The 114,828-nt window shown below is 54.6% G+C and carries 108 protein-coding genes and 3 pseudogenes (1 of these 111 cut by a window edge); 75 read left to right on the top strand and 36 right to left on the bottom strand.

All coding sequences use genetic code 11. From position 1 onward, the window contains the following. Positions 1-10 precede the first annotated feature (10 nt). The 9 genes from tmk to HALTITAN_RS04830 all read left to right on the top strand — a co-directional run bounded on the left by tmk (position 11) and on the right by HALTITAN_RS04830 (position 9,876). Positions 11-664, top strand: coding sequence for a dTMP kinase (gene tmk / locus HALTITAN_RS04790; protein WP_022523871.1), 654 nt, complete (start codon positions 11-13; stop codon positions 662-664). Then, entirely contained in the window at positions 655-1,641 is a 987-nt protein-coding gene (locus HALTITAN_RS04795; RefSeq protein WP_027959113.1) for a DNA polymerase III subunit delta', read from the top strand. The genes tmk and HALTITAN_RS04795 overlap by 10 nt, the downstream gene beginning before the upstream one ends. Positions 1,642-1,693: 52 nt before the next feature. Beyond that, positions 1,694-2,029 carry a PilZ domain-containing protein gene (locus HALTITAN_RS04800; protein WP_022523869.1) on the top strand — a complete coding sequence of 112 codons (336 nt, stop codon included), beginning with the start codon at positions 1,694-1,696 and terminating at the stop codon, positions 2,027-2,029. Between the two features lie 62 nt (positions 2,030-2,091). Beyond that, entirely contained in the window at positions 2,092-2,922 is an 831-nt protein-coding gene (locus tag HALTITAN_RS04805) for a TatD family hydrolase (RefSeq protein ID WP_009286419.1), read from the top strand. Positions 2,923-2,961: 39 nt separating this feature from the next. Beyond that, on the top strand, positions 2,962-3,534 hold the full coding sequence (locus tag HALTITAN_RS04810; protein WP_027959114.1) for a DUF1285 domain-containing protein: 573 nt from the start codon (positions 2,962-2,964) through the stop codon (positions 3,532-3,534). Continuing rightward, complete coding sequence (locus tag HALTITAN_RS04815) at positions 3,531-5,741, top strand: ATP-dependent helicase (protein ID WP_009286421.1); 2,211 nt, start codon at positions 3,531-3,533, stop codon at positions 5,739-5,741. The genes HALTITAN_RS04810 and HALTITAN_RS04815 overlap by 4 nt, the downstream gene beginning before the upstream one ends. Positions 5,742-5,901: 160 nt before the next feature. Beyond that, the gene (locus HALTITAN_RS04820; protein ID WP_009286422.1) at positions 5,902-7,131 is read left to right on the top strand and encodes a hypothetical protein; all 1,230 of its coding nucleotides are present in this window, start codon (positions 5,902-5,904) and stop codon (positions 7,129-7,131) included. An 11-nt stretch (positions 7,132-7,142) separates the two neighbouring features. Continuing rightward, positions 7,143-7,580, top strand: a complete 438-nt coding sequence (locus HALTITAN_RS04825; protein ID WP_022523865.1) for a hypothetical protein — start codon at positions 7,143-7,145, stop codon at positions 7,578-7,580. A 109-nt stretch (positions 7,581-7,689) separates the two neighbouring features. Further along, the gene (locus tag HALTITAN_RS04830; protein ID WP_217920567.1) at positions 7,690-9,876 is read left to right on the top strand and encodes a putative bifunctional diguanylate cyclase/phosphodiesterase; all 2,187 of its coding nucleotides are present in this window, start codon (positions 7,690-7,692) and stop codon (positions 9,874-9,876) included. Between the two features lie 71 nt (positions 9,877-9,947). On the opposite strand, the gene HALTITAN_RS04835 is transcribed toward HALTITAN_RS04830, so the two are convergent. After that, complete coding sequence (locus tag HALTITAN_RS04835) at positions 9,948-11,612, bottom strand: electron transfer flavoprotein-ubiquinone oxidoreductase (protein ID WP_009286425.1); 1,665 nt, start codon at positions 11,610-11,612, stop codon at positions 9,948-9,950. Positions 11,613-12,121: 509 nt separating this feature from the next. On the opposite strand from HALTITAN_RS04835, the gene HALTITAN_RS04840 reads away from it, so the two are divergent. The 9 genes from HALTITAN_RS04840 (at position 12,122) to HALTITAN_RS04880 (ending at position 20,547) form a co-directional block, all read left to right on the top strand. Further along, complete coding sequence (locus HALTITAN_RS04840) at positions 12,122-12,871, top strand: electron transfer flavoprotein subunit beta/FixA family protein (protein WP_039858181.1); 750 nt, start codon at positions 12,122-12,124, stop codon at positions 12,869-12,871. Positions 12,872-12,941: 70 nt separating this feature from the next. Then, positions 12,942-13,868: an electron transfer flavoprotein subunit alpha/FixB family protein gene (locus HALTITAN_RS04845; RefSeq protein ID WP_039858185.1), complete on the top strand. Its 927-nt coding sequence runs from the start codon at positions 12,942-12,944 to the stop codon at positions 13,866-13,868. A gap of 202 nt (positions 13,869-14,070) precedes the next feature. Further along, positions 14,071-14,682 carry a superoxide dismutase gene (locus HALTITAN_RS04850; RefSeq protein ID WP_022523859.1) on the top strand — a complete coding sequence of 204 codons (612 nt, stop codon included), beginning with the start codon at positions 14,071-14,073 and terminating at the stop codon, positions 14,680-14,682. A 263-nt stretch (positions 14,683-14,945) separates the two neighbouring features. Continuing rightward, a complete protein-coding gene (gene nrdH, locus HALTITAN_RS04855; RefSeq protein ID WP_008956787.1) occupies positions 14,946-15,167 on the top strand; it encodes a glutaredoxin-like protein NrdH in 222 nt (73 codons plus the stop codon). Between the two features lie 9 nt (positions 15,168-15,176). Then, positions 15,177-15,611 (top strand): class Ib ribonucleoside-diphosphate reductase assembly flavoprotein NrdI, encoded by a 435-nt coding sequence (gene nrdI / locus HALTITAN_RS04860; RefSeq protein ID WP_009286427.1) that lies wholly within the window; start codon positions 15,177-15,179, stop codon positions 15,609-15,611. Further along, positions 15,593-17,815, top strand: a complete 2,223-nt coding sequence (gene nrdE, locus HALTITAN_RS04865; RefSeq protein ID WP_009286428.1) for a class 1b ribonucleoside-diphosphate reductase subunit alpha — start codon at positions 15,593-15,595, stop codon at positions 17,813-17,815. The genes nrdI and nrdE overlap by 19 nt, the downstream gene beginning before the upstream one ends. 132 nt (positions 17,816-17,947) lie before the next feature. Further along, complete coding sequence (nrdF, locus tag HALTITAN_RS04870) at positions 17,948-18,919, top strand: class 1b ribonucleoside-diphosphate reductase subunit beta (protein WP_009286429.1); 972 nt, start codon at positions 17,948-17,950, stop codon at positions 18,917-18,919. A 63-nt stretch (positions 18,920-18,982) separates the two neighbouring features. Next, a complete protein-coding gene (locus HALTITAN_RS04875; protein ID WP_039858189.1) occupies positions 18,983-19,381 on the top strand; it encodes an NUDIX hydrolase in 399 nt (132 codons plus the stop codon). 218 nt (positions 19,382-19,599) lie between these two features. Further along, on the top strand, positions 19,600-20,547 hold the full coding sequence (locus tag HALTITAN_RS04880; RefSeq protein ID WP_039858192.1) for a LysR substrate-binding domain-containing protein: 948 nt from the start codon (positions 19,600-19,602) through the stop codon (positions 20,545-20,547). Positions 20,548-20,566: 19 nt separating this feature from the next. On the opposite strand, the gene HALTITAN_RS04885 is transcribed toward HALTITAN_RS04880, so the two are convergent. Together HALTITAN_RS04885 and HALTITAN_RS04890 are read right to left on the bottom strand one after the other, a co-directional pair. Further along, the gene (locus tag HALTITAN_RS04885) at positions 20,567-21,460 is read right to left on the bottom strand and encodes a DMT family transporter (protein WP_009286431.1); all 894 of its coding nucleotides are present in this window, start codon (positions 21,458-21,460) and stop codon (positions 20,567-20,569) included. Between the two features lie 288 nt (positions 21,461-21,748). Further along, on the bottom strand, positions 21,749-21,946 hold the full coding sequence (locus HALTITAN_RS04890) for an addiction module protein (protein ID WP_051051870.1): 198 nt from the start codon (positions 21,944-21,946) through the stop codon (positions 21,749-21,751). A gap of 374 nt (positions 21,947-22,320) precedes the next feature. Between HALTITAN_RS04890 and HALTITAN_RS04895 the strand changes: the two genes are divergently transcribed. From HALTITAN_RS04895 to HALTITAN_RS04920, 6 genes are read left to right on the top strand one after another with little or no spacing between them, the layout of a single operon-like run. Beyond that, on the top strand, positions 22,321-23,103 hold the full coding sequence (locus tag HALTITAN_RS04895) for a DUF3450 domain-containing protein (protein WP_009286432.1): 783 nt from the start codon (positions 22,321-22,323) through the stop codon (positions 23,101-23,103). Further along, entirely contained in the window at positions 23,100-24,446 is a 1,347-nt protein-coding gene (locus tag HALTITAN_RS04900) for a MotA/TolQ/ExbB proton channel family protein (RefSeq protein WP_039858195.1), read from the top strand. The genes HALTITAN_RS04895 and HALTITAN_RS04900 overlap by 4 nt, the downstream gene beginning before the upstream one ends. A 1-nt stretch (position 24,447) precedes the next feature. Further along, the gene (locus HALTITAN_RS04905; protein ID WP_039858198.1) at positions 24,448-24,990 is read left to right on the top strand and encodes a MotA/TolQ/ExbB proton channel family protein; all 543 of its coding nucleotides are present in this window, start codon (positions 24,448-24,450) and stop codon (positions 24,988-24,990) included. Beyond that, positions 24,983-25,390 carry an ExbD/TolR family protein gene (locus HALTITAN_RS04910; RefSeq protein ID WP_022523852.1) on the top strand — a complete coding sequence of 136 codons (408 nt, stop codon included), beginning with the start codon at positions 24,983-24,985 and terminating at the stop codon, positions 25,388-25,390. Before HALTITAN_RS04905 ends, HALTITAN_RS04910 begins: the two co-directional genes overlap by 8 nt. Then, complete coding sequence (locus HALTITAN_RS04915) at positions 25,387-26,157, top strand: TonB family protein (RefSeq protein ID WP_027959125.1); 771 nt, start codon at positions 25,387-25,389, stop codon at positions 26,155-26,157. The genes HALTITAN_RS04910 and HALTITAN_RS04915 overlap by 4 nt, the downstream gene beginning before the upstream one ends. Positions 26,158-26,161: 4 nt before the next feature. Next, positions 26,162-27,226, top strand: coding sequence for a tetratricopeptide repeat protein (locus HALTITAN_RS04920; protein WP_009286433.1), 1,065 nt, complete (start codon positions 26,162-26,164; stop codon positions 27,224-27,226). An 18-nt stretch (positions 27,227-27,244) separates the two neighbouring features. On the opposite strand, the gene xthA is transcribed toward HALTITAN_RS04920, so the two are convergent. Further along, on the bottom strand, positions 27,245-28,072 hold the full coding sequence (gene xthA, locus HALTITAN_RS04925; protein ID WP_009286434.1) for an exodeoxyribonuclease III: 828 nt from the start codon (positions 28,070-28,072) through the stop codon (positions 27,245-27,247). Next, positions 28,072-28,329: a hypothetical protein gene (locus HALTITAN_RS04930; protein WP_022523848.1), complete on the bottom strand. Its 258-nt coding sequence runs from the start codon at positions 28,327-28,329 to the stop codon at positions 28,072-28,074. The genes xthA and HALTITAN_RS04930 overlap by 1 nt, the downstream gene beginning before the upstream one ends. A gap of 144 nt (positions 28,330-28,473) precedes the next feature. Here HALTITAN_RS04930 and rhlB point away from each other — a divergent pair, with 144 nt between their 5' ends. Next, positions 28,474-29,748: an ATP-dependent RNA helicase RhlB gene (gene rhlB, locus HALTITAN_RS04935; protein WP_022523847.1), complete on the top strand. Its 1,275-nt coding sequence runs from the start codon at positions 28,474-28,476 to the stop codon at positions 29,746-29,748. Positions 29,749-29,753: 5 nt separating this feature from the next. Continuing rightward, positions 29,754-31,883 (top strand): ATP-dependent DNA helicase DinG, encoded by a 2,130-nt coding sequence (gene dinG / locus HALTITAN_RS04940; protein ID WP_039858203.1) that lies wholly within the window; start codon positions 29,754-29,756, stop codon positions 31,881-31,883. A gap of 38 nt (positions 31,884-31,921) precedes the next feature. Here dinG and HALTITAN_RS04945 read toward each other — a convergent pair whose 3' ends face one another. After that, on the bottom strand, positions 31,922-32,998 hold the full coding sequence (locus tag HALTITAN_RS04945; protein WP_039858206.1) for a 3-deoxy-7-phosphoheptulonate synthase: 1,077 nt from the start codon (positions 32,996-32,998) through the stop codon (positions 31,922-31,924). A gap of 379 nt (positions 32,999-33,377) precedes the next feature. Here HALTITAN_RS04945 and rpoE point away from each other — a divergent pair, with 379 nt between their 5' ends. The 12 genes from rpoE (at position 33,378) to acpS (ending at position 44,557) form a co-directional block, all read left to right on the top strand. Continuing rightward, entirely contained in the window at positions 33,378-33,977 is a 600-nt protein-coding gene (gene rpoE, locus HALTITAN_RS04950) for an RNA polymerase sigma factor RpoE (RefSeq protein ID WP_009286436.1), read from the top strand. A gap of 308 nt (positions 33,978-34,285) precedes the next feature. After that, positions 34,286-35,014 (top strand): sigma-E factor negative regulatory protein, encoded by a 729-nt coding sequence (locus HALTITAN_RS04955; RefSeq protein WP_039858209.1) that lies wholly within the window; start codon positions 34,286-34,288, stop codon positions 35,012-35,014. Between the two features lie 54 nt (positions 35,015-35,068). Next, positions 35,069-36,109: a MucB/RseB C-terminal domain-containing protein gene (locus HALTITAN_RS04960; protein WP_051051872.1), complete on the top strand. Its 1,041-nt coding sequence runs from the start codon at positions 35,069-35,071 to the stop codon at positions 36,107-36,109. A gap of 5 nt (positions 36,110-36,114) precedes the next feature. Beyond that, on the top strand, positions 36,115-36,582 hold the full coding sequence (locus HALTITAN_RS04965) for a SoxR reducing system RseC family protein (protein ID WP_009286438.1): 468 nt from the start codon (positions 36,115-36,117) through the stop codon (positions 36,580-36,582). Between the two features lie 81 nt (positions 36,583-36,663). Further along, complete coding sequence (locus tag HALTITAN_RS04970) at positions 36,664-38,076, top strand: DegQ family serine endoprotease (protein WP_039858212.1); 1,413 nt, start codon at positions 36,664-36,666, stop codon at positions 38,074-38,076. A gap of 195 nt (positions 38,077-38,271) precedes the next feature. Beyond that, positions 38,272-40,089: a translation elongation factor 4 gene (gene lepA, locus HALTITAN_RS04975; protein ID WP_009286439.1), complete on the top strand. Its 1,818-nt coding sequence runs from the start codon at positions 38,272-38,274 to the stop codon at positions 40,087-40,089. Between the two features lie 15 nt (positions 40,090-40,104). Continuing rightward, positions 40,105-40,908, top strand: coding sequence for a signal peptidase I (lepB, locus tag HALTITAN_RS04980; protein ID WP_009286440.1), 804 nt, complete (start codon positions 40,105-40,107; stop codon positions 40,906-40,908). A 67-nt stretch (positions 40,909-40,975) separates the two neighbouring features. Continuing rightward, positions 40,976-41,668, top strand: coding sequence for a ribonuclease III (gene rnc / locus HALTITAN_RS04985; protein ID WP_009286441.1), 693 nt, complete (start codon positions 40,976-40,978; stop codon positions 41,666-41,668). Continuing rightward, complete coding sequence (gene era, locus HALTITAN_RS04990; protein WP_009286442.1) at positions 41,665-42,564, top strand: GTPase Era; 900 nt, start codon at positions 41,665-41,667, stop codon at positions 42,562-42,564. The genes rnc and era overlap by 4 nt, the downstream gene beginning before the upstream one ends. An 8-nt stretch (positions 42,565-42,572) precedes the next feature. After that, positions 42,573-43,268, top strand: coding sequence for a DNA repair protein RecO (recO, locus tag HALTITAN_RS04995; RefSeq protein ID WP_039858216.1), 696 nt, complete (start codon positions 42,573-42,575; stop codon positions 43,266-43,268). A gap of 53 nt (positions 43,269-43,321) precedes the next feature. Beyond that, positions 43,322-44,146: a pyridoxine 5'-phosphate synthase gene (gene pdxJ, locus HALTITAN_RS05000; protein ID WP_009286443.1), complete on the top strand. Its 825-nt coding sequence runs from the start codon at positions 43,322-43,324 to the stop codon at positions 44,144-44,146. 33 nt (positions 44,147-44,179) lie between these two features. Then, entirely contained in the window at positions 44,180-44,557 is a 378-nt protein-coding gene (acpS, locus tag HALTITAN_RS05005) for a holo-ACP synthase (RefSeq protein WP_027959133.1), read from the top strand. Positions 44,558-44,640: 83 nt separating this feature from the next. Here the strand turns inward: acpS and HALTITAN_RS05010 are convergent, their stop codons facing one another. After that, entirely contained in the window at positions 44,641-47,373 is a 2,733-nt protein-coding gene (locus HALTITAN_RS05010) for a response regulator (RefSeq protein WP_039858219.1), read from the bottom strand. A 91-nt stretch (positions 47,374-47,464) separates the two neighbouring features. Between HALTITAN_RS05010 and cysM the strand changes: the two genes are divergently transcribed. From cysM to HALTITAN_RS05050, 8 genes are all read left to right on the top strand, one after another. Further along, on the top strand, positions 47,465-48,373 hold the full coding sequence (cysM, locus tag HALTITAN_RS05015; RefSeq protein WP_009286444.1) for a cysteine synthase CysM: 909 nt from the start codon (positions 47,465-47,467) through the stop codon (positions 48,371-48,373). 2 nt (positions 48,374-48,375) lie between these two features. Further along, positions 48,376-49,773: a 23S rRNA (uracil(1939)-C(5))-methyltransferase gene (locus tag HALTITAN_RS05020; RefSeq protein ID WP_039858221.1), complete on the top strand. Its 1,398-nt coding sequence runs from the start codon at positions 48,376-48,378 to the stop codon at positions 49,771-49,773. Positions 49,774-49,846: 73 nt separating this feature from the next. After that, the gene (gene relA / locus HALTITAN_RS05025; protein ID WP_027959135.1) at positions 49,847-52,123 is read left to right on the top strand and encodes a GTP diphosphokinase; all 2,277 of its coding nucleotides are present in this window, start codon (positions 49,847-49,849) and stop codon (positions 52,121-52,123) included. Next, positions 52,123-52,962, top strand: coding sequence for a nucleoside triphosphate pyrophosphohydrolase (mazG, locus tag HALTITAN_RS05030; RefSeq protein WP_039858224.1), 840 nt, complete (start codon positions 52,123-52,125; stop codon positions 52,960-52,962). The genes relA and mazG overlap by 1 nt, the downstream gene beginning before the upstream one ends. 38 nt (positions 52,963-53,000) lie before the next feature. Continuing rightward, positions 53,001-55,649, top strand: a complete 2,649-nt coding sequence (gene ppc, locus HALTITAN_RS05035; RefSeq protein WP_039858225.1) for a phosphoenolpyruvate carboxylase — start codon at positions 53,001-53,003, stop codon at positions 55,647-55,649. An 80-nt stretch (positions 55,650-55,729) separates the two neighbouring features. Then, complete coding sequence (locus HALTITAN_RS05040) at positions 55,730-56,275, top strand: DUF924 family protein (RefSeq protein ID WP_009286446.1); 546 nt, start codon at positions 55,730-55,732, stop codon at positions 56,273-56,275. Between the two features lie 36 nt (positions 56,276-56,311). Beyond that, positions 56,312-57,391, top strand: coding sequence for a 23S rRNA pseudouridine(2604) synthase RluF (gene rluF / locus HALTITAN_RS05045; protein WP_009286447.1), 1,080 nt, complete (start codon positions 56,312-56,314; stop codon positions 57,389-57,391). 26 nt (positions 57,392-57,417) lie between these two features. Continuing rightward, positions 57,418-57,693 (top strand): DUF1294 domain-containing protein, encoded by a 276-nt coding sequence (locus tag HALTITAN_RS05050; protein ID WP_022523829.1) that lies wholly within the window; start codon positions 57,418-57,420, stop codon positions 57,691-57,693. 30 nt (positions 57,694-57,723) lie between these two features. On the opposite strand, the gene HALTITAN_RS05055 is transcribed toward HALTITAN_RS05050, so the two are convergent. Genes HALTITAN_RS05055 through HALTITAN_RS05065 form a run of 3 tightly spaced genes read right to left on the bottom strand, consistent with a single transcriptional unit; the run spans position 57,724 to position 60,097 of the window. After that, complete coding sequence (locus HALTITAN_RS05055; RefSeq protein ID WP_009286448.1) at positions 57,724-58,404, bottom strand: anthranilate synthase component II; 681 nt, start codon at positions 58,402-58,404, stop codon at positions 57,724-57,726. Beyond that, on the bottom strand, positions 58,401-59,822 hold the full coding sequence (locus HALTITAN_RS05060; protein WP_009286449.1) for an anthranilate synthase component I family protein: 1,422 nt from the start codon (positions 59,820-59,822) through the stop codon (positions 58,401-58,403). The genes HALTITAN_RS05055 and HALTITAN_RS05060 overlap by 4 nt, the downstream gene beginning before the upstream one ends. After that, the gene (locus HALTITAN_RS05065) at positions 59,819-60,097 is read right to left on the bottom strand and encodes a Trp family transcriptional regulator (protein WP_027959142.1); all 279 of its coding nucleotides are present in this window, start codon (positions 60,095-60,097) and stop codon (positions 59,819-59,821) included. Before HALTITAN_RS05065 ends, HALTITAN_RS05060 begins: the two co-directional genes overlap by 4 nt. Before the next feature lie 97 nt (positions 60,098-60,194). On the opposite strand from HALTITAN_RS05065, the gene HALTITAN_RS05070 reads away from it, so the two are divergent. Next, a complete protein-coding gene (locus tag HALTITAN_RS05070) occupies positions 60,195-62,090 on the top strand; it encodes a monovalent cation:proton antiporter-2 (CPA2) family protein (RefSeq protein ID WP_009286450.1) in 1,896 nt (631 codons plus the stop codon). A 65-nt stretch (positions 62,091-62,155) separates the two neighbouring features. After that, positions 62,156-62,353, top strand: coding sequence for a hypothetical protein (locus HALTITAN_RS25910; RefSeq protein ID WP_039858230.1), 198 nt, complete (start codon positions 62,156-62,158; stop codon positions 62,351-62,353). On the opposite strand, the gene HALTITAN_RS05080 is transcribed toward HALTITAN_RS25910, so the two are convergent. From HALTITAN_RS05080 to HALTITAN_RS25215, 3 genes are all read right to left on the bottom strand, one after another. After that, the gene (locus HALTITAN_RS05080) at positions 62,340-62,648 is read right to left on the bottom strand and encodes an SH3 domain-containing protein (protein WP_138801497.1); all 309 of its coding nucleotides are present in this window, start codon (positions 62,646-62,648) and stop codon (positions 62,340-62,342) included. The two genes, HALTITAN_RS25910 and HALTITAN_RS05080, sit on opposite strands and share 14 nt — an antisense overlap. A 406-nt stretch (positions 62,649-63,054) precedes the next feature. Next, the gene (locus tag HALTITAN_RS05085) at positions 63,055-63,582 is read right to left on the bottom strand and encodes an LptM family lipoprotein (protein ID WP_009286451.1); all 528 of its coding nucleotides are present in this window, start codon (positions 63,580-63,582) and stop codon (positions 63,055-63,057) included. 3 nt (positions 63,583-63,585) lie between these two features. Then, complete coding sequence (locus HALTITAN_RS25215; protein ID WP_138801496.1) at positions 63,586-64,020, bottom strand: hypothetical protein; 435 nt, start codon at positions 64,018-64,020, stop codon at positions 63,586-63,588. A 320-nt stretch (positions 64,021-64,340) separates the two neighbouring features. Between HALTITAN_RS25215 and HALTITAN_RS24680 the strand changes: the two are divergent. Next, positions 64,341-64,499 (top strand): annotated as a pseudogene (locus HALTITAN_RS24680) (transposase); the annotation flags it as partial. 28 nt (positions 64,500-64,527) lie between these two features. Here the strand turns inward: HALTITAN_RS24680 and HALTITAN_RS05095 are convergent. The 15 genes and pseudogenes from HALTITAN_RS05095 to HALTITAN_RS05160 all read right to left on the bottom strand — a co-directional run bounded on the left by HALTITAN_RS05095 (position 64,528) and on the right by HALTITAN_RS05160 (position 85,927). Next, positions 64,528-65,052, bottom strand: coding sequence for a hypothetical protein (locus HALTITAN_RS05095; protein ID WP_009286453.1), 525 nt, complete (start codon positions 65,050-65,052; stop codon positions 64,528-64,530). Between the two features lie 21 nt (positions 65,053-65,073). Then, positions 65,074-67,506 (bottom strand): RHS repeat-associated core domain-containing protein, encoded by a 2,433-nt coding sequence (locus tag HALTITAN_RS05100; protein WP_051051873.1) that lies wholly within the window; start codon positions 67,504-67,506, stop codon positions 65,074-65,076. Positions 67,507-67,787: 281 nt separating this feature from the next. Next, positions 67,788-68,780: pseudogene (locus HALTITAN_RS26300) on the bottom strand (IS30 family transposase). A 120-nt stretch (positions 68,781-68,900) separates the two neighbouring features. Further along, positions 68,901-69,413, bottom strand: a complete 513-nt coding sequence (locus tag HALTITAN_RS05110; protein ID WP_009286454.1) for a hypothetical protein — start codon at positions 69,411-69,413, stop codon at positions 68,901-68,903. Positions 69,414-69,449: 36 nt separating this feature from the next. Beyond that, positions 69,450-73,181 (bottom strand): RHS repeat-associated core domain-containing protein, encoded by a 3,732-nt coding sequence (locus HALTITAN_RS25920; RefSeq protein ID WP_236614934.1) that lies wholly within the window; start codon positions 73,179-73,181, stop codon positions 69,450-69,452. 96 nt (positions 73,182-73,277) lie between these two features. Next, positions 73,278-75,290, bottom strand: a pseudogene (locus HALTITAN_RS25925) (type VI secretion system Vgr family protein); the annotation flags it as partial. 198 nt (positions 75,291-75,488) lie between these two features. Further along, positions 75,489-76,052 carry a porin family protein gene (locus HALTITAN_RS05120; RefSeq protein WP_009286455.1) on the bottom strand — a complete coding sequence of 188 codons (564 nt, stop codon included), beginning with the start codon at positions 76,050-76,052 and terminating at the stop codon, positions 75,489-75,491. Between the two features lie 78 nt (positions 76,053-76,130). Then, entirely contained in the window at positions 76,131-76,955 is an 825-nt protein-coding gene (locus HALTITAN_RS05125; RefSeq protein WP_009286456.1) for a class I SAM-dependent methyltransferase, read from the bottom strand. Between the two features lie 3 nt (positions 76,956-76,958). After that, positions 76,959-78,662, bottom strand: a complete 1,704-nt coding sequence (locus HALTITAN_RS05130; protein WP_009286457.1) for an AMP-binding protein — start codon at positions 78,660-78,662, stop codon at positions 76,959-76,961. An 85-nt stretch (positions 78,663-78,747) separates the two neighbouring features. Further along, positions 78,748-79,653, bottom strand: coding sequence for a hydroxymethylglutaryl-CoA lyase (locus HALTITAN_RS05135; RefSeq protein ID WP_039858236.1), 906 nt, complete (start codon positions 79,651-79,653; stop codon positions 78,748-78,750). 9 nt (positions 79,654-79,662) lie between these two features. Further along, positions 79,663-81,744, bottom strand: coding sequence for an acetyl/propionyl/methylcrotonyl-CoA carboxylase subunit alpha (locus HALTITAN_RS05140; RefSeq protein WP_051051878.1), 2,082 nt, complete (start codon positions 81,742-81,744; stop codon positions 79,663-79,665). Then, positions 81,741-82,565, bottom strand: a complete 825-nt coding sequence (locus tag HALTITAN_RS05145; protein ID WP_009286458.1) for an enoyl-CoA hydratase/isomerase family protein — start codon at positions 82,563-82,565, stop codon at positions 81,741-81,743. Before HALTITAN_RS05145 ends, HALTITAN_RS05140 begins: the two co-directional genes overlap by 4 nt. A gap of 12 nt (positions 82,566-82,577) precedes the next feature. Then, positions 82,578-84,185, bottom strand: a complete 1,608-nt coding sequence (locus HALTITAN_RS05150; RefSeq protein ID WP_039858238.1) for a carboxyl transferase domain-containing protein — start codon at positions 84,183-84,185, stop codon at positions 82,578-82,580. A gap of 10 nt (positions 84,186-84,195) precedes the next feature. Next, positions 84,196-85,365 carry an isovaleryl-CoA dehydrogenase gene (locus tag HALTITAN_RS05155; RefSeq protein ID WP_039858239.1) on the bottom strand — a complete coding sequence of 390 codons (1,170 nt, stop codon included), beginning with the start codon at positions 85,363-85,365 and terminating at the stop codon, positions 84,196-84,198. 94 nt (positions 85,366-85,459) lie between these two features. Next, entirely contained in the window at positions 85,460-85,927 is a 468-nt protein-coding gene (locus HALTITAN_RS05160) for a MerR family transcriptional regulator (protein ID WP_009286461.1), read from the bottom strand. A 326-nt stretch (positions 85,928-86,253) separates the two neighbouring features. On the opposite strand from HALTITAN_RS05160, the gene HALTITAN_RS05165 reads away from it, so the two are divergent. The 9 genes from HALTITAN_RS05165 to HALTITAN_RS05205 all read left to right on the top strand — a co-directional run bounded on the left by HALTITAN_RS05165 (position 86,254) and on the right by HALTITAN_RS05205 (position 95,427). After that, positions 86,254-87,060: an ABC transporter ATP-binding protein gene (locus HALTITAN_RS05165; protein WP_039858241.1), complete on the top strand. Its 807-nt coding sequence runs from the start codon at positions 86,254-86,256 to the stop codon at positions 87,058-87,060. Continuing rightward, positions 87,057-87,800, top strand: coding sequence for an ABC transporter ATP-binding protein (locus HALTITAN_RS05170; protein ID WP_039858242.1), 744 nt, complete (start codon positions 87,057-87,059; stop codon positions 87,798-87,800). Before HALTITAN_RS05165 ends, HALTITAN_RS05170 begins: the two co-directional genes overlap by 4 nt. A 145-nt stretch (positions 87,801-87,945) precedes the next feature. Further along, positions 87,946-89,169 (top strand): ABC transporter substrate-binding protein, encoded by a 1,224-nt coding sequence (locus HALTITAN_RS05175; RefSeq protein WP_009286462.1) that lies wholly within the window; start codon positions 87,946-87,948, stop codon positions 89,167-89,169. A gap of 101 nt (positions 89,170-89,270) precedes the next feature. Then, complete coding sequence (locus tag HALTITAN_RS05180) at positions 89,271-90,158, top strand: branched-chain amino acid ABC transporter permease (protein ID WP_022523807.1); 888 nt, start codon at positions 89,271-89,273, stop codon at positions 90,156-90,158. A gap of 2 nt (positions 90,159-90,160) precedes the next feature. Then, on the top strand, positions 90,161-91,153 hold the full coding sequence (locus HALTITAN_RS05185) for a branched-chain amino acid ABC transporter permease (protein WP_039858244.1): 993 nt from the start codon (positions 90,161-90,163) through the stop codon (positions 91,151-91,153). A gap of 196 nt (positions 91,154-91,349) precedes the next feature. Further along, positions 91,350-92,504 (top strand): acyl-CoA dehydrogenase family protein, encoded by a 1,155-nt coding sequence (locus HALTITAN_RS05190; RefSeq protein ID WP_039858245.1) that lies wholly within the window; start codon positions 91,350-91,352, stop codon positions 92,502-92,504. Positions 92,505-92,557: 53 nt separating this feature from the next. Next, a complete protein-coding gene (locus tag HALTITAN_RS05195) occupies positions 92,558-93,673 on the top strand; it encodes an enoyl-CoA hydratase/isomerase family protein (RefSeq protein ID WP_039858247.1) in 1,116 nt (371 codons plus the stop codon). A gap of 37 nt (positions 93,674-93,710) precedes the next feature. Beyond that, positions 93,711-94,604, top strand: a complete 894-nt coding sequence (gene mmsB, locus HALTITAN_RS05200; RefSeq protein WP_009286467.1) for a 3-hydroxyisobutyrate dehydrogenase — start codon at positions 93,711-93,713, stop codon at positions 94,602-94,604. Between the two features lie 196 nt (positions 94,605-94,800). After that, positions 94,801-95,427 (top strand): glutathione S-transferase family protein, encoded by a 627-nt coding sequence (locus tag HALTITAN_RS05205; RefSeq protein ID WP_039858248.1) that lies wholly within the window; start codon positions 94,801-94,803, stop codon positions 95,425-95,427. 110 nt (positions 95,428-95,537) lie between these two features. Here HALTITAN_RS05205 and HALTITAN_RS05210 read toward each other — a convergent pair whose 3' ends face one another. Further along, positions 95,538-96,458 (bottom strand): ketopantoate reductase family protein, encoded by a 921-nt coding sequence (locus HALTITAN_RS05210; RefSeq protein WP_039858251.1) that lies wholly within the window; start codon positions 96,456-96,458, stop codon positions 95,538-95,540. A 420-nt stretch (positions 96,459-96,878) separates the two neighbouring features. Here HALTITAN_RS05210 and HALTITAN_RS05215 point away from each other — a divergent pair, with 420 nt between their 5' ends. The 8 genes from HALTITAN_RS05215 to HALTITAN_RS05245 all read left to right on the top strand — a co-directional run bounded on the left by HALTITAN_RS05215 (position 96,879) and on the right by HALTITAN_RS05245 (position 101,923). Next, entirely contained in the window at positions 96,879-97,421 is a 543-nt protein-coding gene (locus tag HALTITAN_RS05215; protein WP_009286469.1) for a hypothetical protein, read from the top strand. A gap of 93 nt (positions 97,422-97,514) precedes the next feature. Further along, the gene (locus HALTITAN_RS05220) at positions 97,515-97,901 is read left to right on the top strand and encodes a hypothetical protein (RefSeq protein WP_039858252.1); all 387 of its coding nucleotides are present in this window, start codon (positions 97,515-97,517) and stop codon (positions 97,899-97,901) included. Positions 97,902-98,048: 147 nt separating this feature from the next. Beyond that, positions 98,049-98,519 carry a phospholipase D-like domain-containing protein gene (locus HALTITAN_RS24440; protein WP_009286470.1) on the top strand — a complete coding sequence of 157 codons (471 nt, stop codon included), beginning with the start codon at positions 98,049-98,051 and terminating at the stop codon, positions 98,517-98,519. Between the two features lie 75 nt (positions 98,520-98,594). Then, positions 98,595-99,071, top strand: coding sequence for a hypothetical protein (locus tag HALTITAN_RS25245; RefSeq protein ID WP_009286471.1), 477 nt, complete (start codon positions 98,595-98,597; stop codon positions 99,069-99,071). A 93-nt stretch (positions 99,072-99,164) separates the two neighbouring features. Continuing rightward, a complete protein-coding gene (locus HALTITAN_RS24445) occupies positions 99,165-99,872 on the top strand; it encodes a TIGR02391 family protein (RefSeq protein ID WP_051051880.1) in 708 nt (235 codons plus the stop codon). Positions 99,873-99,978: 106 nt separating this feature from the next. Continuing rightward, positions 99,979-100,353: a hypothetical protein gene (locus HALTITAN_RS05235; protein WP_039858255.1), complete on the top strand. Its 375-nt coding sequence runs from the start codon at positions 99,979-99,981 to the stop codon at positions 100,351-100,353. Positions 100,354-100,421: 68 nt separating this feature from the next. Then, a complete protein-coding gene (locus HALTITAN_RS05240) occupies positions 100,422-100,718 on the top strand; it encodes a hypothetical protein (RefSeq protein WP_039858256.1) in 297 nt (98 codons plus the stop codon). A 401-nt stretch (positions 100,719-101,119) separates the two neighbouring features. Next, positions 101,120-101,923: a deaminase gene (locus HALTITAN_RS05245; RefSeq protein WP_039858257.1), complete on the top strand. Its 804-nt coding sequence runs from the start codon at positions 101,120-101,122 to the stop codon at positions 101,921-101,923. 64 nt (positions 101,924-101,987) lie between these two features. Here the strand turns inward: HALTITAN_RS05245 and HALTITAN_RS05250 are convergent, their stop codons facing one another. Continuing rightward, on the bottom strand, positions 101,988-102,422 hold the full coding sequence (locus tag HALTITAN_RS05250) for a bleomycin resistance protein (protein WP_009286472.1): 435 nt from the start codon (positions 102,420-102,422) through the stop codon (positions 101,988-101,990). Positions 102,423-102,882: 460 nt separating this feature from the next. On the opposite strand from HALTITAN_RS05250, the gene HALTITAN_RS05255 reads away from it, so the two are divergent. Both HALTITAN_RS05255 and HALTITAN_RS05265 read left to right on the top strand, forming a co-directional pair. Further along, a complete protein-coding gene (locus tag HALTITAN_RS05255; protein WP_039858258.1) occupies positions 102,883-103,185 on the top strand; it encodes a trypco2 family protein in 303 nt (100 codons plus the stop codon). 232 nt (positions 103,186-103,417) lie between these two features. Next, complete coding sequence (locus HALTITAN_RS05265) at positions 103,418-103,804, top strand: aspartyl protease family protein (protein WP_039858261.1); 387 nt, start codon at positions 103,418-103,420, stop codon at positions 103,802-103,804. Positions 103,805-104,605: 801 nt separating this feature from the next. On the opposite strand, the gene HALTITAN_RS05270 is transcribed toward HALTITAN_RS05265, so the two are convergent. Next, a complete protein-coding gene (locus HALTITAN_RS05270) occupies positions 104,606-105,232 on the bottom strand; it encodes a tyrosine-type recombinase/integrase (RefSeq protein WP_039858263.1) in 627 nt (208 codons plus the stop codon). Between the two features lie 552 nt (positions 105,233-105,784). Here HALTITAN_RS05270 and HALTITAN_RS05275 point away from each other — a divergent pair. Both HALTITAN_RS05275 and HALTITAN_RS05280 read left to right on the top strand, forming a co-directional pair. Beyond that, entirely contained in the window at positions 105,785-106,228 is a 444-nt protein-coding gene (locus HALTITAN_RS05275) for a hypothetical protein (RefSeq protein ID WP_051051884.1), read from the top strand. Positions 106,229-106,373: 145 nt separating this feature from the next. Continuing rightward, entirely contained in the window at positions 106,374-107,150 is a 777-nt protein-coding gene (locus HALTITAN_RS05280) for a hypothetical protein (RefSeq protein WP_039858265.1), read from the top strand. A gap of 252 nt (positions 107,151-107,402) precedes the next feature. Here HALTITAN_RS05280 and HALTITAN_RS05285 read toward each other — a convergent pair whose 3' ends face one another. From HALTITAN_RS05285 to HALTITAN_RS24450, 3 genes are all read right to left on the bottom strand, one after another. Further along, the gene (locus HALTITAN_RS05285; protein WP_009286475.1) at positions 107,403-107,942 is read right to left on the bottom strand and encodes an invasion associated locus B family protein; all 540 of its coding nucleotides are present in this window, start codon (positions 107,940-107,942) and stop codon (positions 107,403-107,405) included. 1,146 nt (positions 107,943-109,088) lie between these two features. Beyond that, complete coding sequence (locus tag HALTITAN_RS05290) at positions 109,089-109,844, bottom strand: phosphatase PAP2 family protein (RefSeq protein ID WP_022523767.1); 756 nt, start codon at positions 109,842-109,844, stop codon at positions 109,089-109,091. Positions 109,845-110,479: 635 nt separating this feature from the next. Then, a complete protein-coding gene (locus HALTITAN_RS24450; RefSeq protein WP_009286476.1) occupies positions 110,480-111,448 on the bottom strand; it encodes a LysR family transcriptional regulator in 969 nt (322 codons plus the stop codon). A 95-nt stretch (positions 111,449-111,543) separates the two neighbouring features. On the opposite strand from HALTITAN_RS24450, the gene HALTITAN_RS24455 reads away from it, so the two are divergent. Next, positions 111,544-112,005: a hypothetical protein gene (locus tag HALTITAN_RS24455; protein ID WP_009286477.1), complete on the top strand. Its 462-nt coding sequence runs from the start codon at positions 111,544-111,546 to the stop codon at positions 112,003-112,005. 261 nt (positions 112,006-112,266) lie between these two features. Here HALTITAN_RS24455 and HALTITAN_RS25105 read toward each other — a convergent pair whose 3' ends face one another. Continuing rightward, complete coding sequence (locus HALTITAN_RS25105; RefSeq protein ID WP_167522516.1) at positions 112,267-112,440, bottom strand: phosphatase PAP2 family protein; 174 nt, start codon at positions 112,438-112,440, stop codon at positions 112,267-112,269. 368 nt (positions 112,441-112,808) lie between these two features. Between HALTITAN_RS25105 and HALTITAN_RS25930 the strand changes: the two genes are divergently transcribed. Both HALTITAN_RS25930 and HALTITAN_RS25935 read left to right on the top strand, forming a co-directional pair. Continuing rightward, the gene (locus HALTITAN_RS25930; protein ID WP_236614928.1) at positions 112,809-113,174 is read left to right on the top strand and encodes a cyclic nucleotide-binding domain-containing protein; all 366 of its coding nucleotides are present in this window, start codon (positions 112,809-112,811) and stop codon (positions 113,172-113,174) included. Between the two features lie 11 nt (positions 113,175-113,185). Next, positions 113,186-113,560, top strand: a complete 375-nt coding sequence (locus HALTITAN_RS25935) for a Crp/Fnr family transcriptional regulator (protein ID WP_236614929.1) — start codon at positions 113,186-113,188, stop codon at positions 113,558-113,560. Between the two features lie 78 nt (positions 113,561-113,638). Here the strand turns inward: HALTITAN_RS25935 and HALTITAN_RS05315 are convergent, their stop codons facing one another. Continuing rightward, positions 113,639-114,166 carry a PadR family transcriptional regulator gene (locus HALTITAN_RS05315; protein ID WP_039858268.1) on the bottom strand — a complete coding sequence of 176 codons (528 nt, stop codon included), beginning with the start codon at positions 114,164-114,166 and terminating at the stop codon, positions 113,639-113,641. A gap of 114 nt (positions 114,167-114,280) precedes the next feature. Between HALTITAN_RS05315 and HALTITAN_RS05320 the strand changes: the two genes are divergently transcribed. Both HALTITAN_RS05320 and HALTITAN_RS05325 read left to right on the top strand, forming a co-directional pair. Beyond that, complete coding sequence (locus HALTITAN_RS05320; RefSeq protein ID WP_039858269.1) at positions 114,281-114,652, top strand: DUF2306 domain-containing protein; 372 nt, start codon at positions 114,281-114,283, stop codon at positions 114,650-114,652. Positions 114,653-114,761: 109 nt separating this feature from the next. After that, on the top strand, positions 114,762-114,828 hold the beginning of the coding sequence (locus HALTITAN_RS05325; protein WP_027959191.1) for a LysE family translocator. It continues 560 nt past the right edge of the window; only the first 67 of its 627 coding nucleotides appear in the window; its start codon is at positions 114,762-114,764; its stop codon lies off the right edge, out of view.

Here is a 114,828-nt window from a genome sequence, read left to right on the forward strand (position 1 = left end):
AGGGAGCATGATGAGTAAGCGTGGACGCTTCATTACGCTGGAAGGCGGCGAAGGTGTGGGTAAATCCACCAATGTGGGCTTTGTGGCCGAGTGTTTGGAGGCCCAGGGGTTGGAAGTGGTGCGTACCCGCGAGCCGGGCGGCACCGTTCGTGGTGAAGCTATTCGCGCACTGTTACTGGATCCTGTCCCCCAAGAGCCGCTACATGTCGACGCTGAGCTGCTGCTAATGTTCGCCGCGCGAGCGCAGCACTTGGCGGAAAAAATACTCCCCGCCTTGGCAAGAGGGGCGTGGGTAGTGTGTGATCGCTTTACCGATGCCACCTTTGCCTATCAGGGCGGGGGGCGGGGCATTCCCAAGGAGCGTATCGCCGTGCTGGAGAATTTTGTTCAGCAGGGGCTCTCTCCCGATTTAACCCTACTGCTCGATATGCCCAAAGAGGCTGCAAGACAACGCTTAGAGTCGCGCCTGCGTGATCGCCATGAGCAGCTTGATCGTTTTGAACAGGAGCAGGCTGACTTTTTCCAGGCTGTGCGGGATGGCTATTTGGCACGAGCGGAAGAAGCGCCCGAGCGCTTTGCGGTGATCGATGCACAATACACACTGGATAAGGTACAAAGCCAAATCCGACAAGTCCTATTAACAAAGGTCGCGGCATGGCGTTAACCGGCGTAATGCCGTGGCACCAAGCCACCTGGCAGCATTTGACCCGCTTGGCTGATGGTGGACGGATGCCCCACGCGTTGTTAATTCACGGCGCCCACGGCGTGGGTAAGCAGCAGTTAGCGGAGGCGTTAATTGCCCGAACGCTATGCGCCTCGCCCGCTGATCAAGCCTGTGGCCATTGCCATAGCTGCTCGATGCTGGAATCGGGCTATCACCCGGATCTGCTGCGGGTTTCACCAGAAGAGGGAAAGCGCCAAATCCGCATTGACCCTATCCGCGAGGTTAATCGCTTTGTGTCGCAAACGGCTCAGCAGGGCGGTTATCGAGTGATTGTGGTTTCCCCCGCCGAGGCAATGAACGTTGCCGCCGCCAATGCGCTGCTCAAAAGCCTTGAAGAGCCCGGTGACAAAACCCTGTTTATTCTGCTTTCCGACGTGCCGTCGCGGGTGCTGGCGACGATCCGTTCGCGCTGTCAGCAGTGGTCACTACCCAGCGTTGCCTTTGAGGCGTGTCGTGGTTGGTTGATTGAGCAATTGGGCAGCACTGACGAAGCCTACTTCTGGTGGCAGGTAGCGGGTGGGCTACCACTGCTCGCCGTGGAGCTGGCAGCGCCCGAAGAGCGCGCTTTACGCCATCAAATTCACGACAGTTTCGAACAGCTGGTGCGCGGGGCCGAGCCCGTTTCAGAGGCGGCCCGTCTGGATCGCCAGGCGATTGATGCCATCTTGTGGTACGGTATCGCCTGGCTGGAAGACCTGATTCGTCTAGGTTTGTCTGGGGAGGCGGCGGTGTTGCATAACCCTGATTTAGAACCGCTCTACCGCCAGGCGGTGAAAAATGGTCGTGTTCAGGATTGGTTTCGCCTGCTCGATTATGCCCGCGAGCAGCGACGGTTGTTGGCGGTGGGGGCAAACCCCAATCCTCAGCTAGTGCTTGAAGCATGGCTGGTGCGCTGGGCGGCGCTGCTGCGTTCATAGTGGTGTTTATTCAATCCCCCACGGCTGTTCAAAACAGTGCAGCGAGGTCGTCATGGCAGCTCAGAAAGCGCTCTCTCTTACCGTTCCGGATGTTCCGACACTGCTTTCCGCGTATATGCCTTTTCTGGATCGCGGGGGGATTTTTGTACCTACTCAAACCCCTTACGCACTTGGCCAGCAAGTGTTTTTGCTGCTTACGCTGCCGGGTGAAAGCGAGCGCCTTTCAATTACCGGCCAGGTGGTGTGGGTATCTCCAGAGGGGGTGAGTGGCCGCCGTATGCCAGGCATTGGCCTTCACTTCAGCCAGCAGGACTATCCCGTGCGTGACCGCATTGAGGCGCTGCTTGCCGGTCAATTAGATAAAGCAGCTCCATCGTTCACGCTCTGAATGCCATTTTTCTGATCCAGTCGTTATGGCCTACCTGTTTTGACCTATTTGTTGAGAACCGTATGTTTGTTGATTCACACTGTCACTTAGATCGTTTATCCGACCAGACCCATGGGGGCGATATTGCCGCCACTTTGGCCGCCGCCCGCGCTGCCCATGTCAGCCAATTTCTTGCTGTAGCGGTTACCCTAGAAGACATGCCGCAGCTTGCGGCCATTTCACGCGAACATCACGATGTGGCGATTTCCGCTGGTTTGCACCCCCTGCACCACAGTGAGAATGAACCCAGCGTTGCCGATATAAAAGACACCGCTGAGCAGTATGGTGCGGTGGCAATCGGCGAAACTGGCCTGGATTACCACTATCGCGACAGCGTACCTATCGAGATTCAGCACGAGCGCTTCAAGCGTCACTTAATCGCCGCGCGTGAGTTAGAACTGCCGGTGATTATTCATACCCGCGAAGCCAAAGAGGAAACCTTGGCCTTGCTACGTGAATATAGCGACCCGCGAGTGGGCGGTGTATTACACTGTTTTACTGAAGACTTGGCGATGGCCCGTGAAGCGGTGCGGCTGGGTTTTTATATCTCGCTGTCTGGCATTATTACTTTTCGAAACGCCGCTCCGCTGCGTGAACTTGCCCGTCAACTGCCGCTGGATCGCCTGCTGATTGAGACCGATAGCCCTTATCTAGCACCCGTTCCTCATCGCGGCAAGCCCAATGAGCCCGCGTGGGTGGTGCAAGTAGCTGAGTGCATCGCCAAGGAGCGAGGTATCAGTGTCGATGAAGTGGCCATGCAGACGACCGCTAACTTTTATCAGCTTTTTCGTGCCGCCGCTCCCGATGCCCCGGAACACGTTAAAGAGGCGTTGGCCCACTCAGGGCTTCTATAGCCTGAAGTGCCTTGAATACGCTCAAGCGAGGTGGGTGAGATGAATATTGATCGATTGCTGCAGCAAGGTAATGGAGATGAAGGGCGCACTGGCGCTATTCCTCCACTCGATGAGTGGCAGCCTGCGCTCTCTGGCGATATGAACATCATCATTCACGCCGATGGTCGCTGGTCGCACGAAGGTCAGCCGTTTGCCCGACCCAAGGTGGCACGCCTATTGGCAACGCTGCTGCGCCTGGATGACGAGGGTTACTGCCTGGTTACGCCGGTAGAGCGCTGGCGAATAAAGGTCGAAGACCTGCCATTGGTGGCGGTAGAGGCTGACTTCCGTGACGGTGCCTGGTGGTTTACCACCCAGTTTGACGACGTTGTTCGCTTAGATGCCGAGCATCCGCTCACCGTCACCTCAACCCCCCAAGGTGAGGCGGTGCCACAGCTGCCAGTGCGTTTTGGGCTAGCTGCCCGCTTGCACCGCAATGTCTATTACCAGTTGGTTGAGGCGGCTGAAAGCCGTGATGTGGCCGGTGGCAAGAGTGAACTGGGGCTAACGAGTGCCGGTCAGTGGTTTGCGCTGGGTCAGGTGGATGATGAATTACTTGGCGAGGCGCCGTGAAGTTAACTGCTGAACAGCAAGCTGTTGTTAATCATCAGGCCGGGCATGCGCGCGTGGCAGCGGTGGCCGGGGCAGGCAAAACCACCACCATGGCCGCTCGGGTGCTGCATCTATTGGCCAGCGGTGTACCGCCAAAACGTATTTTAGTGCTGATGTTTAACCGCTCAGCAAAGGATGATTTTCAGCGTCGTTTAGCCGCAATGGCACCTGCCGGGCAGGCATTGCCCGATGTCCGCACCTTCCACTCCCTGGGGCACCGCTTGACTCAAAGCTTATGCCGCTGGGGGGCGCTAGCGCCGCGCCAGCTATTATCCGCCGATTGGCAATTAGAGAGGCTGCTTCGTCAGGCAAGTATTAATGTACTGCGTGATGCCGTTGAGCGCCGAGATGCTGCTCTGGAAGGGGATCGGCTAGAAACCTTAGCCCACTTTTGCGGCTTGGTTAAAGCAGAAATGATCACCCCAGAGGCGCTCTATGAGCGGCTGAATTTTGATCCAGACACCGACTATTTCCCAGCGGCGTTTGCCGAAGCAGAGAGGCTATTGGAAGCGGAAGGCGTGATGACTTATGCCGATCTGCTTTATCGTCCGCTGTTGGCGCTAGAAGCAGATAGTGCTTTACGTGGTCGCGTCGAAGGGTTCCTCGACCATGTCATTATTGATGAGTATCAGGATATTAACGCCGCACAGCAGCGACTTTTATCTGTGTTGGTGGGCACTCGTGCCGAGGTAATGGCAGTTGGCGATGCCAACCAGTGTATTTACGAGTGGCGCGGTGCCAAGCCCGACACCATGCTGGAAAATTTCGCCGCCACCTTTGGCGAAGCGACCGATTACCCACTATCAACCACCTTCCGGCACGGTCATGCGTTGGCGCTGGCTGCTAACCATGCCATTGCCGCTAACCAGCGGCGTCCTAATCAGCTATGCCTTGCAGCGGCTAATAACCCGGAGACCCGCGTCTCAGTCGGGCAGGGGAGCCGTTTGCTACTTGATGCGTTGATGGACTGGCAGGCCCAGGGACGAGCGTTTAACGAAGCTAGTTTGCTGGTACGGAGTTGGGCGCTTTCGGTGCCGTTTCAACTGGCGCTGCTACAAGCAGGGATTCCATTTCGGCTTCAGCGCGAGGATCGTTTTGTGTTTCGTCTGCCGCTGGTGCAGGCCTTGGCGGGCTATTTAAAGCTGTCGCGTCGTCCAGATCTTCTTCGCGACCCGCAGCAACTGTTACTGCTGCTTTCACAGCCGACCCCCTTCGTTGCCCGTGAGCGGCTTCAGCGCTTGGCGCACCAACTGGCGACTACTCAGCAGTGGCCCGAGCGGCATGACGCCATGTTAACGGCGTTAAAGCCGATCCAGAGGCGCACGCTGAAAAAGCGCTGGCTGCTGCTTTGTGAGTTGCCACAGCTGAGTGCATGGCCACCCGCGAAGTTGCTACGCCATGTGGTGGAAAGCATTGATGCTGAAAAAACGCTTAAGCGTGCGGCAGCGCGGCGGGATAAAGGCGAAGAGGATGTGCGCTTACTTGACGTGCTGATCGAACAAGCGCAAAGCGTGCAAGACCCGGATGCCTTTATCGAACTTCTTGAGCGCCCGGTAGAAAATCAGGCGGGTGGTGTGCTGATTAGCACTGTGCACGGGGCCAAAGGGCTGGAGTGGCCACTGGTAGCGGTAGTCGGTGTTAACGAAGAAGACTTTCCTCACTATAGCCGCGATAACCCGCTCAGCGATGAGCGGCTTGAGGAGGAGCGGCGGCTCTTCTACGTGGCAATTACCCGCGCCCAGGAGCAGCTATTAGTGCTTCATGATGGGGGCGTGCACCGGCCGAGTCGCTTTATTGCCGAAAGCGCCTGGCAGGATAGCATGCGGGTTGCCTCCTGCTTGGCCAGTACCAGTGCGCCCGCGGCGACCCTGCAAGTGACATCGGTGGGCCTGGTTGAACGCTATCTGATGCGGCTGGGGCGAGACGATATTGCGCTTGCGCCGGCACAGGTTGATGAGGTCAAAGCAGGTTATTCAGCAGAGGCGAATTTCTACCCTGGTCAACGGCTTCATCACGCGGTATTTGGCGTAGGCGAAGTGGCGGCGGTGGAGGGAAGCGCCAGCGACCCGGTCATTGATGTGCGTTTTGATCAGGCAGGGCGAAGGCGACTCATTGCCCGCCGCGCACCCATTGAGCTACTCGAAAATGGCTCAACGCTTGCTGGGTAAGTCATTGATTTTCTAATAGTACACACTCTTTCACATTTGAACTCAAATTAAGCTTTAGAGCTGTTTGACTTAGCATCGCCCTGCCGATTTAATACCCACACTTCTACCGAGTTAATACTCAGCAGCTCATAGTATATAACTAATGAAATAGGGAACGAGCATGGTAAGGCAAGTCACTTGGCTTTGCGCCATTTTGATCGTTACCCAAAGCGGCGCCTTGCTTGCTGATAACTCCCTACCTAATCTTGAATTCAATGGTTTTGGCACGCTGGGGGTCGTTCACTCTGACGAGCAAAATGCTGACTTCATTAATGACCCTTTTGCTTCACAAGGTGCTGGATACAGCCATGATTGGAGCGCAGAAGTTGATAGCCGCTTAGGGCTTCAAGCTACGCTGCATCTCACGCCTAAACTGTCCTCGGTTGTTCAAGTAGTCAGCGAGAAGCGGTATGACGGCTCTTACGCACCTGAGATTGAATGGGCGAATGTTCAATACGACATTACCCCTAATCTTAGTTTCCGCGTTGGGCGTATGGTGCAGAGCTCATTCATGGCTTCTGAACATCGTAAAGTTAATTACGCCACTCCATGGGTGCGGCCTCCGCAAGAAGTTTATCGTCTAATGCCGGTGGCTAATTTTGACGGTGTTGATATGCGCTATCGATACCCAGTAGGGGAGACTACCAATGAATTGCAGTTGAATTTTGGTGGTGGCAGCGTTGATTACTCAACGGGTAGTATCGACGCCAGCGATTCCTGGGGCGTTTCTCACCGTACTCATTGGGGGGATGCCACCCTGTTCGCCAGCTACGGCGAACTGAAAGTAAGCGCAGATGAACTCTCACAATTTTTCGATGTTTACCGCCTCTTTGGTCTACCCGGTGAACAGCTTGCTAGCCGCTACGAAGTTGATGGTAAGCGTACGAGCCTGCTGAGTTTAGGGTTAGGTTATGACCCTGGGTCATGGTTTGTTATGGGCGAGTGGGCACGCTCTTCGTCGCCTTCTCTGTTAGGGGAGAGCGAAGGAGCCTACATGACGTTAGGTTACCGTGTCGCCGAGTGGACACCGTATGTAGGTGTGGCGCGAGCAAAAGTCACCAGCAATACGTCAGAGCCTGGGCTAAATGCTGCCCTGTATCCATCGCCCTTTGCAGAAGGTGCCCAGCTCCTTAACGGGATGTTGAATGAGCTACTATCCAGCGGAATACAGCAAGAAAGCATAACGGTTGGTGCACGCTGGGATTTCAGACCGGGTATGGCTCTTACGGCCCAATATGATCACATCGATATGCGCTCAGGGACATCAGGGGGGCTGATTAATCAACAGCCCGAGTTTACCCCAGGTGGACGTATTAACCTGTTCAGCCTTTCGCTCGACTTTGTGTTTTAAGGAGAGTGGCCATGCTTAAACGTCTAACTGGATCCGGAATCAGCCTCTTATTGGGGGCGATGTTGAGCATGACTTATCATCCTGCTTCAGCCGAAGTATTGGTGGTGGTATCAGCCGAGGCGCCTTTTACTCGCCTTACCAGCAGCGATTTAAGGGATGTTTATTTAGGGCGCCGCACGCTAATAGTTAACGGAGCACAGGTGGTGCCCTTGGATCTGACTGAAGGTACGGCAGCGAGAAGTGAGTTCTACACCCGCTACACGGGGCAAACCCCTGCGCAGATCAAGGCACACTGGGCCAGGCAGATATTTACCGGGCGAGGGCAGCCGCCCCAAGCGCTGGCTAATAGTCGCGCAGTGGTAGAGCGATTAGTCAGTGATGCAAAAGCACTGGGCTATATAGACCCTTCCTTTCTTGATGAGCGTTTGAGAGTGGTGACAATTGAGTAGTCTCAATGATCCAAGAGGCCCGAGCCGGGTCAGCTCATCCAGAGCCTTTATTCATCGATGGTCACATCATCTTGTAGAGCCACTGGTACTCTTCAGCATCGTGGCTTTTATGATGTTATTGGTTATATGGGGAAGTACTTATTTTTTAGTCAATAAAGAGCGTATGTCCATTGAGCGTCAGGCAGAGCTGTCCGTGGGTGAAATCACCGACACCTACGAAGCAAGGGTTGTAAGGGCCCTCAGGGAAATTGACACGACACTGAAGTTAGTACGTTTTACCGCCAATAGCAGCAATCACTCGAGCGTGCTCAGTGTGTTAAATGAGCAGCGGCTGCTGCCTCCCGCACTGCTTTTTACCATCAGTATTGTTGATTCGCAGGGCATGGTTGTTGAGACCACTGATCCTGGGCTGCTTGGGCAGCGCCTAACGCCTCCTGCGCAAGCAATGCTGGACGATGATTACTTAGCCGTGGGAGAAAAGGATGCTAACCAGATTACCTTTACTCGGCCATTAAGGCCTGAGCAAGAATCTGCGCAAGGGGGAGGCTCAGGCTGGGTCATCATCGCTATTGATGCCAATTACTTTGTGAGCAGTTATGAAGTTCGATCTTTGGGCCAGCAGGGCATGCTGGCACTCGTCGGTGCGGATGGCATCGTACGGGTCAGGCGTTCTGGAGATGTGATCCATTCAGGCGAGTTAATGGATATAGGAGCCTGGAAAAGTAGCACACTGGATGCTGTTAGTGCGCCCTTTATGACCCACTGGCAAGGGGTTGAGCGTTACACACTGGTGCGCGAGCTGTATGATTTTCCACTCTCGATCGTGGTAGGGCTCTCTGCCCAGGAGCAGTTGGCCGCAGCTCACCAGCTTGCGCGAAACTATTGGCAGCGGGCCGGTTGGACTAGCGGCCTGCTACTCATCATTCTGGCTATACTCGGTCGTTTGAGCTGGCAACTTCAGTGGGCGCGGCGGCGGGTAATGGAAGAGCGTGTATCACATGCTCAGCAGGTCGAACACTTAGCTTTCCATGACACGCTAACCGATTTGCCTAATCGAGCCTTTTTGAGCCACTTGATTACTCAGGCCGTGAAGCTTGGCGGTCGCCATAGTGAATCCTTCGCGCTGCTTTTCTTGGATCTTGACCGCTTTAAGTTAATCAATGACACCTTGGGTCACGATGCCGGAGACCATCTCCTGCAAGAAGCAGCAAGTCGACTGACCACTTCGGTGCGTGAAAGTGATGTCGTCGCTCGGTTAGGGGGCGATGAATTTGTCATCCTTTTGAGTAAGGTTAGTCGACGAGACCAGATTGAGCCCATCGCCCAAAAAATTCTTTCAGCCATCAGAGAGCCCTTTATGCTAGCGGGCCAGGAGTGCCATGTCTCGGTAAGTATTGGTGTCTCGCTGTATCCGTTTGACGGGCTTGACGAGCAAACATTAATGAAAAGCGCTGATATGGCGATGTATCAGGCGAAGCTGCTGGGCAAAAACACTGTCCAGTTCTATACCGATGAATTAAGTGCGGAGATGGATGTGCGTTTAACCTTGGAGTCTGGCCTGCATCGTGCGCTTGTGAGTCATGAGTTTAGGTTGTTCTTCCAGTCAAAGCATGACGTCGAAGTAGGTAGCACGCTTGGCATGGAGGCATTGCTTCGTTGGCAGCATCCAACGCTTGGATTGCTGGAACCCGCCCAATTCATGCCCCTGGCTGAAGAGAGCGGTTTGGCCATGCCTATCGCTCAATGGGTGCTCGAAAATGCCTGTAGGCAAAACATGCTGTGGCAACAAGAAGGGTTTCCCGCATTAACGATGGCGGTCAAGATTTCTGCACGCCAATTTTACGACAACAGCTTTGTGGAGAGTATCAAGGAGGCATTAGCCACTACTGGAATGGATCCCTGGCTACTTGAGTTGGAAATGACAGAGAGCATGCTGCTGCAGGATGTTCAGCGTACGGCGAGTCTCTTTGCCGAGATTAAAAAACTCGGGGTTAAGATAGTCATTGACGATTTTGGTACAGGGTATTCTTCTTTATCTGACTTAAACGCTTTGCCTGTCGATACGTTAAAAGTAAGTTCTTCTTTGGTTAAGCGCTTATCAGGCACTCGTCGCGACCAGCAGTTATCGTCATCGGTCATTGAGTTGGGTAAACGTCTAGGGATGCAGGTGTTCGCGAAAGGGGTCGCTTCTCATGAGCAGTCCCATTTCATAGGCAGCCACTCCAGTCTCCCTTTTCACGGCTTTTATAGTAATAGACCGTTATCAGCAGAGGAGAGCTGTCAAAGGGAGAAATAGCCCAGACAGACACCGCTTACCCTTTTACAGCCAATGTAGGGCAAGCAGTGCACAGGTTTTAGCCGACTACTTTACATATTAGGGTAGTTGGGTCCGCCACCGCCTTCTGGTGCTACCCAGGTAATATTTTGCGCTGGGTCTTTGATGTCGCAAGTTTTGCAGTGCACGCAGTTTTGGAAATTGATCTGAAAGCGTGGCTGGCCCGCGCTATCCTCTACCACTTCGTAAACACCGGCCGGGCAGTAGCGCTGCGCCGGTTCTGCGTATTTGGGCAGGTTTTCGCGGATCGGTAGCTCAGGATCGTCCAGGCGCAAATGACACGGCTGATCCTCTTCATGGTTGGTGTTCGACAGAAACACAGAGGTAGGCTTGTCGAAGGAGAGTTTGCCGTCCGGTTTGGGATAGTTAATCTTTTCAAACTCGGCTGCAGGCTTGAGGGCGCCATAGTCTGTGGTGGTGTCGTGGACGTTAGGCAGCTTGTTGCCCAGCAACTGGTGAGCAAAATTATATGCTCCACCGCCCACGGTGCCATATTTATGGATCGCGGGGCCGAAGCTGGCGCTCTCTTTAAGCTCTTGGTAGGCCCAGCTGGCTTCCCATTTCTGGGTAAAGCTCGTTAGCTCCTGGGCGCCTTCATCACCACCTTTGATCGCCTCAAATACGCTCTCCGCGGCAACCAAACCAGACTTCATGGCGGTGTGCAGGCCTTTGATCTTGGAAAAGTTGAGAGTGCCCGCATCGCAGCCAATCAATAGCCCGCCGGGGAAGGTCATTTTGGGTAGGCTGTTAAAGCCCCCCTTGGTAATCGCCCGGGCGCCATAAGCCACGCGCTTGCCCCCCTCCAGATACTGACTAAGTACCGGATGATGCTTCATACGCTGAAATTCGTCGAAGGGCGAGAGCCACGGGTTCTGGTAGCCCAGATCCATAATCAAACCCACCACCACCTGCTGGTTTTCCGCATGGTAAAGAAACCAGCCGCCGTGAGCGTTTTTATCTAATGGCCAGCCAGAACCATGCAACACAAGCCCAGGCTCATGCTTGTCGGCAGGCACATCCCACAGCTCTTTAAGGCCGATGCCGTAGTGTTGCGGGTCGCGTCCTGCATCCAGTGAGAAGTCTTTGATTAAGCGCTTGCCCAAATGCCCCCGCGAGCCTTCGGCAAACAGCGTGTATTTGGCGCGTAGTTCCATGCCCGGCATATGGCCATCTTTAGGGGTGCCATCTGCGGCAACACCCATGTCGCCAATCAGAATGCCGCGCACGGCGCCTTCTTCAATAATGACCTCTTGGGCGGCAAAGCCTGGGAAGATTTCTACGCCGAGGCCCTCTGCCTGTTCCGCCAGCCAGCGGCACAGATTGCCTGCACTGATTACATAGCGGGTAAGCTCGCCGCCGGTGTTATGCATGCTTTTAGGTACCAAGGCGTTGGGCACTTTCTGCGCTTTTTCGGCGTCTTTGAGCAAGAAAACGTCATCGCGAATCGCCGGGGTATTGAGCGGTGCGCCGCGCTCTTCCCAATCTGGAAACAGTTCCGCCAGTGCGCGAGGTTCAAAGACCGCGCCCGATAAAATATGTGCGCCAACTTCTGAGCCTTTCTCAACGACGCAAACCGTGAGCTCTTGCTCAGCCTCGTTGGCTTGCTGCATTAGTCGGCATGCGGCGGAAAGCCCGGATGGGCCCGCGCCGACAATGACGACATCAAAATCCATTACATCGCGTTCAACAGTTTCCACCCGGTTTCTCCTTATTCTCTTTAAGTGCCAGCGTTTACAAAGCTAATCTAAGGTTAACTCCAGGGAACTAGCTTATAAAAAGTCGGCCTTAATTTAAAACGGTCGTTTGCTTCTGGTTATGCCCCATGATAGGCATAATACCTGTGTCAGGTCACGCCTACGATGGTGAAAGGAGCATTTATTGACGGTATGCTTTGTTAACCCTCGTTCAGTGCTACGACTAAGGCCGTAGTGGATGATTAAGCATTAGGTATTGTCGCTTTGTGGCAGGCTATGGCAAATTGGGAGGGTTTTTCAATTGCGCACCTATCAAACGCTCGATTGAATTTTATGCATTGAATTTAAAAGCGCCGCCATTTTTTGTTGGCAGCGCCTGTATTGGGGCAGGCGAATCGCTGTTGAGCGATTGCCGGTAAGTCTTCAATACACCACACATCTTAAAAAGGGGTATCCGCTGGGCGGGTGCCGTCTCAGGGTAACGGCTTTACGACAAGCCAAGCGAGGAACCTATGAAAGTACTCGTCGCGGTGAAACGCGTCATCGACTATAACGTCAAAATCCGCGTTAAGGCGGATCATTCGGACGTCGATCTTACCAACGTCAAAATGGCCATGAACCCCTTCTGCGAAATTGCCGTGGAAGAGGCGGTACGCCTGAAAGAGAAGGGCGTGGCGACAGAAGTCGTCGCCGTCACGGTAGGGCCCAAAGCCGCCCAAGAGCAACTGCGTACGGCATTGGCGCTGGGGGCAGACCGCGCCATCCATATCGAAACCGACGAGCGCGCCGAATCTCTGGCCGTGGCCAAGCTGTTGGCCAAAGTGGTCGAAGAGGAGCAGCCGGGGTTGGTGGTGCTGGGCAAGCAGGCCATCGACACCGACAACAACCAGACCGGCCAAATGCTCGCCGCGCTGACCGGCCTGCCGCAAGGCACCTTTGCCTCGGAAGTTGCAGTGGACGGTGACAAGGTGCATGTGACCCGTGAAATCGACGGCGGCCTGCAGACTATTGCGCTGACGCTGCCAGCGATTGTCACCACCGACCTGCGCCTCAACGAGCCGCGCTACGCCAAGCTGCCCGACATCATGAAGGCCAAGAAAAAACCGCTGGATGTGAAAACCCCCGCCGACTACGGCGTCGAGGTCGCCTCCAAGGTCAGTCTGCTCAAAGTCGAGTCGCCCGCCGAGCGCAAAGGCGGCGTCAAAGTCGCCTCGGTAGACGAGCTGATCGACAAACTGAAAAACGAAGCCAAAGTTCTTTGAGATAAGCTCTTTAAGATAAGTGCTTTGAAAACCGTACTTTAAGAAAAGAGCTTTGAAAGGAGTTGATGCCATGAGCATTCTGGTACTTGCGGATCTACACGAAGGCCAGCTGGCCGGCGCCACCGCCCACGTCGTAGCGGCCGCCCAAGCCATCGGTGGCGATATTGACGTTCTGGTGGCCGGTGAAGGGGTTCAAGCCGCCGCCGAAGCCGCCGCCAAACTTGACGGTGTAAGCAAAGTCCGCGTCGCGGATAACGCCGTTTACGCCCACCAGCTGGCCGAGCCCATGGGCGCGCTGCTGGCCGAACTGGCCGATGGCTACACCCACGTGCTGGCCAGCGCCTCCACTACCGGCAAAAACGTGCTGCCACGTTTAGCCGCGCTAAAAGATGTTAGCCAGCTGTCGGACGTTATCGCCGTGGACAGCGCCGATACCTTTAAGCGTCCGATCTACGCCGGTAACGCCATTGCGACGGTGAAAAGCGACGATGTGCTCAAGGTCATCACCGTGCGTTCCACCGGCTTTGATGCGGTCGGCACCAGCGGCAGCGCGACGGTGGAAGCCGTCGACGTAGTGGTGGACAACAGCCAGTCCAGCTTTGTCAAAGAGGAGCTGGCGCAGTCAGATCGTCCCGAATTGGGCGGAGCCAAGGTGGTGATCTCCGGCGGCCGCGGCATGGGCAACGGCGAAAACTTCAAGCTGCTCGACGGCATTGCCGACAAGCTGGGGGCTGCCATTGGTGCTTCCCGGGCCGCGGTAGACGCAGGCTTTGTGCCCAACGATATGCAGGTTGGCCAGACCGGCAAGATCGTTGCCCCAGATCTGTATATCGCCGTGGGTATTTCCGGTGCCATTCAGCACCTGGCGGGCATGAAAGACTCCAAGGTGATCGTCGCGATCAATAAAGACGACGAAGCACCGATTTTCCAGGTGGCGGATTACGGCCTGGTGGGGGATCTGTTTGAGATCCTGCCGGAACTTGAGAGCAAGCTGTAAACAATACCGTGATTCAATAGCGGTGGGCCGACTTCGCCAGAAGTCGGCTTTTTTTTTGGCGGGTGTATTAGGTAAACTGGCAATAGTTGACTAAAGTACTGGGGCAAAAGGTAAGAAAAACCACCCCGGTGGTTGAAAAAGCTGCGGGCTGACCGCACATAGATAAGTGAAAGCAACGAAAGCCACTCAAGGAGATGATGATATGGCACATACACTACCCGAATTGCCGTACGCATATGACGCTCTCGAACCAAACATCGATGCGATGACGATGGAAATTCACCATTCTCGTCACCATCAAACCTACATCAACAACCTGAACGCCACGCTGGAAGGCACAGGTCTTGAAGATGTACCTGTCGAAGAGCTGGTCGCTAATCTGGATCGCGTTCCAGAAGCCAAGCGTCAAGCCGTTATCAATAACGGTGGCGGTCATGCCAACCACTCCATGTTTTGGCAAATGATGTCGCCTAACGGCGGTGGTAATCCCCAGGGTGATGTCGCAAAAGCGATTGACGCTGAGCTGGGTGGCCTGGAAGCCTTTAAAGAAGAATTCAAAAAAGCCGCCCTTGGCCGTTTCGGCAGTGGTTGGGCCTGGCTCTCCATTACTCCTGAAAAGAAATTGGTGGTAGAGAATACCCTGAACCAAGACAGCCCGTTGATGCACGGCAACACGCCGCTGCTCGGTCTGGATGTTTGGGAGCATGCCTACTACCTGAAGTATCAAAACAAGCGTCCTGACTACATTGCTGCGTTCTTTAACGTGGTTAACTGGGAAGACGTTGAGCGTCGTTATCAAGCTGCGATTAGCTAATATTGCTATGAGCCGCTAACTGCGCCGGTTCACGGCGCTGTTAAAAACCGTCCACTTTTTAGTGGGCGGTTTTTTATTGCCTGGGACAGTGTTTTAGGGGCAGGGTTGGGCATTAGCTGTCAATATCCTGTGGATGAAAAATACCACATATGCTTGAATTGATTTTTCATTGGTCTATATATAGTATGCGTCGTATCTTTTAGAGAGGGCAGGCACTAGATGTGCCCTACCCGAAAAATGCCGCTATGAAAAGGAAAATAGCCATGGAAATCCAAATTTATAGCAAGCCCGCTTGTGTTCAATGCACCGCGACTTACCGCGCGCTCGACAAGCAGGGGCTTGATTACACTGTTATCGATATTACCGCCGAATCCGGTGCCCAAGAAGAAGTCGAAGCTCTCGGCTATCGCCAGCTTCCTGTCGTAGTCGTCGGCGAGGATCACTGGTCGGGTTTCCGCCCAGACCGCATTCAAGCGCTGGCTTAAGTCATCCCAATGCTGGCAAGTTGCTCACCTTCACCTATCGCCGGCAGTTTGGTTTACTTCTCTACAAAATCAGGCAATACCCATCGATTTGTAGAAAAACTTGGTTTTGCCGCAAAGCGACTGCCGTTGAATCGAGATGAGCCTGTTCCACGAGTCACCCAGCCGTATATTTTAATTACCCCCACTTATGGTGGGGGAAGCGAGCAGGGTGCGGTGCCCAAGCAGGTGATCCATTTTCTTAACGACACACATAATCGAAGCCTCCTGCGGGGGGTGATTGCAGCGGGAAATACAAATTTTGGCGAAGCGTATGGCCTTGCTGGCCGCATTATTGCGAAAAAATGCCAAGTGCCGCTGCTGTATCGATTCGAATTATTTGGCACCGACGATGACGTGGCCAATGTCCGTCAAGGAGTAGAAGAGTTTTGGAAACGACAAACCTAGCCCTGAAAGACTCAGCGCCGAAAGACTCAGTCTCGAACGACGTATCCACTAAAAACGGTGAGGCCAAGCGGCCAGCGGCGAAGACAGAAGCTCGCACGCTGGACTATCACGCTCTTAACGCCATGCTCAACCTGTACGGTGCCAATGGCGAGCTGCAGCTGGATAAAGATCGCGAAGCGGCACGCCAGTACTTTTTGCAGCACGTTAACCAGAACACGGTGTTTTTCCACTCGTTAGAGGAGAAACTCGATTACCTGGTCGAAGAGCAGTATTACGAAGCCGAGATGCTGGCCCAGTACAGCTTCGCCTTTATCAAGGCGCTGTTCGAGCAGGCCTATGCATATAAGTTTCGCTTCCCTAGCTTTTTGGGCGCCTTTAAGTACTACACCAGCTACACGCTGAAGACGTTCGACGGCAAGCGCTATCTAGAGCGTTACGAAGACCGCGTCTGCATGGTCGCGCTAACCCTGGCGCGGGGCGACGAAACGCTGGCGAAGTCGCTGGTGGATGAAATCATTAGCGGCCGCTTTCAGCCGGCGACCCCCACCTTTTTGAACTGTGGCAAGCAGCAGCGCGGCGAGCTGGTGTCATGCTTCCTACTGCGTATCGAAGACAATATGGAGTCGATTGGCCGTTCGATTAACTCGGCCCTCCAGCTCTCCAAACGCGGCGGCGGCGTGGCGTTTCTGCTCAGTAATATTCGTGAGTCGGGTGCGCCCATCAAGCGTATTGAAAACCAGTCATCGGGCATCATCCCGATTATGAAACTGCTGGAAGACGCCTTCTCCTATGCTAACCAGCTGGGGGCTCGTCAGGGGGCAGGGGCGGTGTATCTTAACGCTCACCACCCGGATATCCTGCGCTTTTTGGATACCAAACGGGAAAATGCCGACGAGAAAATTCGTATCAAAACGCTCTCCCTGGGCGTGACGATTCCGGATATTACCTTTGAGCTTGCCAAGCGCAACGACGACATGTACCTGTTCTCGCCCTACGATGTAGAGCGTGTTTACGGCGTGCCGTTTGGCGACATCAGCGTTACCGAGAAGTACCAAGAGATGGTTGCGGATGCGCGCATTCGTAAGCATAAGATCAATGCACGGGCCTTCTTCCAAACTCTAGCCGAGCTGCAGTTCGAGTCGGGCTACCCGTACATCATGTTCGAAGACACGGTTAATCGCGCCAACCCGATTGCTGGCCGTATCAACATGAGCAACCTTTGCTCGGAAATTCTTCAGGTCAATACGCCTACCGAGTATGACGATGACCTGGGTTATCGCCAAATCGGTCAGGACATCTCCTGTAACCTGGGCTCCATGAACATTGCCAAGGTGATGGACGCAGGCGATATCGGTACCAGTGTGGAAATTGCTATTCGTGGTCTCACCGCTGTTTCTGAAATGAGTAACCTGCGCAGCGTGCCCTCTATTGCCGAAGGTAATGCCAAGTCGCGGGCGATTGGCTTGGGCCAGATGAACCTACACGGCTACCTGGCGCGGGAGCACATTTACTACGGCTCTGACGAAGGTTTGGATTTTACCAACCTCTACTTCTACTGCGTTGCCTTCCATGCGATCCGGGCGTCGAACCGTTTGGCGATTGAGCACAAAGAGTCGTTTGCGGGTTTTGCAGAATCTACCTACGCCTCGGGTACCTTCTTCGATAAGTACACCGACCAGGCGTGGCTGCCGCGCACCGATAAAGTACGCGGGCTTTTTGAGCGCAGCGGTATCGCGCTGCCGACCCAAGACGATTGGCAGGAGCTGAAAGCCTCGGTCATGGCCCACGGTTTGTATAACCGTAACCTGCAGGCGGTACCGCCGACGGGGTCGATCTCCTATATCAATAACTCCACCTCCAGTATTCACCCGGTGGCGGCGAGAATCGAGATTCGTAAAGAGGGCAAGTTGGGGCGTGTTTATTACCCGGCGCCTTTCCTGGATGAAGCTAATTTTGACTACTTCCAGGACGCCTACGAAATCGGCCCGGAAAAGATCATCGATACCTACGCGGAAGCCTCGCAGCACGTCGATCAGGGCTTATCGCTAACGCTGTTCTTCCCGGACACCGCAAGCACGCGCGATATCAATAAGGCGCAGATTTACGCCTGGCGCAAAGGCATCAAAACGCTTTACTACATTCGCCTGCGCCAGAGTGCGTTAGAAGGTACCGAGGTAGAAGGCTGCGTTTCCTGCACGCTGTAATGGTACTGATTTCTGTCGATACGCCTTGTATCTGTTATTGAGCATTCGTTTTTAAAACAAGCTTTTTATAACCAATTTTTATAAATAAGCTTTGCTAGCCCGGCTGTCACAGCCGGGCTTCGAGAGAGTGATATGAATACCATGCAACGTTTATCGCGGGTTGATGCGATTAACTGGAACCGGCTTCAAGACGATAAAGACCTGGAAGTGTGGAACCGCTTGACCAGTAATTTTTGGCTGCCCGAGAAGGTGCCACTGTCGAACGATATTCAGTCGTGGAATACGCTGACCGAGAAAGAAAAGCAGCTGACGATCCGCGTTTTCACGGGCCTGACACTGCTGGACACCATCCAAAGCAGCGTGGGTGCGCCGGTATTAATGGAAGATGCTCGCACTCCCCATGAAGAGGCGGTTTACACCAACATCGCCTTTATGGAATCAGTGCATGCGCGCTCCTACAGCTCGATTTTCTCGACGCTCTGCACCACTCGTGATGTGGATGATGCCTTTCGCTGGAGTGAAGAGAATCCCACGCTGCAGGCGAAATCTGAGCTGATTTTAGAGCGCTACCGCTCGGATGATCCGCTGATGCGCAAAGTCGCCAGCGTGTTCCTGGAGTCATTTCTGTTCTACTCCGGCTTCTACCTGCCGATGTACTGGTCAAGCCATGCCAAGTTGACCAACACCGCCGACCTTATTCGTCTAATCATTCGCGACGAAGCGGTACACGGCTACTACATCGGCTATAAATTCCAGCAGGCAATGGCGGAAGCGACGCCAGCGCGTCAGCAGGAAGTCAAAGATTACGCCTACGAGCTGCTGCTGGAGCTCTACGACAACGAAGTGCGCTACACCGAGTCACTGTATGACGAGGTAGGTCTAAGCGAAGATGTGAAAAAATTCCTTCACTACAACGCCAATAAAGCGCTGATGAATCTTGGCTTTGAGCCCCTATTCCCCAGCAGCGTCACCGATGTAGATCCAACCATCATGGCGGCGCTGTCACCCAACGCCGACGAGAACCACGATTTCTTCTCCGGCTCCGGCTCCTCCTACGTGATCGGCAAAGCCGTCGCCACCGAAGACGACGACTGGGCGTTTTAATGGCCGTATGAGTGGGTAGTAGATAAGCTGGTGGTATAGATAAAGGCGCATAAAGGAGGAGGTATGCCAGACAACCCCGCTAACGTATTGAAAATTGCCGCAGCAATGGTGAGCGATCCAGATGGTCGTTTGCTACTCGTGCGTAAGCACAATACGTCCTTCTTTATGCAGCCCGGCGGCAAGATCGATGCGGGTGAAACCGAGCTAGAGGCACTGTGCCGTGAGCTGAAAGAGGAGTTAGGCTTGAACGTGAATAGCGATCAGCTTTCGCCGTTAGGCATACACTCCGCTCCCGCTGCCAATGAGCCGGGCATGATGCTCGAAGCGCACCTGTTTAGCCTTGTTATTGATGAGCCTGTCGAGGCGGCAGCTGAAATTGCCGAGGCAAGATGGGTGACCCGTGAAGAGGCTTGGCTGCTTCCTCTAGCGCCGCTGACGAAAGAGTACGTAGTGGTAAATTAGTGTTGATTTCTCAGTAAGGCAACAGCGTTTAAGGCTGGCCATAATCCAGGCTAGGTATGCGCTAAGCGTCATTGATGTCCGATAACTTTAAACGTATTGAGTAATGCTTCGATTCCATTAGCACCGCTTGGCGATCTCTTCTGGAAAACCAATTGTCTGGTTGCGTTTAATTCTCCCGCAAGCGTATAAAAGAACATGCATTTGTGGAGAGTGGGGGCATGGCAGACATAATAAAGACTGCACGTAAGGCCAACTTAGATACAACACTATTGCGTACGCTGGTATCCATAAGCGATTGCGGTGGGTTTTCCGAAGCGGCGCAGGTCTTGCATCTAACTCAATCGGCTGTTTCTCACCATGTGCGTCGTCTTGAGGAACAGCTTGGTAATACTTTGTTCGCGACCCATGGGCGGCGAAGGCGCCTTACAGAGTCAGGTGAACTCTTTCTATGGTACGCGCGGCAAATTCTTGCCCTCAACGACGAAGCTTTCGATAAGCTCGGGCAGTATCGTGGAGTTGCAAAAGAGATTCGCTTGGGAGTGTCGGAATACTTTGCTCAAGACTACCTGCCGATCATGCTGGCCTCCTTGCCTCTTGAGCAAAAGGGAATTCGCATTATTCCTCAGCTAGGGCGCTCAACGGTACTGCAACATAAGCTCAATGATGGACAGCTTGATATGGTCATCGCTGTCGACATTCCCGAAACATCGCGTCCGAGTGTGCTAGAAAGCATACATGTGGCAGACCGGCGCCTTTCCTGGGTAGGAGCCCAACACTCTTTACTAGCATCCTGTAATGAGATTCCACTTGTTGCTTTTTCTCCCCCGTGCATACTACGAGACCTGCAAATCAACAGGCTCAAGCACAGTCAGCTGCAATGGCGCATAGCTTATGAGGCGCGTGATTTAGGCGATTTACTAGCAGCGGTCAAAGCGGGCCTGGGTGTGAGCGCTCTCCCTTTTATCCCGTCACTGTATGGGCTCGCCTCCCCGATAAATGAGCAACAACTCCCTTTGCTTCCGGATATTCGAATCAGCATTAAAATCGCTGCCAACGTCGAGTCCCACCAAGTAGAGTGGCTGATTCAGCTTATTCGTCGCTGCTGGGACTCTCCTGAACAACAGAAAGCAGGAGCTGCGCCTCTCCAAGTGCCATGCGCTATGTGATTGGGGCAAGGCGAAACGGCTAGCGGTTATTCAGATAAACCCCGCAAGCGGTGACTGCAAAGCCAATCATGGCTAACGGGTGAAGTGTTTCGCCAAGAATCACAAAGGCCATAAGGGCGGTCATGCCGGGTATTAGGTAGAAGAGGCTGGCCACTTTGCTTGCCTCGCCGCGACGAATCATGACGTATAGCACGCTGATGGCTCCAATCGAGTTCACAAGGCTCATCCAGCTTGTCGCGAATAAGAAAGTAGGCGTGACTTGGAAGTACAGGTCTTCAAGTATATGGGCTGCAACAAATGCAAAGGTTGCTGCGACACTCAGTTGAATGAATCCACCCGTACGTAGATCCATGCTTGTACAAAATTTCTTCTGGTAAAGCGTGCCCAGCGTGATACCAAGTAGGGCGAAGAGAATCGCGATATAGCCCCCGACCGTTGCCTCCCCAAAAGAGAACTTTTCCGAAACGACCAACACAACACCTGCTAGACCAATCAGAAGGCCCACCCATTGATGTTGCTTGATGCGTTCAGAAAGAAAAACACTGGCGCCAAGTGCAACGAAGATGGGCATTGTGCCGACAATGAGTGCCGAAACTCCCGCGCTCACACCGAGATTGATGCCGGTATAGAGCCCCGAAAATTGCATTGCTTGAATCAGCAGCCCGACAACCGCAATGTGGCCAACCTCCTTCCACGTTTTTGGCCACGGTGCGCGTGTTGCAACGGCGACCATAAGTAGAACCAGGGCGGCACTAGCGAAGCGCAGAAAGATCATGGTGTACGGGCCGACAAAGGGCAGGGCTGCTTTGCCAGCCACGTAGCCAGAGCTCCACATAACGATGAAAAGCAAAGGCAGCCCTAGGGCGGTCACGCCTGGGCGAAAACGAGGGATTGTGGTTGTATTTGAAGTCATTGGAATCTCTCCTTAGTGGGTTTGTTACCAAGGAAAGGCTAGTGAGATCCAATGATTATGAATAATGAAGATTTGGCCAGGGATACTTTACGAAACGTAATGGATGAGGAGCGGCAGAGGCGGATCATCGACCGCTAAGTGACCTACTGCGAGCGAGAGCGCGCCGATATTAATGTACGACGTCGTGATACGACTATTCATCTAGGTGGTAATAACGTGATGACCACGCTGCGGCTTCTATCGCTTCCTGTGATGCTTCTTCCAGTATTCTCACTGCCCGCACTGTTACTAACCTAGCCTCTCGCGCATCTGCTTTCGGGACTCTTCACGGCTCAGCAAGGTGGCATTGCCGCTTCTGGCTTTGAAGGCGCGCTGACTGATTTCTTCGTTCCAGGCTTGTTCAACGGAATTATCGCGTGGGTCGTTCAGGCTCATAATAAGCTCATGAGCCAGCGCTGCTCGCTCCGATCCTGAAAGTGGCGAAATCTGGGAGCGTAGCTGATTTAGGGTCTGTTAACGTTCTGCCTTGCCGTGAATAAAAACGGGCACCAGCGCGGCCGTGAGTGAAACGTCAACAGACCCTAGTGTTTCGGCAGTCATAGGGCATTTCCGAGTAACTATCTAATGGTGCTATCCCCATTCAGAGACCCTCGCAAGGTGGTCAGTGGGACGCCGGTCATGATGGAGGAGAGTGCTTCCAGCGGCAACGAAATCGACTGATTGTTAATGATAAATATTGTCATTTATTCTATTAGTGGTAGGCTATGACCCGTAAAAGATAAACGCAAATCGTTCTAATACCTAATTAGTTTCTAGTTGGGCGGTGCTCGCCGCCCGCTACTCAGTGACGGAGAGTCGACGTGCTGAACAGGCCTTTCTTTGCCTTGCGTGGATGGTGGCTAGCGGGAGTGCTGGCCAGTGGCACGCTGATGGCAAGTGCACAAGCAGTGGCTCAAGCGGCCGAAAGTGTCGAAGCCCAGCAAACCCAGGCAGCGCTTCAGGAGCAGATTGATGCTGCCGATGAACAGACCCGGGAGCAGTTGGAGGAGTTGCGCCGTTTGGAGCGCGAAACCCGCCAGTTGAAGGCTGATAACGCCTCTCTGTCCGGGCGCTTGGCGGAAGAGGCCGAGCGTCAGCAGCGTTTGGCGACGGCGCTGGATACGCTGGAAGAGACCCGCGCAGCGCTGCCCGTGATCGAACAGAATATGGCCGAGCAACTGAGCGGCTGGATTGAGCGTGACCTGCCGTTTCTACGTGAAGAGCGGTTGGCGCGGGTTGAGCGTCAGCCAGACGAGCAAGGTCAAAACACTATCGAGCGTATTAATGGACTGTTAGAGGCCTGGCGCGTTGAGCTCGATTATGGTCAGGAGATGGACAGCTGGCGGGGGCGTTTAAGTCAGGATGGTCGCGAACGCGAAGTGGATTTCTTGCGCATCGGGCGTATCGGCTTTTATTACCTAACCCCCGATGGCCGTGAGGGGGGTGTTTGGAGTGCTGAGAACGGCGCATGGCAGCCGCTGGATGACGAGTACCTGCGTGAAGTGCGCAGTGGGCTGCGTATGGCGGAAGATCAGCGCGCCCCTGATCTATTAACCTTGCCGCTCTCGATCAGTGCCAATGACCTGCAGGGAGAGCAACCATGAGTCGACTAACACTCCGTCAACTTGGCTATGTCTGTGTTGTATTGGGACTGGTAGCGGTAAGTGGTATATCAATGGCGCAAACCGAAAGCGCTACTTCTCTGCGTGAAGCCCGTGAGGCTGCTGAAGCGCGAGACCAGCAGCGGCTAATGAGCTTTCTGGATGACCAGCAGGCGCTAGAGTCCGCGCTGGAGCAGGCGCGCGCAGAGCACGAAGATGTCCAGCAGCAGCATGAAGCACTACAGGCGCAGCAGGCAGAGCAAACAGATCAAGCCAGCGAGCTGAGCGAGCGCCAGGCAGAGCAGGGCGAAGCGCTCTCGAGTCTGCTGGCCAATCTTGCCCGACATAGCTCAGAGATTCGCAACACGCTTGGCGAACAGAGTCTGCTAACCCTTGAGGAGGGCTCGCTGCCGCCGCGGTTGGATGAAGTGGAAGTGCTTGAGCGCCATCAGTTGGAAAACGTGGTGGATCGCTTGGCAACGCTAACCGCGCGCACCGGCCGTGCCGAACGGCTTTCAATGCCAGTAGCCGATGCTAACGGCGAGGTGGCCGCCCGCGAGTTGGTGCGGTTGGGCGATTTTGCGGCCTTTACCGAGAACGAGCTTTTAGAGCGCGGTGAAAATGACGGCAACCTAGTGGTTCTGCCGCGTACCCCCGATGCCATTGGCGGGGTACTGGCGGATTACTATCCAGGCGAGAGCAGCGTCTTTGCCATTGATCCTACCCAGGGCAGCGTGCTGGAGGCCTTGGCCCAGCAACCCAGTCTATGGGAGCGTTTCCAGCAGGGCGGCTATGTCGGCTACGTTGTCGTGGCGCTGGGTATTCTGGGTATGATCATCGGTCTGGGGCAGTATCTCTATCTAGTGCTGGTTAGCCTGCGCGTAAAGCGTCAGCGGCAATCCCTCGATCAGTTGCGGGACAATAACCCGTTGGGGCGGGTGCTACTGCGCTTTGAAGGCATGGATAAACATCAAACTCCGGAGGCGCTGGAAGCGCGGTTGGATGAAGCGGTGTTGGCCGAGTTGCCCAGGTTGGAACGCAGCCAGCCGATGGTGAAGCTGCTTGCCGCGATAGCACCGTTGCTCGGCCTGCTGGGCACGGTAACCGGCATGATCGTGACTTTCCAGGCGATTACCGTGTTTGGCACCGGCGACCCGCAACTTATGGCGGGCGGCATCAGTCAGGCACTAGTGACCACCGTACTAGGTCTAATTACCGCCGTACCGCTGTTGTTTGTACAGACCGCTTTGGCAGGCCGCAGCCGTTACTTGACCCACGTGATTGAAGGGCAGGCGAGCGCGACACTGGCAGATCATCTGGAATCTCACACGCCCGTGGTGAATTAACATGTCCACTCTTCCTCTCTGGCTCGAACCCGTTGAGCGCTTAGTAGAGGCGGGTGGCGCGGTACTGGTGGTTTTGGCCGTCGTGGCCATACTGGTGTTTGCCATGGCTATGGAGCGCTGGTGGTACTACCGGATTACTTGGCGTATAGCACGCCGTCAACTGTTACGCCGCTGGGCGGCACGTAGTGACCACTCCAGTTGGAGTGCCCGGACACTGCGTCAGGTGTGGGCCGAGGCGCTGGTCGCCAGGCTGCGCAAACCCTTGCCATGGTTAAAACTGTTAGTCGCGCTATGTCCGTTACTAGGCTTGTTAGGCACCGTGACGGGCATGATTAGCGTGTTCGATAGCCTTTCGCTGAGCGAGACCCATCAAGCCCGCGCTATGGCAGATGGGGTTGCCCGGGCGACACTGCCGACCTTGACCGGCATGGCCATTGCCGTAGTAGGGCTGTTATTTATTAGTCGTTTAGAGCACGTCATCCGTCGCGAAGACCAGCGGCTGCATGATCGCCTGGCGCGGGCACTGGAGGAGAGTGATGCGTAGACGTCGTTCCATAGATGCGACTGCTGAGAGCAACGAGGTGAATCTTACCCCGATGCTTGACGTGGTATTTATCATGCTGATTTTCTTTATTGTGACTACCAGCTTTGTCAAAGAGAGCGGTGTCGAGATTGAGCGGCCGGAATCCAGCGCCGCCACCCCGCGCCCGGATGCCCAGGTGCTCGTGGCGATTTCCCCCGAGGGTGCAGTGTGGGTAGATGGCAGTCCCGTGGATGCCCATCGGGTCGGCCAGCAGGTAGCCGATATGCTAAGTGATGATGGCTCGGTGGTTATTCAGGCGGATCGCGAATCCACCACGGGCTTGCTGATCGAGGTGATGGATCGCCTACGTGAGGCGGGCGTTGACCAAGTGGCGGTGGCGGCGAGTCGGAGTGGGTCATGATGCGCCACCTGCTGTCATTATTGGGAGGCGTCGTGCTGGCGGTGGGCTTGTTCTGGCTACTTGCCCAGCTAGTGGCTCCCCCTGAGCGGGAGCCCGAAGAGCTGACCATGAGCATGGCGATGACCATGATTGAAGCGCCGGAGGTGGCCCCTGAGCAGGAGGCGCCCACGCCTCAGCCTGTTGAAGCGGCACCCCAGCAAACGCCGCCGCCCATGCCTGCACCCGAGCCGCCCCCGGTAACGGAAAGCACTATTAGTCTGCCTGAAGTGGAGCTGCCAGATGAGCCCGTCGAGCCGGTTGAAATGGACAGCGAACTCCCGGAGCTAACGGAAGTTAAACCGGAACCCCGGCCCGAACCTACTTCTGAGCCGAGACCAGAGCCGACCCCGCAACAGCAACCTGTTGAGGCAGCTCCTAGAGCAGCCCCTGCATCAGTGGATTCTGCACCCGCCGTGCGCGAAGCTGCCCCGGAAGCTCAACCAGCGCCCTCTAATGAGCCGGTGAATGTGGGTCAGGTGACACCGACGAACCAAGTTGGTCCAAATTACCCGCCCCGTGCCCAGCGCCGAGGTATGGAAGGCTTTGTAGAGGTGGCTTTTACGATTCGGCGTGATGGCAGTGTCGACAGCTCTTCTATACGGGTTACCAGCGCGCAGCCGCGTCGGGTGTTTGATGATGCCGCGCGGGAGGCAATTGCCAAGTGGCAATTTGAACCCAGTGATCGGTTACGCAATGCCACCCAGCGGATCGAGTTTGAGTTGAGGTAGCCGTATGAAGCGTCTTTTATGCATTCTATTACTCAGTGTTTGGCCTCTTTCGTCACAGGCCAGCCCTGCGCTACAAGGTGATGTGATTGCTGACCTCAATGCGCTGCAAAGCCAGTTAAAAGAGGGCGCGTTGCCTCAGGTCGTTGAGCGGGCAACGGCCCAGGCTGAGCGGTTGGCATCCGGCAACCAATCGGATCAGTGGGCCAGTGCGCTCTATCAGCAGTTGGCGGCAGGTGCCTTGGCGCGTCAGGATCAGCACGCTGCGGCAGCGGATCGGCTGGCGATTGCCCGTGGCTTAAACGGTGTCGATAGTGACCAAGCAGCCCGTTGGCTACGTGATGAGGCCTCACTGCGCCGTGCTGCCGGTCAGCGTGATCAAGCCATTGAGTTACTCAGTGAGTGGTTAGCCAATCAACAGGATATTGACACTACCTGGCAGTTAATCCGCCTGCTGGCGCAACAGGAGCGTTGGCAAGACGCTGCCGACTGGCTAGAGCAGGCGCTTAATGAGACGCCAGAGTTAAGCGAAGCACAGCAGACTCTGGCGCTTGCTGTGTATCGCAATGCAGGGCAAGGCGATCAGGCATTGGGCTGGCTGCTGGATGGCTTGAATGCGCAAAGCGACGCCGCCGATTGGCGCCAAGCCGCCGGGCTTGCTCAACAGGCTGGTCAGTCAGGGGTAGCCGCTGCCCTGTGGGAGACGGCGTGGCAATTAGGTAAGTTGACCGAGCAGGAAGATTTCTGGCTGTTGATTCAACTTCATCTCGCCGGCGGAACCCCTGCTAGAGCGGCAGAGCACCTAGAGCGGGCGCTGAATGAGGGCGATATAGTTCGCGATGAGTCCCATCTGCGTTTGCTTGCTAACGCTTGGCGGCAGGCTAAAGACGTTGAGAAGGCCCTGAATGCCTGGCACACCTTAGCGCTGCATACGCAAGCTGCCGCCGACTGGCGGGCTTATGGCCAACTCGCTTATGCCTGGGGTGAGGATGGGCAAGCGAAACAAGCTTTTGCCCGCGCCTCGTCGCTAGGTGACGATGAGGCGGAGCAATGGCTGACCAGCTTTGGCTAGAAAAGACTACGTAGAAAACTACGCCTTAAGCGTGAGAGCGAAGTCGCTCCAGGTAGGCGCGTGATCAGAGGGGCGTTCCATGCCGCGCAGGTCATAGTCGATGCCAGCGGCAGTAACCTGATCGGCTAGCGCCTTGGTGACTAGAATATAGTCGATACGCAGGCCGCGCTTGGGCTCCTGGTTAAACCCTTTTGAGCGGTAATCAAACCAGCTAAAACGATCATCGCTTTGTGGATAGCAGAGGCGATAGCTGTCGGTAAGTCCCCAGGCTTTAATGCCTTCGAGCCATTCGCGCTCAACGGGCTGAAAGCTGGTTTTGCCTTCGCGCAGCCAGCGCTTGCGGTTAGCGTCGCCAATGCCAATGTCCTGATCTTCCGGCGAGATATTAAAGTCGCCCATGATCGCTAGCCGCTCGTCGGGACGGTGCTGTTCGTTGAGCAATCGCGCTAGTTGGCCATAAAAGCGCTCTTTATGGGGGAATTTGGTCGGGTGAGTAACGTTTTCGCCCTGAGGAAAATAACCGTTCCATACTGTCACGGCTTCTCCGTCCTCGGCGATCAGACGAACGCCGATCATGCGTCGCTGAGCGTCTTCCTCATCATCGGGGAAACCGTAAAAAATCTCTTCGGGCGCCTGACGGCACATTAAAGCGACGCCGTAATGGCCTTTTTGGCCGTGATAAAAAACGTGGTAGCCCATGGCTTCCACGTCGGCAAGCGGGAACTCGCTGTCCTGTACCTTGGTTTCCTGCAGCCCAATTACGTCCGGCTGCTGAGTGTCGATCAACGCCTGTAACTGGTGAAGTCGTGCTCGAATGCCATTAATGTTGAACGAGACCAAGCGCATTACGAGTCGTCCCCCTTAGGTTTGCTAGCGTCGCTGCTCGATTTGTCAGGGTGTATAGCAATATCCTGCCCGCTCTGCTGGCGAGCGAGTTTTCTCACCGCCTGCAGTTTGCGCTGCTGCTGCTTTTTCGCTACAAAACGGCGCGAAGGGGCCACTTGGTCGGGATTGTCGTGGCGCCATTTTTTATAATCTTTCCGCCGGCCGGTACGGATTGTCACCTTATCGGCCAGTGAACGAGTTTTTTTCTTACGCGTCATGTCGCGCTCCTTACGTCGATTTGACGGCTATTCTAACAGGCCTTGGGACTCCTTCGACAGCAGGACGCGCTCTTATCGCCAAGCCCTGGTACAATGCGCACTTCGTGATGCCAACTTCCACAGCAATGGACAGATAGACAGCCTATGAGCGAGTCGGAACAGACCACAGCCCCGGCCCAGAATCGCAAGCCAAAACGTCGCCGCCGTAAACCGCGTCGTCGCCAGTCGAACTGGGATCTTCGTCAGTTTCAGGTGCCCGCCGTGGCCGGTAAGTGGCGCTTTCATGACTTTGATCTGCCGCTGCCCTTAATGCGCGCTATTCATGCCCAGGGGTTTGAGTACTGCACACCTATTCAAGCGGAGGCCCTGCGCCAGACGCTATTAGGTGGCGACATTGTCGGCAAAGCGCAAACGGGAACCGGAAAAACCGCAGCCTTTTTGATCTCTGTGATGGCCTACTTCCTGGAAGAGCCAACACCCAATGGTCAAAAGCCGGGGGCTCCGCGAGCCTTGATTATTGCGCCCACCCGCGAGCTGGCACTGCAGATTGAAAAGGATGCTAAAGCGTTAGCGCGTTTCACGCAGCTCAATGTGGCGAGTGTGGTCGGCGGTATGGACTACCAAAAACAGCGTGACAGCCTGGGCAGCAAGATCGATATTCTGGTGGCAACACCTGGTCGTCTGTTGGATTTCCATCAGAAGCGCGATATCGACCTCAATGAAGTCGAAGTTTTGGTGTTAGATGAAGCCGACCGCATGTTGTCGATGGGCTTTATCCCCGATGTGAAGCGGATTATTCGCTACACGCCGAAAAAAGAGGAGCGCCAGACCTTCCTCTTCTCGGCCACCTTTACCGACGACATCTTGAATCTCGCCAGTCAATGGACGCTTGATCCTGCCCACGTTGAGATCGAAGTCACCGTTGAGAATCAGGCGGACATCGATCAGCGGGTGTATTTGGTGTCTGATGACGACAAGCAGCGCTTGCTGGTTAATTTGCTTCAGCAAGAGAGCTTTGAGCGTGTGATGGTCTTTGGTAACCGTCGCGATTTAGTTCGCAAGCTTGACGATCTGCTCAAAAAAGCCGGTGTCAGTGCGGCGATGCTGTCGGGCGATGTGCCTCAGAATCAGCGTATTAAAACCCTGGAAAGCTTCCGCGAAGGCGAGATTCAGGTATTGGTCGCCACTGACGTTGCAGGCCGTGGGATCCATATTGAAGACGTTAGTCACGTCATCAACTACACCCTGCCGGAAGATCCGGAAGACTACGTACACCGTATCGGTCGTACCGGTCGCGCTGGTGCTAAGGGTGTGTCGATTAGCTTCGTCGGTGAAGAGGATGCCTTCTCGCTGCCGGAAATCGAACGCTATATCAACGACAAGCTGCCCTGCGTGCATCCGCCGGAAGGTATGCTCTAAGCCGCATGCTCGATACAGCCCTCAAAAGCGAGATTCAAGACGCTTACCGTCGCGTGGTGGACACCCTTGAGCTGACCCCACGCTACGGTCAGCGCATGATGATCGCCGAAATCGCCCGGACGCTGGGTAATATAGAGAGCGACGACGAGGGTAAGCGCACCAGCGATACCCATGTCTGTGTGCTTGAAGCGGGTACTGGTACCGGCAAAACACTGGCCTATCTGATCGCCGCCTTACCGATCGCGAAAGCGCGGGGCAAGCGGCTGATTATTTCCACGGCCACGGTTGCTCTTCAGGAGCAGGTGCTGAATCAGGATCTACCCTCGTTGGCCAGTCATAGCGGCATTGCGTTTCGCTACGCATTAGCCAAAGGGCGTGGCCGCTATGTGTGCGTGGCACGTCTGGATCAGGCGCTCGAAGGTACTGAACCCAACCCGACGCTATCGCTGTTTGAGCAGTCGCTGCAAACACAAAGTAGCGACTTCACCGTGATTGCCAGTGATATGGCGCAAGCTTACGGTCAGGGCGAATGGGAAGGGGATCGTGATAATTGGCCTGAGGCGATTGAGGATGCCCACTGGCGGCGGCTGACGGTTGACCATCGCCAGTGCACGGGTAGGCGCTGTGGGCACTTCGGTGCCTGCGCGTTTTTTCGTTCCCGTCGAGAGCTTGAGAACGCTGACGTTATTGTCGCCAACCACGACCTCGTGCTGGCTGACTTGGCCTTGGGCGGCGGCGCTATTCTGCCCGACCCGGCGGACTGCATCTTTGTCTTCGACGAAGGCCACCACCTGCCCGAGAAGGCGCTTTCCCACTTTGCCCACCGCTTTGCGGTGCACGGCTGCTTGCGTTGGCTAAAAACGCTGAGAAGCAGTTTGACCGACCTTCACCAGGCGTTGGCTATTCAGCCAACGGTGTCGCGGCTTTTGGTGAGCTTGCCAGAGCTGATTCATAACCTGGAGCCCGCACTGGGCGACGTGTTTAGTATGGGGCATCAGTTGGCGGAGCGGCCAAACGGTTTGGTTGACGAAGAGGCCACCCATCAATCGCGTTTTGAGAAGGGCCAAGTGCCCGATGCCCTACGGGAACAGGCGCAGCAGCTATTGGTGATGTTTGCTTCACTGTCGCGCTGCCTCGAGAGTATCAGCGATATTCTGCGCGAAAGCCTTGATCCCGATAAGCAGACCGGCCTCGATCGTGAGCAGGCAGAAACCTGGCTGCCGCTCGTTGCGTTGCTTCATGGGCGGGCGTTAGAGGCGCATGCCTTGTGGCAGGCATTCAGTGAGCAGGATGTTGCTAATGAGGCGCCCAGCGCTCGCTGGATTACCCTAAGCCGTGTAGCGGGGGAGCCGGAAGTTGAGTTTTCGGCTAGCCCCGTTTCAGCCGCACATACCCTGGCCAAGCATTTATGGGGGCGTTGCCATGGGGCGGTGGTCACCTCGGCAACGTTGACCGCGCTGGGGCGCTTTGAACGCCTGCAAGAGCGTGCAGGCTTGGCGAATCGCTACCGCTATCAGGCGCTACCGAGCCCCTTTGATTACGCCAATGCCGTGCTGCGCGTGCCTAAAGAGGCCACTGACCCTGGCGATAGGGAGGCCCATGAACGGGCGATTGTGACGTTTGTCTCGCAGTTGGCCGACCAAGAGGCGGCGCTGGTGCTGTTCTCTTCCCGCGCCCAGCTGCGTGCGGTGGATAAAGCGTTGCCCGCGAGTGTGAAGGAGCGCGTGCTCGCTCAGGATGCGCTGCCTAAGCGAGAGCTTATCGAGCGCCATCGGGCAGCGGTGGATAGGGGCGAGGGCAGTATCATCTTTGGCTTGGCGAGCTTTGCTGAGGGTATCGATCTTCCCGGCGACTATTTGACGCACGTGGTGATTACGCGGTTACCCTTTGCGGTACCCGACGACCCAGTGGGTGCTACGTTAGCGGAGTGGATAGAAAGCCAGGGCGGTAATGCGTTTATGCGCATTAGCGTGCCCGATGCGTCTATTAAGCTGGTGCAAGCCTGTGGGCGCTTGATTCGCAAAGAGAGCGATCGTGGGACGATCACCTTGCTGGATAAGCGGGTGATTACCCGCCGCTACGGACAAGCACTGCTGGATGCACTGCCGCCATTTCGGCGTGAGATTAGTCGCTAGAACGTCATGAAAAACCCCGCCGTAGCGGGGTTGTTGACTTACTTGACGATGCGCTTGGCCAGTGCGGCGGCAAGTTTATCGTTCATGCGGCTGAAGGTCTCCACCGTGGTATCCCAGTCGATGCAGGCATCGGTAATGGAGACACCATACTGCAGTTGGCTAAGGTCCTGGGTAAGTTTTTGATTACCCCAGCCAATGTTGGATTCAACCATCAGGCCGATAATGGAAGTGTTGCCTTCCAAAATCTGGTTGGTGACGTTCTCCAGCACCAATGGCTGTAGCGCAGCGTCTTTGTTGGAGTTGGCGTGGGAGCAGTCGATCATTATGTTGGGTGAGAGCTTGGCTTTTTCGAGCTCTTTCTCCGCCAGGGCAACGCTTACACTGTCGTAGTTGGGCTTGCCGTTGCCACCGCGTAGAACGACGTGGCCGTAGGCGTTGCCGCGGGTGCGAATAATGGCTACCTGGCCCGCTTGGTTAATGCCCAGGAAATTGTGCGGGCTGGCCACGGACTGAAGCGCGTTAATCGCCACGTCCAGGCTGCCGTCGGTACCGTTTTTAAAGCCGACCGGGCAGGAAAGGCCGGAAGCCATTTCCCGGTGGGTCTGGGACTCGGTGGTACGGGCGCCAATCGCTGACCAGCTGATGCAGTCCTGCAGGTATTGGGGAGAAATGGGATCCAGTGCTTCTGTGGCTAGCGGTAAGCCCATTTCGGCCAGATCGACCAGCAATTTACGGGCGATATGCAGACCCTCATCGATCTCAAAGGAGTCGTTGAGGTGCGGGTCGTTGATCAGGCCTTTCCAGCCGACCGTTGTGCGCGGTTTTTCAAAATAGACACGCATCACGATATACAGGCTATCGCTGACCTGGTCAGCCAGCTCACGAAGGCGGCGGGCATAGTCGAGGGCGGCTTCCACATCGTGGATTGAGCATGGACCGACCACTACCAACAGTCGCGGGTCATTGCCATCCAGGATGTTCTGAATGGTTTGGCGACCTTCGATCACGGTGCGCTCTGCCGCCTCCGTTAACGGCACGGCATTCTTGAGCGCTTCTGGCGTGGTGAGAACGTCTTGAGCGAGGACGTTAAGGTTATTAACCTGCTGTTCTGGCATCTTGCTACCTGTGCTTTGCGTAATGACTGAAGAAGTAAGGGGGCGATAAAAGTGGCACATACTATCGCTCGCCGGGCAGGTAAAAATCAATTGCTGCGGAACTATAGCGGCATTAAAAGTGTCAGCCGCACGGTTTTTGCGAAAGGCGGTAAGCGCTTGAAGCGTTGCGCGGAACGCGCAACACTGGGAGCCCTGTCGTTAAAATTTAGTACCGTTATAATAATGCAGCAATTTACTCGGGCGACGTATTCGCTCTTTTATTCACTCTATTATTAATCAATGCCCAAGGGACGCTATGCTGCTTGCTGTGAACGCCCATTTGTCAGGGCTAATAGGAATTGGGCTCGGCGCATGCCGTACGAGCTGGAGGAGCGTGTGAATGGGCACTCGGGAAACAGACCAACAGCTTGTTGAACGTGCCCAAAAAGGTGATACGCGCGCTTTCGATCTGCTGGTGAAGAAGTACCAGCACAAAATTATCGGCCTGATTGGTCGTTATGTTCATGATCACTCTGAAGTTCAGGATGTAGCCCAGGAGGCATTTATTAAGGCGTATCGCGCCTTGGGTAAATTTCGCTCAGAAAGTGCGTTTTACACCTGGATGTATCGCATCGCGATTAACACGGCGAAAAACTATCTGGTCTCGCGGGGAAGGCGCCCGCCGGGAAGTGATATGGATATTGTCGACGCTGAAATCATTGATCAAAGCGGTCGACTGGCAGATTCCGAGTCGCCGGAAGCGGCGATTGCCAGAGACCAGCTCGAAGCCGCGGTTTATCAGGCAATCGAAAATTTGCCGGATGATCTGCGCACGGCGATTACCCTGCGTGAACTGGATGGTCTTGCTTATGAAGATATTGCTCAGGTCATGCAGTGCCCTGTGGGAACCGTGCGTTCACGAATTTTCCGCGCCCGCGAGGCGGTTGATGAACATATCCGCCCATTAGTATCGACCGCGCGGAACAGTCGCGAAGGGTAGTGGTCGTAGTGGGGGAGGCGATATGAGCGTTATAGGATGTCAGCCTTAAAAATAAAGGTTTTATTTTTTGTGAACTGTCTGGCATGTAAAGCGTCATAAAGCCTGACTATCTTGATGAGCACGCTGGTGTGTCAATCGCTGATATATCAATGTGCAAAGTGTCATGAGCTTAGCGTCGCAGGCTAATGAGTTTTGCTCATTTAATTAGCCTGAACTGAGTCTTGGCCTTGGAAGTCGTCGGAGTGGTGGTGCGTATAACGCAAGCCATCACCCCAGTACTTCTTTTAAACAGTGTGAGGGTGTGAAGTATGAGTCAAAACACACGGGAATCACTTTCGGTGTTAATGGATGGCGAGAGTGATGAGCTTGAGCTTCGCCGAGTGTTGAAGGCACTGCCTAATGATGACGATGCCGCAGATACATGGCGCCGATATCACCTTGCCCGCAGCATGATGCAGCGTGAGCAGGGCGTTGATGTAAGCGTTGATCTCTCCGCTGGCATTATGGCCAGACTGCGCGAAGAGCCTGCTCCAATGACACAAGGTGCCGAGCCTGTAGCTCACCGTACGGGTGGTATTTCGTTCGCCCGCGGCGCTGGCGTTGCTGCTGCAGTGTCACTGATGGTGATCACCGGCGTTCAGTTCTTTGGCAACGACTCACCCGTTGGCCAGGGCAGTGGTGACATGGCAACGACCGCATCTGGCGCTAATGGCGCTACTCAGGTACAGCCCGTCAATTTGGCCTCTCAGCCGGCAGTAGCCTCACGTGCTGATATGCCCATGTTTGAGCCTACGCCGTTTCGGCTTAGCGGTCAGTCGGGTCAGGGCGGTCTGATGAATATTAGTGAAACTGGGTTTTCAGCGCAGACGCCTCAGGGAGTGACTGCTTCCCAGGGTACCAATATTGATGTAGATCAGATTGGCTTGCTGCAATCTTATTTAGAGCAGCATACTCAGAGCGCTGCTTACGGCAGTGGTGATAGTTGGATGCCATTAATGCGTTCATCTGCAGTGACTGAACCATTAGGTCAGCGCTAAGCTGAATGACGTTCTTTTTGACGAAGCCTGTTAAGTGAGTAGGGAGTGCGCGGGATGGGAGTGCGCAACATGATCGTGCCCTGGCGATTAAAGCGTGCCTGGGTATTGGCAGCAGTAGTTGGTACGCTCTCTTTTCAAGTGCATGCAGAAAACGCCAATAGCTCGTCCGACGTTAGCCAACCGGTTCGTCATGCTGGCTACGAGTGCGCGGCGGAATCCGAAGGGCAGCCCAGTAATGCCACGCAGTGGCTTGAGCGTGGTTTGTGGGCTAGCCACTGTTATGCCTTCCAAGCCAGGGCGGTGGCGATTGATGCTGTTGATGTTCGCACGCTGGCGCTGTCGCATCGCATCCAGAATGGCATTCGGCAGCAGGTGGTTCAGTACCTAGACGGTCCTTCCGTGAGTATTGAGCGGCGCTCGCCGGTGGGTCGACTGGCTTGGACTGAAGAGCATAGTAATGGGGAGATGCCTACTCCTGCAGGGTGGGCGGCTCATCTTGAGAAATATTACGCTATTGAGCTTGAGGATGATGCTCGGGTAGCCGGTCGCGATGCCGTTAAACTTATTTTCGAGCCTCGGGATCAATGGCGTTTTTCCCATCAGTGGTGGTTAGATCGAGATACCGGCCTACTCCTTAAGCATGTACTCAGTGATCAGCAAGGCAGGATCATTGAAACCTTCCAAATTACCCAGCTCCAATCGCCCCAAAAATATACCGGCCGCGTACGAGTGGGCTCGCCCACCGTTATCCTCAACACGCCTTGGCATACCACTTGGTTACCCGACGGCTTTGTTGCGCAACCGGTTACTTTTGCCGGCGACGATGTGCATCAGCGTGTTTACAGTGATGGTTTGGCCACCGTAAGTATCTTTGTAGAGCCTCTTGCATCTGAAGCAACCGTTGCCTTGCAGGAAGGCGTGCAGCAGTTGGGTGTCTCGGCCGTCGCCATTGAGCACACTATCACCGCTGAAGGGCGCTGGCAGTTGGTGGCCATTGGTGAGCTGCCCGTAGCAACGCTGCAGCGTATTGTTCGCTCAATCACTTTCGACCTGCTAGAAGGTCAATCTCAAGAAAGTGCCGATGAGGCTGAGTAGATAAAATGACGACCTCCGCGCCCTGTGGCTCTTTGCTTGGCACCTCTCTGCTTCGTACTGGCACGGTTGTCGACTACACCTCCCAGGGAGTAATCATTGAAATTGCCGCCCAGCAGAACTGCGAGCAGTGTGCTCAAGGGAGAGGGTGCGGGGTCGGATTGCTGGCGCGCCAGCGCAGCCAACGCATTGCCGTAGCGGTTCCCTCCAAAACAGATAACGCCGAGCGCAACTATCCATTAGGAAGCCAAGTCACTATCAGCCTGCCGCGTGCCTCTGTCACGTTGCTGGCTTTTTGTGTTTATGGGCTGCCGCTACTGCTTGCGCTGTTGCTATCCGGGCTGATCGCGCTCGTTAGTACTACGATTTGGCTGGTGCCCCTGAGCTTTTTTATTGCTTTGATGGCCGGTGCGCTAAGTATTAAATGTCTAATGCGCGGGCGTGGGGAACGCTTTCGCCCACGCTTGGTCAATTAGTTTGTTAATGAGTTCTCCGGTGTCTTGCCGTGAGTTGTTGATATACCTTCGCTTACTATCACATTAAGTAGGAGCTCTTGCATGAAGCGCTTGATTCTCCCTTCCACGCTTTGGGTTTGTGTGGTGGCATTGCTGACGTTTGGCCAAGCCGCCAGCGCTCAAAATTTGCCTGATTTCACCGCATTAGTTGAAGACGCTGCCCCTGGGGTGGTGAACATCTCAACCAGTCGAACGGTTCAGCGCAGCAGCGCGCCCGGTTTTGGCGGGTTCGGTGGTCAGGAAATCCCCGAGATTTTCCGCCATTTCTTTGGGGATAGCTTTCCAGCGCCCCCCAGTAATGGTCAGGGACGTACAGAAGAGCGACAGTCTCTAGGCTCGGGGTTCGTCATCAGTGAAGATGGTTATGTAATGACCAACGCGCACGTGGTGCAAGATGCCGATGAGATCCTTGTGCGGCTCAATGATCGCCGCGAATTGAGAGCAGAAGTGGTTGGTAGCGACCCACAAACCGACGTGGCAGTACTCAAAATTGATGCCAATGATCTGCCTACGCTCAATCTAGGTGACTCTGACGAGCTAAAAGTAGGTGAGTGGGTTGCCGCGATTGGCTCTCCTTTCGGTTTCGACCACTCGGTCACTGCGGGTATCGTCAGTGCGATTAATCGCACCTTGCCGCGGGATGCATATGTGCCCTTTATTCAAACCGATGTGGCAATCAATCCCGGCAACTCCGGTGGCCCGCTGTTCAACTTAGACGGCGAAGTTGTGGGAATCAACTCGCAAATATTTACCCGTAGCGGCGGCTTTATGGGCGTCTCGTTTGCCATTCCCATTAACGTTGCCATGGATGTGGCCGAGCAACTGCGTGAAGGCGGTCGGGTAGACCGTGGTTGGTTGGGCGTCATGATTCAGCCTGTGTCTGATGATCTGGCCGAGTCGTTCGGTATGGAGAATGCGATTGGCGCCTTGATTGCCGATCTTGATCCAGAAGGCCCAGCGGCCCAGGGTGGACTCCAGGCGGGCGATGTCATTCTTGAGGTCAATGGTGAAGAGGTTGAGCGCTCAAGCTCGCTGCCGCGACTGATCGGTAAAGGCGCGCCAGGCACCGAGGTGGAACTCACCTTGATGCGTGACGGTGAAGAACTGACCGAGTCTGTCGAGTTAGGTAGTTGGCCAGACACTGAGCAGCAGTCGGCACAGGCAGGCAGCAATAACCAAGCGCGTCTTGGCATAATGGTCGCTGAAATTGATGACACCATGCGCGAGCAACTGAATGTTCCCGGCGGTGTGATCGTTCGCCAGGTTGAGTCTGGCAGCGTGGCTGCTGAGGCCGGTATCCGCCCAGGTGATGTGTTAGTGAGCATCGACCACCGCAGCGTTTCCTCCTCAGCTGAGCTGGTAGAGATTGTCGAGGCGTTGCCGACTGATCGCGCTATTCCAGTTCGTTTGTTCCGCGACGGACGTTCCCTGTTTGTAGCGCTGCGTCTGGAATAACCCGCCTATTTTCACTCCTGGTCCGGCGGTTCTCGCCGGACCGCTGTTCCTAGCCTGCGCATATCGCTACAATAGCGGATATCTTTTTGTCGGAAATGGCCCTTATTTTTAAACGGCAGCTGTTTTCGAGCTTTGAACTCTCGAAGCGGCCTGCTTATGCGGCCGCTTGCGTACCACTAAGGCAGAACAGACTCGATGTCCCAAGACGTTCCCAACGGAAAGCTTAAGCACATACGCAATTTCTCTATTATCGCCCACATCGACCACGGTAAATCGACGCTCTCTGATCGTTTGATTCAGACCTGCGAAGGATTAACCGAGCGTGAGCTAAAAGAGCAAGTGCTCGACTCCATGGATATCGAGCGCGAGAGAGGCATCACGATTAAGGCGCAGTCGGTCACGCTGGATTACACCGCCGCCGATGGCCAGGTTTACCAACTGAACTTTATCGATACGCCAGGGCATGTCGACTTCTCCTATGAAGTGTCGCGTTCGCTCTACGCCTGCGAAGGGGCATTGCTGGTTGTTGATGCTGCACAAGGTGTTGAAGCCCAGTCGGTGGCCAACTGTTATACCGCTATCGAACAGGGACTAGAAGTTCTGCCGGTACTCAACAAAATCGATTTGCCTCAGGCGGATTGCGACAAGGTTTCCCAGGAGATTGAAGAGATTATCGGCCTGGATGCCACCGACGCCTGCCAGGTCTCGGCCAAAAGTGGCTTGGGCATTGATGCCTTGCTAGAGCGCTTGGTGCGCGATATTCCGCCGCCCAAGGGCGACCCGGAAGCGCCGCTGCAAGCGCTCATTATCGACTCCTGGTTTGATAACTACCTTGGGGTAGTTTCGCTGGTTCGTCTGTTTGATGGCACGCTGCGCAAAGGCGATAAGATCCGTATTAAATCGACGGGCCGCGATTGGGGCACCACTGAGGTGGGGATTTTCACCCCGCAGCGTAAGCAGACCGGGATTCTGCGTGCCGGGGAAGTCGGCTTTATTGTCGCGGGTATCAAAGAAATCCACGGCGCACCGGTGGGCGATACCATTACCCACACCAAGACGCCAGATGTCGCGCGTCTGCCTGGCTTCCAAAAAGTAAAACCGCAGGTGTATGCCGGTATGTTCCCGGTCAGTGCGGATGATTATGAAGACTTTCGTGATGCGCTAGAGAAGCTGGCGCTTAACGATGCCTCGCTTGCCTATGAACCGGAAAATTCTGATGCCCTTGGCTTTGGCTTCCGGGTGGGGTTTCTGGGCACGCTGCACATGGAAATCGTCCAGGAGCGTCTGGAGCGTGAGTATAATATCGATCTGCTCACTACCGCTCCCACGGTTGTCTATGAACTAGCGATGAAAAATGGCGACATCACCTACGTCTCCAACCCCTCAAAGCTTCCCGATATGGCTGACGTGGATGAAATGCGTGAGCCAGTGGTGCGCGCCAGCATTCTGGTTCCCCAGGAGTATGTGGGTAACGTGATCACCGAGTGTGAGCAGCGCCGAGGCACGCAACTGGATATGCAGTTTCTGGGTAACCAAATCCAGTTGGCCTATGAATTGCCCATGTCTGAGGTGGTCATGGACTTCTTTGACCGCCTGAAATCGATCTCCAAGGGGTACGCTTCGCTAGAGTACAACTTCGAGCGTTTTGAAATGGCCAAGTTGGTGCGTCTTGACGTACTTATTAATGGCGACAAAGTTGACGCGCTAGCGGTGATTATCCACCGTGATCACGCCCACCATCGTGGTCGTTTGTTAGTGGAAAAAATGAAAGAGCTGATTCCACGGCAGATGTTTGATGTGGCGATTCAGGCGGCTATTGGTGGTCAAGTGGTGGCACGTTCCACCGTGAAAGCGCTGCGTAAAAACGTGACGGCCAAGTGTTACGGCGGCGATGTCAGCCGTAAGAAGAAACTGCTTGAGAAACAGAAAGCGGGTAAGAAACGCATGAAACAGGTGGGGCGTGTGGAAATTCCCCAGGATGCCTTCCTTGCTGTGCTCAAGGTTAACGACTAGGAAAGAACACCACTCATGGATTTTTCATTACTGCTGGTACTTGCCGTTGCGCTTTCGGGCGTTATTTACCTGTTGGACGTGTGGCTATTAAAGCCCAAGCGCCGCCAACGCTTCGCCGCCGCAGAGGCCAATACCCAGGAAGGGCTGGATCCAGTTACCAGCGAAAAGCTACTTAAAGAGCCGTGGCCGGTTGACTACGCCCGTTCATTTTTCCCGGTGCTGCTGGTGGTGTTGGTGGTGCGTAGTTTTATCATTGAGCCTTTTCAGATCCCCTCTGGCTCAATGCGGCCTACGCTTGAAGTGGGCGACTTTATTCTGGTCAACAAATTTGCCTACGGCTTACGCTTACCGGTAGTCAACACCCGCTTTCTCGAAGTCGATGATCCTGAGCGTGGCGATGTGATGGTGTTTCGTTTCCCCGACGAGCCTTCGGTGAACTTCATCAAGCGAGTGGTCGGTATGCCAGGGGATCATATCCGCTATGAGGGAAAGCAGCTTTACGTTAACGGCGAACCGGTGGCCAAAGAGCTGATCGAGGATGGGCCCGATGGTTCGCCCCAGCAGCTATTGTTAGAAGAGCGCCTTGGCGACACCGAGCACTTTATTTATAACAACCCGCGAGACCCTGGCCCGCAAATGCGTGAAGTGGAGGTTCCTGAAGGGCACTATTTCATGATGGGGGACAACCGTGACCACTCCAACGACAGCCGCTATTGGGGCTTCGTGCCGGAAGAGAACATTGTGGGCCGCGCCTTTGCGGTGTGGATGCACTGGGATGGCGGGTTGCCAAGTTTTACCAGCGTGCGGCGCATTGAATGAAGACGCTGCGTGTGCTGAATTTAGTCAGTTATGTCACTTTAGTTAACGTCAATGACGTAGGAGAGCTGTGAGTAATTCCTTGAACGCTTTTTGCCGACGAATCGGTCATACCTTTGGCGACGATACGCTACTGGAATTGGCCTTGACCCACCGCAGCTTCGGTGGTCGTAACAATGAGCGCCTGGAGTTTCTAGGTGACTCCATCGTCAACTTTGTCATCGCCGAGGCGCTGTTTCAGCGCTTTCCTCAGGCCCGTGAAGGACAGCTTTCGCGCCTGCGCGCGCGACTGGTGAAAGGACAAACCCTGGCGGAACTGGCCCGTGAAATGGAGTTCGGTGAATGCTTGCGGCTAGGTTCCGGCGAGATGAAAAGTGGCGGGCATCGTCGTGAATCGATCTTGGCGGATGCGGTCGAAGCCATTATTGGCGCTATCTATCTGGATGCTGGGATGGATGTGGTGCGCAACCGGGTGTTGGACTGGTACGCGGAAAGGCTGGGTAATATCTCTTTACAAGATACCCAAAAAGATCCCAAAACACGGTTGCAGGAGTTTTTGCAGTCGCGTCAAGCCGCGTTGCCGCGCTATGAAGTTGTCTGCGTAAAGGGCGAGGCGCATGCCCAGACCTTTACCGTGGAGTGCTACATTGACCTGTTGGCTGAGCATACCACTGGTAAAGGCCCAAGCCGCCGTCATGCTGAACAGCAGGCGGCAGAAGAAGCGCTGTCGTACCTCGAAAAAAGCCCTGGAGATAAATCATGAGCCAAACCTGCGGATTCGTTGCTATCGTCGGCCGACCCAACGTGGGCAAATCGACCCTCATGAACCGTATTCTGGGGCAGAAAATATCGATTACCTCACGGCGACCACAAACCACGCGCCACCAGGTCATGGGTATTAAAACGGTTGATGAGACGCAGTTCATCTATGTTGATACGCCGGGCATGCACATCATGTCCAAGGATCGTAATAAAGCGATCAACCGCTTTATGAACCAGGCGGCTACCCAGGCCCTGCGTGATGTGGACTGCGTAGTATTTATTATCGACCGCACCCGCTGGACGGAAGAAGACCAGGCGGTGTTGAAGCGCCTGGAGCACGTAAAAGCGCCGGTGATTTTGGCGGTTAATAAAGTCGATCGTCTGGGCGAAAAGGGCGATTTGCTGCCTTGGCTGGCGGATGTCGGTGCTCGCCGCGACTTCGCCGCTATCGTGCCGATTTCAGCCAAGCACGGCACTCAGGTCGATACTCTGGAAGAGGAAGTGGCCAAACACCTGCCTGAAAGTGTCCACTTCTTCCCTGAAGACCAGATTACCGATAAAAGCCTGCGCTTTATGGCCGCTGAGCTGGTGCGTGAAAAAGTGATGCGCCAGCTGGGCGATGAGCTGCCTTACCAGATGACCGTTGAAATTGAAGAGTTCCGCGAGACAGAGCGTGTAACGCATATCAGCGCGCTTATTCTCGTTGAGCGCCAAGGCCAAAAAGTCATTTTAATTGGTGAAAACGGCGATCGTCTCAAGAGCATTGGTCGTGAAGCGCGCCTGGATATGGAGCGCGCCCTGGGTACCAAAGTGATGCTCAATTTATGGGTGAAAGTAAAACGCGGCTGGTCGGATGACGAGCGCGCCTTGAAAAGCTTGGGTTACGACCTCGATTGAAGGTAGCGATGTCGCCAGAGCCGGCTTTTTTGCTCCACCGTCGGCCTTATCGTGAAACCAGTGCGCTGGTGGATCTATTAACGCTTGATCACGGCAGAGTGCGTGCTGTGGCCCATGGTGGGCAAAGGCCCGGTTCTAAATCGCGCCAACGCCTGCAGCCGTTTACGCCACTGTTCGTGATCTGGCAGGGCAGCCGCGATTTAAAGCGGCTAACGTTGATGGAGTCTCGCGGCCAGACGGCGCTGTTGGCCGGGGAGGGGTTGCTGTGCGGGCTTTACGCCAATGAGATCGCCACCCGGCTGCTGCCGTTAGAACTGCCGGCGCCTGACGTTTTTGCGTTTTATACCGCGCTACTGGAAGCACTGCCAGCGCCAGCGGAGCGCGCATTGGCGCTGCGCCGCTATGAGTGGGCGCTGCTAGAGGCGCTCGAGGCCACGCCGCAGTTTGCGACACCAGAAGGTAGCGTTTTGGATCCTCAGCTCCGCTACCGTTTTGACACCGCCAGCCGGGCATTCATACCTGCTGAGCGTGGCCTCGACGGCAGAACGTTACGTTACATTGAGCAGGGTGATTGGCAACATGAAGGCCTTGCCAATGCATTAAAGGTAGTAATGCGAGCGGCGCTGGCACCCCATCTTGGCACCACCGTTTTGCGTTCGCGAGAACTGATGCTCGATTTAGCTCGGCGTCGTCATCGTCCCTGATTTTTGAATTTCCTGTTCACATACTCTTACCTTATTGTTGCGCTGGAGGAACTATGCACCCCCCACGGATACTGTTAGGCGTCAATATTGATCACATTGCGACACTTCGCCAAGCCCGAGGTACTCGCTACCCTGACCCCGTGCAGGCGGCACTAGTTGCGGAAGAGGCGGGTGCCGATGGCATTACGGTGCATTTGCGTGAAGACCGGCGTCATATTCAGCCCCGCGATGTACGCATTCTGGCCGAAATGCTTAATACGCGCATGAACCTGGAAATGGCTGTTACTGAAGAGATGCTGGCGCTGGCCGAAGAAGTGCGCCCCGCCCATGTCTGTTTAGTGCCTGAGAAGCGCGAAGAGCTGACCACCGAAGGCGGTCTTGACGTTGTCGGCGGCTTTGATGCCATTGCCAGCGCTTGCCAACGGCTAAGTGCGGCGGGTTGCGATGTATCCCTGTTTATCGACCCTGACGTGGAGCAGATTGAGGCTGCTCAGCGCGCCGGTGCACCGACGATTGAACTGCACACGGGCGCTTACGCAGAAGCGCGTCCCGGCAGCGATGCAGCGAATGCAGAGTATCATCGCTTAACGACTGCAGCGACTCACGCTATCTCGCTGGGTTTAGTGGTCAATGCCGGTCACGGCTTGCATTACCATAACGTTGAAGCGATTGCGGCTCTGCCGGGCGTTAACGAGCTCAATATCGGCCATGCCATTATTGCCCGTGCGCTGTTTGTGGGCCTCAAAGAGGCCGTTCAGGAGATGAAACGCTTGATCATCGCTGGCCAAGAGGCGGGCTTAATGGCGGCTCTCGATGCTCACGATCATGAGCATGACAACCACTCTGAGCATGTTCATAATGGCTGCTGCGGGCACTGATCAGAGGTTGTCTATTCAGAGGTTTTTAAGGCGATGATTGTGGGAATTGGCTCGGATATTGCCCGTGTGGAGCGTTTTACACGGGCCATGAAACGGCACGGGCCACGCTTTGCTGAGCGGATTTTAGGCCCCGATGAGCAGGCGCTTTGGCTACACAAAGCCCAACCTGCGGCGTTTCTGGCTAAGCGTTTTGCTGCCAAAGAGGCTTTTGTAAAAGCGCTGGGTTTAGGCCTGCGCCAAGGACTGCAGTGGGGGGACATTCAGGTGTTGAACGATGCCTTGGGTAAGCCCTATTTCCTGCTTAATGGCGAAGCCGAGCGGCTATTGCAAGCGGCGGGTGTCACCGCTAGCCACGTTACCCTGAGCGATGAAGCCGAGTATGCGGTAGCTTTTGTGGTGTTAGAGCGTTAACAGCTCGCCGCCAGATCAGCCAATGCTGGGGTCATGTCATTTATTCCAAGCATCTAATGGGCAACGCCTTGAAGCCTGTTCAATCAATGCCTAACCAACTGCGGGCGCAGTGCTCGCAGCCGGGCCATTGCCCGGTAAAGGTCTTCCAATAGCCCCTCAACATGGTCTAAGCCGCTGGTGCGTAGACGAGTTTCCAGGGTCTCTACCAGTAAGGCCAACTCGGGCGCACCGCAGTAGCGGCTAGCGCCATTGAGACCATGCACCCAATCGAGCAGCGTGGGCAAATGCTGTTGACCAAAAGCGGCGCGCATATGCTGTTCACTCTCATCCAAGCTGTCGATCAGACGTTTTAGCTGCTCTCGTGCCAGATGCTCCTTACCCCCCGCTAAACGTGCGCCAATCTCCAGATCAATGATGGGTAGCGTGGCCGGTGCCGCATGGCTAACCCGTGTCCTCTGGGTGGCGTTAATGTCGTGCTGTGGATAGGGCGGCTCTGCAATGCTGGCGGTCAGCCGATGAGTCACCCCCAAAAAGCGGTTGAGCAACTGTGCTAGCTGTGTTTCGTCAATGGGTTTTACCAGCACGTCATCCAGACCTTCCGCGAGCCACTGCTGGCGTTCATTGCTGAGCACGTGGGCGGTAACGGCAATAATGGGGCAGCGGGCCCAGGTACTACTCAACCGGCGCAATGCTTGGGTGGTTTGTACGCCATCCATCCCCGGCATACGAATATCCATTAACACCATGTCGACGTTACTGGCACGGGCGAATTCTAGTGCTTGGTGGCCGCTTTCTACCGTAGAGACATGCAGGGTAGGGTCTTCAAGTAGGTTTTTGAGCAGCTCACGATTGGGTGCATTGTCATCGACAATCAGCAGTTTGAGTGGCTGAGACGCCGCTGGTAACGCGGGGAGCTCCTGTTCGCTCCTATTCGGCACGTGCGTAGATAGCAGTAGCTGCTTGAGCGTCGTTACCAACTGCGCGCGGGAAAAAGGTTTGTAGAGTGTCTCGCCGCCATGGGTTAAGTGCAGTGGCGGCAGGTCAAAACTATTGCCATTGGCTAAAATCAATGTGGGGCAGGGTGTTTGATCAATCACCGCTTGCCAGTGAGCGTGCCATTCGGGGCTAAAGTCGCTGTGTTCAAGTCCCAATATCAGCAATTTCGCTGGCTCCGAGACATCAAAGGCGATGGGTTGTGCTTCCCAGCGCTCTAGCAAGTGCTCCAGTACATGGCGGGTTGGAGCATGAGTTTCATATAAGCGAATGGTCGGGTTGGCCAAGCTAATTTCTGGAGGTCGCTCGGCCGCTTTATGAGCCAGCATAGGCAGTGTAAAGAAGAAAGTGGTTCCTTTGCCCAGCGAGCTTTCCACGCCAATCTCGCCGCCCATGCGTTCAATCAACTGGCGGCAGATAGTAAGCCCAAGGCCGCTGCCACCAAATTGCCGTGAGTGGCTTGGTTCTGCTTGGGAAAAGGCGCTGAAGAGGGCCTCCTGGTGGGCGTCGCTGAGGCCAATGCCCGTGTCACTGACGCTCAGATTAAGCACCACATGCTGGCCTTCTAAATTATCCAACATGACACGCACGATCACCTCGCCGTGCTGGGTGAATTTAAGCGCATTGCCTATCAAGTTATTCAATACCTGATGAATACGCAGCGGATCACCGGTTAGCGGGGTAGGCACATCGTCATATACCATGGCCACCAAGTGCAGTTGCTTGCGCTGGGCTTCAGGGGCGTGTAGCCCGACCACTTCGTCGACCAGTGCGACAATGTCGATATCTGTCTCTTCCAGGGTGAGGCGATTCGCTTCAAGTTTGGAGAAGTCGAGCACGTCGTTAACCAGCATAAGCAGGTTGTCGCAAGCGCGGTGTACGTGCTGCAGCCACTCCCGCTGGCGCGTATCCAGTGATGAGCGTCCCAGTAACCGGCAAAAACCGATAATCCCGTTTAGCGGTGTGCGGATCTCATGGCTCATATTGGCCAGAAATTCAGACTTCACGGCATTAGCCCGCAGCGCGCTGCGGTGGGCCAAATCGAGCTTGATATTCTGCTCTTCAATGGTTTCCATGGACTCTTGCAGCTCGCTGGTGGCCTGCTCGATTTGCGTTTGCATATCCCGCTGGGCTTGCTGAAAGTGCTCGGCCAGGGCGTTAATATAGCTACTCAGGTGATGGAGTTCTGTGGCATTAGAGGGCGCCAGATGTAGCCGATAGTCGCCGCGGGATAGCCGATAAAGGGCTTGGTTGGCTTCTTCCAGCGGGCGGGTGGTATAGCGACTGATCGCAAAAGCGACTAAAAACAGCAGCAGGCCAAGCAGCATGCCACCCAAGCTAAGGCTGGCAATCAACTTATAGCGACCAAGGGTTAGCGTACGGGTATCCATTTCGATATCTAGCCAGCCAACGCGGCTGTCCCCAGCTTGGCTGACACTTGTTTGAGGAGGGTTCAGTGGCAAGCGCAGTCGCCATGCATCCTGCTGCTTAATCAATTGCTGATCATCTGGGGCGTTTAGCGGTGGTAGGTTGGATTGCCCGAGTAATAATAGACGGTCGCCCTGGGCATCAAATAGCGCAACCGCTCGCAGTCCTTTCATAGCAAGGAGTTGACGCGACAGGGCTTCCAGACGTTGCTCATCACCCGTTGCGACCGCAGCAGCAAGGTTCGGGGCGAGCAGCTCGCCGACGCTTTCTAACCGCGTTTGGTGTGCCTCGCGAGCTTGCGTATCACTCTGTATAACCAGCAGTACGGCCATCATGGCGTACACCAGGAGCGGGAAACCGAGTAACGCAAACAGCAGTCGGGTATTCAAAGACATGAAAAGAAGCTCGCTGATTCAATGAGGTTGCCTGTCCAGCCTAAGGCAGCACCGATATAATGCAGCATAACGGTGACGATAAGGAACATTCATGAACGATCTTAAGGGCTATCCCACAATAGAAGATGTGGTTGGCAACACGCCCCTGGTACGCCTTAAGCGCATTAGCGCGGGGCGTAACAATACCCTGTTGGCCAAGCTTGAAGGCAATAATCCCGCTGGGTCGGTTAAAGACCGCCCCGCGCTCTCAATGATCAATGAAGCAGAAGCCCGAGGTGATATAGCCCCCGGTGATACGCTGATTGAGGCGACCTCAGGTAATACCGGTATTGCGCTAGCCATGGCGGCCGCGATTAAGGGCTACCAGATGGTGCTGGTTATGCCGGAAAACGCCTCGGAAGAGCGTAAGCAGGCAATGGCGGCCTATGGCGCTAAATTAATTTCCGCCAGCAAAGCGGGCGGTATGGAAGAGGCTCGGGATATTGCGGATGGCATGATCGCCAGGGGCGAAGGCAAGCCGCTAAACCAGTTCGCCAACACTGATAACCCGCTGGCCCACTATCGTACCACCGGTCCCGAAGTATGGGAGCAAACCGGGGGCGAGGTGACGCATTTCGTCAGCTCGATGGGCACCACGGGCACCATTATGGGGGTGTCGCGCTATTTGAAAGAGCAAAACCCGGCTATTCAGATTGTCGGTTTGCAGCCCGCCGATGGCGCCAGTATTCCCGGCATTCGTCGCTGGCCACAAGCGTACCTGCCGGCTATTTTTGAAGCGCCGCGGGTGGATGTCACCCTTGATATTGGCCAACAAGAGGCCGAAGAGCATATGCGCCGTCTGGCCCGTGAAGAGGGCATTCTGGCCGGGGTCTCATCGGGTGGCAGTCTCGCGGGCGCGCTACGTATCGCGGAGCAAACCGAAAATGCGGTGATTGTGTTTATCGTCTGCGACCGTGGTGATCGTTATCTCTCCACTGGCCTATTTGCCCCAGGAGTATAACCATGGCCATGTTGGGAAAACGGCGGCCGCCCAGGCCCGCGTCAGGTCACTCTGGACTAGCGCGTACGCCGGGTGGCAAGGCTCCGCATACCGCTGTAGAGGACGCATCGCCGTTGGTCATTGAGCGTTTGGCTCATGATGGGCGTGGCGTGGCCCATTCAGCCAACGGTAAAACCGTGTTTGTTGATCAGGCGTTGCCCGGTGAACAGGTTGAAGTGGCCATTCATCTCACTCGCAAACGTTTTGATGAAGCGCATATCAAATCGCTGCTGACCACCTCCGAGCTGCGCGTTAAGCCGCCTTGTCCGCATTTTGGCCACTGTGGCGGTTGTGATCTGCAGCACCTAAGTGTCGACGCCCAGCGTGACCATAAACGTGAAGTGGTACGCGATCTGTTTTCTCGCCAGGGTATAACGCTAAGTGAGATCGGCTCGATTCAAGGCAGCGATCAGGGCTATCGGCGCCGTGCACGGCTGGGGGTCAAAGTCGACGGCCAGGGTACTACGCGCCTGGGTTTTCGTGCCGCCCATAGCCACCGCCTGGTGGATATTGAACGCTGCCCGGTGTTAGTTGATCCCTTACAGCGCCTGTTAACTCCTCTGCGTGAGCTGCTGGGTACGTTAGAGGCGCCGCGCCAGGTAGGGCATATTGAGTTATTGGCGACGGCGACCACGCAGGTCGTGTTAGTACGTCAGTTAAAAGAGCACACCGGGGACGCCGAACGCTGGCAAGCCTTTGCGCAGCAGCAGGGAGTGGCGCTGGGCACTTGGTTGGGGCGTGAAACACCCACACTGCACTGGCATGGCGCAGCGCCGGCGCTTGAAGAGTCGCTAACCGTTACCGGCCAACCACCGCTTAGCTTAAGTTTTGCACCGGGCGATTTTTTACAGGTCAACGCCCCGGTTAACCAGCAAATGGTCGCCCAGATCATCCAGTGGTTAGCGCCTAAGCCAGGGCAAAAATTACTCGATCTGTTCGCTGGTATCGGTAATTTCAGCCTCCCCATAGCGGCAGCGGGTGCTGAGGTCTATGCGGTGGAAGGTAACCCCGCCATGGTGGCGCGCATTGCGATTAACGCTAAGCGCAACCAACTGATGGTCAGCGGTCAGCAGGCTGATTTAAACAGCGCTGCCAGCGTTAAGGAGCTGTTGACCGTTCATGGCGGTAGCGATGCGCTTGTGCTCGATCCGCCGCGAAGCGGCGCCGAAGTTATTTGTCAGGCGCTGGCGCATCACCCGGTGCCCAGGGTGGTCTATATTTCCTGTGATCCGGCGACGCTTGCTCGGGATGCGGCACATCTTGTGCATGCGGGTTACCGGGTCAAGCAAGTAGCAGTGGCGGATATGTTCCTTCACACTGCGCATATGGAAACGCTGATGCTGTTCGAATACGGGGACTAGACGTTTCCCCATCGCATCAAGCCACGGTGGCGGTCGTGCAGAGACCGTCTCCCTGAAAGGATGAGTAATTGTCATGGTGAAAGTGCGTGAAGACCAGCCGCTAACCGCGGGCGGAAAGGTGGATATACAGCAGTGGTTAACGCGCCTGCAGGAGGATGTGCGCCTACCTGAGCCTGAGCGTCTAGTCGGTGCCTGTGAACTCGCCGAACAACTGGAGCTTGAAGCCCCGCGCACCCATCGCGTATGGCTATCGCCAGGCTCTAGTTTTCGCATGGGCCTGGAAATGGCCGATATCCTTGGTGAGTTAAAGCTAGACCAAGCCACGCTTGAGGCCGCCGTTCTCTACCGTGCAGTGCGGGAAGGGCTGCTGAGCCTTGAGTCCGTGACAAAACGCTTTGGCGAAGAAGTGGCCAGTCTGATTGATGGCGTGCTGCAAATGGCCGCTATTAGCTACCCGTTGGCGCCTGACCATGGCATGGGCCAACACAATCAGCAGGAAAACCTGCGTAAGATGCTGGTCAATATGGTCGGTGATGTGCGCGTGGCGCTCATTAAGATTGCCGAACGCACCTGCGCACTACGCCAGGTAAAAGACGCCCCCCGGGAAAAAAGTTTACTGGTGGCTCGTGAAGTCGCCGATATTTATGCGCCGCTGGCCCACCGCCTGGGCATCGGTCAGCTTAAGTGGGAACTGGAAGATCTATCGTTTCGCTACCTGCACGAAGATGAGTACAAGGCGATTGCCAAGCTGTTGGCGGAGAAACGCCTTGACCGCGACCGCTATATTCACGATGTGGTCGAAACCATCAAAGGCTTGATGGAAGCTCAGCACATCCACCGCTACGACGTGGATGGGCGAGCCAAGCATATCTATTCGATCTGGCGCAAAATGAAGCGCAAACGGATCGATTTTTCGCAAGTTCATGACGTGCGCGCAGTGCGTATTCTGGTGCCGGAAGTGGCGGACTGCTACACCGTGCTGGGGATTATTCACTCGCGCTGGCACCACGTGCCCAACGAGTTTGACGACTATATCGCCAACCCCAAAAAGAACGGCTATCAGTCGCTGCATACCGCCGTGATGGGGCCGGAAAACAAGGTGCTCGAAATCCAGATTCGCACCTTCGCCATGCACGACGAAGCGGAGCTGGGCGTTTGTGCCCACTGGCGTTACAAAGGCCACGATACCAACGCCAAAAGCCGTAGCTACGAAGAGAAAATTGCCTGGCTGCGTCAGGTTCTGGAGTGGCAGGACGAAGTGGGCGGCTTTGGCGATTTGCGCGAAGGGCTCTCCAGTGATGTGGCCCCTGACCGCATTTACGTCTTCACTCCTGACGGTCACGTGATTGACCTGCCGCGAATTGCCACACCGATCGATTTCGCCTACCGGGTGCATACCGAGATTGGCCACCGCTGCCGAGGGGCCAAGATTAATGGGCGCATTGTGCCGCTCACCTACAAGTTAAAAACCGGCCAGCAGATAGAAATTCTTACCGCCACTAAAGGCGGCCCAAGCCGCGACTGGCTAAACCCCAGTTTGGGCTATGTACGCACTTCCCGGGCGCGGGCCAAAATCCAGGCGTGGTTCAAACATCAGGCACGGGATCAAAACCTGGACGAGGGGCGCGTGCTGTTTGACCGTGAAATGCGCCGCCTGGATGTCGAAGGTCTCGATCTGCCCAAGCTGGCCAAGGCGGTCAACTACCAAAACGCCGAGGACATGTACGCGGCCATCGGCGCTGGTGACCTGCGTATCGGTCAGGTGCTGCACCAGGCTCAGCAACTGTTTGGTGAAACCGACGACCAAGAGCAGCTCGATCGCCTGCTCGCCAAACCTAAGCGCCAATCCAGCAAAGCCACCAAAAGCGATATCACGGTGCTCGGCGTCGGCAACCTTAAAACCAGTATGGCCAACTGCTGCCGTCCGGTGCCTGGCGAACCGATTATCGGCTTTATTACCCAGGGGCGTGGCGTCACCGTTCACCGCCAGGACTGCAGTAATATTCTGCAATTGCGGCTGGACGAACCCCAGCGCATTATTGAAGTGGAGTGGGGCGAACGCGCCCAGACCCGCTACCCGGTGACCATCGAGATTCAGGCCTGGGATCGCTCCGGGCTGCTGCGCGATGTCACGGGCCTGCTCGGTAATGAAAAAGTCAACGTGCTTGCCGTGAACACGCTAACGGACACCGATGAAGGCATTGCCCGGCTGCGCATTACCCTGGAAGTCGATGGCCTTGAATCCCTGGGACGGTTGTTCTCGCGTATCCAGCAGTTGCCCAACGTTACCGAAGTGCGCCGTTTGCGCAACGCCGACCCGGAACAACAAATTCGCAAGGGAGGGGCATAATGCGCCATGGTATCGATGATCTGCTGACCCTGATGCAGGTGCTGCGCGACCGGCAGCAGGGCTGCCCCTGGGATCTCCAGCAGGATTGGGACAGCATTGTGCCCCACACCCTGGAAGAGGCCTACGAGGTCGCCGATGCCATCGAGCGGCGTGCTTTCGACGAGCTGCCCGGCGAGCTGGGCGATCTGCTCTTTCAAGTGGTCTACTACGCCCAATTTGGCGCGGAAGAGCAGCGCTTCGACTTTGCTGATATCGTCGATACGTTGACCGCCAAAATGCTGCGCCGCCATCCGCACGTGTTTCCGGATGGCACGCTGGCTTCCCGCCGCCCGCCAGGAGTGAGTGCCGAAGAGGTGCAAACTCAGCAGGTCAACAGCCGCTGGGAGTCATTGAAGGCCGAGGAGCGTGCCGAGAGAGCCGTTGAGCGGCCCTCTGTGCTAGACGATGTGCCGCGCACGCTGCCCGCCCTTAGCCGCGCTGCCAAGCTGTCCAAGCGCGCCGCGCGAGTAGGCTTCGATTGGCCCGATGCGCGCGGCGTGGTGGCTAAAATTCGTGAAGAGCTGGCGGAAGTAGAAGAGGCGCTCGCCGCCGGTGATCAACAGCACGCCCAGGAAGAAGTCGGCGATTTGCTGTTTGCAGTGACCAATCTTGCCCGCACGCTGAATGCCGATCCAGAGCAGTGCCTGCGCGCTACCAATGCCAAGTTCGAGCGCCGCTTTCGTTTTGTCGAGCGCGAGCTTAGCGCTGCCCAGCGGCCATTAATAGAGGCTTCCCTAGACGAGATGGAAGCCCACTGGCAGGCAGCCAAAGCAGAAGAAAAACAATCTACCCATTCCTGATCTAATAATGACGCGACCCCTGCAAGGAGGCCATGCCAATGAGTCACGACCTACACGAATCTCTGCGCGATAATGTGCGTATTCTGGGCGACAGCCTGGGGCGAACCATTGCCGACGATTTGGGCCAAGCATTTGTCGATAAAATTGAAACCATTCGCGCCCACGCCAAGCGCGGGCGCCAGGGCGATTCACTGCAGCAGCGTGAATTGATCGAGTACCTGCGTGAGCTTCCCGAGCAGGATCTGCTGCCGGTCACCCGGGCGTTTAACCAGTTCTTAAACCTCGCGAACATTGCCGAACAGCACTATCGGGCGCGCTTTCGCCGGGTAGAGGACTACAAGCCCGGCTCCCAGCCGGTGCTCGGGGAACTGCTTGCGCGTGCCGAGCAGGCGGGCAACTCACCGCGTAAACTGGTCGAGACCCTCGCCAATATGCGCGTTGAGCTGGTGCTAACCGCGCACCCCACCGAAGTTATCCGCCGCACCTTGATCCAAAAATATGATGCCATCGATGAGTGCTTAACCGCCATTGAGAGTTCCGAGGATTACCCGGAGCGTGGCACCCGCGCTCAGGGGCGCCTGGAAGAACTGATTAGCCAGGCGTGGCACACCGACGAGATTCGCCACGAGCGGCCCACCCCGGTGGACGAAGCCAAGTGGGGCTTTGCGGTGATTGAAAATTCGCTGTGGCAGGCGGTACCAGATTTCCATAGAGATTTGGATAACCTGCTGCTGGATACCGCCGGTGAACGCCTGCCCCTGGACGCCGCGCCGATACGCTACGCCTCCTGGATGGGCGGTGACCGCGACGGTAACCCCAACGTGACCGCCCGAGTGACCCGTGAAGTGTTGCTGCTTGGCCGCTGGATGGCCGCCGACCTCTATTTGCGCGATCTTGAACAGCTCAAAACCGAACTCTCCATGTGGAAGGCCAATAGCGCGCTCAAAGCCGAGGCAGGCGATGTAGCAGAGCCTTACCGCGAAGTGTTGAAACGCCTGCTGGCGAAGATGGAATCAACGCGAGATTGGGCCAAGGCCGAGCTGGAGGGGAATAACTATGATGGCGGGCCGATTATTGAAACCCGCGATCAGCTCTACTCACCGCTGCTCGCCTGCTACCGCTCGCTGTGTGATGTGGGCCTCGACACCATCGCCAATGGCGCGTTGCTGGATACGCTGCGTCGGGTAGCGGTGTTTGGCGTTACGCTGACCAAGCTTGACCTACGTCAGGAAGCCAGTCGCCATGCCCAGGTCATTGAAGAGCTGACCAGCGCCCTTGGCCTGGGTCACTACCAGGAGTGGGACGAAGCCAAACGTCAGGAATTTCTGCTTGAGGAGCTGGCCTCACGTCGACCGCTGATTCCGCGCCGCTGGGAGTGCTCCGCCGAGTCCCGCGAAGTGCTGGATACGTTTAAAGTCATCGCCCAAGAGCATTCCGAAGCGCTGGGGACTTATATTATCTCCATGGCCGCTGAGCCGTCCGACGTGCTCACCGTGGCACTGCTGATGAAAGAGGTCGGGGGGCAGGTAACGCTACCTATCGCACCGCTGTTTGAAACCCTTAACGACCTGGATCACGCAGGCGATGTGGTGGATCAGCTGCTGGCGATACCGGGCTACCGTTCGCTGATCGATGACCGTCAGGAGGTCATGATCGGCTACTCCGACTCGGCAAAAGATGCCGGCCAGCTGGCCGCTGCCTGGGCGCAGTACCGCGCTCAAGAGTCGCTGGTGAATGTGTGTAACCGGCACGGCGTCGATTTAACCCTGTTCCACGGCCGTGGCGGCACCGTTGGTCGTGGTGGCGGCCCGGCCCATGCGGCGATACTCTCCCAGCCACCCGGTTCGGTAAACGGCAGTCTGCGGGTGACCGAGCAGGGCGAGATGATTCGCTTCAAGTTTGGCCAGCCCGATATTGCCCTGCGCTCCATGGAGATCTATGCCTGTGCAGTGCTGGAAGCCACGCTGTTGCCACCGCGTGCGCCGGAACCGCATTGGCGTGAAGAGATGGATCAGCTCGCTAAGGTAGCGCATGGTGCCTATGTGGGCGTCGTGCGTGAAGACCCAGACTTTGTGCCCTATTTCCGCGCGGTCACACCGGAAGGCGCCTTGGGTAGGCTGCCGTTAGGCTCACGCCCCACCAAGCGGCGTCAGGATGGCGGGGTCGAAACCCTGCGCGCCATTCCATGGATTTTCGCCTGGACACAGATTCGCCTGATGCTGCCGGCGTGGCTGGGCAGCGGCGAAGCTTTTGCGCGGCGCTTAGAACAGCCCGGTGGACGCGATGTGCTACAGGAGATGCGCAACGAATGGCCCTTCTTCGGCACCTACCTGGACATGCTGGAGATGCTGCTGGCCAAAGCCGATGTCGCCATTGCCGCTTATTATGAGCACCGCTTGGTCGACGAGCCCTCGCTGAAGGCGCTGGGTAAAAAGTTACGCCAGCGCTTCGCGTCGTTGGAAGAAGCAGTGCTGGATATTCTTCAGCAAGAGAAGCTATTGGAAAACACGCCGCTGATTCGCCAGGCGATCGATGTTCGCAACCCCTACATCGATCCGCTGCACGGTTTGCAGGCGGAGTTGCTGCAGCGTAATCGCGACGCCGATGGGGCGATCAGCGCCGATCTTTCCCGGGCGTTGATGGTCACTATGGCGGGCATAGCGGCAGGTCTGCGCAACACCGGCTAGGCTGTTTTAACACGATTTTTTACCGTGATTTTTAACCGTAACGTTTTACTACAACGTTCTACTACAACAGGGAGGCGTCAATGTCCTCAGATGCTCAAGCGGTACTCGACTTTTGGTTTGAGGAGTTGACGCCTGCTCAGTGGTTTAAAAAAGACACTGAGTTGGATCGTACAATCTCGCAGCGGTTTGGCGCACTGCATGCCCAAGCCGCGCGGTGCGAATGTTATGCATGGCGTCAAACGGCGCAAGGGCGGCTTGCGGAGATCATTGTGCTGGATCAGTTCTCGCGCAATATCTATCGCGATGATTCCCGCGCTTTTGCCACTGATCCCTTAGCGCTGGCGCTAGCTCAAGAGGCGGTAGCCGCTGGGGCAGACGCAGAACTAACCAGCGAGCAGCGTGCGTTTTTGTATATGCCCTATATGCATAGCGAATCCGCGGCCATTCATGAGCTGGCGATGCAGCTGTTTGACCAGCCGGGGTTAGAGAATAACTACGACTTTGAAGTGCGCCACAAGGCGATTATTGATCGTTTTGGGCGCTACCCGCACCGCAACGCACTGTGGGGGCGGGGCTCTACCGACGAGGAGTTGGCCTTCTTAAAGGAGCCCGGCTCCTCTTTTTAACTGTTTGCTTATCCTCTTATAGCCACATGGCGTTTTATGTCGTTTCGAAAAACTACCCGTATCAATAAATATATTAGCGAGAGCGGGATGTGCTCTCGCCGTGAAGCCGACCGTTTTGTGGAGCAGGGCAACGTATGGATAAACGGTCGCCGTGCGACTACCGGTGATCAAGTGGTGGCGGGTGACTTGGTTAAAGTAAACGGTCAGGAGATCGAGCCTCAGGAAGAAGAGGATCTGGTACTGATCGCGCTGAACAAACCGGTGGGCATTGTCAGTACCACTGAGTCCAGCGAAAAGGACAATATCGTTGAGTTTGTGAAGCATGGCGTGCGTATTTTTCCCATTGGGCGGCTCGATAAAGACTCCCAGGGGCTGATTTTTTTAACCAATAACGGCGATCTGGTTAATAAGATTCTGCGCGCCAATAACAACCACGAAAAAGAGTACCAGGTGACGGTGAACAAGCCGATCACCGACGAGTTTATCGAGGGCATGCAGAGTGGTGTGCCGATTCTTGGCAAGGTGACTAAGCGCTGCAAGGTGCAAAAAGAGTCCACCTTTGTGTTCACCATCATTCTAGTGCAGGGGCTCAATCGGCAAATTCGCCGTATGTGCGAATACTTCGGCTATGAAGTTACCCAGCTTATTCGCACGCGTATTATGAATGTACCCCTCAAAGGCTTGGCCCTGGGCGACTGGCGCGATCTTACTGCCAAAGAGATCGATACCATTATCGCCCTGACTGAACGCTCAGAGGCGGCACCCGAGAAGAAAAGTAAAGCTAAGCCGGAAAGACCCAACTACAGCTCAGGCGCAGGAAAGGCAAAACCGCCTTCCGCGAAAGGGCGCCCGGCCAAAGCAGGCGCGAAGGCGGCTGGTGCCAAAGCCGCTGGAGTTAAACCACCCGTCAAGGGTAAAAAAGCCGCCAGCGGAAAAGTCAGTGGAAAAACAGGTACCGGCCCGAAAGGCAGTGCGCCAGGTAAGCCGCACCCCAAGGGCGGCAAAGCCCCCGGCAAGCCCGGTGTTAAAAGCAAGCCTGGTGCTAAAGGTAAGCCCGTTGGTAAAGGCCGCGGTAAGCCAGCGGCGGTCGGAAAGCCTTCCCAGCGGCGCAAGTAACTCCCCATCATTCAAGAGTCTTCACTGTGATCCCAATCGTCGCCTTTTACGCTGTAGTGAGCGTTATCGCTTATATCACTTACGCTATCGACAAAAAGGCGGCTATTAAAAACCGCCGTCGGGTGAGTGAAAAGTCGCTACATCTGCTTGGGGTAGTGGGTGGCTGGCCGGGTGCGCTACTGGCCCAACAGCAACTGAGGCATAAAACCCAGAAAACCGCCTTTCAAGTGACGTTCTGGCTGACGGTTGTCGTAAATCTGGCCTGTCTAGGGTGGCTAACGGTTTCATTGAGTCTCATTTAGCCACCCGTTTAGCCACCCTATACTTGGTGCCTACGCTCTGGCGTGATTGCCGTGCGCGAAAAGAAAATTAGCGATCAGCTCTTTGCCGCCTTCGGTGGCAAACGATTCTGGGTGAAACTGGATGCCGTGAATCGGGTACTCCCGATGTTTAACCCCCATCAGTTCGAATTCACCCAGTGCCAGCCAACGGCTGCGCTGCTCAAAGCTATCGGCTGCAAGTGCGCCTACGGTGGCGGTCACTTCCAGGCACTCGGGCAGGGTGATCGCATCGGCAATTAGCGAGTGGTAGCGCATCACTTCAAGCTGGTCGGGCACGCCGTTAAACACCGATGCGTTATTGTGGTTGATCGGGCTGATCTTGCCATGCATCGGTAGCGGCGCCTTCACTACCTTGCCGCCAAATACGTGCACAATGCCTTGCATACCCAGGCATACTCCCAGCAGCGGGGTGGTCTTACCCAGTTTCTCGATCACTTCAGCGCATACACCAAAGTAGCGCGGGTCATCCGGCGAGCCGGGGCCGGGGGAGATGATAATACGCTCCGGGGCCATGGCTTCGATGGCGCCGTAATCGATCTGATTGTTGCGCTTAACGATAATCTCAAAATTGGCCAGCCCGCCGCGATTCTTCTCTGTGGTTAGAATCTCACCAATAAACTGGTAGAGGTTATAGGTGAAGGAGTCGTAATTATCGATGATAAGTACCTTCATGCTGGGCTCTCCATGTCCGTCTCCATAAAGGGGGTAAGGGCTTTGCGAGTACCGGCAAACTTGCGGCGGATCTCCTCATACTCATCGGCGGCATTGCTATCAAACACATTGCCACCGCAGGTTTGCACGTAGGCACGCTCACCATTCACAAACACGGTACGAATCGGAATCGCAAAGGTACAGTCCCCGTTGAACGAGAACTGGCCCACTGCGCCTCCGTAGGGGCCGCGCCCGTCGGTTTCCAGATCGTCGATGATTTTCATCGCCTCGATTTTGGGTGCGCCGGTGAGGGTGCCCGCGGGGAAGTTGCTGGCCAGCGCGGTAAACATATCTTCGCCTTCGGCGATGATGCCGACGATCTCGCTGGAGATATGCTGCACGTGGCTAAAGCGTTTGATATCCATCAAACTGCGCACTTTCACCGTGCCAAACTGCGCTACCCGGCCAATATCGTTGCGGTGTAGATCCACGATCATATTGTGCTCGGCGATCTCTTTGGGATCGTTAAGCAGCGCGCGGGCGAGCTGGGTATCTTCTTGGGGCGTCTGACCCCGGGTGGTGGTACCCGCCAGCGGAAAGGTCTCCATCTCGCCCTGGCGCAGCCGAAATAAAAGCTCTGGGCTTGCGCCAATTAGCTTTTGTTCGCCAAATTTGACGTAGTACATTTGCGGCGACGGGTTGATGGTGCGTAGCTGGTCATACAGCGCCAGGGCGTCGCCTTTAATACTGAAGCGTTTTTTAAAGCCAACTTCGCACTGGAACACTTTGCCGTCGATAATATCCTGTTTCACCTTGGCCACCGCCTCGGCGTGTTCTGCCTGGCTCATGGTGTCGCCTAAGGCGGTGATTTTCAGCGGGCCTGCCGGCTCATCGTCTGCATCAATTAACGTCTGTAGAAATTCGTAGCGGCTGTTGTCGTAATAGAAGTAGGTGACTTCTCCGGTCATCTTGTCGAGGATCAGGCCATCTTTGTAAAGCCCGAAACGGAAGGTGTCGAAATCATCGTTGGCTTTTAACGTAAGCGATGGCTCGAAATACTGCATGGCATCGTAACCAAGGTAACCGCTTAACCCCCCGGCGTACTTGCGGGAAATAATATTCTGCGGGATCAGACTGCGCAGCAGCTCATAGGGGTTATCGCTGGGGTAGTGATTGGCGTTGCCTTTGCGGTCTTCGATCGTCAGCGTGTTGCCGTTGGCGTAAAGCGTGTACTCGGGATCAAAGCCAATGATCGAGTGGCGCGCCATATGGCTATCTTCGCCCAATGACTCCAGCATGTAGCAGGTATCAAACCGGCGCTCGATTTTCTGAAACAGGGCAAAGAAGTCGCAGTCCGCCGCCAAGGTCACATAGTGAGGTTTGCGCGGCAGCGTAAAAGGCTGCGGGCCTGGTGAGGCCTGTGTATTTGCAGTGGTCATGATGCATCATTCCGTGAAGAAGGGCTTGAAGAGGGTAACGTGGTAAGCGCGCGGGAGCCCCGTGAAACCGTAGCGATGCCCACACCCAGGGTTTCGGCAATTTTGCGGTGGGGCACGCCTTCACGCAGCAGCTTAAAAATTTGTAGGCGTTTACTGATTTCTTGGTACTCTGCAGGCGTTAGCAGGCTCGCCAGCGCTCGATCCATTGCTTCAGGTGAATCAATGGAGAGTAGGTGGTCGATTAGCTCAGCCTGATAGTGACCGTTTGAAGGCATAGTTCGCTACCGAGTAATTAGTGATGTACTAACGTACTAGTACGCTACCTGATTGCTCTGGGAAGTCAAGTAGCGCCTGTCAATTTAAGGAGCCCCGATGACCAGTTATTTCATTCAAGCCTTTATTTATCTTGTTGCCGCGGTGATCGCCGTACCTCTTGCCAAGCGTTTTGGCCTGGGGTCGGTACTGGGTTACTTGGTCGCCGGGGTAGTGATTGGGCCAATCCTGGGGCTGGTGGGGCAGGAGACCACCACCATTCAGCACTTTGCCGAGTTTGGCGTGGTGATGATGCTTTTTTTGGTGGGCATGGAGCTTGACCCCAAAGGGCTGTGGGCAATGCGGGTTCGGCTGATCGGTCTGGGTGGGCTTCAGGTCGTGCTAACCGCTGCAGCTGGCACCGCTATTGCCTGGTGGCTGGGACTGGTGTGGCAAACCTCCCTGGCGGTGGGACTGATTTTCGCGCTCTCTTCCACGGCGATTGTGCTGCAAACACTGAATGAAAAGGGGCTCGCCAAAACGGAGGGCGGGCGCAGCGCTTTCTCGGTGCTGTTGTTTCAGGATATTGCGGTGATCCCCATGCTGGCACTGATCCCGCTTCTGGCGCTGCCTGAGTTGATGGGGGCGGGCGGTGATGATGGCCACGCCAGCTTAAGCCTGGTAGCCCACTTGCCCGGCTGGGCGCACGCTTTAGTGGTCGTGGCAGCTATCGCAAGCGTTATTGCCGCTGGCTACTATTTGATGCCGCTGCTGTTTCGCTATGTGATTGGCTCTGGCCTGCGTGAAGTATTTACCGCTACTGCGCTGATGCTGGTGATTGGCATCGCCGCCCTGATGAGTGTGGTCAATTTATCCCCCGCCCTGGGTGCCTTCCTAGCGGGGGTGGTGCTCGCCAACAGTGAATTTAAACACGAGCTGGAAGCCAATATTGAGCCCTTCAAAGGGCTACTACTGGGGCTGTTCTTTATTACCGTAGGAGCGGGCATCAACTTCTCGGTGTTAGCGGCGGAGTGGGGCGCGGTGCTATCGCTAGGTTTGGCGGTTATCGTTGTTAAAGGTCTGATTCTGCTGGGCTTGGCGCTGCTATTTCGGGTACATGGTAGCAACGGTTGGCTATTCACTTTAAGCCTTGCCCAAGCCGGTGAGTTTGGCTTTGTGCTGCTGACCTATAGCGTTCAAAACAACGTGATTCCTACTGATATCTCCCAGATTCTCTCACTGGTGGTGGCGCTATCGATGTTCTTAACGCCGTTGCTATTTATTGCCTATGACCGGCTGGTGCTACCGCGCTACCTTATCGCTAAAAACGATGATCGCGAAGCCGATGCTATTAAGGAGCAGGCACCGGTTATCGTTGCGGGAGTAGGCCGGTTTGGACAAATTATCTGCCGCTTGCTGCGCGCCAATAATATTCCCATTGTCGCCTTGGATCTCGAGATCGAGCAGATCGAGAACCTGCGCAAAATTAACATCAAAAGCTACTTTGGTGACGCCAGCCGCTCCGACTTGCTTGAGACCGCAGGGATTGAGCACGCTAGGTTACTAGTTATCGCGTTAGACGATCGTGAGCGTGCCGTACAGATGGTTAAGCATGTGAAGCATGCCTACCCACAGGTGTGGGTGCTGGCCCGTGCATTCGACCGTGGGCATGGCTATCAGCTACGTGACGCAGGGGCCGACGACGTTATCAGTGAAACCTATCATTCAGCGCTGGAACTGGGCGGACACGCACTGACTGCCATGGGCGTGCACCCCATGCGAGCTAAGCAGATGACCTGGGCCTTTGTACAGAACGAAGATGCCCATGAGGATGAATTGTTTGAGGCCTGGAAAGAGATCGAAGAGGGCATCAGCTTCAGCCCCCGCTACGGTGAGCTATTTATGAAGCTGGAAGAGTCGTTGAACAGCGCAATGAAGCAGGATTGGCCAGAGCCGCAACGGCAGGATGTGCCTATTTGGACACCGCCTGAAGTTGATCAGGAGCACAAGGCATAGAAAAATGGCGGTTTGCTGTGGTGCGCTGATTTATTAGGTGGAGATCACCCTTCAACTGAGTAGCGATGGGCGTGGTCACCGTGCTGGCTGCCGATGAGGCGCCCGGCGGCGTCGTAGCTGTAGGCGACGACCTTGGAGGCCTGATTGCCTTGCAGGCTGTGGAAGCTCATCCGGCTCAGGGCGTCTTATTGATAGCTCTGTTGGTGGGTGTTGTATTTATTCACCCAATGTGGCGTTTTAGAGAATGGTTCAATTTTTCTTAGCAGGCTGGACTGTGACATCTACCGTCCAGAGGACATAACCTTCCACGCCATTGGGAAGTTGAACCTTGTAGTACATAAAGTCTTTTGAATATTCAGCATGGAATATTCGCGCGACTTCTCCCTTGCTCATTACGCCAATGACCTGTGCGCTGGGAAGGCCGCTAGCTGGGAAATCCTCATAAACCGCTGTGGGTGCTTCAGCTATCAAAATAAATTTTGACGTGCTACTAAAAAAATTCATAGCGTATAAAGCCGCCAACCCCCCAACAATAACATACAGAATTATTTTGCCCATGGAGCGGTGCTTTCCTCGAAAGGCCATATAGAGTTGCTTTCCTCAGCTGCTCACGTTGGATGATAAAACTCAGATCCCGAAAACAATTCAGAGTCTAGCGGGGAGAAACCAAGAGAGACCGGAAGTATGTTCCTGCCTAGATCATAACTAAGTTGCTTTAAGCAGTCTTGAACGGGGGTATCACAATTGTTTGTTAATGTGCTGTATGACGAATTGTGATTACTCATACAATTTTCCAACGGTGCCTCTTCTTCTTCGGCCAGATCTAGATGTATTCCTCTTCCGAGGCGAAAGCCATTCTTCGAAAGATACTCACTAGTTGGCAATGAAGACATGTCGTCTGGGCCATAGATATACGTTGTATCGTTAATGCTCGTCGAAACATGGCCGAAGGACGAAGCTTCCATCAAATGCCCATTACCGTATCCCAAAAAGAAATATTTCTTTCACTATACTGCTTTTTGAAAAACATGCTAATGGGAACCAATGTCTGACCCAATCCACAATCCTTGCTAAAAGAGTATATGAATTCTAATTCATGATCAGTGTGTTGAAGATTTAAATTCTCATAATTAAAGCTTGCCGTATACACACCGTTCGATCTTTCCCTAAATACAGCCTCAGAGTTTTCAGAAACCAATACAGACTCACCTGTTTCAGAGTTTTTTAAAGTTATCGAATCTATATTTACTAAACAGCTACTGTTTTGTTCGATTGAAGAAGAAAACCAAAGCAACATTTCATATGGGGCATGATGTATGCTGGCTTTATTGTCAATATTTTCCATTGTGCCGCGCAACTTTGCATGAATAGCACCAGTGTTTAGACGAAGCTCAGGCTCTGTAAATCCATAGTTTTTATGTGTTTTAATACCACACCCTGAACAAGTAAAAATCGTTATCAAAAGAAGTATCACTATTTTGAATCTTACCATTGACTATTTTTCCTGTGTTAAATGATTGTACGTGGTTGTGAAACGCTGTGGATTAAACATGCCTGACGGTGAAGTTACAAATATATAGTATGGTAGTACATCTGTAACACTATGTGGAATACCGCCCATAAAACGGGGCTCAAAAAAGTTATAAGTTCCCGCATTGGCTGGATCAGTCACAAGGTCGTCATTACAATCAAAAACTGCTTCACTACGGCCATTTGGGGAAACAAATTTTCGATTGCCATCATTGCCTTCACCCATGCGGTGATAGATTGATTCTTCCGGTGTTAACTCCGTCCAATCCTGCACATCAGTAATATCTGAAACAGGCTCATTCCAATAATTTCTTGTCCAATTAACTACGGCAGTTCCACCAAGAGCTACTCCGGCAATACACAATCCACCGCAAACTAACAACCCTAGCGGATCCACCATGCCGGTCGGATTCTTCACATAGCCCTAAAAATTAGTGCCGCCGTTAAGGCCAATCGGATCCTGGCTGACGTACCTGCCTTTCTGCAGGTCATAATAGTGGTGGCGGTTTTAGTCGAGGCCGCTTTCTTCGTCTTGCCATTGGCACCTTATCTGTTGGGTGACGTCGCGCACAGAGTGTTGGTTGTTGACCGCTGCCCAGTCGTCGGGTTCGGCCAGCCAGCGGGGGGGTGACCAATTGCATGGGGGGGCCAAGGCTTCGGTGATATAGGTGCTGACTAACTTACCTTGTTGGATATCGTCGATTACCACGGCGGTTTGATAAACATAAATATTGGCAACGCAATGCGGTAGAAAGCTGCTTTGGTTGGCTGAAAGAGTTACGCCGAATCACCACACGCTATGAGAAGTTAGTCAGTAGCTTCAGAGCGATGGTATGCGTCGCGTGCATCGACAGTTGCTTGCGAGCCAACTTTACGTAAAAAACCAAGGTCACAAGATACTTCAAATTTATGTTGGATAGACTGTATATTTTTCAATTCGACGCTCAATAAAAAACTGCATTGTTTTCTCCTCTCCATCTATAGAATATGCTACTTCTAGCGTTATATTTGGAGAGTTCTTGAAGAGATTAAAAAAATCTCCATTTACTTCTATCAAAGCCTCGCCAGTTAGTAGCTCCTCATCCCCGCTTCTTTCAGTAAGATCTATTTCTGTATTAATAAAATAATCTTTTTTCCATTCATTACCTATTAGCGTTGCATGAATGATTTTTATGGGAGTGCTTCGCGAAGATGTTGCATATAATCCAAGCCAGACATAATAATTTTCATATGTAGCTTGTTTTACGGAAATAGTGAAAAGAATCCTATTGTCTTTGAATTTATCTAGGGCTGGTATGTCAAAATTCATATTTTCATAAAAAGTATCAGAAGGCTGATGATAAAATCGAGCAATCTCAGCAGTTTCACACCCGGAGATTAGTGGTGAAAGGATTGCAATGATGCTGGCGATGAAACGCTCTCTTAGATTCATTTTTGAAATTCCGGTTATATGTTAGTTTGGCCCACGCACATTATTACGGCCAGGAATATAAGGCAAGACGTCTAATACACCATGCCCTACGCCCTTAATAGCCCAATCTCCCCAGCCCCTGAAATCAGTCCATTCTTCGGGAGTCTTTGAGGGATTTACGTAGTTATATGTCCCCATATAACGAGGATCAGTAATTAATTCGTGGGTGTCTCCATCAAAAACCGCCTCTCTTCCATCAGGGTGGATGAATTTGAGCTCAGGCTTTCCTATACCATTATCATGGAAAATAGATTGGGATTCAGGCAAAAGTATCCAATCTGAGTTCCGAGAATTTGCCGATTTAAAAGAAGGTAAATCCGTATTTCTACAATGTCTGCCTTCAAAGTGCCATGCTGTTGAATTTCGCCAAATTTTTGCGATGAAACCTTCATCAGCGGGGCCCTCTAAATTGCATTCACCGACTAGCCCCAGCGGATCCACCATCCCCGTTGGGTTGGTCACATAGCCATATAAATTCGTGCCACCCCTTAACCCAATCGGATCCTGATTGATGTACCTACCCTGCTGCGGGTCGTAATAACGGTGGCGGTTGTAGTAAAGCCCGCTCTCTTCATCGTGCCATTGCCCCTGGAACCGGATCGGCTGGGTGACGTTGCGCACGGCGCGCTGGTTTTTGACCGCGGCCCAGTCGTCGGGTTCGGCCAGCCAGCGGGGTTGGCCGTTGGGGGTGACCAGCTGCATGGGTGTGCCGAGAGCGTCGGTGATGTAGGCGCTGAGGACTTGGCCTTGCTGGGTGTCGTCGATGCGCATCATGGGCACAAAACTGCCCGGCTCGTAGACCACGGTGGTGCGCTGATTGTCCGTTTCTTCGCGCACGATACGATCACCGTCCCAGCCGAAGTGGGTGGTGGCGGTGGTGCCGTTGGTATGGCGTACTGTTTTGCTGATGCGTCTTCCCAGGCCGTCGTAACGGTACGTGGCCTCGCGGGTCGCCCCCAGCTCGCTGGCGTGGATCAGGTGCACTAAACGGTTGGCGCCGTCGTAGCCAAGCGTTAGGCGTTCGCCGTTGGGCTGTTGGCGTTCGACCAGGTTACCGGCACCGTCGTAGCGGTAGCGGGTACCGTTTAGCTGCCCCAGTCGATTATCAGGCAGGGCCTGTTGGCCTTCTAACCGATTACCCGCCGCGTCCACGCTATAGCGGTGGGCGTGGTCGCCGTGCTGGCTGCCGGTCAAGCGCCCGGCAGCGTCGTAACTGTAGGCGATCACTTTTTCTGCTGGATCACCTTGCAGGCTGCGGAAGCTCATGCGGCCCAGGGCGTCGTATTGGTAGCTCTGTTGGCTGGTGGTGTCCGGGCTGCGTAGGGTGAGGTGATCCAACTGGCCCAGGTTCGTATACCCGCGCTCCAGCACCAGCGGTTGATTGGCGCTGGTGCTGAGACGGCGTTGGGTCTCCCGGTGCAGCGCATCGGGTTCCAGGGCGATTTCCAGATCCAGGCCTGGGGCACTTAGGCCGTGCAGGTGGCCGCTGCCGTAGGTGTGCCAGTTGAGCGCCGGTAGTTCACCGAACTGACTAGCCTGGGGCGCGCCGGTAGCCGTCAGGCTATGCTGGTGTTGCCAGCTCCAACCACTCTCTCCTGCATGTTGCTGCTGTTCGCCGATTAAGCGTTGGGCGTGGTCGTAGTTAAAACTGACCTCGCCGTGGTCGTTGGTGACGCTGAGTAGCTGGCCATTGGTGCCCCACTGGTACTGCTCCGTGCTGGCCGGGGCGTGTTCCGTGGCGGGCAGGTGCCGGGCGGTGAGGCGACCGGCTTGGTCGTAGTCGTAACGGGTCACCAGCGGTTGGCCGTCGGGGCCGGGGCGGTTGGCCTCAATGCGCTCGATCAGTCGCCCGGCCTCATCGTAGCGGTACTGCTGCTCCCGGCCATCGGGGCCGGTCTCGCTGGCGAGGCGATCCATCTCATCGTAAGCAAAGCGGTACACCGCGCCGTTGCCCAGGGTCAGCTCGCTGAGGCGGCCCACGTCATCATAGGCAGTAAACTGTTGGCTGCCATCGGTCTCGATGCGCTGCACCGGGCGGCCGTGGTCATCAAAGAAGAACTGCTGCCGAAACCCTTGCGGGCCTTCCAGCTCCACCAGCCGCCCAAGAGCATCCACATGGTGGTGCCAGTGGGTGCCGTCCGGCAGTTGCGTGGCGAGTCGCCGGCCCATCTTGTCGTGCTGGGTGCGGGTGGTCTCGCCCAAGGCGTTGGTGATGCTGGCCAGATAGCCGTGGCGGTCGTAGGTGTACTCGGTACGCTGCTGTGAGCAGTCGATCTGTGCGGTGACCTGGCCCAGGGCGTTCCACTCGCGCTGGTGGGTAGCACCCACCGCATCGGTGACAGTGGTAGGGCGGTCGGACAGGTCGGTATTGTCGTAGGCAAAGGCGGTGGTGCCTTCCGACCCGGTGACCTCCAACGGATGGCCGAGGTCGTTACGTGTGATCTGCCAGCGCTGATCGTCAGGGCTTTCGATGTTAACCGGTTGCCCCAGAGCATCGCGTTCAATGGCCCAGCGGGTGCCGTTCGGGCCGGTCTAAGTAGTTACTGGCTCGTTGTCGACGATATGTCTAAGTTTGAGTGAGTCATGATGAAAGGCCCTTAATGCCACGCTACCGCCAAGGAAAACAGCACGCGTCTTCCCTGTCCGATGTTTAATGGAGCAATATCTGTGCTGCGCTTATTGCTTGAATCCTGAATTCAAACATTAAGCGCAGCACCCGCGGTTTTCAGCGCCCCTGAATACTCTCCCAGGAACACTTGTGCCGGTGTCCGATACCCCAAGCGTTTTCTGGGGCGGTTGTTCAACTTGGCAACGACTCTCCGCAGTGCTAAGTCGCTCACCTTTCGGAAGTCCGTCCCTTTCGGGAAATATTGGCGAATCAGGCCGTTGGTGTTTTCATTAGTGCCACGCTGGCATGAGCGGTACGGGTCGCAAAAATAGGTCTTGGCCGAGACAGCCTTGGCAACCTGTCGGTGCTCGGCGAATTCCGAACCGTCATCCAAGGTGATGGTCTGCACTGCGCCTCGGCGTGGTTTTAATAAACGGGTCATCGCTTTGGCCGTTCCAGTGGCCGTGATCATCGACAGGCGCGCTGCCAAGAGGTAACCGCTGCGTCTCTCGACCAGGGCCACCAGGCCAGATTCTTTGTGGCCTTTGAGCACCGTATCGCCTTCCCAATGGCCGATATGGCGCCTTTCTTCCGCTTCGGCGGGACGCTGTTCAATGCCTACCCGGTGTGGAATTTTGCCCAATCCCGCATGCTTGGCCAATCGGCGCTGATAGCGCCGCTAGCGTGGTAGCCGGAGTCGCTTCCATAATTCGCCGCCGCGTTTCTTGTCGTCCCAGATTAGCGCATAGATCGACTGATGGCTTACGCAAACGCCGTTGGCATTCGCCATGAAGCCACTAATTTGCTGGGGGCTCCATTCGTCCATCAGTTGATCAGTGACCCATCGAATCAGGCTGGGCTGGCGCTTCGTCACTTTCCAGGCGGTGCGTCGGCGCTGATTACTTCTCGATTGCGCCTGCTCAGGCGCATAGCCAGTCTTAAGCCCATTGCGCTTTATCTCCCGGCTAATGGTGCTGCTGTGAACCCCAATAGCTTTGGCTATTTGTCGCTGGCTGATGCCAGTCTCAAGATAAGCAAAAATTTGGTATCGTTGGGCCTGGGTCAGTTGTCGGTACCCCATGCTCTGCTTCACTTTGGTCGGTAAAGTCGAGAGGGTACCGGCGCTGGCCCTCCTTCCTCTACTGTGTGATCCAAAGTGCTGCGGTTATTCTATGAATCCAGGATTCAGGATCATTGTTTATCAAAAAAGTAAAAAATGCCCCCAGTTACTTGTGAGTTCTTTTTGATACTCTTGTTCTGCTCCATAGGTGTCATCAACAAGGTTTGATAGATTAATCAAAAAGAAAGCGATTAGCTTGCTTTGCTCAATGGTGAAACTCTCAGTCGCTTCCTTGTTCCCTAGCACGCTAAAAAAGATAGAATCAAAGTAATCGCCAATATTTCCTTTTTTTAGATTTTCAACCTCATAAAAATAACTGAGGAATGCTGGGAGATAGTAAATTTCACCTAACTTGCTCAATGCTGAAAAAGGCCCCCAATCAAAGTCAAATTCTTTTGCGTCATCAAAGTAAACTTCATTCCATTTTTTTCCATGGAAAATGGCACGTTGCTTGAAGAAATTTTCTTCATCAGATAAATCGCCGTAAGTATTCAGAATGGGGAGGAATAGATCCCCGCTTGGAAGCTTAGTCTCAAACTCCTTGAGAAGCTTTTTTCTATATATATCCTGGTTGGAGAGTCTTAGAATGGGCATTTTTTCACCGTTATGAAATCGTTAAATAGCGTTAATCTATTTGAATATAAGGTTGTCACCTTTTCCCTCATAATCTCTAGTGCAAGACATCGCATTTCTCAAGTTCCGGTTTATTTGGTCATTATGACCTGCGTCACCCCTAGCAAAACACCTCCTGGCTATATTAATCCTAGCCTGAGCACAAGCGTCGAAAAGCTCAGCTCTACCATAGTCAATCTCATTGCGATCACACATCCCAAGCCCTTTTGTTCTGTTACATGCCTCATCTTGTTGCCTCGCTAATTCATCATACTCATCAGGTGTGCAATTTCCTCCATAGCCAGGTAAAGAGCGAGCACCAGCTGCAGCCCTATGTGCAGCAGTTAGTCGATCTGCCTCTTGGGCTCTAGATGATTCTGATGTTGAACCAGATATAGTTGCTACTACACCCGTAGCAGCTGCTACTCCTAAACCTGTAATCCATTGCGCTGCAGAAGCGCATGCGGGAGTAACAGCTGGAATCGCGCATGCGGCTGCCGGGTTTAAACCCAACGGATCTACCGCCCCCGTCGGATTAGTCACATAGCCATACAAATTCGTCCCACCCTGCAACCCAATCGGATCCTGGCTAATATACCGCCCCTGCTGCGGGTCATAATAACGGTGGCGGTTGTAGTAGAGACCGCTTTCTTCGTCGTGCCATTGGCCTTGGAACCGGATTGGTTGGGTGACGTTGCGTACGGCGCGTTGGTTTTTGACGGCTGCCCAGTCGTCGGGTTCGGCGAGCCAGCGGGGTTGGCCATTGGGGGTGACCAACTGCATGGGGGTGCCCAGAGCATCGGTGATGTAGGCACTGAGGACTTGGCCTTGCTGGGTGTCGTCAATACGCAGCATGGGCACAAAACTGCCCGGCTCATACACCACGGTAGTGCGCTGATTGTCCGTTTCTTCGCGCACGATGCGGTCACCGTCCCAGCCGTAGTGGGTGGTGGCGGTGGTGCCACTGGTGTGACGTACGGTTTTGCTGATGCGTCTTCCCAGGCCGTCGTAACGGTACGTGGCCTCGCGGGTCGCCCCCAGCTCGCTGGCGTGGATCAGGTGCACTAAGCGATTCGCGCCGTCGTAGCCCAGGGTTAGGCGTTCGCCGTTGGGCTGTTGGCGTTCGATCAGGTTACCGGCGCCGTCGTAGCGGTAGCGGGTACCGTTTAACTGCCCCAGGCGATTATCAGACAGGGCCTGTTGGCCTTCTAACCGATTACCAGCCGCATCCACGCTATAGCGGTGGGCGTGGTCGCCGTGCTGGCTGCCGATCAAGCGTCCGGCGGCGTCGTAGCTGTAGGCGATAACTTTTTCTGCTGGATCGCCTTGTAGGCTGCGGAAGCTCATCCGGCCCAGGGCGTCGTACTGGTAGTCCTGCTGGCTGGTGGTGTCTGGGCTGCGCAGGGTGAGGTGATCCAACTGGCCCAGGTTCGTATACCCGCGCTCCAGCACCAGCGGTTGATTGGCACCGGTGCTGAGACGGCGCTGGGTCTCCCGGTGCAGGGCGTCGGGTTCCAGGGCGATCTCAAGATCCAAGCCGGGGGCGTTCATGCCGTGCAGGTGGCCGCTGCCATAGGTATGCCAGTTGAGCGCGGGGAGATCCCCAAGCTGGCTGGCCTGGGGCGCGCCGGTGGCGGTGAGACTGTGCTGGTGCTGCCACTGCCAGCCGCTATCGGCATGTTGCTGCTGTTCGCCGATTAAGCGTTGGGCTTGATCGTAGTTAAAACTGACCTCACCGTGGTCGTTGGTGACGCTGAGTAGCTGGCCATTCGTACCCCACTGGTACTGCTCCGTGCTGGCCGGGGCGTGCTCGGTCGCGGGTAGATGGCGGGCGGTGAGGCGACCGGCGTTGTCGTAGTCGTAACGGGTGACCAGCGGCTGGCCGTTCGGGCCGGGGCGGTTGGCTTCAATGCGTTCGATCAGTCGCCCGGCGTCATCGTAGCGGTACTGCTGTTCCCGGCCATCGGGGCCGGTCTCGCTGGCGAGGCGATCCATCTCGTCGTAAGTAAAGCGGTACACCGCGCCGTTGCCCAGGGTCAGCTCGCTTAAGCGGCCCACGTCATCATAGGCGGTAAACTGTTGGCTGCCATCGGCTTCGATGCGCTGCACCGGGCGGCCGTGGTCATCAAAGAAGAACTGCTGCCTAAACCCTTGAGGGCCTTCCAGCTCCACCAGCCGCCCAAGAGCATCCACATGGTGGTGCCAGTGGGTGCCGTCCGGCAGTTGCGTGGCGAGTCGTCGACCCATCTTGTCGTGCTGGGTGCGGGTGGTCTCGCCCAAGGCGTTGGTGACGCTGGCCAGATAGCCGTGGCGGTCATAGGCGTATTCGATGCGCTGCTGGGAGCAGTCGATCTGGGCGGTGACCTGACCCAGGGCGTTCCACTCGCGTTGGTGGGTAGCACCCACTGCATCGGTGACAGTGGTAGGGCGGTCAGGCAGGTCGGTATTGCCGTAGGCGAAGGCGGTAGTGCCTTCCGGCCCAGTGACTTCCACTGGAAGCCCCCGTTCGTTGCGCGTTATTTGCCACGTTTGATCCTCAGGCCCTTCGATACTCACCGGCTGGCCCAGGGGATCGCGCTCAATCGCCCAGCGGGTGCCGTCCGGGCCGGTCTGTGCAATCACTTGCCCATGCTCATCCCGTTCGATCAGCGTCTCGTGACCCAGCGGATCTACCGTCGCTACCTTGAGGCCCGCACGGTCATAGCGGAACTCGATCCGCGAACCGTCGGCGCGGGTGTGGGCCGTCCAGCGGCGACCGGGGCCGCTGCCCACAAAGTGGTAGCGCTCCTCCCGGCCCAGGCTGTCGGTGACTAGGGTATGATCCACTTGGTAGCTGTACGTCCGCGCTAAACCTCCTGCTTCCTGCTGGCCCACCACGCGACCATCCGGGGCGTGGCGATCCCAGGTGTAGTGGGCTTCCATGCCCCCGGGGACCCGGTGGGCGGTGAGCATATGATCTTGCCACTCGAACTCGCGCACCACTTCGCCGTGGCGGTGGCGCACCGCAATCAAATCCCCCACGGGGCTAAACGAGTAGCGCACCAACCAGTCGTCCTGGGCGCTGCCATCGTGTGCTTGCACCAGCTTGACGCCGGTTAGGCGCTGCCCGGCATCGTCGGGCTGGGCAGGAAGCAGGCTGTCGTAAACGAATTGGTAGCGACGCTGGGCGCTGTCGATCACCGTGACCAGCAGACCGGCTTCCCAGTGGTACTGGGTGGCATAGCCGTTGCGGTCGCGCTCTTCGATCAGTGACCAGCGAGCAGCGTTATCGCTTGAGCTATTACCCGAAGTCGCATCCGAGGTTGTCGCCACGTCTGCTGGATGGGCAGAGGCTGGGTTAGCAAACACATAATAAAGACCGCTGGCATCGCTAAGAACAATACGTTCGGGATCCTGGCGCAGCGTCTCATCCAGCACGTGCCAGCGAGGCGCGTTGCTCTCTCCATCGGCTGAGGCACCCCCACGGCGTATCCATAGCTGCTCGGTGGGCGAGAAGCGCGCCTGGCCGGGGGCCAGTGCGCCAAAGGTAATCGCACGGCCCTGGGCATCGTGGATAATACAGGCGTCATCGTTAAGGGTGAGGGCGAGGCTTTCGCCGGGTATCGACCAGCCCTGGCCGAGTACCCCAATCCGCCCGTTGCTGGAGAGATAGCCACGGCTAAACACAAAGGGCCGTGGCGCCGGTAGCGCAAAATCGGTCTCCGCAGGCAGTAGCTTGGCGCCCAGCAGCGGGTTCACTGGGCTACCCACCGCGGGTTGGCAGGCACTGCAGTCGTCGGCCAGGCCATCGGTGATGTCGATATCGTCTAACGCTAGCGGGGTCGCGGCAGCAATATTACTGCTCAGCAACGGCGTCTGGTGCGGTTCGAGGGTAACGTCCTCGCTCTCCTCCGGCTCGGCCTCAAAGGGTAAGCGGGGCAGTACAATCGCCTGGCCCTGGCCACGACCAGGGCTACCGCCGGAGTTGATCTTGACCTGGGGGCCGACAATGGTCACGCCGCCGGGGTCGAGCTTGATAAAGCTACCCCCGGCTTTAAGGGTGATCTCGCTACCCGCTTCCAACACGATCTGGCTGCCCGCCTTGTGGTGCAGCTCGCGGCCGGTCTCCACCAGTTGCGCCTCGCCGTAGACCTCATGGCGGGTTTGATCGACCTGGAGGTGGTCATCGCCCTTGATCTGGGTGTAGCGCTTGCCGTGTACGGTGAGGTGGTCGTCGTTATGGATTTCGCTGAGCCGGTTGCGATGCAGCTTAAGGTGGCTGTCCCGACGGATCTCCTCGGTGCGGTCATTAAGCGTCAGCAGCTCCAGGTCTTTTTGGGCATGGAGCCAGATCTGCTCTTCACCCGTGGCGTCCTCGAAGCGCAGTTCGTTAAAGCCTTCCGATTTGTGGCTTTGGGTGCGGATCACCGTGCGGGTCTTGTGCTCCGGCAGCGGGTAGGGCGGGGTATTCACCGCATGGTAGGTGCGCCCGGTGACCAGCGGCTGATCGGGGTCGCCCTCTAAAAACGAGACAATGACCTCGTGGCCGATCCGGGGGATCGCCATACTCCCATAGCCACCGCCTGCCCAGCCCTGGGCCACCCGTACCCAACAGCTGGCGGTCTCGTTGGGTTCGGCGTAGCGATCCCAGGGGAACTGCACCTTGACCCGGCCGTGTTCGTCGCAGTAGATCTCTTCGCCTTCGGGGCCGACCACAAAGGCCACCTGGGGCCCATCGACCCGCGGTTTGGGATTGGGCAACGGGCGGAAAGTCTGATCCTTCGGCATGATCACCACGTCGTTGTGGTAACGGGTCATCAGCTCGCCCGACTGGGCACTGCTACCGCCATTACCACCCCGCGCCATACCGTCCTCTTCCAGGGCCTGGGGCTGCTCGCCGTGGTGCACCACCGAGACCACCTGCCAGGCACGGTTAAGACTATCGATATCGTGGTCGGTGAGGGTAAAGCAGATACCCGGGGCGAGCTCCGGTAAGTCACTCTCGGCCTCGGCGGTGGTGGCGTCGGCGCGTAGGGACTCTAAGCGGTGGCGGGTAAACGGCTTGCCGGAGGCGTCCTTCTTGTAGCGGCCAGGGTAGTCAAAGTGTTCGTAATCCTCCCGCTGGGCGTGTTCGCCCAAGTTGGGAGCGAGGTGCTCATGGATCTGCGCATAGGGCGGGTTTTTAAAGGTGTAGTCCTTGAGCATCGCCGAGGCGGGGCGCACGCGGTTGGCCTGACGCAATTTACGCACATGGCGTCGGGGCGGTGTGCCTCCGGCGCGGCTGTGGTAGGTGCGCTCGCCCACGCTGGGCAGCACCACCGTGGCATCGGCAAATACCAGCTGGTGTTTGCCACCCTCGGCGTTCTCGAACTCATGGAAATAGAAGCAGCCCTCTTCGGCGGCTAAACGCTCGATAAAGGCCAGATCGGTCTCGCGGTACTGAACCAGAAACTCCCGATCGGGGGGCGTGCGGGTGGTGGCAAAGCCGATATCGGTGAGGCTGCGCTCGTTAGCGAGCGTCGTGATGGCGTCAAACGGCGAGGCGTCCTGAAAGATACGCGAGTTATGGCGCAGCGATAACCGCCACAGTGCCGGACGAATCTCCACCCGATAAAAGCTGCGCCGGTGTCCCCTGTCGCCGCGGTGCAGCTCACTTATAATGCCATGCACGCGGCGGAGCGGCTCGCCGTCCTGCCAGATGGTCAGCGTGGCGTTTTGATCCAAGCAGTCGCTGGGCGATAGGTTGTGGGTACGGCTGGCAAACTCAACCGAGAGCGCAAACGGCTCCGACAGCGCCTCGTGATGGGTAAAGCGCACCACGGCGGTGTCATCGGCCCCGGGTAGGGTCAGGGTAAATTGCAGGCCCGTTTTGTCCGCCATCGCTCCGCTCCTTGGATCATTAACTGCTAATGAGAAGCGGTCAGAATAGCGAGGCAGAGTTGAAGCGCAACCCCTTGAGGGCACGAAGCGTTAATGGCTTACACGCTTGTAAGAAATGGCTTACAAAATTTTAAGCCATTTCTTACAAATCGATGGGTAACCAGAGAAAAGCGAATTTAACTTAATTTAGGTTGGGCGTTAGAACGGAAGATGCAACGAGGCACTTAGCATATTGAGGTGGCTGAGGGTTGGAGCGTCGATGCGTTCATACTCTAGGCGACTGACGAGTCGGTTGATCGTTACCGTGGCGCCGAACCCTTGCAGCAATGCAGTACCGCTTTCATCGGCGCCTTCCAGGTCGCTTTCACCACGCCATTCTGTGATGCCGGACTTCGCATAGACGCTGAAGGCGCCCATGCGAACTCCGGCAACAATGGCGCCACCCAAACTGAGTGTATCCATGATGAGCGGATTAACACCGGAGGAAGTGGAGATTTCGTCGCTTTCCCGGTAGGCAATTTCAGCGCCAATATCGAGTTGGGGGAGTCGCCAGGGGCTGTAGCCTGCGGTTACTCGAAAACCGCTGGTATAGTTATCAAGGCTTTGAAGGTCGCTGCCTTCTAAGATAACGCCATTATCAAGCTGCATGAGCTCGCTATTGGGTGCGGTATAAGCCATCACCGGCGGGGTATCGTCGGCGTAGCTGCTAAACCAGGGAACGGAGCAGCAGAGCAGGGTGCTTGCCAAGCGTTTGATTGGCATTTCTCTTACACCTATCGGTACATACCCAAGTGTTGTCGTATAGCCATGGGTAGAGAGGAAAAAGCAATTCTATTCAGATTAGCAACTGGCTTGGATTTCCACCACTTTAATTGCGTCCTGGGCTAGGTTATCAACTAAATTTTTACCCATAGTGATAAAGCGCTCACCAAATACCCACTGGGGGGACAGCACCGCTTGCCGTGACGCTTGCTCTTTTTGCCGTTGGCGCTGGCGCCATGTCAAGGCCATTTCGCTCCAGTCGTCCACGTGTTCAAGTAGAAAGCCGCCCACTTCAAGCAGTCGAGTCAGTTCAACCAAGGTAACTATATGGGAGTGCTTGGAGTCGGCTGCCCAAGGCACTGGATAGCGAAGTTGCGCCCAGTTGGGGCCGTTGACGACTTCGTGCATCACTATCTGCCCGCCTGGGCGCAGAACACGACGGCTTTCAGCGATTACCACGGGAACATCGGGCATATTCATTAGACTGTGCTGAAACAGCACAGCATCAAAGCTGTTATCCGCAAAGGGCAGAGCGCAAGCATCGCCCGTTACCCAGGCAAGCGGTGGGGCGTCTGGCTGACTGACCCGTAAGCTCAGCGATTTATTGAGCGCACTAAAACCGTGGGTGATATCCAGCCCCGTCATTTGAAAACCGAGTGAAGCACCCTGGCGCATTAGCCCGCCCAGCCCAGCGCCAATATCCAGCACCTTTCTTTGGGTGTCAGGGTTGAGCCGTTCCAGCAGCCGTGTAGAGGCTGCCACGCCGCCAATATGCAACTGATCCAAGGGAGCCAGTTGATGCAGCGTGGGGCCTGCGGGATAGTGGCTATCAATCTGTGCCAATACCTCATCAGCGCGCAGGGCGCGCTGATAATGATCGGCTAAAGGGTTGGAAGGGGTCATCGCTTACGATTCTTGATCCAAGCCCAACTCTTGAATGGAAATTTCACGCATTTTAAATTTCTGAATCTTGCCGGTGACGGTCATCGGGAACTCGTCAACGAACTTAAAGTAGCGCGGAATTTTGAAGTGGGTGATTTTACCTTTGCAGTACTCGCGCAGCTCTTCACCGGTGACGTCACCCGCGGTGCTGTTGAGTTTCACCCAGGCAATCAGCTCTTCACCATACTTCTTGTCGGGCACGCCGGTGACCTGTACTTCTGAGATCGCCGGGTGGGCGTAGAGAAATTCTTCGATCTCTTTGGGATAGACGTTCTCGCCGCCGCGAATGACCATATCTTTGATGCGGCCGACGATCTGGATGTAGCCCTCTTCATCCATGGTGGCCAGATCGCCGGTGTGCATCCAGCCCGCTTCGTCGATGGCCTCGGCGGTGGCTTTATCGTTGTTCCAGTACTTCAGCATTACGCTATAGCCGCGGGTACACAGCTCGCCGATTTCGCCCCGAGGCAGAATGCCGCCGTTGCCAGGGTCGACAATTTTGTTCTCTAAGTGAGGCTGGGTACGGCCCACGGTGGAAACGCGTTTCTCAATGCTGTCGTTGGCACCCGTTTGAGTGGAGACCGGGCTGGTTTCCGTCATGCCGTAGGCGATCTGCACGCCCTTCATATTCATCTTGTTGATGACCTGCTTCATGATTTCCGCAGGGCAGATCGAGCCCGCCATAATCCCGGTGCGCAGTGTGGAGAAGTCAGTGCTAGCAAAACCCTCGTGTTCAAGCTCGGCGATAAACATGGTGGGCACGCCGTAGAGCGCGGTGGCTTTTTGATCGTGCACTGCCTTGAGCACCTTGCCGGGATCGAAGCCCTCATCCGGGTAGATCATGGTGGCGCCGTGGGTCATACAGCCCAGGTTGCCCATCACCATGCCAAAGCAGTGGTAAAGCGGCACCGGAATCACCAGGCGGTCTTCACTGGTAAAGCCCATGCTCTCTGCCACGAAGAAGCCGTTATTGAGAATGTTGTGGTGGGAAAGCGTCGCGCCTTTAGGAAAGCCTGTGGTGCCGGAGGTGTACTGGATATTGATCGCATCATCAAACTGCAGCGTCGCCTGGAGGTCGTCAACATCAGTTTGGCTAACCTTATTGGCTTCTTTCATCAGGTCAGACCAGCGCCACATGCCGCTGAGCTTTTCGCTGCTTAAATTAATAATGCACTCAAGGTCGGGCAGCTTTTGCGACTTCAGCTCGCCATCGTTACTGGCTTTTAATTCGGGTGCAAGCTCATACAGCATGGCGCTGTAGTCAGAGCTCTTGAAGTTGTTAGCGGTGACCAAGAAGCGCGCGCCGGATTGGTTTAGTGCGTACTCCAATTCATGGGTGCGGTAAGAGGGGTTAATGTTGACCAGAATGGCACCGATTTTGGCAGTAGCGAACTGAGTCAACGTCCATTCGCTGCAGTTGGGTGCCCAAATGGCCACACGGTCGCCTTTATTGACGCCGATGGAGAGCAGCGCACGGGCACAGCGGTTGACCTCTTCCTGGAGCTGGCGATAGCTCCAGTGAATGTTCTGATGCAGTACGATCAGCGCGTCATTTTCAGCATACTGCGTCGCGATTTGGTCAAATTTATCGCCGATCGTCATGCCAAGAAGCGGCTTGTCAGCCATGCTGCTGGAGTAGCTGGGTTGGGTAAGAGCAGGTGATGCCATGGTGTATCTCTCCGATATTTTTCTTGTCCGAACGGGAAGGCAGGGGATAACTCGCTGCTTTTAATTTTTATTATTCACGTCTCATTTAACTGCTAGAGCCTTTTGCCAGGGCCACCTTGGAGCTGGGCTTGCGGCCTAACTCGTTGGTGATCCAGTAGCCGGTTTCAATCACGGCCTGTAGGTCGATGCCCGTTTCAATCCCTAGCCCTTCCAGCAGATAGAGCACGTCTTCAGTGGCTACGTTGCCGGAAGCACCCTTGGCATAGGGGCAACCGCCAAGTCCCGCGGTAGCGGCATCAATAACGCTAACGCCTTCTTCTAGGACGGCATAAAGATTGGCCAGCGCCATGCCGTAGGTGTCGTGGAAGTGAGCGGCCAGAAACTCAATGGGCACCTGTTGGCGCGTCGTCTCAATCATGCGTTTAGCAGCCAGCGGCGTGCCGACGCCAATGGTGTCGCCCAGGGACACCTCGTAGCAGCCCATCTCATAAAGCGCCTTGGCCACTTCAGCCACTTTGGCGGGGGCTATCTCGCCTTCGTAGGGGCAGCCCAATACGCAGGAGACGTAGCCGCGTACGCGCACGCCAGCCTCTCGGGCGCGCTCTAACACCGGCTCAAAGCGGGTCAGTGATTCAGCAATGGAGCAGTTAATGTTCTTTTGCGAAAAAGCCTCAGACGCCGCACCAAATACCGCGACTTCCTCAACGCCCACGGTTAGCGCATTTTCGAGCCCTTTTAGGTTGGGTGTCAGCGCGGAGTACACCACGCCTGGCTGGCGTGTGATGCCCGCCATCACCTCAACGGCGTCGCCCATTTGTGGCACCCACTTGGGTGATACAAAGCTGGCGGCTTCGATGTGCGTGATACCTGCTTTAGCAAGCCGCTCGACCAGAGCAATCTTAGTCCCGGTGGGTACAATGGCCCCGGGCTCGTTTTGCAGGCCGTCACGGGGCGACATTTCAAACAGCTTTACAGAGGTAGGCAATGGCATCAGTGACTCCTATTCGTTGGCCGCAAAGTCGAGCAGCACGGCGCCTTGGCTCACGGTGTCACCGGCTTGGAAGTGGAAGGTTTCCACGCTGCCGTCCGCCGGAGCAGTCATGGTGTGCTCCATTTTCATGGCTTCCATCACCATTAGCGGCATGCCTTTTTCAACATTAACGCCGGGCTCTACCAGCAATGCAACGACCGTGCCGTTCATGGGTGCAGTTAGCGTGGATTCTGCCTCGTGGTGACCGTGATCAATGGCATCGATGCGCCGCCAGAACAGGCGGGTTTCACCGCTGGGGTCGGCCATGACCACCACATGACCGTCGCGGCGGGCCTGCAGGCGACGGCGGTGGCCATTCAAGGTAACCGCTACCGCATCGCCGGTGAGCGGCTGCAAACTCGCGGTAAGGGTTTCATCACCAATAGTGAGATTCCACAGCGACTCGCCAGGGCTGCGTTTACCTTCGACGATCACTACCGCTTCATCGCTATCCGGCGCTTGCGCACTTGCCGGGTCGCACAGCGCAATGCGAATGGTGTGCGGCGCGTTGAGGCGGAAGCCGTCGTGGCGATCCCAGGGCGAGTCGCTTTCGCACTCCTGAGAAAGCTGATGCAGACCAATCAGCGCCGCGCTGGCGTAGGCCTCCATGTTGTAAGTGCGGGGAGCAAACAGCGTCGCTTCGTTGCGCTCGATAAAGCGGGTATCCAGCTCCACGTTCTTAAAGCCCGGATGCGTTGCCAGGCGCATTAAAAAGGCGCGATTAGTGACAACCCCTTGAACGTCCAGCGCTGCTAGTGCGCGGTTAAGCGTGGCCAGCGCCGCATCGCGGTCGGGGCCGTGAACAATTAGCTTGGCGAGCATGGGGTCGTAGTGCATCGACACCGCATCGCCGCTCTCCACGCCGCTGTCCAGGCGTACTTGGTCAGCGCTCAGGCCTGCGCCGTCTAAATCCAGCGCGAAACGGTTGAGCAGGCCGGTAGCGGGCAGGAAATCCTGATCCGGGTCTTCGGCGTAGATACGCGCTTCAAAGCTATGGCCGGTGATCGTCAGCTCATCTTGAGAGCAGGGCAGTGGTTCGCCCATGGCGACGCGCAGCTGCCACTCGACCAGATCCTGGCCGGTGATCATTTCGGTCACCGGGTGTTCGACCTGAAGGCGAGTGTTCATCTCCATAAAGTAGAACGACCCATCAATGTCTAGTAAAAATTCGACGGTACCTGCGCCCACATAGCCGATCTCCTGGGCGGCGCGCACCGCGGCATCGCCCATAGCGCTGCGCAGCTCCGCCGTCATACCGGGGGCGGGGGCTTCTTCAATGACTTTTTGGTGGCGCCGCTGAACGCTACAGTCCCGCTCGAACAGGTAAACGCCGTTGCCGTGGCGGTCACAGAATACCTGCACTTCCACATGGCGGGGCTGCACCAGGTACTTCTCGATTAGCATGCGGTCATCGCCGAAGGCGGCTTTTGACTCACGACGGCAGCCATCTAACGCTGCCTGGAAACCATCACCCGATTCGACAACACGCATCCCTTTACCACCGCCACCGGCGCTGGCTTTGAGCATCACCGGGTAGCCAATTTTGTCGGCTTCGCTGCGCAGCAGGGCGTCGTCCTGATCGTCGCCGTGATAGCCCGGCACCAGCGGCACGCCCGCATTGGCCATACGCGCTTTAGCAGCGGATTTATCGCCCATGGCAGCAATTGCTGAGGCGGGCGGGCCGACGAAGGTAATGCCCGCTTCTTCAAGGGCTTTGACGAAGGTACCGTTTTCGGAAAGAAAGCCGTAACCGGGGTGAATCGCGCCGGTGCCGGTGCGCTTGGCAGCTTCGATCACCGCATCAATATTGAGATAGCTTTCCCGGGCGGCGGCAGGCCCCAGACGAACGGCCTCGTCGGCTTCACGCACGTGGCGGGCGCTGGCATCGGCGTCAGAGTAAACCGCGACGGTTTTCAGGCCCATACGGCGCGCAGTGCGCATCACGCGGCAGGCGATTTCACCGCGGTTGGCGACCAGAAGCGTGTCAAAAGGCGTCGTGCGAGCGGCTTTTTCGGCTCTTTCGTTTTTTTCAATAGGGGGTGAATGACTCATGAGCGACGCTCCGAAGCGTGGGGTGTGTTATTAGAATCGGCCCAGGCGGGGCGGCGCTTTTCAAAGAAACTGGATAAGCCCTCTTGGCCCTCTTGGCTTACCCGCAGTTTGGCGATCACCTGACAGGTATGTTCGCGGGTGGCGTCACTGTCAGGCGCTTGAGCGACCGTGGCCATCAGCGCTTTGGTGGCGCGCTGGGCTTGGGGCGAGCCGGCTAACAGAGTGGCCAGCATGGCATCCACTTCGTCGTCTAGCTTATCGTGCTCCACCACTAGATGGACTAAACCCAGCGCGAGCGCTATTTCGGCGTCCATGACTTCTGCGGTTAACGCATAGCGGCGCATCTGTCGCTCGCCCAGGGCACGCTGCACGTAAGGGCTGATGACTGCGGGCGATAGGCCAATTTTGACTTCCGACAGGCAGAATTTGGCTTTGCCTGAGGCGATCACCACATCGCAGCAAGCGGCCAAACCCACCGCGCCGCCAAAGGCGGCGCCTTGCACACGGCAGACGGTAGGGCAGGGCAGCGTATCCAGGTCGTGCATGAGCGCGGCGAGCTTGCGGGAATCGGCGACGTTATCTTCCAGGTCGTAATCGACCATGCGCTTCATCCAGTTCAGATCGGCACCGGCCGAGAAGCTTTTACCTTCTGAACCCAGCACTACCGCGCGCACATCGCCTGATTCGGCCAACGTATGCAACTGGTCAAGGTGCGCGTTTAGCTCAGCGATCAGGCTGTCGTCAAAAGCGTTATGCACCTCGGGGCGGTTTAAGGTCAGGCGCGCCACACCCTCTTCTATATTCAGTGTTGAGTAAGCCATGGTAAGACCCCCTTACATCCGGAACACGCCGAAGCGTGTCTCTTCAATTTCTGCGTTCATCGCAGCCGCTAAAGAAAGCCCTAACACATCGCGGGTTTGCAGCGGATCAATCACGCCGTCGTCCCATAAGCGGGCGCTGGCGTAGTAGGGGTGGCCCTGATGCTCGTACTGGTCGCGGGTGGGCTGCTTAAAGGCTTCTTCGTCCGCTTTACTCCACTCGCGGCCTTCGCGCTCATGCTGCTCGCGCTTAACCTGGGCCAGCACGCCTGCCGCCTGCTCGCCGCCCATCACTGAAATGCGCGCGTTGGGCCACATAAACAGCAGGTTGGGGTCATAAGCGCGGCCACACATACCGTAGTTACCGGCGCCGAAGCTGCCGCCAATCAGAACGGTGTATTTGGGCACCTTGGCGCAGGCCACAGCGGTGACCAGCTTGGCGCCGTGCTTGGCGATGCCCTCGTGCTCGTACTTGGAGCCGACCATAAAGCCGGTGATGTTCTGCAGGAAGATCAGCGGAATCTTGCGCTGAGCGCAGAGCTCGATAAAGTGCGCGCCTTTCACCGCGCTTTCGGAAAACAGCACGCCGTTATTGGCCACAATACCCACCGGGTAGCCGTGAATATGCGCAAAGCCGGTGACCAGGGTTTCACCGTAGTAGCGTTTGAACTCGTCAAAGTCGGAGTCATCGACGATGCGGCCAATGACTTCGCGTACGTCGTAGGGCTTTTTCAGGTCGGTGCCGACAATCCCATACAGCTCGGAAGGATCAAGTTTGGGTGGCTTGGGTGCCTGCATGGCCAGCTTGCCGCGCTTTTGCCAGTTCAACCGCGACACACAGGCGCGGGCAAGCTGCAGCGCATGGGCATCGTTTTCCGCGTAGTGGTCGGCGACACCGCTGACCTTGGCGTGAACATCTGCCCCGCCCAGATCTTCAGCGCTGATGCTCTCGCCGGTAGCGGCTTTTACCAAGGGGGGGCCACCGAGGAAAATCGTGCCCTGCTCTTTAACGATAATCGACTCATCCGCCATGGCGGGTACGTAAGCGCCGCCCGCGGTGCAGGAGCCCATCACCACGGCGATTTGCGGAATGCCTTCCGCCGACATAGTCGCCTGGTTGTAAAAGATGCGCCCGAAATGGTCGCGGTCGGGGAAGACTTCGTCCTGGCGGGGCAGGAAGGCACCGCCGGAATCGACTAAATAGATACACGGCAGGCGATGCTTGCGGGCAATCTCCTGGGCGCGAATATGCTTTTTCACCGTGAGCGGAAAGTAGGTGCCGCCTTTCACCGTGGCATCGTTAGCGACGATCACGCACTCCACGCCGGAAACACGGCCAATACCGGTGACCACACCAGCGGCAGGGATCTCGCTATCGTATATGTTGTGCGCCGCAAGGGCGGAAAACTCTAGAAATGGCGAACCTTCATCGATCAAGTGATCGATGCGGTCGCGTACAAACAGCTTGCCGCGGCTTTCGTGACGCTCGCGGGCTTTGCTGCCGCCGCCTTGAGCGACGGCGGCGGTCAGTTCCCGCAGTTTGTTCACTTCACCGAGCATTGAGGCTTCGTTGGCTTGAAACACATCGCTGCGCGGGTTGATCTGAGTGGAAATGGAGCTCATGGCAGGACCCTTACTTACTTTCGGTGAAGAGTTCGCGACCAATTAGCATCCGCCGAATCTCGCTGGTGCCTGCGCCGATCTCATACAGCTTGGCGTCGCGCAGCAGGCGCCCGGTGGGGTATTCGTTGATATAGCCGTTGCCGCCGAGTAGCTGAATGGAATCCAGTGCGACCTGAGTGGCTTTTTCGGCGCAGTAGAGAATCACCCCGGCGGCGTCTTTGCGGGACGTTTGGCCACGGTCGCAGGCACCGGCTACGGCGTATAAATAGGCGCGGCAGGCGTTCAGAGTGGTGTACATATCCGCCACTTTGCCCTGCACCAGCTGGAACTCACCGATTGACTGGTTGAACTGCTTTCGTTCGTGGATATAGGGCATCACCACATCCATGGCGGCCTGCATAATGCCGATCGGGCCAGCTGCAAGCACTGTGCGCTCGTAATCCAACCCGCTCATCAATACGCGAACACCTTTGCCTTCAGCCCCAAGTATATTCTCAGCGGGTACGGCGCAGTCCTGGAATACCAATTCGCAGGTGTTGGAGCCGCGCATACCCAGCTTGTCGAGCTTCTGGGCGGTAGAGAAACCGGGCATGCCCTTTTCGATAATAAACGCGGTGATGCCTTTGGAACCGGCGTCTGGATCTGTTTTGGCGTATACCACCAGCACATCGGCATCGGGGCCGTTGGTGATCCACATTTTATTGCCGTTAAGGATGTAGTGATCGCCATTCTGCTTGGCACGTAGCTGCATCGAGACCACATCCGAGCCTGCGCCGGGTTCCGACATGGCTAAAGCGCCCACGTGGTCGCCGCTGATCAGTTTGGGGAGGTACTTGGCTTTCTGCTCGGGGGAGGCATTGATCTTGATCTGGTTAACACACAAGTTGGAGTGGGCGCCGTAAGAGAGCGCTACCGATGCGCTGGCCCGGGAGATCTCTTCCATGGCGATGCAGTGGGCCAGATAGCCCATGCCGCTGCCGCCATCCTCTTCAGAGACGGTAATCCCCAATAGCCCCATATCGCCAAACTTCTTCCACAGGTCGTTAGGGAACTCGTTGTTGCGGTCGATTTCGGCCGCACGGGGGGCAATCTCGCTGGCAGCAAAGGCGTTGACCTGCTCGCGTAACATGTTCAGTTCGTCTTCGAGGCCAAAATTGAGTTCTGAGTAGTGTGAAAACATGGTCAATCACCTGTGCTGATTATTTGTGTTTGCTATCTGTAATTAGCCATCTGGGCTGGCGTAGCTGTGTCGGCTAATCGAGCTGGCGGACGCGTCAGTGCATAGTGGCGGAAGAGGGGGCTGAGGCTTTATCGGCCGAACTCGCGTGCTCTTCTTCGTTTTGTGCTTCTTGAGGCTCTTTTTCGAGTAGTTCTTCGAGCGCTTGGCGGCAGCGGATCTCAGCGCTTTCAAGCTCTAGCTGAACCATGGTGATGTCTTTCATTTGTTGATCCAGCGCCGCACGGCGCTCGCCTATTTTGCTAAGCATTAGATGCAGCTGCTTTTTACTGCCGCTGCGGGTTTCGTCCCAAAGCTCGAACAGTTCGCGTATCTCTGCCAATGAAAACCCTAGCCGCTTACCGCGAATGGTGAGCTTCAGCCGTACACGGTCTTTGCTGCTGTAAACCCTGGTTTGCCCGCGGCGCGTAGGGTGGAGCAGTTCCTGATCTTCATAGAAGCGAATGCTACGGGTGGTTAAATCAAACTCGTTGGCTAGTTCACTGATCGAGTAAGTTTTGCTCATGGTGACGTTCTCTCACAAAGTCGTTGTTCCCAATATATGACGCCTATGGAACACTGCCACTGAGGCTAAAACAAGTTTACGTTAACGTAAAGCAATTGTTGCTAGCAGTTGAAAAGCGTTGAAATTAGGTAAGTTGTTGATATTTATGTTTTGAAGGCAGCTATTAATTTAGGATAATGTCGTCGATAGACCAAAGTTGTAATTGTATTGCTATAGCGACAGTTGCTAGTTTGCACATACACCTTACGTTCAGGTAAGGCAGTAGCAGCCGCTTTTGCCATGCCTGTAAAGAATTAGCACAACAACAATAAGAGGCTTGCCACTCTATGAGTGCAAACGATGTCCTTCAGGGACCTGTCCTCGAAACCCGAGGGCTGACCAAAGAGTTTCGCGGCTTCACCGCCGTGGACGATGTCAATCTCCAGGTACAGGAAGGGCATATTCACGCACTGATTGGCCCCAATGGGGCTGGTAAAACCACCGTATTTAACTTATTGACCAAATTTCTGCCGCCTACCCGCGGCGATATTTTGTATCGCGGCAACTCAATCACCAGTAAAAAATCCAACGAAATAGCTCAGTTAGGGTTGGTGCGCTCATTTCAGATCTCCGCGGTATTCGCCCATATGACCGCGTTGGAGAATGTGCGAGTGGCCCTACAGCGCAAGCTGGGTACCTCGTTTCATTTCTGGAAATCTGAGAAATCCCTGGATCACCTTAATGAGCGCGCGCTTGAACTACTGGAAGAAGTGGGTCTGCGGGAGTATGCCGATACGCTAACGGTAGAAATGCCCTACGGTCGTAAACGAGCACTTGAGCTGGCCACTACGCTTGCGCTCGACCCCACCATGATGCTGCTTGATGAACCGACTCAAGGTATGGGCGCAGAAGACGTTGACCGCATCGTGGCGCTGATTAAGCGTGTCTCCCAGGGGCGTACTGTATTAATGGTGGAGCATAACCTGAGCGTTGTTAGCCGTCTGTGTGACCGCATTACCGTACTGGCGCGGGGCGCTGTGTTAGCCGAAGGCGACTACGAAGCCGTCTCTCGTAACCCACTGGTGCGTGAAGCCTATATGGGCAGCGATGCCGCAGAAGAGGATGGTTCTGAAAAAGAGGGAACTGCCGTATGAATATCGCTGAGGTCGAAGCGCCGGTTGAAAACACACAAAGCCTGGAAATGTTGCGCGTTCAGGAACTACACGCCTTTTATGGCGAGTCGCACATCCTGCACGGCGTCAATTTTGATGTGAAGCGGGGCGAGCTGGTGACGCTGCTGGGCCGCAACGGCGCCGGGCGAAGTACCACGTTGAAATCGATCATGAACATGGTGGGGCGCCGAACGGGCTCTATTGTAATTAACGGTAATGAAACGCTGCATATGAAGCCGCACCATATTCCGCGTCTCGGGGTGGGTTACTGCCCGGAAGAGCGCGGTATTTTTGCAAGCTTGGATGTGCACGAGAACCTATTGCTTCCACCCACTGTGCGTTCCGGCGGCATGAGTCTGGACGAAATCTACGCCATGTTTCCGAACCTGTATGAACGGCGTAGAAGCCAGGGGACGCGGCTTTCCGGTGGTGAGCAGCAGATGTTAGCCATGGCGCGTATCTTGCGCACGGGTGCGCGCATGCTGCTGCTCGATGAAATTACCGAAGGGCTTGCCCCCGTCATTGTGCAGAAACTTGCCGAAGTGCTGGTTCAGTTGAAAGAGCGCGGTATGACCATTGTGCTTGTGGAGCAGAACTTTCGCTTTGCGGCGCCGCTTGCGGATCGCCACTTCGTGATGGATCACGGTCAGATTGTCGAAGAAATCAGCGCCGCGCAGCTGCCATCGCGTCGGGAACATCTCAACTCAATGCTAGGGGTATAACACACGGCTAGACACTTAAATGTTCATTCCGCCAACAGTTTCGCTGCTCACAAAACAATAATATTAATCAGTAATTTGCAGTACGCACTTTCACGACAGCTCAAAGACTACACAACAACAAAGGCCTCCGGGCCAGGAGACGAATATGACCTTTATGAAAAAAACGCTGGCCGCCAGCATCGCCGTTGCGGCCGCTTCAAGCCTCGCCGTGTCTACCGCCCAGGCTGATATGAGTGATGGTGAAGTCCGCATTGGTTACCTGGCCGATATGTCCGGCACTTATCGCGACCTCGCAGGCCCCGGCGGCTTAACTGCCATGGAGATGGCGGTGGCCGATTTTGGCGGCAGCGTCAATGGCGCGTCCATCGTTATTTCCAGTGCAGATGATCGCAACAGCGCTGACGTCGGTGCGAATACCGTGCGTGGTTGGATCGATCAGGATAACGTCGATATGGTGGGCGGTTTAGTAGCGTCTTCTGTGTCCATTGCGGTGACCAAAGTGTTGGAAGAGAACAATGGCCTGGGTATCGTGTCCGGCTCGGCGGCTTCTAGCATTACCAACGAACACTGCACCCCTAATCATATTCACTGGGTCTACGACACCTATCCGCTGGCTAACGGTACCGCTAAAGCAGTTGTAGAGCAGGGCGGCGATAGCTGGTTTATGCTGACCGCAGACTACGCCTTCGGTCATGCGCTTGAAGCTGACGTCACCAAAGTAGTGGAAGAGAGCGGCGGTGAAATTGTGGGCGGCGTTCGTCATCCATTCCCGACTAACGACTTCTCTTCGTACATTCTTCAGGCTCAGGGCTCCGGCGCGAAAATTATTGGCTTGGCCAACGCCGGTGCCGATACCGTTAACGCGATCACGACGGCCAGCCAGTTTGGCTTGACTCAATCTGGGCAGCAGCTAGCAGGCCTGTTGATTTTCTTGAATGACGTTCACGCCCTTGGCCTGGAAGCCACTCAGAACCTGCTGCTAACTACCGGCTGGTACTGGGATATGGATGAGCAGTCCCGCGAATGGGCACAGCGCTATTTCGATGAAGTAGGCCGCATGCCGACCATGGTACAAGCGGGTATCTACTCCAGCACCATGCACTACCTGAAAGCCGTTGAAGCCGCGGGCACCGACGACCCTGAAACCGTACGTGCGCAAATGGCCGAGATGCCTATTGAGGACTTCTTTGCCCGTAACGGCAGCATCCGTGAAGATGGCCGCATGATCCACGACATGTACCTGGCCCAGGTTAAAACGCCGGATGAGTCCACCGGTGAGTGGGATCTTTACGAAATCCTCAGCACCATTCCCGCCGAAGAAGCCTACCGCCCGCTATCTGAAAGCCAGTGCAAATTGGTGCAAAACTAATTTCCCGGCTGAGCTTGAGCCAGATAGCCATCGCAAGTGATGTGTAGAACCGGTTGGCGGCAAGTTGCCGCCAACTGTTTGAGGGCGAGGAGAGTCGCGTTATGACGATGATATTCGGCGTGCCAATGGCCGTCTTCATGGGCCAGCTAACTCTGGGTCTTGTGAATGGCGCCTTTTACGCACTGCTTAGCCTGGGCCTGGCGGTCATCTTCGGCCTGTTGAAGATCGTCAACTTTGCCCATGGGGCGCAATACATGCTGGGGGCCTTCGCCGCGCTATTAGGCTTTCGCTATTTGGGCATTAATTACTGGCTGGCGCTCATATTGGTGCCGTTAGTGGTCGGCGCTTTCGGTGTGCTGCTAGAGCGCTTTTTGCTGCGCAGGATCGCCCATCTGGATCACCTCTATGGGCTGCTGCTGACCTTTGGTTTGGCGTTGATTTTTGAGGGCACGTTGGTCAACTTCTTCGGTGTTTCCGGGGCGCGCTACGCTACACCGGAAATCCTCCAGGGCGGTTTGAACCTGGGCTTTATGTTCCTACCGACATATCGTGCTTGGGTGCTGGTGGCAGCGCTGGCGATGTGCCTGTTTACCTGGTTTATGATCGAGCGTACGCGGTTGGGTGCTTACCTTCGCGCGGGTACTGAAAACTCTCAGTTGATGCAGGCCTTTGGCGTTAATGTGCCGCTGCTGATCACGCTCACCTATGGGTTTGGGGTTGGCCTTGCTGCCTTTGCCGGCGTGTTGGCAGCGCCGCTCTATCCGGTATCGCCGACCATGGGGTCGAGTTTGTTAATCGTGGTGTTTGCGGTGGTGGTCATCGGCGGGATGGGGTCGATTCTAGGTGCCATTATTACCGGGCTTTCCATGGGCATCATCGAAGGGCTGACCAAGGTGTACTACCCCGAAGCCTCTAATACGGTGATCTTTCTTGTCATGATCCTTGTGCTCATGTTGCGCCCCGTTGGGCTGTTCGGTAAGGAGGCATGAACATGGCAGAATCTCAATCAATGGCGGCGCCATCCGCGGTACTGGAACGTCAGAAGCGGGCCAAGTTTCGCCGCAATATGTTCTATCTGGCGCTAATCGTGATGGGTCTGGTCGCGCCGTTTTTGGCCTACCCCGTGTTCTTGATGAAAGTGCTCTGTTTTGCGCTGTTTGCCTGTGCGTTCAACCTGTTGCTTGGCTATGCGGGTCTGTTGTCTTTCGGCCATGCGGCTTTCTTGGCCACTGGTGGTTACGTAACCGGCTACCTGTTGGCGAGCTACCCTGGATTAACCCCGGAGCTGGGTATTATCGCCGGTACTGTTTTGGCCACGCTGCTTGGGGTGGTGTTTGGGGTGCTCTCCATCAGGCGTCAGGGCATCTATTTTGCCATGGTGACGTTGGCGATCGCCCAGCTTGTGTACTTCATGTTTGTACAGGCACCGTTTACCGGCGGTGAGGATGGCTTGCACGGCGTGCCCCGTGGCGAACTATTTGGGTTTATCAGCCTGAGCAGCAACCTGGCGATGTACTACTTTGTGTTCGCGATTTTCATCTTCGGCTTCGCGCTGATTCAACGCACGGTGCACTCGCCGTTTGGTCAGGTGCTAAAAGCGATTCGTGAAAACGAGCCTCGCGCGGTATCGCTAGGTTACAACACCGATGCCTACAAGCTAGTGGCGTTCGTCATCTCTGCAGGTTTAGCCGGCTTGGCGGGTTCCACCAAAACCGTGGTCTTCCAGCTGGCTTCGCTGACCGATGCGCACTGGCATATGTCCGGTGAGGTAATACTGATGACCTTGCTGGGCGGTGTGGGCACCTTGCTGGGCCCGTTAATGGGCGCAGGTATTGTGGTCAGCTTGCAGCATATCCTGGCGCAGTCGCCGCTGGGGAATTGGGTTAGCGTTATTCTCGGTATCATCTTTGTGGTCTGTGTGCTCAGTTTCCGTAGCGGAATAATCGGTGAGCTGGACAAGATGTATCGCAAAAACTTTAAGTAAGCGTTTTTATTAAATAGCACTCTCTCTGTCCGATGTTGGGCGCCGCTTGGCGCCCTTTTTTTGATTCTTTTATAAGGCCTACGCCTAAGGTCGCAAGCGTTGGCAGGTTGCTTGTAGCCGGGTAAATGGATAAGTTAACGTTAACGTCAATTATAACGACAACAGCAGTGCGCACGCGCATTTGCGGAGATACGCCATGAATTTTGAACTCAACGAAGACCAGGTCGCCTTTGCCGATATGGCCCGGGCGTTTGCCCAAAACGAGCTAGAGCCCCATGCCGCCGAGTGGGATCAAACCTCCTTCTTCCCCGTCGATGTGATTCGTAAAGCCGGCGAGCTGGGCTTTTGCTCTCTTTACGCGCCAGAAAGCGTGGGTGGGTTAGGGCTCTCGCGGCTGGACGCCAGCATCATTTTCGAACAGCTCTCCATGGGCTGCACCTCTACCACGGCTTACCTAACCATTCACAATATGGTCACCTGGATGCTGGCAGATTTCGGTATGCCGGAAGCGGTCGAGCAGTGGGGCGCAAAACTGGCCACAGGCGAGCTGCTGGGTTCTTACTGTTTAACCGAGCCTAACTCAGGCTCCGACGCCGCCTCGCTGAAAACCACTGCCAAGCGCGACGGCGACCATTACGTGTTGACCGGCAGCAAGATGTTTATTTCCGGCGCCGGTAGCACCGATTTTCTCGTGGTGATGGCGCGCACCGGCGGTGAGGGTGCCAGCGGCGTCTCGGCGTTTGCGGTCGATGCCAAGAGTGACGGCATTAGCTATGGGCGCAAGGAAGAGAAAATGGGCTGGAACAGCCAGCCAACCCGCATGATCACTTTTGAAGACGTGCGAGTACCCGCCAATCATCTGCTCGGCAATGAAGGCGACGGTTTTAAAATCGCCATGAAGGGCCTCGACGGCGGGCGTATCAATATTGCTACCTGCTCAATCGGCACCGCCCAGCAGGCGATCAACAAAGCGCGGGAGTATATGCTGGAGCGCAAACAGTTTGGTAAGCGCTTAGCCGAGTTCCAGGCGCTGCAGTTCCGCTTAGCCGATATGGTCACTGAGCTGGTGGCTGCTCGGCAGCTGGTGCGCATGGCCGCTACCAAGCTGGACGCAGGCCACGCCGATGCACCGACCTACTGTGCCATGGCTAAACGCTTTGCTACCGATGTGGGCTTCAAGGTGTGCGACGAAGCGCTTCAGCTTTACGGCGGCAATGGCTATATCAAGGAGTATCCCATGGAGCGCTACGTGCGCGATACCCGGGTACACCGGATTCTTGAAGGTACCAACGAAATCATGCGGCTGATCATCTCCCGTCGGGTGCTGGCAGACGGCGCCACCGAGCTGTAAATGACGATGAATAAGATTACGGTGGATACGATAGCGACGGATAAGGAATGCCAATGAGCAGCGTACTGATTACTGAACACGCCACCCAAGACGGTCACGTGATTGCTGAGGTTAAGCTCAATGCCGAGCGCTCGCTGAACGCTTTAACGCTTGAGATGTGTGAAGAGATGCTGCCGCGCCTTCGCGAGTGGGCCACCGACGAGCGGGTAGTGGCGGTGCTGCTGGATAGCGCAGGCGAAAAAGCCTTTTGCGCCGGTGGCGACGTGGTGAATTTGTATAAAACGATTACCGGCGAGGGCGACCCCAGCTTCCCCGAGCGCTTTTTCGAGACCGAGTATCGGCTCGATTTTCTACTCCATACCTACCCCAAACCGGTGATTTGCTGGGGCAATGGCATTGTGATGGGCGGCGGCATGGGGTTGTTAAGCGCCAGCAGCCACCGTGTCGTGACCGAGACCTCGCGTTTGGCCATGCCAGAAGTCACCATCGGCCTCTACCCGGATGTAGGCGCCAGCTGGTTTTTAAACCGGCTTCCCAACGGCGCAGGGCGCTTTCTAGCCATGACCGGCTGCCAGATCAATGCGCCAGATGCCGTTCATCTAGGTTTGGCTGACCGCTGTATCGCCAGCCACCACCGTGATGCCATGCTGCAGCAACTGACCGACGCACAATGGGGAGCCGGTGAAAATACCGATGCCAACGGGGTGGTTAACCGCATCATGCGTGAGCTTGAGCAAACATCCCAGCCTGTATTTGCTGAGATGGAAGCGCCCGTTTACCAGCACTCACCGCTGATTCGCGAGTTGATGGATCACGACAGCGTGGAGCAAATCGTCGCCGCTATTACGGCGGTAAAAAGCGATAATCAGTGGTTTGGTAAGGCACAGAAAACGCTGGCCCACGGTAGCCCGGTGTCGGTGAAATTGATTGATGAGCAGCTAAAGCGGGCTAAACATATGTCGCTGGCAGAGGTGTTCCAGTCCGAAATGTCGCTCTCGGTGCAGTGCTGCCGACACCGTGAGTTCCCCGAGGGCGTTCGCGCACTGCTGGTCGATAAAGACGGGCAACCGAACTGGACGTATCCCGATGTGGCCTCGGTAGAGGAGAGCTTTATCAACGAGCTACTATCTTCCGCATGGTCGCAAAATCCGCTGGCGGATCTACGCTAATATAATCTTCCCATTACCGGCTAATAAGGATAATAAAATGAACACCATCGCATTTATCGGCCTGGGCAATATGGGCGGCCCCATGGCTGCCAATCTAGTAAAAGCTGGCTTTGACGTGCGCGCCTTTGATCTTTCTCAAGAGGCGCAAGAGACCGCCAAAGCGAATGGTTGTGAAGTGGCTTTCTCTGCTCAGGAAGCTGCCACTGACGCCGACTTTATCATTTCAATGCTGCCCGCCGGAAAGCATGTACGCGGGCTATATATTGAAGACGATGCGCCGCTGTTTGAAGTGATCAAACGTGGAGCGCTGGTCATCGACTGCTCTACCATTGACGGTGCCACTGCCCGAGGCGTTGCTGAAGAGGGCGAGAAGCTGGGTATCGGCTTTATCGATGCGCCGGTTTCCGGTGGCGTGGGCGGCGCTCAAGCGGGCACCTTGACCTTTATTGTGGGCGGCAGCGAGGTCGAGTTCAGGCTGGCCAAGCCGGTGCTGGAAGCCATGGGCAAAAACATCTTCCACGCCGGAGATCACGGCGCAGGGCAGGTGGCCAAAGCCTGCAACAACATGCTGCTCTCTATCCTGATGGCGGGCACCTGCGAAGCGATCAATATGGGCGTCAAAAACGGCCTGGATCCCGCGGTGCTTTCAGAGATCATGAAGCAGAGCTCCGGCGGTAACTGGGCGCTCAATGTTTACAACCCCTACCCAGGTGTCATGGAAAACGCACCGGCCTCCAAAAACTACCAAGGCGGCTTCCAGGTCGACCTGATGATCAAAGACTTAGGCCTCGCCATGGATGTCAGTCAGCAAAGCGCCTCCGCAGTCCCCATGGGCTCCGCCGCCCGCTCACTGTTCACCCTACATAAAGCCAAAGGCAACGGTAAACTCGACTTCTCAAGCCTGATGCAGTTTTATCAGGATAAAGAGTGAGGGTAAGGCGTGAATGGTAAATGGTGAGGAGCGGGGTTTTGTAGTAGCGCGTGGTAACGAGTAGCGAGCGCAGCGAGAAACGAGGCACCCGCGAGAGGGCGGCGAAGCCGCCCCAGCTATCCCACCGAAGCCACAGCTTGTCTCCGGCCTCAAGGGCGGGCAAACTTAAAGAAACTGCTCATATACAAGGACTACCATGATCACGCTTTGGGGCCGCAACAACTCCACCAACGTCAAAAAAGTGCGCTGGGTGCTAGAAGAGCTGGAGCTGCCGTTCGAGCAGATCCAGGCCGGGCTTGAGTACGGGGTTAACAACACGCCGGAATACTTGGCCATGAACCCCACCGGGCTAGTGCCGCTACTCAAAGATGACGCCACCAACAGCGTGCTGTGGGAATCCAATACGATTATTCGCTACCTTGCCGCGCAGTACGGGCAAAGCAAGCTATGGATCGAAGCCCCCGCCGAACGGGCGCAGGCTGAAAAGTGGATGGATTGGTCGAACAGCACCCTGTCACCCAGGCACCGCACGATCCTGATGGGCTATGTCAGAACCCCACCCGAAAAACGCGATAATGCTGCCATTGAAGCAGGTATGCAGGCGTGTGAAGAGCTGTTTGAGTTGATGGATAACGTGCTGGCCAAGCAAGCGTTCTTCTCAGGCAATGAGTTTGGCCTGGGCGATATTGCCGTTGCACCCTTTATCTACAACTTATGGCATATCGGCTTAACCTGGCAGCCACGCCCCAATCTAGAACGCTGGTACCAACAAATCGCTGAACGCCCCGCCTACCAAAAAGTGGTGGTGATTCCTGTAACGTGATGCTGGAATCCAAATGAGGTAAGCGCACTTGTAGCGTGTGGTAACGAGTAGCGAGCGTAGCGAGAAACGAGGCACCCGCGGGAGGGCAGCGAAGCTGCCCCAAGTAATGCCTAAAAGCTCGCTTCCAGTTCAGCCAGCTCTTTATCCAGCTCCTGCAACGCCTCACACGCCAACCCATGGCGCTGGGCACTCTCAATCAACGGCCCCAATATCGCCCCGCGTTCGGTGGGGCGTTTGGCTTCCACATCCTGCAACATCGAAGCCTTATTGTTCGCGGTGTTCTCCACCACCTGCCACACCAACGCCAACCACGCATCTTCACCGTTGCCATCATTGGGTGGCGCAATGCCCTCAGCCAGCATAATCGCCGCGACTTCCTTTACCACGGCCACCACATGGCCCGCATAAGCTTCACCGCGTAACTCACCGTTGCGCACGCCATTCAATGCCACTAGTGGATTAATCGCCGCGTTCACCGCCAGCTTCTGCCACAGGCGTTGGCGAATATCATCCACCTTTGTGGCGGCAAGCCCTGCCTGGGTTAATGCTTGCGCCAGTTCTTTAGCCAGCGCACCGTGCTGGTTATGCAAATCACCCACAAAGGTATGCCCACGCCCCGCATGCACCACGCCATCATCACCGGTTAGATAAGCACCTTCAGTTGTTGTCGCGCATAACACCGGCCCCGGCCACGCCTGGGTAATACGCGGCTGCGCCAAAAAACCGTTTTGCCACAGTACTATCGGGGTAGAAGGGGAAATACAGTCAGTAATGCCAACCAGCGCCGACTCAGCCACCATGGCCTTGGTAGTGATATGCACAAAGGCGGGCGGTACAGGCGTGTTTAATGCTAGTTGAGCCATCGTCAACGAGTTTAACGGCACCACACGCTGTTCGCCCTCCGGCGTGGTCAGCATCTGGCGCGCAGGCAGCGCACGGCGACCAACTAGCGTGGTGGCTGCTATGGGTGAAAGCGAATGGACCAGTAGGCGGCCAATGGCACCTGGGCCGAGTATCCAGTGGGTAGGCATTATCAAAACATCATCATCAGCAGCAGTGCCGCCAAGCTTACCTCGTTTGGTTTAGGGGCGCGAAGGTGAACAAAAGCATGAGCAAAGGGGACTAATGGCTAGTGACGATGGTAAACAATGTCTGATAAGTTTGAGGCTAAGTGAAATTGATAGATGAAGTGGTCAATGACTGACAGCGTGTTATACCTGATGTGGTCATGAGGCATTATTAGATGACTGCTTTCGACCCTGAGCGGCCATTCCGGGTAAATATTGCTGGCACGCGAGTTTTGGATATATAGCCTAATGGAAATTAATGTATCAAAGAATCATAGGCTTGGGAGAACCTGGCAGGCTGCATTTGCCGGAAAAAGTGCCAGCACGTTCATTCAATCATAGAACGCGCCGTCTAATAGGCTGTTATAAGATCAAAGGAGAATCATGAGCAACACGATAGAAACGGAAATTGAGAATATAGAGAATGCAATGGAGCGATGCACTCACATGGAGAAGGAAAACTCCGCTTCGGCGCGTCGTATTTTGTCTATAGTTCTGGTGCTGACGCTGACCCTTGTGATGATTCTCTTTCTAGCGCTGATGTATCCCGCCCTTGCGCCTAACGCGGATCTGAAATTCGAAGTGCCCGATAACGTCCTCTATATTTTCTTGGCGATCTACACATTGACGTTCAGCATTCTCATGGCCGTCTATCGACTACACATCGGAGAAGCTTCAAGGCTTCAGCACTACATCGTGGGCTTCATGCGCGTGCGAGTAGCTGGAAGTAATAACACGGATGGTTACCAAACAGACGTTCGAGAAGCTCTTACAAGAGGTGCTTTTGACTATGTTGCAAAGCCATCTAAACAAGGAGATAGCCCATTGCCTGGCCACCCCGGAGTCGATTTTTCGACCGCTGTTTTAAACAAGTTCCTAGATAGCGTAGAAGTAGTCAGCAAGAAAGGAGAGTCTCATAACAAGTAGGTGAAGCCGACCGTAACTACGCTTACGCTTCGTAGCGGCGGCTTACCATGGGCGTTGGGCACATACCCAGAATCAATTTAATAGGAGAAACTTATGAAAGACAAAGATGATAACTTTATTGACGAGGTGATAACCCATAATAATATCCAATACATGACCTCATCATCTGAAATCGAATCTATCCTAGCATACGCTTCTATCAGTGACAAAAAAGGCTCTGTTTATGTCACCACCCTAAACTTTACATACAACGGTATGAGAAAAAGTGTTGCCATCCATTATAACTCGCCAGTAGAAGCCCCTAGACGGGAAGAAGTAGTTATTTTGAGATTTAACGATTTTGGGACTATACGAAGAATAAGTGCATCTGTTGAATATGTTTTTCACGAGTTTTATCCCGCTGGCACGGTTTCTGGAGTAAATAATGATGGCTACATTGTAAAACTACAACTGCATGGAGTAACTGATCAACCTCTTTAGATCAACCACAGAAGCCGAAGAAAATTATGCAGGCCTTAAAATAGGTAAATTGTCCGATTTTTTTTGAAAAAATTTTAAATGCCCAACAAGACGCTCCAGCGGACGCGGACAAGCCGCACCGCTGAGCTTTTGCGTTAGAGCTACCAAATGAAAATAAAATTAGCCCATAATTCGAAGCCCGGGAATCATCTAACATTGCTGGCTTCTTTAATCGAGAGCTCTGAAGAATCGATACTTTGCTCAGGCTGGATTAAACCAGAGGGGATTCGGGCACTCCGTCCTTCGATAGAAAAGGCTCTTGGAAAAAATGCAAAAATTTCTATTATCTCAAATAAGGCACACACTATAGGTAGCTCCGCTAAGATTATTGGTAGATTGACGAACGTCATTCACCTTATGGCTAACAAAACGCATGGCACTATCCATTCGAAAATTTACTATTTTCAAACGGGAGCTTCTTATAATGCAATCATTGGCTCCGCAAATATAACGAAGGGCGGGCTATCCAGCAGTGACGAACTGAGTGTTCATCTGTCGGGATTAGTAGGCGACGACATTCAAAAGGAAATCAGAGAATATCTGGATGAAATGCAAAGTAATCTACGCACACAGCTCTAACAAGCGGCAGCAGTCGGAGCCATTTTTCGCTCCTCCGTCGCTACCAATGGCCCGCTGTGCCGGGCGTTAAAACCTATGAATATTCCATCGCCATTTGAAGGACTTGATATTGAAAAAGAGCTTGTTTGTGAGTTCTTTGCAACGCTTTCTCGGTTGGAGTTTGCGCTCAAAGAGTTGGGCTATAGTAGAAATGAGCGTGGAGTCGTTTCACCAGCTTGGTGGCGTTTCTCGGAAGAAATAGCCAAAAACGTGCATATTGATATCGGTTCCGAATTGGATGGAGCAATCAATTTCTTATGTAATGAACCACCAATGGTTCAGATCAGTGCACAAGAGTGGCAGCCCCGAGATCTTCACGGTGAAAGGGAAATTGAAAAGGCTATCGATGCTGCGTGCAGGGTTCGTCATAATTTATTCCACGGGGGTAAGCATACACCTCATTCACCTCCGGGAAGAGATCGGAGGCTAGTAGAGTCTGCGCAAATGGTTCTTCTCGCCTGTATAGAGGCCTGCCCACGATTGCGGGAGGTTTATGTGCAAAACCGGTTTTAACAAGCGCAGTCACGGCGATGTCTTTTCCGTTGCGGCTTCGCCTTCACTGCAAAGCCACGCGTGCTGTGGACGTTAGACATCTGAAGGAGCACCATGCCAAAAACTCGAGAAAAAGCTCTGACGAAGATGCTAGACGAACTCGCGGAGTTTGAGATTCCATTGAATCCTTACTACGACGACGCAGAGCCTCAAGGCGTAATCGACAACATCCTAACCGGCAAGATCAACAGCCTTCGTGCTTTCTGCCAGCTTCTCGGGTGGGCTGAGCTCGTTGAACACATGAAGGACATGACGCCACTTCAAGGTGATGCCGTTGGGGCAATAGACCTGATACAGGCCTTTGTTATTCCAGAGGCCAGACGCCGCATTGAGGCATCGGATATTGATAATCTTGACAGTCCTACACAGTGGTTTTGGGAGTTCGTGCACCCAAGGATCAGTGCGCTGGCGAGGCCAAGATTCGAGGCCGGCTTTTTTGGCGATGCGGTGGAGGCATCATTTAAGGAAGCGAACGATGCCGTCAAACGCATACTTCATGGGATCGACGGGCGAGAATTGGATGGGGCTGGTTTGATGACAACCGTTTTCTCACCGCAAAACCCGGTCATCCGCCTGTCTGCGCTTGCCACCGAAAGTGATAGAAATATTCAGCAGGGTTACATGCAGATCTTTGCTGGCTCGATGACTGGCATCCGAAACCCGAAAGCACATGAAAATCTCAACCCTGGCAGCACAAAGTCTCTCCACCTGATAAGTTTGGCGAGCCTGCTGATGCATAAGATCGATGAACGGCAGGAATAGGGTATGCACGAGATGTCTAACCAGTGGCAGCACGGTGACCTGTTTTCCGCCGCGTTGCGGCTCTATACCGGCACGTGTGCCAAGCGTTAAGCAAGGAGGTAGATCCGTGGAAATAGATGAATTTGTTAAATCTGTTCTTGAGAAAGTTCTCACCGGCATACGGGAAGCACAGAGTAATGAAGCAGTTGGTGCGTTTGTCGTGGCTGGTCGAGACGGAGGCCACGAGTATCCAAAAAACGCACGGGTATCCAGTAGCGCTCGGCTTAAATCTACGATCATTGACTTTGACATAGCAGTGACCGTTGAGACAGGAGGAAAAACTGCGGGTAGTGGCGGTGTAAAAATTGCCGGTATAGGAGCCGACGTAAAAGGTGAAACATCTACCACGGATACCAGGGTTAGTAGAATTCAATTCGGGGTTCCCATAATGCTTCCGGAAAACCAAAGAAATTGGTATGAAGAGCTCACCAAGGATGCTTAACAAACGCATCAAGCGCGACGCTCGTACCTCACGCGCTTTATGCGAGCGCTAGGCTTCAGGAGAATGTTATGCCAAAAATGTGGTTCGCAAGAGACGGCAAGCGTCCAGAGACCCAAAGTGGATCCGCAATTGAAATTTCGTTTGCTGAGGCCGAAATCATAGCCAGCAATGGTGAGATTAAGTTCGTGGGCGCTGAGGCACCAAGCATCAACCCAGATCAGCCATCCGAGTCACTAAAAAACGTCGTCATTGAAGTGGAATCAGAAGAAGGCCGCCACCCCAGCTTTCTAAAAACTGGCTTTTACCTTATTGCAGGAGTTAAACCGAAAGTGGCTGAGTCCAAACTAAATGAAATGCGCAGTTAAGCCTAACAAGTCACTCAAGTTCGTTCCGGCCTTTGGCCTCCACCGGACGCCCTTGTCAGGGCGCCGCTTAGCTTGGCGTTAAAGCGCTATATCAGTGGCTCCTAAAAGGCCGCTTCTGGCCGGGTGCAGAGCTTCAAGCTACTCTGATAGTGGTGCGTCTGTTGACGACCCTGCGCGGACATGTCGGGAAATGCAGCAGGCGTGAGAACTTTGGACATGCAGCCAAGCGAGAAATATTAATGAATTATATCAATGGATTGGAGTTTTTTAGACTGCATTTGTCGGATAGGCATGCAGGTACGTTTACCCAATCATAAGATGGGTAGTCTAATACCTGTTAGGCATCAGATGGCTCGGGTGCCACTTGAAGCGGACCACTCAAACCTGTACCGGTAGGTAACATGACGTACTCAAATGCCGATCTAATGAAAATCGCGATAGAGGAGCATTTGAAGTGCTCCGAATACCCGAGGGTGGGTGCGGTTGTAGCCAAGGACGGGAAGATTCTCTCCACGGGTCATCGTGGGGAGATAGAAAGGGTGCACGCAGAAAGAGTTGCAATCGAGAAATTAACTCGTGAAGAACTTAGTGATTCAACGATGTACACGACCTTGGAGCCCTGCGTTGATCTACACGATGACCAGAACGTTGAATGCTGCGCGGAGCTAATAATTTCCTCCGGAGTCAAAGAAGTCTTTATAGGAGTCCTCGATCCGAACGGAACGATCTACTCCCAAGGGTTCAAGAGACTCTTAGAGAGCAACATCAGCGTCAAATTTTTCAACCGAAAGTTGCGAGCGGCAATCGAAGAAGAAACGTTTGATTTCGGTAACATACATGCCGTGTATGGTAGTGGGAAGAGGCGGGTGCCGGTCGTACATAGTGGAACTGAGATTACTGTGCATTTCAGCAAGACGGATACAAGGAGTATCCCAATTAAGTGGGCCACTCTGCAACCAGCACACGGTTGTGTTGACTTATCTAGTCTCAATGGCGCCGTGAAGATGGCTGCCGGTGCACGGAACTTCAGCGATATCACTGATCCAACGGTTTTCAAATTTCCCAGTCATTTTGCACGATTGAAGAAGGGCATGATCACGGTGGTTCAACCCGCCAGCGCAGGATTCTGCGTCTTGGTTAGATTAATCGACCTGTACCAAAACGACATTCTCTTTCATTGGGAAGTGCGTAACGATGCCTCATGAATTCCGGACATCTAAGCATGATTGCCGGTGTAGACCTGAAGCTGACGGTCGGCTTGGCTTAGGTTCAGATTGAGCAAGCAGGCCTCTCACCCAACCGCTCTACCAACCTTACGAGATAACCATCGGGATCCTGGACGATGAATTCGCGTTGGCCTACTTCTATTTTGTCAGCCCGATACCAGGTGTCTTTGCATTCTCGATAGAGTGGAAATCCAGCCTGATCAAGTTTTTGGATGATGGATACGACAGCTACAACGTCAATCTGTAGGTTAATTCCTCTTCCAAACGGCTTAGACAGGGGGGGGGCAGTCAGCCATTGACCCGTTTCCGAATCAACCTGCTCAAGCATTACTTGAGCGCCATTCAAATCGAGATACGCGAATCCGTCTTCTAGGCGTTGATAAGCTAGTTCGAATCCCAGGCAAGAAACCCAAAAGTACAGGCTGTTAGCCAGGTCAGTGACCATTAACTCTGGAACCAGTTTGCTACGTTCGAACATAAGGTGACTTCCATTTCAACAGACTCATTCGCTGGGAGCGGACTGGGTACAAAGCGGACTCGTGAAGTCAGAGTCTGCACCTCTGGCACTTGTACCACAGCAGGAGGGTGGCGAGCATCATGATGCTCGGTCGGCGGAGTATTATCGAGTTGAGTTGAATGTCCGCTCCTGGCCGAATGCTGGACTTCAGGCTACTCTTACAGAACTGTTGAGGCAGCAGACGACGCCAATGCGGGGTGTATATATCGGCTGAGGCTAACTTGGCCCGTGTTATGCCACATGCACTATGATTGATATAACGTTGCCAACCTATATTTGAGATTAACTTTTTCAGTAGGTTAGATAGGAGGCGGCGTGCTGCATAACATTATTGAACAAAAATACGTGCTCCTCCATTATCGATGTTTGCATCCTAATCGCTATTAGCCCCTACAAATTACAACTGACATGAGTGTTGAAAATGAAACAACTACCGCTTGCGCAGGTTCTCTCTCAAGTCGCAGAAGAGCTACTGGCTGCTGATATGAATGCCCGTGAACGCGGAACTCCTGTGATGCAATTTGATCAGTGCGAGGTGGAGTTCGCCATAACAGCTGAGGCGTCATCCAACGCTGGAATCAAGGTTTGGGTTGTCAACATCGGTGGAACAGCTAAATCTAGTCATACAAACATGATTCGCGTGAGATTCAAAAGCCCAGAAGGCACTGTGACGCAAGCACCACATGTCACAGATAGTGCACCAAATATCGAGCGTCAGCCCTAGCTTATAGCTAAATGCTCACTGAGGAGTAATGCAATATGGCTGTGCACGCTGGTTCTTTATTTATAGATGCAAATTGGAGTAGTCTTCCACGCGGCCTTTGGGTTGTAGCTAACGCGCAAAATATAGTTGCAGAAGATAGCGATTTGAATAGACTTTATAGTTTTCTGAACAGTCGAGGATACAATCTGGTTGATGTCACTATTGTGTACGTGCCTGATGGAGTGGTTCAATAATGATAGTCAACTATGTTTCAATGAAGCCTTATTCTGGGAACAGGCCTTGGGCGGATCTTGTACTAAACCCAGCCTCTGGCAAAAGCCCAACCTTGAAGTGCCTTGTCGATACCGGCGCAGATTACATGCAGGTTAATGAAATTGATGCAGTGGCAGCTGGCATATCGCTTGCGGGCGGCGTACCAATATCCGTAACTACTGTTGCTGGTATGGCACAACTTAAGCTCGTATGTGGTATACAAGTTTCAATAGAAGGTAGTACGCCAAAAACTGTCGATCTGCTTGTAGATACAACAAATTGCACTAAGCCACTGATCGCAGGCCGACAAATTTTATTGGCGGCATTCGATCTTGGATTCAATGTTACAGAGTGGCTGCGTACATGAGAAGACTAATATGGCGGTGAGCTGGAGCAAATGCATTTCTCTCATTCATACCGTCAAATAATGAATAGATTTTTCGTGATTTGATCTTCTGCCTGAAAGTATCCCTATCCAGCCACCTTAGTCTTTATATTTATATCAGATTTAATATAGAACATCGTATTGTTGTTTTTGTCTGCTCAAAAGTAAAGCATTTTCTATTTGTATCTGTAAATTCAAAATTAATGACATTATTTTTAGAGGTAAATAAGGCTTTTTGATGAAGTCCGGTTGAGAATAGATGGTGCTTATAAATTATACGGAAACCCTCACACTGAACTCCGAGAATCAATAGCCTCCGCCCTTCATCGCCTGCCCGTCGTCGGAAATCTCTATCCTGTAAGTATGCAGACGCTGTCATGCTACTCACGGGATACCAATTTTTAATTTCTAGACGTGGAGTTTTAAGTATGGTTTGGCCGGGGTTTGTTTGGTTCAGGCGGCGTGGACGTGCTGCCTTTGTAGACTTTATACTGGACAGGCACACCTTAAAGCACTCGTATTTCTTCAAACAATGATTTCAAAGTGGATCGAGGACGGAGAGGCTGTAAACGTTTTTGGGCTTTTCATCGGTTTAAAGCACGACCTTGAACGAGTTAAAAATGAAAACTACGCAAATACATAACAATGCTCAGCACTATCGGCCACTACGTGGCCTGAACCTCGCTAGACTCGGCCGGTGTGCGCGTCTTTACAGACGCTTATCCTAAATGTCTGGTCCTGGCCGGACAACGACGGCCCGCAATAGGCCGTCGTTTATCCTCATCAAACTTCTGTCTGCTCTGCCATTTCCAACGCGTCATCTACCTCTATCCCTAGATACCTGACGGTGCTTTCAAGCTTCGTATGACCCAGGAGCAGTTGTATTGCCCTCAAGTTTTTCGTGCGACGGTATATCAGCGAAGCTTTCGTACGACGCATCGTGTGCGTGCCATAAATTGACGCATCTAGACCTATTTCGGTAACCCAAGCTTTGACAATACTGGCATATTGCCGCGTTGAGAGATGCTTTGTGCTATTGATTCGGCTGGGAAATAAGAAGTCTTCGCTTCGGAGCTGAGCCAGCTGTATCCAGTCGATAATAGTGATGCGAGTTTGCTCGGTTATTTCGAACTTGACAGGTCGATGCGTTTTTTGCTGCATCACGATCGCTCGTGGGGATATACACGCACCATGAGCTATATCCCGTACTCGTAAATTGACGAGGTCGCAGCCTCGTAATTTGCTATCGATGGCTAAATTGAAGAGGGCGAGGTCTCTCGTTTTTTTGGCAAGCTGTAGACGAACACGGATGGCCCTGATGTCTCGAAGGCGCAGAGGCGCCTTCTGCCCAACCAACTTGCCTTTATTCCAAGGTGTGGGTGTACAGGAGATTTCTGTCGAGACGTTCATGGCATTTTCCTCCATCGGGTGGAGGCCAAAGAATGGCTCAATTCAAGCTCGACATGTGCTAAGGTTAATTTACAGGCGGGGCTCGACCCAAAGCGGCCCTTCCGGCGAAAGCGGCATGCTGATTCAGCCGTGTTATGCAGCAGGCACGATAATCTATATTATGCTGCCTACTTATATTTAATTTATTTTAGTTTTAATAGGATAGGCCGTGAATGATGGGCTGTATAACCTCAATGAACGCGCCGTCGGGTTCATTCAGGTTATTCAGAGGGGTGTATAATCACTGTTCGGTTTACTAAGAAAGTCTTTCGCAAGATCGAGTTTTTCAAGCGAGACTCATTGGTCGTCGGTTCACTTCAACCGTCATGCTGAGAAATACATTTCAACAATTAATTCGAACACTTCGCAATACGCTGAGGCATAACCACTATCGCCGCGTCGCGAACGACTGGAGATTTCTAATTCCATTAAAGAGTTCCTCTTAGACTTGTTTTATTCTGAGAATATGACGGGAATTTTTGTAAAATCATACTGTTCAAGGCGCAACACAAAATGATAAATATCACTTTAGACTCAAATATTTACGATCTAATCAGCGCATCGGCTGGAACGAAACACAACATCAAAGCTTTAGTTTGTGCGAAAAAGATCTGCATCTGCGCACCTGAGCATGTAGTCCATGAGCTTAAAAAAAGCCCCTTCAATGGTCTACCAGATTGGTTTCCTATAGCAGAGACAAAAGATTCTGTTTTCGTGGCAGGCGTAACTCCATGGGGCAATGGAACACTCGGGAGCGGGCCGGTATACGATAAGCACTTAGGCGAATCGAAGAAATATGATGATGCGATTATTGCAGATACGGCTAATTTGACATCCGAAATACTAGTCACAAACGATGGTCGATTCAAACGTAGGCTTGCTAAAGCATCGAATGACTGCAAGGCATTAGATTTTATAGAATTTGAAGCCTTTTTAGAAAGCCTGATCAAAGCGTGAACTGACTGCAAAGAATCTATTGAAGCAAAGCACGCGGCTTTCATGTGAAGCACTAACGCTGATGCACGCCAGTTGGAGTGTACTGCTAGGATCACCTCCAGGACAGAGATTGACGACGAGACCCATACGTAAACCGAACAAGACGATGAGCCTGACGCTTGCGGTCGGCACGCAACCCGCGAGACCGCAGAACGCGCACCGGCCGCAAGCGCAGGTTATCGCGAATGTTATATTTTTGGAGGTAGCAATGCTGGAAGGTTTGAGTAACTTCTTAAATTCCTTGATAGGTGCCCTTCCAGCCTTGTACGACAAGTACAGAGAAGGCCAGCACGACGAAAGAATAGTGGAGTTGTTTGAAAGCTACTTCATCCTTGGGAATTTGCTGGAAACTGCCGATGAGCTATTAAGCTTAGCGCGAAACAGAGATGTAATTGAGTTTTCAAAGCTTTCTGAGGAAGAACTCGGAGAGCATTACGCTATTGTTCAAAGTAAAATCACTATACAGCTCCAGCGGTTACAGAGGCTTGGAGATATATTTCTGCAAAACCCAACGATTGACCTGCTCGACTCAAGCATCAAAAGAGACTTGAAGTCATCGATTGGCGACAAAGAGAATGGACTTTTTACCCTTGGCGCAGGTTTGTTTTTTAATCAGATTTTTGGAGCAGCAGCAAAGGCTCCAGAGTTCGAAACAGACAGAGAACGTATGGAAAGGGTAGTCGATGAGGAGTACCGTTTTATTTCTGTTCTTACAGAGCCCGAAAAAATGTCAGTAAAGGATCAGAGAATTACTGTTTATGAGCTTAATCAGCTCAGAAATAGGTACAGAGAAATTCTAGATGACGTAGCAGTGCCAAAGCACAAAACTTTACTGGGCTCGAAGGCACAGCAACTTGCTGATAAATATAGCGTAAGACAGTAGTAGTTATAACCGGCTCAGGCACTGCGACGTCCTTTCCATTGTGCCTTCGGCTCCATTACAAGGGCGCGCATGCTGCAAGCGCTATATGAATGTCGCCTAAAAGGCCGCTGTTGGCCGAAATTTCGCAATAGCGCCCGGGAACAGTCATATAAATTCTGTGCATTGCCACCACGGCAGCAGGCGTAAACATACGCCTGCTGGCAATGGCTGAGTAGACTTGCCGGCCATTTTAAGCCAGCTTTGCCGGTAAGATCAGGGCGCGATGCGGTTACTGGCGTCAGTAAAGCCGAGCAGTGAAATATCTATGTCCATGCGTTCACCGCGTGGACTAATCATGCTGAGGGTTGCTGTATTGCCACTGCGGAGTTGCTGCAACATTGCCGCTTCAATGGGCACGTCAGCACGGCACCCTTGCTCCTGGCAGACCTGGTAGGGGAACTGGATTGGCTCGCTGTTATCCACACTGAATTGCAAGCCCGGGGCCAGACGTACCCCCAGCGGCACGAAGAAGCTCATCACCGGGTCATCGATCTGAGGCGGGTAGTCAAGAATTACCTGCATCAAGGGTTGGTCGCTGTCAGGTTGAGTGATCAATTGCGACATCGCACAAGGGCTCGGGCCCTCGGCACTACGCTGGCAACGGACTTCCCAATCCTGGAACGACTCGGTAGTGACATCATTACCGGAGGCTGCCCCCGGTTGTTGTTGGCTGAAGGCATTGGGAGACAGCACCAAGAGCGATAATAGCCCCATCCTGCATAGGTTTTGAGTAAGAGAGTTCGGCATTGGCATAACCTTCTGTTGGTTCGCTGATGGTGGATAATAATACTCACCATGCCTGCTTGTTCGCTTGAGGTCGAGCCCTTGATTTACGAGAGCGTGGTTGGGCGGTTTACCTTCCTCTCCACCTCGTTTTCCTGAGCGTTTTTTTATTTAAGGTAAATATAGACTTTATTTGTGAAACCATTCGCTATATAGGCGAGTTCCGGAGTGGCGATTAAGGCTTACACAGGACGCTAGGCAGGCGTGTTGCTGCGTGTAGCGGTGCAACTGCTCATGGGGCTCCCTAAGCTGAAAAGCACCGTCAGATATCTGCCGATATAAATCTGGCATTATACTCTGAGCAATATTTTTATATACCTAGGCTGTATTTATATGCCCGCTTACCTTTGCAGTTTTTATTGGCGTGGTTTATGCAGTGGTCAATTAAAAGTGAAAGGCAAGAGCGTGAAGGGGCTGTTTGAAATTATGTAAGGTAACAAAGTTTCGTTCTATCAAAAGCAACTCCTAACACTACTGCATTTTGCTATTAGTCTTAGCAGTGAGCGGTAGTGCTGAGTTAGGCTCGCTTAGTTACCTAGTACGTTGGTTTCGCTTTTCTTTGATGATTTAGCAGCTTTCTTTTCTTTGGCTGTTAGAAGGGGTTTCTTTTTAGTGTCTTTTTTACTGTCTTTTCCTTTGCTCATGCTATTTGCCTCTATTAATCCATTAGTTGACCCGTTAAGCTGTATGAAACCAGCTTCCGTGAGCTGATGTTAGCGCATAAAGTGTCGACGCGCATTGTATATAGTTAATACTCTGCTAAAACGTAAAAGCTGGCCTCACCCTGGCCATATGAAATCTTCAGGAAGTAGACAGACTGCACCTTGCTCCACTACAAGCTAATTCTTTGTTTCTATAGGGTTAAGCTTATTTGTTAGCTGTGACTAAAGTTATTTTTTTGTCCGATAATTGAACCGAGCAATATTCTACGCTGGCTTTTAAGCGGCTATTTTCCTCCCAGAACGCCCAAAAAGCGCTGATTTTGCAAGTAGTGCACTGGCGTGGCTGGCTGGTCTGGATGTCATCAGCCCCTTTTAATCGGCTTCAAGCTAAATATTCGTTCTTCCAGGTGGCTGGGCAACACCCTCTGTGTTACCCAGCGCTGTTTGAGCCACGTTATTCGATGCTGGAACTGCTCTCTTCCGGTTCTAACTGCCCATGCCGCTGAAGCCAGTGCATCACGATCCAGCACAGTGCTGCCCAGCTAGCCCCGGCCGTCCAACCGGCAAGTACATCGGTCGGCCAATGAACCCCAAGGTAAACGCGGCTTATGCCCACCAGCAAGGTCAGCAATATCGCCAGTATCAAAAGGTAAGCCTTTAGCCTCAGCGCGGGCTGTACGCGAATGAGTAGCGCTGCCAGGGTGAGGTAGGTCACGGCAGACATCATTGAGTGGCCGCTGGGAAAGCTCGCGGTATAGACCATAGCTTCATGAGGCACGAGATCGGGGCGAGGGCGGTCAAAGCCCAGCTTCATCACAGTGCTGAGAAGTATGCCACCGGGCACCGCGATTGAGGCAAAGAGAGCCGCGCGATAGTGTCTGGCAAGTAACAGGTAGCCTAGGGCGCCCAATGTGATGAGTACTAGCACGCCGACACCGCCCAGTGCGGTGAAGTCCCGGCCCATTTCCTCAACCCAGCCTGGCCCGATCGGGTCGCTAAGATCTGCGGGGTTGCGAAGGGCGAGCAGTAGGCTCTCATCGATGCTACGGGTGTCCCCCTCGATAACTTCGTCGGCCAGCGCGACGAACCCCCAAATTCCACCGGAAAGTACCGCGACGCATAGCAGCATTGCTAGTTCGTAGCGGCCGAGCCGAGCCAGTAGGGAAAAGCTTTTGCGCCCAACTTGTCCAAGTTTTTCATGGTGCTTCATTTGCAACTCCTTTGCTTTGAGAAGGGGTACGCAGCGCCAATTCTGACGTTTTGACACGAGAAGTTTGGCAGGATAGTCAGACATTGTCGCCGAAGATCTTGCGCCAGTCGCGGGGGCTGACCTGATGGCGCTGCCTGAAATGTTGCCAAAACGAAGTTGCCGTGTGGCATTCGCGATTTTGGCTTCATCCTTGGGAGCGGCGTTGCCGCCAAGCTTATTGTGTTCACTGCCTATAAATGAAGGTGGTATAAAAGGCTAATTTCCAGCGATGGCAGCAATCATTATCTGGAAGCGTTGACGCTAAGAAGATTTTGAAAATCTGCGCGTAGAGTGGGTGAAAGTAAGCGCAGATTATTGCTCTAGGGGCACCTGGTTGGAGGGCTGATTTCGACCCAATCCGGATATCAGTGAGACCAGACGGCCACTACTGCGGCAGTAGATCGAGACAACTGGTATTGCTGGACACGGCCAAGAAATTGATAGCCCCCGCGATCACAGCACTCGCACCACCGGTCGACAGCACGGTCACGAGGATCGCCGCATAATCACTCCGAGCCTGCAGGCTCAGCGCTCGTCCCGATCTACCTGACATCACCAACCCAGCTCTCGTCGCCCGTAAATTTTGCAACAGAACCCTAACAGGTGCTTTGGCGCGGCTTGATGATGTCAGATGCTGCGAGGCGTCGGTCAGCCTCATCGATTAGCGCATCGAACGTCGCCAAAACAATATTGCGTAGCCACCGGGTGGCGGGGTCACCATCAAGTTCTGATTTCCACATCACCCGAAAAGACACGTCAGGCAAGGGTTCGGGAGGCTCAAATACCTGAATATCTTCACCCTGCGCGCCTCCTAGTAGACACAGCGCGACAAAATTACCCAGCATGTCGGTATTGTTTAAGACCGCACCAATGCCTGACCAACTGGCAGCGTGTAACCCAATTCGGCGTTTCAGACCTAAGCTGTCGAGCCGCTCTTCTACGGTTCCATGTGTTGCACCTGGAGTGCGCACAACGACATGAGGCCAACTCATCCAACTTTCCGTTGTCCAGTCATTTGAAGCTGGGTGTCCATGACGAGCGAAGACATAGCGTTTTAATGAGGGGAGAGCCTTAGCCTTCAATCCTGCCGGGAGAGGGAAGTTTGCGTTCCCAAAGGCAATGTCTATTTCGCCACTGACGATCTGACCCATGGTCTCCTTTGACAGGGGCTGCCATGCAAGGCCGGAGTTTGGTGCTTCTCTGTGCATCCTTCGGACAACTTCTGTGGCCACAATGTCCAAGCCGGGGCCGGCTATTTTGAAAATACGTGTGCTTTTCGAGGGATTAAATTCTGCTGGCGGCTGCACGGCGCGTTCAATCCGGGCGAGTATCGGCTGTATCTCTTGGTAAAGTGCGAGAGCCCTTGGACTGGGCTGCATAATTCCACCAACACGAACCAAAAGCGGATCACCAAGCTGGTCGCGCAACCGACCTAAAGCATGGCTGACTGCTGAAGGCGTCCGGCTGAGTTGTTCTGCGGCCCGATTGACACTGCCCTCATCCATCAACACACGGAAAACCAAAAGCAGGTTCAGGTCCAGGTTTCTAATCTGAATTTCATTCATGCTAAATGAATACTATTTGCTTTTATGACACGGAATTCCCAGCATAATGGTCTCGTACCGGTCAAAGATCAATATACAGCTGAAAGGAATTCACGATGGCACTCTCGTTACCAAACGCAAAGACTCTATTTGTTGATACTGGCCCAAGACTGGTGCTTGGAGGCATCTTCCTGATCGGCGCAATTGATGGGTTTTGGTACATATTCACTGGATCGCACCTCATCCACCCACCAACATCAGTAGATGGTCTGGCTTTTGAAGCCGCTCTCAAAGAGGTCGGATTTTTCTGGCCCTTAATGAAAGTTATCGAACTGATCGGCGCTTCGTTGTTGCTGAGCAATCGAGCGCCTGCACTAGGGTTGGCATTGCTTGCGCCTGTGATGGCGGTGATTGTGGCGTTTCATGTGGTGTTGAATCCCGCCGGACTGCCGCTCGCTGCCATCTTGGTGGCAACCGGAGGAATGACCCTTTGGGCCCAGTTTGACCGTTTCAAACCGCTGACAGCTTCTGGAACACCGAAAAATCTGACCAACGACGCCGACGGCCAGTATACGTGACCAGGAGTACTTCTACCTGGGACCTGAAGATGTGGCCTGCCATAGCTTCAGGCTCTAATACCCAGACGACTAAAACCGTGAGGCGATCCTCGGCGTAGGGATACCCAAGAACGTAATCGCCAAGCGCCGCAAAGACTGCAGGCTTACTATCCGCGATGCCATCATGATCATTCCGACCCCATAGACGGACGCCCAAGTTGCGCCAGGAGCGCCATCCGAACCGGTGTGATTCAAAGGCCGCAGTCGTCGGTGTCCGACCTGCTATCTTCCGTCTCTACCTGCCCACGCCGCTGCATCCAGCGCCCAGCTCACCTCGGCCGTCCAGTTGGCAAACACATCGGTCGGCCAATGAACCCCAAGGTAAACTCGGCTTATACCCACCAGCAGGGAAAAGCTTTTGCGCCCAACTTGTCCAAGTTTTTCATGGTGCTTCATTTGCAACTCCTTTGCTTTGAGAAGGGGTACGCAACGTCGAATCTGACGGTTTTATTGTGCCAGGGTTATCAATAGCGCGGAAAACCGCTTACTTCTAAGCCCAGTTGACGTTTTGACAGGAGACGTTTGGCAGGATAGTCAGGCATTGTCGCCGAAGGTCTTGCGCCAGTTGCGGGGGCTGACCTGGTGGCGCTGCCTGAAATGTTGCCGAAACGAAGTTGCCGTGTGGCATTCGGGAGCCAGGGCATCCCTATAGGATTCATACAACCATTTGATAACAAGCATAATTCATAACCTACGTTAGGTTAGTGAGGTCGGCAAATGTTTTAGAATGACGCTAATAAACCATTTGCCTGAGGGGTAACAGAGTGTCTCTCATCGATACAGTAGTGATGCGGGGCCTTAGTACTCAAGGTGCGCTGTCTCAGGAAGACAAAGCGCTATTGCTGGGTCTTGAACTCAGCCCTAGATACATGTCAGCTAGTGAGGTGCTCTGGCAGGAGAGCGAGGATGCTGATCTGTTCTGCGTGATCAAGGAGGGCTGGGCATACTCCTATCGTAACTTGAAAAATGGTTCAAAGCAGATCCTCAAGTTCTACCTTCCTGGCGATATCATAGGCATTCGTGATTTTGGCTTCACACGCCGCCTGGCAAGTGCGGCAATGATTAATAAAGGCGTGATCTGTCCATTCTCCTATCAGCAGCTTTTGAGCTCTTTGGGCGTTCAAGCCTAGCTGCCGGCATCGTGGCCACAGCAACGCGTCAGCAGGCGCAACTCTCCGAGCGGCTGATCTACCTCGGCAAGTATTCAGCCCACGAGCAACTGGCGCACTTTCTCTACGAAATTTATCTGCGACTCAAGCGGATCAAGGCCGTTAGGGATAATAGCTTCTTCATGCCGCTCACGCAGGAGCTGATTAGCGACGCGCTAGGGATGAGCCCGGTACACGTGAGCCGGACTTTCTCGATGCTGCGTGATGAGGGCTTGGTGATCCGAAACCGCCAGCACGTGAAGCTGCCCGACCCCGAAGCGTTGTCGCGGTTAGTCGAATTCAATGATAGCTATATCGATGAATTCCTATCTCCCTCGTTTTCTGAACTTTTAAAAGCGAGCCCGTAAAGCGCTGGTAGCCTCTATTGGCTGATCAAGCCCCCTCCAAAGCCCCCAGCTTCCACGAGAAGCTGGTTTCACCAAAAGCTAATTTTCCTCTATCACTTCCTCGACCCACTCTACCCAGGTTTCGGTAAGGCGTTGTCCAAGTCGCAATGTGTGCCAGGGTGCTCGCTGGGCGGGCGTCAACGATTGTGGATCGCTAAACCACTCCCGTTCGATGGCAGCGTAAGTCGTTAGGCGATCCTTGAGCTGCTTGCGGAAGTCGGTGAGCTCTTCGCGGCGGGCCTCCTCAGGCCAGCGTTCCCAGGCGAAAAACTTGGCAAACAATGGCTGGCGCACAGGGCTGGTAGACAAGGGCTCGGCGAGCCAGATGTCTAGCGCCTGACGCCCCGCTTCGGTGAGTTGGTAAACCTTGCGGTCGGGGCGTTCGGTTTGCGGCAGAGTCTCGCACGCCAATAGGCCATCGCCGCGCATTCGGTCAAGTTCGCGGTAGAGCTGCTGGTGGCTGGCCTGCCAAACATGGGCGAGTCCCGCTTTGAAGCGCTGCAGGATATCGTAGCCAGTGCCGGGCTCACGCTGAAGAGTGATTAATAAAACGGCGCGTAGGGACATGAGTAACCGTGTGTTTCGAACGTTATGCACATAGTTGCATAATAAAATGGCAGGGGCTAGCCTTATGCAACAAGTTGCATTTGCCGGGCAGTTGACTTGGCTCTCGGAGGTTTCATGGCGTTTACCCTGCATCTCTACGCGTCTCTTCTGGCCCTGGGGCTTGGGGCTATTCTGCTGCTTTCGCCAAAGGGCACTATGCTCCATCGAATACTGGGCAGCACCTGGGTGCTCGCCATGGCGTTCTCTGCCTTGAGCTCCTTCTGGTTTGGCGGCGGCGTTCTGCCGCTAATAGGTCACTTTGGGCCGATTCATCTACTTTCGTTGTGGGTACTAGTAGCTCTTGCCGTTGCAGTGGTGGCTATCCTCAAGGGGAGGGTAGAGCAGCATCGCGGTTGGATGGTTGGCGCCTATCTGGGGCTGGTCGGTGCTTTTGTCGGTTCCCTGGCACCAGGACGCTGGATCGCTGTTCAGCTGGGAATGTGGTGATGATTAAAAGCAAGCGTGTTAGATAGGGCCGCTGACCCCTTAGCAGGATACTCCAATCATTGTTGAGCTTATGCTAACTTAGCATTAACAACCTGTGAGGTAGCTTTCCATGTCTATTGAAATCTGGTTCGCCTTTGCTCTTGCGTCTGTGGCGTTGCTTGCCATTCCCGGGCCAA

The organism is Vreelandella titanicae BH1, from assembly GCF_000336575.1.
Taxonomy (GTDB): Bacteria; Pseudomonadota; Gammaproteobacteria; order Pseudomonadales; family Halomonadaceae; genus Vreelandella; species Vreelandella titanicae.

Bases quoted from the DNA above. Each gene is read 5' to 3' on its own strand.
- tmk (WP_022523871.1), top strand. From the start codon at position 11: ATGAGTAAGCGTGGACGCTTCATTACGCTGGAAGGCGGCGAAGGTGTG.
- HALTITAN_RS04795 (WP_027959113.1), top strand. From the start codon at position 655: ATGGCGTTAACCGGCGTAATGCCGTGGCACCAAGCCACCTGGCAGCAT.
- HALTITAN_RS04800 (WP_022523869.1), top strand. From the start codon at position 1,694: ATGGCAGCTCAGAAAGCGCTCTCTCTTACCGTTCCGGATGTTCCGACA.
- HALTITAN_RS04805 (WP_009286419.1), top strand. From the start codon at position 2,092: ATGTTTGTTGATTCACACTGTCACTTAGATCGTTTATCCGACCAGACC.
- HALTITAN_RS04810 (WP_027959114.1), top strand. From the start codon at position 2,962: ATGAATATTGATCGATTGCTGCAGCAAGGTAATGGAGATGAAGGGCGC.
- HALTITAN_RS04820 (WP_009286422.1), top strand. From the start codon at position 5,902: ATGGTAAGGCAAGTCACTTGGCTTTGCGCCATTTTGATCGTTACCCAA.
- HALTITAN_RS04825 (WP_022523865.1), top strand. From the start codon at position 7,143: ATGCTTAAACGTCTAACTGGATCCGGAATCAGCCTCTTATTGGGGGCG.
- HALTITAN_RS04830 (WP_217920567.1), top strand. From the start codon at position 7,690: ATGATGTTATTGGTTATATGGGGAAGTACTTATTTTTTAGTCAATAAA.
- HALTITAN_RS04840 (WP_039858181.1), top strand. From the start codon at position 12,122: ATGAAAGTACTCGTCGCGGTGAAACGCGTCATCGACTATAACGTCAAA.
- HALTITAN_RS04845 (WP_039858185.1), top strand. From the start codon at position 12,942: ATGAGCATTCTGGTACTTGCGGATCTACACGAAGGCCAGCTGGCCGGC.
- HALTITAN_RS04850 (WP_022523859.1), top strand. From the start codon at position 14,071: ATGGCACATACACTACCCGAATTGCCGTACGCATATGACGCTCTCGAA.
- nrdH (WP_008956787.1), top strand. From the start codon at position 14,946: ATGGAAATCCAAATTTATAGCAAGCCCGCTTGTGTTCAATGCACCGCG.
- nrdI (WP_009286427.1), top strand. From the start codon at position 15,177: ATGCTGGCAAGTTGCTCACCTTCACCTATCGCCGGCAGTTTGGTTTAC.
- nrdF (WP_009286429.1), top strand. From the start codon at position 17,948: ATGAATACCATGCAACGTTTATCGCGGGTTGATGCGATTAACTGGAAC.
- HALTITAN_RS04875 (WP_039858189.1), top strand. From the start codon at position 18,983: ATGCCAGACAACCCCGCTAACGTATTGAAAATTGCCGCAGCAATGGTG.
- HALTITAN_RS04880 (WP_039858192.1), top strand. From the start codon at position 19,600: ATGGCAGACATAATAAAGACTGCACGTAAGGCCAACTTAGATACAACA.
- HALTITAN_RS04885 (WP_009286431.1), bottom strand. From the start codon at position 21,460: ATGACTTCAAATACAACCACAATCCCTCGTTTTCGCCCAGGCGTGACC.
- HALTITAN_RS04900 (WP_039858195.1), top strand. From the start codon at position 23,100: ATGAGTCGACTAACACTCCGTCAACTTGGCTATGTCTGTGTTGTATTG.
- HALTITAN_RS04905 (WP_039858198.1), top strand. From the start codon at position 24,448: ATGTCCACTCTTCCTCTCTGGCTCGAACCCGTTGAGCGCTTAGTAGAG.
- HALTITAN_RS04910 (WP_022523852.1), top strand. From the start codon at position 24,983: ATGCGTAGACGTCGTTCCATAGATGCGACTGCTGAGAGCAACGAGGTG.
- HALTITAN_RS04915 (WP_027959125.1), top strand. From the start codon at position 25,387: ATGATGCGCCACCTGCTGTCATTATTGGGAGGCGTCGTGCTGGCGGTG.
- HALTITAN_RS04920 (WP_009286433.1), top strand. From the start codon at position 26,162: ATGAAGCGTCTTTTATGCATTCTATTACTCAGTGTTTGGCCTCTTTCG.
- xthA (WP_009286434.1), bottom strand. From the start codon at position 28,072: ATGCGCTTGGTCTCGTTCAACATTAATGGCATTCGAGCACGACTTCAC.
- HALTITAN_RS04930 (WP_022523848.1), bottom strand. From the start codon at position 28,329: ATGACGCGTAAGAAAAAAACTCGTTCACTGGCCGATAAGGTGACAATC.
- rhlB (WP_022523847.1), top strand. From the start codon at position 28,474: ATGAGCGAGTCGGAACAGACCACAGCCCCGGCCCAGAATCGCAAGCCA.
- dinG (WP_039858203.1), top strand. From the start codon at position 29,754: ATGCTCGATACAGCCCTCAAAAGCGAGATTCAAGACGCTTACCGTCGC.
- HALTITAN_RS04945 (WP_039858206.1), bottom strand. From the start codon at position 32,998: ATGCCAGAACAGCAGGTTAATAACCTTAACGTCCTCGCTCAAGACGTT.
- rpoE (WP_009286436.1), top strand. From the start codon at position 33,378: ATGGGCACTCGGGAAACAGACCAACAGCTTGTTGAACGTGCCCAAAAA.
- HALTITAN_RS04955 (WP_039858209.1), top strand. From the start codon at position 34,286: ATGAGTCAAAACACACGGGAATCACTTTCGGTGTTAATGGATGGCGAG.
- HALTITAN_RS04960 (WP_051051872.1), top strand. From the start codon at position 35,069: ATGGGAGTGCGCAACATGATCGTGCCCTGGCGATTAAAGCGTGCCTGG.
- HALTITAN_RS04965 (WP_009286438.1), top strand. From the start codon at position 36,115: ATGACGACCTCCGCGCCCTGTGGCTCTTTGCTTGGCACCTCTCTGCTT.
- HALTITAN_RS04970 (WP_039858212.1), top strand. From the start codon at position 36,664: ATGAAGCGCTTGATTCTCCCTTCCACGCTTTGGGTTTGTGTGGTGGCA.
- lepA (WP_009286439.1), top strand. From the start codon at position 38,272: ATGTCCCAAGACGTTCCCAACGGAAAGCTTAAGCACATACGCAATTTC.
- lepB (WP_009286440.1), top strand. From the start codon at position 40,105: ATGGATTTTTCATTACTGCTGGTACTTGCCGTTGCGCTTTCGGGCGTT.
- era (WP_009286442.1), top strand. From the start codon at position 41,665: ATGAGCCAAACCTGCGGATTCGTTGCTATCGTCGGCCGACCCAACGTG.
- recO (WP_039858216.1), top strand. From the start codon at position 42,573: ATGTCGCCAGAGCCGGCTTTTTTGCTCCACCGTCGGCCTTATCGTGAA.
- pdxJ (WP_009286443.1), top strand. From the start codon at position 43,322: ATGCACCCCCCACGGATACTGTTAGGCGTCAATATTGATCACATTGCG.
- acpS (WP_027959133.1), top strand. From the start codon at position 44,180: ATGATTGTGGGAATTGGCTCGGATATTGCCCGTGTGGAGCGTTTTACA.
- HALTITAN_RS05010 (WP_039858219.1), bottom strand. From the start codon at position 47,373: ATGTCTTTGAATACCCGACTGCTGTTTGCGTTACTCGGTTTCCCGCTC.
- cysM (WP_009286444.1), top strand. From the start codon at position 47,465: ATGAACGATCTTAAGGGCTATCCCACAATAGAAGATGTGGTTGGCAAC.
- HALTITAN_RS05020 (WP_039858221.1), top strand. From the start codon at position 48,376: ATGGCCATGTTGGGAAAACGGCGGCCGCCCAGGCCCGCGTCAGGTCAC.
- relA (WP_027959135.1), top strand. From the start codon at position 49,847: ATGGTGAAAGTGCGTGAAGACCAGCCGCTAACCGCGGGCGGAAAGGTG.
- mazG (WP_039858224.1), top strand. From the start codon at position 52,123: ATGCGCCATGGTATCGATGATCTGCTGACCCTGATGCAGGTGCTGCGC.
- ppc (WP_039858225.1), top strand. From the start codon at position 53,001: ATGAGTCACGACCTACACGAATCTCTGCGCGATAATGTGCGTATTCTG.
- HALTITAN_RS05040 (WP_009286446.1), top strand. From the start codon at position 55,730: ATGTCCTCAGATGCTCAAGCGGTACTCGACTTTTGGTTTGAGGAGTTG.
- rluF (WP_009286447.1), top strand. From the start codon at position 56,312: ATGTCGTTTCGAAAAACTACCCGTATCAATAAATATATTAGCGAGAGC.
- HALTITAN_RS05055 (WP_009286448.1), bottom strand. From the start codon at position 58,404: ATGAAGGTACTTATCATCGATAATTACGACTCCTTCACCTATAACCTC.
- HALTITAN_RS05060 (WP_009286449.1), bottom strand. From the start codon at position 59,822: ATGACCACTGCAAATACACAGGCCTCACCAGGCCCGCAGCCTTTTACG.
- HALTITAN_RS05065 (WP_027959142.1), bottom strand. From the start codon at position 60,097: ATGCCTTCAAACGGTCACTATCAGGCTGAGCTAATCGACCACCTACTC.
- HALTITAN_RS05070 (WP_009286450.1), top strand. From the start codon at position 60,195: ATGACCAGTTATTTCATTCAAGCCTTTATTTATCTTGTTGCCGCGGTG.
- HALTITAN_RS25910 (WP_039858230.1), top strand. From the start codon at position 62,156: ATGGGCGTGGTCACCGTGCTGGCTGCCGATGAGGCGCCCGGCGGCGTC.
- HALTITAN_RS05080 (WP_138801497.1), bottom strand. From the start codon at position 62,648: ATGGGCAAAATAATTCTGTATGTTATTGTTGGGGGGTTGGCGGCTTTA.
- HALTITAN_RS05085 (WP_009286451.1), bottom strand. From the start codon at position 63,582: ATGGTAAGATTCAAAATAGTGATACTTCTTTTGATAACGATTTTTACT.
- HALTITAN_RS25215 (WP_138801496.1), bottom strand. From the start codon at position 64,020: ATGGTGGATCCGCTAGGGTTGTTAGTTTGCGGTGGATTGTGTATTGCC.
- HALTITAN_RS05095 (WP_009286453.1), bottom strand. From the start codon at position 65,052: ATGAATCTAAGAGAGCGTTTCATCGCCAGCATCATTGCAATCCTTTCA.
- HALTITAN_RS05110 (WP_009286454.1), bottom strand. From the start codon at position 69,413: ATGCCCATTCTAAGACTCTCCAACCAGGATATATATAGAAAAAAGCTT.
- HALTITAN_RS05120 (WP_009286455.1), bottom strand. From the start codon at position 76,052: ATGCCAATCAAACGCTTGGCAAGCACCCTGCTCTGCTGCTCCGTTCCC.
- HALTITAN_RS05125 (WP_009286456.1), bottom strand. From the start codon at position 76,955: ATGACCCCTTCCAACCCTTTAGCCGATCATTATCAGCGCGCCCTGCGC.
- HALTITAN_RS05130 (WP_009286457.1), bottom strand. From the start codon at position 78,662: ATGGCATCACCTGCTCTTACCCAACCCAGCTACTCCAGCAGCATGGCT.
- HALTITAN_RS05135 (WP_039858236.1), bottom strand. From the start codon at position 79,653: ATGCCATTGCCTACCTCTGTAAAGCTGTTTGAAATGTCGCCCCGTGAC.
- HALTITAN_RS05140 (WP_051051878.1), bottom strand. From the start codon at position 81,744: ATGAGTCATTCACCCCCTATTGAAAAAAACGAAAGAGCCGAAAAAGCC.
- HALTITAN_RS05145 (WP_009286458.1), bottom strand. From the start codon at position 82,565: ATGGCTTACTCAACACTGAATATAGAAGAGGGTGTGGCGCGCCTGACC.
- HALTITAN_RS05150 (WP_039858238.1), bottom strand. From the start codon at position 84,185: ATGAGCTCCATTTCCACTCAGATCAACCCGCGCAGCGATGTGTTTCAA.
- HALTITAN_RS05155 (WP_039858239.1), bottom strand. From the start codon at position 85,365: ATGTTTTCACACTACTCAGAACTCAATTTTGGCCTCGAAGACGAACTG.
- HALTITAN_RS05160 (WP_009286461.1), bottom strand. From the start codon at position 85,927: ATGAGCAAAACTTACTCGATCAGTGAACTAGCCAACGAGTTTGATTTA.
- HALTITAN_RS05165 (WP_039858241.1), top strand. From the start codon at position 86,254: ATGAGTGCAAACGATGTCCTTCAGGGACCTGTCCTCGAAACCCGAGGG.
- HALTITAN_RS05170 (WP_039858242.1), top strand. From the start codon at position 87,057: ATGAATATCGCTGAGGTCGAAGCGCCGGTTGAAAACACACAAAGCCTG.
- HALTITAN_RS05175 (WP_009286462.1), top strand. From the start codon at position 87,946: ATGACCTTTATGAAAAAAACGCTGGCCGCCAGCATCGCCGTTGCGGCC.
- HALTITAN_RS05180 (WP_022523807.1), top strand. From the start codon at position 89,271: ATGACGATGATATTCGGCGTGCCAATGGCCGTCTTCATGGGCCAGCTA.
- HALTITAN_RS05185 (WP_039858244.1), top strand. From the start codon at position 90,161: ATGGCAGAATCTCAATCAATGGCGGCGCCATCCGCGGTACTGGAACGT.
- HALTITAN_RS05190 (WP_039858245.1), top strand. From the start codon at position 91,350: ATGAATTTTGAACTCAACGAAGACCAGGTCGCCTTTGCCGATATGGCC.
- HALTITAN_RS05195 (WP_039858247.1), top strand. From the start codon at position 92,558: ATGAGCAGCGTACTGATTACTGAACACGCCACCCAAGACGGTCACGTG.
- mmsB (WP_009286467.1), top strand. From the start codon at position 93,711: ATGAACACCATCGCATTTATCGGCCTGGGCAATATGGGCGGCCCCATG.
- HALTITAN_RS05205 (WP_039858248.1), top strand. From the start codon at position 94,801: ATGATCACGCTTTGGGGCCGCAACAACTCCACCAACGTCAAAAAAGTG.
- HALTITAN_RS05210 (WP_039858251.1), bottom strand. From the start codon at position 96,458: ATGCCTACCCACTGGATACTCGGCCCAGGTGCCATTGGCCGCCTACTG.
- HALTITAN_RS05215 (WP_009286469.1), top strand. From the start codon at position 96,879: ATGAGCAACACGATAGAAACGGAAATTGAGAATATAGAGAATGCAATG.
- HALTITAN_RS05220 (WP_039858252.1), top strand. From the start codon at position 97,515: ATGAAAGACAAAGATGATAACTTTATTGACGAGGTGATAACCCATAAT.
- HALTITAN_RS24440 (WP_009286470.1), top strand. From the start codon at position 98,049: ATGAAAATAAAATTAGCCCATAATTCGAAGCCCGGGAATCATCTAACA.
- HALTITAN_RS25245 (WP_009286471.1), top strand. From the start codon at position 98,595: ATGAATATTCCATCGCCATTTGAAGGACTTGATATTGAAAAAGAGCTT.
- HALTITAN_RS24445 (WP_051051880.1), top strand. From the start codon at position 99,165: ATGCCAAAAACTCGAGAAAAAGCTCTGACGAAGATGCTAGACGAACTC.
- HALTITAN_RS05240 (WP_039858256.1), top strand. From the start codon at position 100,422: ATGCCAAAAATGTGGTTCGCAAGAGACGGCAAGCGTCCAGAGACCCAA.
- HALTITAN_RS05245 (WP_039858257.1), top strand. From the start codon at position 101,120: ATGACGTACTCAAATGCCGATCTAATGAAAATCGCGATAGAGGAGCAT.
- HALTITAN_RS05250 (WP_009286472.1), bottom strand. From the start codon at position 102,422: ATGTTCGAACGTAGCAAACTGGTTCCAGAGTTAATGGTCACTGACCTG.
- HALTITAN_RS05255 (WP_039858258.1), top strand. From the start codon at position 102,883: ATGAAACAACTACCGCTTGCGCAGGTTCTCTCTCAAGTCGCAGAAGAG.
- HALTITAN_RS05265 (WP_039858261.1), top strand. From the start codon at position 103,418: ATGATAGTCAACTATGTTTCAATGAAGCCTTATTCTGGGAACAGGCCT.
- HALTITAN_RS05270 (WP_039858263.1), bottom strand. From the start codon at position 105,232: ATGAACGTCTCGACAGAAATCTCCTGTACACCCACACCTTGGAATAAA.
- HALTITAN_RS05275 (WP_051051884.1), top strand. From the start codon at position 105,785: ATGATAAATATCACTTTAGACTCAAATATTTACGATCTAATCAGCGCA.
- HALTITAN_RS05280 (WP_039858265.1), top strand. From the start codon at position 106,374: ATGAGCCTGACGCTTGCGGTCGGCACGCAACCCGCGAGACCGCAGAAC.
- HALTITAN_RS05285 (WP_009286475.1), bottom strand. From the start codon at position 107,942: ATGCCAATGCCGAACTCTCTTACTCAAAACCTATGCAGGATGGGGCTA.
- HALTITAN_RS05290 (WP_022523767.1), bottom strand. From the start codon at position 109,844: ATGAAGCACCATGAAAAACTTGGACAAGTTGGGCGCAAAAGCTTTTCC.
- HALTITAN_RS24450 (WP_009286476.1), bottom strand. From the start codon at position 111,448: ATGAATGAAATTCAGATTAGAAACCTGGACCTGAACCTGCTTTTGGTT.
- HALTITAN_RS24455 (WP_009286477.1), top strand. From the start codon at position 111,544: ATGGCACTCTCGTTACCAAACGCAAAGACTCTATTTGTTGATACTGGC.
- HALTITAN_RS25105 (WP_167522516.1), bottom strand. From the start codon at position 112,440: ATGAAGCACCATGAAAAACTTGGACAAGTTGGGCGCAAAAGCTTTTCC.
- HALTITAN_RS05315 (WP_039858268.1), bottom strand. From the start codon at position 114,166: ATGTCCCTACGCGCCGTTTTATTAATCACTCTTCAGCGTGAGCCCGGC.
- HALTITAN_RS05320 (WP_039858269.1), top strand. From the start codon at position 114,281: ATGGCGTTTACCCTGCATCTCTACGCGTCTCTTCTGGCCCTGGGGCTT.